Genomic DNA, 115343 nt, shown 5'->3' with positions numbered 1-115343 from the left:
GTCGGCCTTCTCGGTGTACTGACCGAGCTGGTCGAAGTTCAGATAACGATAGGTATCCGCTGCGGTTTTATCCACCTGAGCAACATAGGTCTGATACTCTTCCGGCGTCGGCAGTTTACCGATAAGCGCGGCCACGGCCGCCAGCTCCGCAGAGGCCAGGAAGACGTTAGCGCCGGTACCTAAACGGTTCGGGAAGTTACGGGTTGAGGTAGAGACCACCGTCGCACCGTCGGCAACGCGCGCCTGGTTACCCATACACAGGGAACAGCCAGGGATTTCAATACGCGCACCGCTCTTACCAAACACGCTGTAGTAGCCCTCTTCAGTCAGCTGCGCGGCGTCCATACGGGTTGGCGGCGCCACCCACAGACGAGTCGGCAGCTGGCCTTTGTGGTTGTCCAGCAGCTTACCGGCCGCGCGGAAGTGGCCGATGTTGGTCATGCAGGAACCGATAAACACTTCATCGATCTTCTCGCCCTGCACGTCGGACAGCAAACGCGCATCGTCCGGATCGTTCGGCGCGCAGAGGATGGGCTCTTTGATATCGGCCAGATCGATATCGATCACCGCCGCATATTCCGCATCCGCGTCGCCTTCCAGCAGCTGCGGATCCGCCAGCCATTTTTCCATGCCCTGAACGCGACGCTCCAGCGTACGACGATCGCCGTAACCTTCGGCGATCATCCACTTCAGCAGGACGATGTTGGAGGTCAGATACTCAACGATCGGCTCTTTGTTCAGCTTAATGGTACAGCCCGCAGCGGAACGCTCGGCGGAGGCATCGGTCAGCTCAAACGCCTGCTCAACTTTCAGATCCGGCAGACCTTCAATTTCCAGAATGCGGCCGGAGAAGATGTTTTTCTTACCTTTCTTCTCCACGGTCAGCAGACCCTGTTTGATCGCATACAGCGGGATGGCGTGTACCAGATCGCGCAGGGTGATGCCCGGCTGCATTTTGCCTTTAAAACGTACCAGTACCGATTCCGGCATATCCAGCGGCATGACGCCAGTTGCGGCGGCAAACGCCACCAGGCCTGAGCCTGCCGGGAAGGAGATACCGATCGGGAAACGGGTATGCGAATCACCACCGGTACCCACGGTATCAGGCAGCAGCATACGGTTCAGCCAGGAGTGGATAACGCCATCGCCCGGACGCAGCGATACGCCGCCGCGGTTCATGATGAAGTCCGGCAGCGTGTGGTGCGTGGTGACGTCCACCGGCTTCGGATAGGCGGCGGTATGGCAGAAGGACTGCATCACGAGGTCGGAAGAGAAGCCCAGGCACGCCAGGTCTTTCAGCTCATCACGGGTCATCGGGCCGGTGGTGTCCTGAGAGCCTACGGAGGTCATCTTCGGTTCGCAGTAAGCGCCCGGACGAACCCCGGCCACGCCGCAGGCGCGACCCACCATTTTCTGCGCCAGAGAGTATCCGCGGCTGCTTTCCGCCACGTCTTTCGCCTGACGGAACACATCGCTGTGCGGCAGGCCCAGCGCTTCACGCGCTTTGGTGGTCAGGCCACGGCCGATGATTAGCGGGATACGGCCGCCGGCGCGCACTTCGTCGATCAGCACGTCGGTTTTCAGCTCGAAGGTCGCCAGCAGTTCGCCGGTTTCGTGGTTACGGACTTCACCTTTGAACGGATAAACGTCGATCACGTCGCCCATGTTCAGGTTGTTTACGTCCACTTCAATCGGCAGCGCGCCGGCATCTTCCATGGTATTAAAGAAGATAGGCGCAATTTTGCCGCCGAGAACCAGACCGCCGCCGCGCTTGTTCGGCACGTTCGGAATATCGTCGCCCATAAACCACAGCACCGAGTTGGTGGCGGATTTACGCGATGAGCCGGTACCCACGACATCGCCGACGTACGCCAGCGGGAAACCTTTTTGCTGCAGTGCTTCAATTTGTTTAATCGGGCCAACGGCGCCGGGCTGATCCGGGTCGATGCCTTCGCGGGCGTTTTTCAGCATTGCCAGCGCGTGCAGCGGAATGTCCGGGCGGGACCAGGCGTCAGGGGCCGGAGACAGGTCATCGGTGTTGGTTTCGCCGGTGACTTTAAAAACGGTCACGGTGATTTTGTCAGCCAGTTGAGGACGGCTCAGGAACCACTCAGCGTCGGCCCAGGATTGCATAACCTGTTTGGCGTAGGCATTGCCCGCCTTGGCTTTCTCTTCTACATCGTAGAAGTTGTCGAACATCAGCAGGGTGTGGGACAGCGCTTTCGCGGCGATCGGCGCCAGTTTTGCGTCGTCCAGCGCGTCAATCAGGGGATGGATGTTGTAACCGCCCTGCATGGTGCCCAGCAGTTCGACAGCTTTTTCACGGGTAACCAGTGGAGAAGTCGCTTCGCCTTTGGCGATCGCGGCAAGGAATCCGGCTTTAACATAGGCGGCTTCGTCGACGCCCGGCGGTACGCGGTTAATTAACAGGTCTAACAAGAATTCTTCTTCACCCGCTGGCGGGTTTTTCAGCAGTTCTACCAGCGCGGCCATTTGGGTTGCATCTAAGGGTTTCGGTACAATCCCCTCGGCGGCACGCTCAGCTACGTGCTTACGGTATTCTTCTAGCACGACGGTTCTCCTCGCTCTCATTGTAAAATGCGGTAGGCGATTCTCTTCACGCTCCTGTGAGACAGCAGTTTGTAGGGTAAATGCCCGATACCGCGTCGGCAGCATAGCAGGATTTTGGCGGGGTGTTAATCTGTTTACAAAAAAGCAACATTAAAAATTAGCTGAATCGTTAAGGGCAGAATAATGCAGGTTTTCTGTCAATTTAGCGGTATATAAAATTAATTCTGTTACACATAATTGAGCGAAATCCCAACTAAAATCAAAAACGCAAATACGCGCTCTCTATACTCAGGCAATCCCCCGCTTTTCGACAATACTCTGTCAAAACGGGCCAATTATTGTGCCGGGAGTTCTCATGACACTGCCTTTCAAACCCCATCTGCTCGCGCTGCTCTGTAGCGCCGGGCTATTAGCCGCCGCGGGTACGCTCTACGTCAAAAGCCGGGAGCCGCAAACGGTTCCCGAGCCCCCCGCCGTTGCGCAAACGGCGCAGGCAACCGCCGCCGCCCAGCCGGTGACCACGACCTATACACCCGCGCAGATAGACCAGTGGGTCGCGCCAATCGCGCTCTATCCGGACAATCTGCTGTCGCAGGTGCTGATGGCTTCGACCTACCCGAGTAACGTTGTCCAGGCGGTAGAGTGGTCGCAGGATAACCCCACAATGAAGGGCGATGCGGCGGTGCAAGCGGTGGCAAATCAGCCCTGGGATCCCAGCGTAAAATCGCTGGTCGCCTTCCCTTCCCTGCTCGCGTTAATGGGAGAAAATGCGCCGTGGGTGGAAAACCTGGGTAATGCATTTCTCGCCCAGCCGCAGGACGTCATGGATTCGGTGCAGCGCTTACGCGCCATCGCCCAGCAGACCGGAACGTTAAAATCCACGCCGCAGCAGAAAGTCATCACCGCCACCCGCTCCGCGGCACCGGCACCGGCTCCGGCAACGTCCACGGCCACCGCTTCCCGCAGCAGCAGCGCCATGACATCCTCCGCCCCGGCGCAGGTGATTAAAATCGAATCAACCAATCCAAATGTGGTGTACGTGCCGGCCTATAACCCTTCAGTTGTTTACGGCGCCTGGCCTGACACCGCCTATCCGCCGGTCTACCTGCCGCCGCCTCCGGGGGAGCAGTTTACCGACAGCTTCGTCAAGGGGTTTGGCTATAGCCTCGGCGTCGCCACAACCTACGCTCTGTTCAGCAGCATCGACTGGGATGATGACGATCATCACCACCATGACGATGACGATCACCATCACGATGATGATCATCACGGCGGCTACGCGCACAACGGCGATAACATCAACATCAACGTCAATAATTTCAACCATATTACCGGGCAGAACCTGCCGGGAAACCACGCCAGCTGGCAGCATAATCCGGCCTACCGCGGCAATATTCCCTATCCGAACAATACGATTGCGCAGCATTACCATCAGACCAATGTTCCCGGCGGGCTTAGCGCGACCCAACATCAGCCCGCCGATCGCAACGCGCAGCGTCAGGCGGCCATGACGCAGCTACAGCAGCGTACCGGGCCTGCGGATAACGCGCTTAATCACGCGCCTTCCCGCGATGCCCAGCGCCAGGCCGCGTCGCAGCAGCTCCATCAGGTGACCCAGCGCAATAACTATCGCGGCTATGACGCCACGCCGGCGGTAAAAAATAGCGCCGTACAACAGCAGCATCGGGAAGCGGTCAAAACGCAAATTCAGCATCCGACGGCGCAGCAGCAACAGCGCCGTGAACAGTTCCGGGCCGCAACGCCCGAACAACGTCAGCAGAAGCTGAATAATCTGCACGCCAACGCCCTGAGCGGTAACGATATCCGCTCTCCCTCCTGGCAGTCTCAGCAGGAGCGCGGCCTGCAGAGCCGCCATATCTCGGGTTTAAGCAGCGAGCAGCGCAGCGCGGCCAGAGAACATCTTTCCGAACACCGTGAACTGCGCCGCCGCTGAGGATAATCAGATGAAAAAATTTTTAAAAATGACGCTGCTGGCGCTGGCCATGACGCCCGCCATGGCGCTGGCTCAGCAGCAGTTTTCCTCTCCGGAACAGGCCGCAAGCGCGCTGGCTGCGGCAATCGGCAGGCATGATGAATCTGCCCTCAACGGGCTGCTCGGCGATAGCTGGCAGCAATTTTTACCGCCGGAGGACATCGACCCTGACGCCGTCGCTCGTTTTCAGCGCGACTGGAAAGTCAGCCATCGTATCGTTCAGCAACAGAATAGCGCCTGGCTGGAGGTAGGACAGGAAGCATGGCGGCTACCAATCCCCATCATTAAGGATAAGAGCGGCTGGCGTTTTGATATGGCTGCTGCTGAAGATGAGATCCTGACTCGCGCGATTGGCCGCAATGAGCTGTCAGCCATTCAGGCGATGCACGCTTACGTTGATGCCCAGCAGGATTTTTATCGGCTAAACCACACCTGGGCGCAGAGGATTATCAGCAGCGATGGTAAGAAAGACGGCCTCTACTGGCCTGCCGCTCCCGGCGAAGCGCCCAGCCCGCTTGGGCCCGCGTTTAGCCCCGCCGAACCCGGAGAAGGCTATCACGGCTACCGTTTTCGCATCATTCAAGATGGCGAGGGTCAGGGCTTCGCCCTGCTGGCGTGGCCTGTGGAATGGGGAAAAACCGGCATCATGAGCTTTATGGTCAACCAGAATGATGAGGTTTATCAGGCTAATTTAGGGGATGAGACGCAGAGCAAAGCGCGCGCCATTTCGCAGTTTTCGCCGGATTCAGCCTGGCAGGCCATCAATCAATAGAAAAAAAGCCCGGCGTGCGATAACGCCGCCGGGCCATATATGTGTGCTGATTTAGCCCTGATGGGGCATCAGAGACGGGTCACCCGCAAAAGCCGGTTTAGTGCTGGTCAACGCCGCTTCATCAGAGCTGATGCTGCCGGAATTCGCCGCCCATACCCCTTCGCTGGTCTTTGTTATCTGCTGATGCTGCATATTCAAATCCTGGCCCATCGCCGCAATATGGGTGCTTTCGGTCCCGCCGCTGTTATCAGCCCAGGGAATCGCGGCATCGGCCGCGCAGGCCATACCCGAGACCAGCGTTGCTGCCAGCAGCGTCGTCGTTAAAACTTTTTTCATCACACACCTCACATATAGTTAACTACCTATAAGTTTACTGAGTAACTATTTTTCAAGTATTAATAAGATATGCAATTTTATTAACGGCGACACAGTTCTAAACATCACCGATAAAAAAAGCGGCTCACTGAGCCGCTTTTTGGATTTTGCCTGAAAGAAAAATTTACTTTTTCTTCGCTTTCGCGTTTGGCAGGTCGGTGATGCTGCCTTCGAAGACTTCTGCTGCCAGGCCAACGGACTCGTGCAGAGTCGGGTGAGCGTGGATGGTCAGCGCGATGTCTTCAGCGTCACAGCCCATTTCGATCGCCAGACCGATTTCACCCAGCAGCTCGCCGCCGTTGGTGCCGACAATCGCCCCGCCGATAACGCGGTGAGATTCTTTGTCGAAAATCAGTTTGGTCATACCGTCAGCGCAGTCGGAAGCGATGGCGCGGCCAGAAGCAGCCCACGGGAAGGTGGCGGTTTCGTAGCTGATGCCTTTCTCTTTCGCTTCTTTCTCAGTCAGACCAACCCACGCAACTTCCGGCTCGGTATAGGCGATGGACGGGATAACTTTCGGGTCGAAGTAGTGCTTCATGCCGGCAATAACTTCGGCAGCAACGTGGCCTTCGTGAACGCCTTTGTGCGCCAGCATCGGCTGACCGACGATATCGCCGATAGCGAAGATGTGCGGCACGTTGGTACGCAGCTGTTTATCAACGCGGATAAAGCCACGCTCGTCAACTTCAACGCCTGCTTTACCGGCATCGAGGTTTTTACCGTTCGGTACGCGGCCGATAGCTACCAGCACAGCGTCGTAGCGCTGCGCTTCAGCCGGGGCTTTTTTGCCTTCCATGGAAACGTAGATACCGTCTTCTTTCGCTTCAACGGCGGTCACTTTGGTTTCCAGCATCAGGTTGAATTTCTTACTGATGCGCTTGGTGAAGACTTTCACCACGTCTTTATCGGCAGCCGGGATAACCTGGTCGAACATTTCAACCACGTCAATCTCTGAACCCAGCGCATGGTATACGGTACCCATTTCCAGACCGATGATACCGCCGCCCATAACCAGCAGGCGTTTTGGTACGGTTTTCAGCTCCAGCGCATCGGTGGAGTCCCATACGCGCGGATCTTCATGCGGAATGAACGGCAGTTCGATCGGACGGGAGCCCGCCGCGATGATAGCGTTGTCGAAGTTGATGACGGTTTTACCGTTTTCGCCTTCCACTTCCAGGGTGTTAGCGCCGGTAAATTTACCCAGACCGTTAACCACCTTCACTTTACGCCCTTTGGCCATGCCAGCCAGACCGCCGGTCAGCTGAGTGATGACTTTTTCTTTCCAGGTGCGAATCTTGTCAATGTCAGTTTTCGGTTCACCGAAAACGATGCCGTGTTCGGCCAGCGCTTTCGCTTCTTCGATAACTTTAGCAACGTGCAGCAGTGCTTTAGAAGGGATACAGCCGACGTTCAGGCAAACACCGCCGAGGGTGCTGTAACGTTCTACGATGACGGTTTCCAGACCTAAATCAGCGCAACGGAAGGCAGCAGAATAACCTGCGGGGCCTGCCCCAAGTACCACGACCTGAGTTTTGATTTCAGTACTCATCATGACCTCTGTTATTTGTATCCGGCGGGTCTGACGCTATTGTTTTTACGCCCATGTCCACCGGGACGTTCTATCCGCAAGCATTTTACAAAATTGTTAACAATTTTGAAACAACAAACGGCAAACGATTTTGTCCTTTATTGCTGGTAACTTCAAAACGCAGAAGAGATTACCAGAAAAAAGCCGGCCGTCAGGCCGGCTTTTTGCTTACATCACCAGGCGGCGAATGTCGCTCAGCATATTGTTGATGATGGTGATAAAGCGCGCACCATCAGCACCGTCGATCACGCGGTGGTCGAAGGACAGAGAGATCGGCATCATCAGACGCGGCACGAACTCTTTGCCATTCCATACCGGCTCCATCGCGGACTTGGACACGCCGAGGATAGCCACTTCCGGCGCGTTCACAATCGGTGCGAAGTGGGTGGTACCCAGGCCGCCGATGCTGGAGATAGTGAAGCAACCACCCTGCATTTCGCCAGCGGTCAGCTTACCATCACGCGCTTTCTTGGAAATCACGGTCAGTTCACGAGACAGCTCGGTAATGCTCTTCTTGTTCACGTCTTTGAAGACCGGAACAACCAGACCATTCGGGGTATCAACCGCCACACCGATATTGATGTATTTCTTCAGCGTCAGACGCTGTGCATCTTCAGACAGGGAGCTGTTGAAGCGCGGCATCTGCTCAAGCGCCGCGGCAACGGCTTTCATGATGAAGACCACCGGAGTGAATTTCACGTCCAGCTTACGCTTCTCAGCTTCAGCGTTCTGCTGTTTACGGAACGCTTCCAGATCGGTGATATCGGTTTTGTCGAAGTGCGTAACGTGCGGGATCATCACCCAGTTACGGCTCAGGTTAGCACCAGAGATCTTCTGGATACGGCCCAGTTCAACTTCTTCCACTTCACCAAACTTGCTGAAGTCCACTTTCGGCCACGGCAGCATGCCCGGGATACCGCCACCGGTAGCAGCAGGCGCGGCTTCAGCGCGTTTAACCGCTTCTTTCACGTAGGCCTGAACGTCTTCGCGCAGGATACGGCCTTTACGACCAGTTCCTTTCACTTTCGCCAGGTTTACACCGAACTCGCGCGCCAGGCGACGAATCAGCGGGGTGGCGTGAACGTAAGCGTCGTTTTCAGCGAACTCAGATTTGCCTTCTGCTTTTGCAGCAGGTGCAGCTGGTTTAGCAGCCTGAGCCGGTGCAGCAGCTGGTGCTGGAGCAGCCGGAGCTGCGGCAGGCGCAGCGCCTTCCACTTCGAAGACCATAATCAGGGAGCCGGTGGAAACTTTGTCGCCGGTGCTGATTTTGATCTCTTTCACGGTACCCGCGAACGGCGCAGGCACTTCCATGGAAGCTTTGTCGCCTTCAACGGTGATCAGTGACTGTTCAGCGGCAATTTTATCGCCCACTTTCACCATCACTTCAGTCACTTCAACTTCATCGCCGCCGATATCCGGCACGTGAACTTCTTTAGAACCTGAAGCTGCCGGTGCAGCAGCAGCCGGAGCGGCTTCCGCTTTCGCCGGCGCCGCGGCAGGCGCTGCGCCCGCCACTTCGAAGATCATGATCAGGGAACCCGTGGACACTTTGTCGCCGGTGTTAATCTTGATCTCTTTCACGGTACCGGCGAACGGCGCCGGCACTTCCATAGAGGCTTTATCGCCTTCTACGGTGATCAGGGATTGTTCAGCGGCGATGGTGTCACCCACTTTTACCATGATTTCCGTGACTTCAACTTCATCACCGCCGATATCCGGTACATGAACTTCTTTCGCGCTGGCGGCTGCCGGTGCTGCGGCGGCCGGAGCCGCTTCTTTCTTCTCTTCCTGCGCAGGTGCAGCTGCTGCTGCACCATCGGCGGAATCGAAAATCATGATCAGTTTACCGGTCTCGGTTTTGTCGCCGACGGAGACTTTGATCTCTTTAACGACGCCAGCCTGCGGAGACGGGACTTCCATAGAGGCTTTGTCGCCTTCTACGGTGATCAGCGACTGTTCAGCTTCAACTTTGTCGCCCACTTTGACCAGAATCTCGGTGATTTCAACTTCATCAGCCCCGATGTCCGGTACTTTGATTTCGATAGCCATTATTCTTTTACCTCTTACGCCAGACGCGGGTTAACTTTATCTGCATCGATGTTGAATTTAGTGATGGCTTCCGCAACCACTTTCTTATCGATTTCGCCACGTTTAGCCAGTTCGCCCAGCGCTGCTACCACCACGTAGGAAGCGTCAACTTCGAAGTGGTGACGCAGGTTTTCACGGCTGTCAGAGCGACCGAAGCCGTCGGTACCCAGTACGCGGTAATCATCGGCCGGTACGTAAGTACGAACCTGCTCAGCGAACAGTTTCATATAGTCAGTAGATGCGACTGCCGGAGCGTCGTTCATCACCTGAGCGATGTACGGAACGCGCGGCGTTTCCAGCGGATGCAGCATGTTCCAGCGTTCACAATCCTGGCCATCGCGCGCCAGTTCGGTGAAGGAGGTGACGCTATAAACGTCAGAGCCTACGCCGTAGTCTTTGGCCAGGATCTGCGCTGCTTCACGGACGTGACGCAGGATAGAACCGGAGCCCAGCAGCTGAACTTTACCTTTGCTACCTTCAACGGTTTCGAGTTTGTAGATACCTTTACGGATACCTTCCTCGGCGCCTGCTGGCATTGCCGGCATGTGGTAGTTTTCGTTCAGCGTGGTGATGTAGTAGTAAACGTTCTCTTGTTTCTCACCGTACATACGCTCCAGACCATCGTGCATGATGACCGCAACTTCGTACGCGTAAGACGGATCGTAAGAGATACAGTTCGGGATAGTCAGAGACTGAATGTGGCTGTGGCCATCTTCGTGCTGCAGACCTTCGCCGTTCAGCGTGGTACGACCGGAAGTCCCGCCGATCAGGAAGCCGCGAGCCTGCTGGTCGCCGGCCTGCCAGCAAAGGTCACCGATACGCTGGAACCCGAACATGGAGTAGTAGATGTAGAACGGGATCATCGGCAGGTTGTTGGTGCTGTAGGAGGTCGCAGCAGCCAGCCAGGATGCACCGGCACCCAGTTCGTTGATACCTTCCTGCAGAATCTGGCCTTTCTCGTCTTCTTTGTAGTAAGCAACCTGCTCACGGTCCTGCGGAGTGTACTGCTGACCGTTCGGGCTGTAGATACCAATCTGACGGAACAGGCCTTCCATACCAAAGGTACGCGCTTCATCGGCGATGATCGGCACGAGGCGGTCTTTGATGGATTTGTTCTTCAGCATCACGTTCAGGGCACGAACGAACGCGATAGTGGTAGAGATCTCTTTATTCTGCTCTTCCAGCAGCGGACCGAAATCTTCCAGGGTCGGCAGCTCCAGCTTCTCATCGAAGTTTGGCTGACGGCTCGGCAGATAGCCATGCAGTTTCTGACGCTGGGCGTGCAGATAGGTGTGCTCTTCAGAACCTTCCGGGAAGGTCACGTACGGCAGTTTTTCGATATCAGCATCGGCAACCGGCACGTTGAAACGATCGCGGACGTAGCGAACGCCGTCCATGTTCATTTTCTTAACCTGGTGAGCGATGTTTTTACCTTCAGCGGTGTCACCCATGCCGTAACCTTTAATGGTATGGGCGAGGATTACGGTGGCTTTGCCTTTGGTTTCCTGTGCTTTTTTCAGCGCAGCGTAGACTTTCTTCGGATCGTGACCGCCGCGGTTCAGGGCCCAGATCTGCTCGTCAGTCCAGTCGGCAACCAGCGCTGCGGTTTCCGGATATTTACCGAAGAAGTGCTCACGCACGTAAGCGCCATCTTTGGATTTGAAGGTCTGGTAGTCACCGTCAACGGTCTCTTCCATCAGCTGGATCAGTTTACCGCTGGTATCTTTACGCAGCAGCTCATCCCAGCGTCCGCCCCAGATAACCTTGATAACGTTCCAGCCAGCACCGCCAAAGATGCCTTCCAGTTCGTTAATGATCTTGCCATTACCGGTAACCGGGCCGTCAAGGCGCTGCAGGTTACAGTTGATAACGAAGACCAAGTTGTCCAGCTTTTCACGGGTCGCGATGGTGATCGCGCCTTTGGATTCCGGCTCGTCCATCTCGCCGTCGCCGAGGAAAGCGTAAACGGTTTGTTTAGAGGTGTCTTTCAGGCCGCGGTGTTCCAGATACTTCAGGAACTTAGCCTGATAAATCGCACCGATTGGGCCCAGACCCATAGAGACGGTCGGGAACTGCCAGAATTCCGGCATCAGTTTCGGGTGCGGATAAGAGGACAGACCTTTACCGTGAACTTCCTGACGGAAGTTGTTCATCTGCTCTTCAGTCAGACGACCTTCCAGGAAAGCACGCGCGTAGACGCCCGGAGAGATGTGGCCCTGGAAGTAAACCAGGTCGCCGCCGTCCTGCTCGTTGCGTGCGCGGAAGAAGTGGTTAAAGCACACTTCATAGAAGGTTGCGGAAGACTGGAAGGAAGCCATGTGGCCGCCCAGTTCGAGATCTTTTTTCGATGCGCGCAGAACGGTCATAATCGCGTTCCAGCGGATCGCAGAACGGATACGACGTTCCAGATCCAGATTACCCGGGTATTCCGGCTCATCTTCAACGGCAATAGTGTTCACGTAGCCGCCGGTCGATGCGCCAGCAGCCACTTTCACCCCGCCTTTGCGGGCTTCAGAAAGGAGTTGGTCAATAAGATACTGAGCGCGCTCAACACCTTCTTCACGGATGACCGATTCGATCGCCTGTAGCCAGTCGCGAGTTTCGATCGGATCCACGTCATTTGGTAAACGTTCTGACATGGGGGGTATTCCTTATCTATCTAATCGTTGATTAATCTGGAACCTGTCCCATTGAATTCTCGTCAGAGAATGCAATAAGACAGGTTCTGCGTTTAGTTGCCGCGCTCTAAAAATGGCGCTTAAGAACCGGAGTTCTCATCTTTTCGTTGCTGTAAACGACGCAGTGAGCGTTCACGACGGCTCTGCTCACGGCTACGATCCAGCAAAATTTCCTCAATGAACGCCAGGTGACGATGCGACGCTTCACGCGCCTGCTCCGGTTCCCCGGCGATTATCGCCTCAAAAATGCGAGTACGATGATTGCTGACCTGCGGGAGCATCTCCCGACGGGCGTACAACAATTCAAAATTCTGGCGAACGTTCTGGGCCAGCATCGGCTCCATACAGCGTAGTAGATGGAGCAGCACCACATTGTGCGCCGCTTCGGTGACGGCGATTTGATACTGGACGACGGCATCGGATTCGGCGTCGAGATCGCCGGACTGCTGAGCCCGCTCAATGGCCTGATGCAGCTCGCGAATGCGTTCGCGGTCTTCATCATTGCTGCGCAGCGCCGCGTAATAAGCCGCGATGCCTTCAAGCGCGTGACGGGTTTCCAGCAGATCAAATTGGGATTCAGGGTGGTCGGACAGTAGCTCTACCAGCGGGTCGCTGAAGCTCTGCCACAGGCGGCTTTGTACAAACGTTCCGCCCCCCTGGCGACGAAGCAACAAGCCCTTAGCTTCGAGGCGTTGAATAGCCTCACGGAGCGAGGGACGGGAAACGTCGAACTGTTTTGCCAGTTCACGTTCTGGCGGGAGTTTTTCACCGGGGCGCAACGTCCCCTCAAGGATTAAAAACTCCAGCTGCTGCTCTATCACATCGGATAGTTTTGGTTGGCGGATCTTGCTGTAGGCCATATTCCCTGTCTCTGCCATTAGCCCGGAGTCAATTGGTCTTACCAATTCATAGTTCGTATCGCTAAAGTAACAAAGTATTCACCTTCTGTCCATACAGGTTTTGATTGAAATCATTAAACCCGGCACGTTTTAACAACCTTACAGAAATAACATTTCAAAAATGTAACCTTGCACAAATGTTGTGTTTACTCACAAAGAGGTAGCGTTAACGTAATAGAAACGAAAAATTACGCTATCTGAACCGATTCAACGCCTTATTAAGTGAATATAAATTCAATAAATTTGCATGGATGACAAATAATGGGTAGGCACTGGCGCATGGGGGTGGGATTTACAAATGGCGTCTTTTTGCTCGCTTCGTCATCATCCCTTCATAAAGCAGGTGCATTCAGCGGCGCTTATCACTATTCTCCATGATACGAAAGGCCTTTTCATGAATTCCCTCTCCGCCTTGCGTAAAGAAATAAGTACATCTACGGAATTTGATAATTACACAAACACAACAATATGTGCGCTACATCACTCGGGGCAAAACGGGCCGCAGGCTCAGTGAAATTTCGCTGACTATGCTATCAGGCAGGGATGGACAGCGAAGAAGTCACCTGATGGATGACGCGGACAAACATAATAACCATAACCACACACGAGGTTTCATGATGGAAGGTCAACAGCATGGCGATCGGCTAAAGCGCGGCCTTAAAAACCGCCATATTCAGCTTATTGCGCTGGGAGGCGCTATCGGTACCGGTTTGTTTCTGGGTAGCGCATCCGTCATCCAAAACGCGGGTCCCGGTATTATTCTGGGCTACGCAATTGCCGGTTTTATTGCTTTCCTGATTATGCGTCAGCTGGGCGAGATGGTCGTCGAAGAGCCGGTAGCCGGTTCATTTAGTCATTTTGCCTACAAATACTGGGGCGGCTTTGCAGGCTTCGCTTCCGGCTGGAACTACTGGGTGCTTTACGTGCTGGTCGCAATGGCCGAGCTGACCGCGGTCGGGAAATACGTCCAGTTCTGGTGGCCGGAAATCCCTACCTGGGTTTCTGCGGCCGTTTTCTTTATCGCTATCAACGCCATCAACCTGACGAACGTCAAGGTGTTTGGCGAGATGGAGTTCTGGTTCGCGATCATCAAAGTCGTCGCCGTCGTGGCGATGATCCTGTTCGGCGGCTGGCTGCTGTTCAGCGGCAACGGCGGCCCGCAGGCTACCGTACGCAACCTGTGGGAGCAAGGCGGATTCCTGCCGCACGGCTTCACCGGGCTGGTAATGATGATGGCGATTATTATGTTCTCTTTCGGCGGGCTGGAGCTGGTCGGTATCACCGCAGCCGAAGCGGATAACCCGGAGCAGAGCATTCCGAAGGCCACCAACCAGGTCATCTACCGCATCCTGATTTTCTATGTGGGCTCGCTGGCCGTTCTGCTTTCGCTGCTGCCGTGGAGCCGCGTAACCGCCGATACCAGCCCGTTCGTCCTGATTTTCCACGAACTGGGCGATACCTTCGTCGCGAATGCGCTGAATATTGTGGTATTAACCGCGGCGCTCTCCGTTTACAACAGCTGCGTATACTGCAACAGCCGGATGCTGTTCGGTCTGGCCCAGCAGGGTAACGCGCCAAAAGCGCTGATGAGCGTCGATAAACGCGGCGTGCCGGTTAACACCATCCTCGTCTCCGCGGTGGTCACCGCGTTGTGCGTACTGATTAACTACTTCGCGCCGGAATCCGCGTTTGGTCTGCTGATGGCGCTGGTGGTTTCAGCCCTGGTGATCAACTGGGCGATGATTAGCCTGGCGCACATGAAATTCCGTCGCGCTAAGCAGCAGCAGGGCGTGGTCACCCGCTTCCCGGCGCTGCTTTATCCGCTGGGCAACTGGATCTGCCTGCTGTTTATGGCGGGAGTGCTGGTGATCATGCTGATGACCCCTGGCATGGCGATTTCCGTCTACCTTATCCCGGTATGGATTGCCGTTCTCGGCGTCGGCTACCTGTTTAAACAGAAAACCGCCAGCGCCATTAAAGCATAATCCTGCATCTCCACAACCTGTGTCCGCCCGCCGCTGGCGGACACAGCGCATTGTTATCTGCTTCACACTTTCCCCCTGATAACCGATTTATCCATATCGTTAACCCTATCCTGCAACGCATTAGTCCATTACCCGGCTAATAATTCTCTCCATACCGCCACGGGGAGATCGCTGCGATGAATGGCAATAAGCTTTCAGTTAAAGAAAAAATAGGCTACGGGATGGGTGATGCCGGATGCAATATCATATTCGGCGCCATCATGTTGTTTGTTAACTATTTTTATACGGATATTTTTGGTCTCGCGCCGGCGCTGGTGGGCGTTTTGCTGCTTTCCGTACGCGTTATTGATGCCGTCACCGATCCGATTATGGGGGCGATGGCCGACCGTACCCGCAGTAAATACGGGCGCTTTCGCCCATGGCTGCTGTGGATTGCCTTCCCGTACGCGCTGTTCAGCGTGCTGATGTTTACCACCCCGGAGTGGTCTTACAATAGCAAGGTTATCTATGCTTTCGTCACCTACTTCCTGCTCTCGCTGACCTACACCGCGATCAACATCCCCTACTGCTCCTTGGGTAGTGTGATTACGAATGACCCGAAGGAACGCGTGGCCTGCCAGTCCTATCGCTTCGTGATGGTCGGTATCGCCACGCTCCTGCTCTCCCTGACGCTGCTGCCGATGGCGGACTGGTTCGGCGGTGAGGATAAAGCCAAAGGCTATCAGATGGCGATGACCGTGCTGGCGATTATCGGTATGTGCATGTTCCTGTTCTGCTTTGCCACCGTTCGTGAGCGCGTAAAACCCGCCGTCCAGACCAACGACGAGCTGAAAAAAGATCTGAAAGACGTCTGGAAAAATGACCAGTGGGTTCGCATCCTGCTGTTAACGCTGTGCAACGTTTGCCCAGGCTTTATTCGCATGGCCGCCACCATGTACTACGTCACCTGGGTGATGCAGCAAAGCACCCACTTCGCCACGCTGTTTATCAGCCTCGGGGTAGTCGGCATGATGATCGGCAGTATGCTGGCTAAAGTCCTGACCGACCGCTGGTGCAAACTGCAGGTGTTTTTCTGGACCAACATCGTGCTGGCGATTTTCTCCTGCGCCTTCTACTTCTTCGACCCGCACGCCACCATGATGATTATGGTGCTCTACTTCCTGCTGAACATTCTGCATCAGATCCCCTCGCCGCTGCACTGGTCGCTGATGGCCGACGTGGATGACTACGGCGAATGGAAGACCGGCAAACGCATCACCGGCATCAGCTTCTCAGGCAACCTGTTCTTCCTGAAGGTCGGTCTGGCCATCGCCGGCGCGATGGTTGGCTTCCTGCTCTCCTGGTACGGTTACGATGCCGGTGCGAAGCAGCAAAGCGCCTCCGCGATTAACGGTATCGTATTGTTATTCAGCGTTATCCCCGGCATCGGCTATCTGATTACCGCGGGGGTGGTGCGTATGCTGAAGGTAAACCGCGAATTTATGCGGCTAATTCAGTCCGACCTCGAGAAACGCCGGGTCAACTACAGCGAGCTCAACGACTATCAGGAACTGAAAACCGGCGAACAGGTAAGGAAAGCGTAATGAAAAACTGGCCGAATCCATTTATTGAACAACGCGCGGACCCGTATATTCTGCGCCATCAGGATAGCTACTACTTTATTGCCTCGGTGCCGGAGTATGACCGTCTGGAAATCCGCCGCTCAGCAACCCTTGAAGGTTTACGCCACGCGCAGCCGGTGGTCGTCTGGCGTAAACCGGACAGCGGCCCGATGAGCCAGCTCATATGGGCCCCGGAGCTGCATGAGATTGACGGCAAATGGTATATCTACTTTGCCGCCAGCCACACCCACGATCTGGATGCGCAGGGCATGTTCCAGCACCGCATGTTCGCGCTCGAATGCGCGGACAGCGACCCGTTAACCGGTAAATGGCAGGAAAAAGGCCAGATTAAAACGCCGCTTGATACCTTTGCGCTGGATGCCACCACCTTCCGCCATCAGGGTAAACGGTGGTACCTGTGGGCGCAAAAAGATCCGGAAATTAAGGGCAATACCAACCTCTATCTGGCTGAACTGGCAAATCCGTGGACGCTAAAAGGTCAGCCGGTCAGGCTGAGTCAACCCGAGTTTGACTGGGAGTGCCGGGGTTTTCTGGTGAATGAAGGCCCGGCGGTCCTGTTCCACGGCGACAAGCTGTTCGTCAGCTATTCCGCCAGCGCCACCGACGAAAACTACTGCATGGGATTATTGTGGATAGACGTTAACGCCGACCCGCTGCGGCCGGAAAACTGGCATAAAGCGCCGCAGCCGGTGTTTCGTACCAGCTATGAGAATCGTCAGTATGGGCCCGGACACAATAGCTTTACGCAAACGCCGGAGGGAGAAGATGTGCTGGTGTACCACGCGCGCAACTACACCGAAATTGAAGGCGACCCGCTGTACGATCCGAATCGCCATACCCGCCTGAAGCTTGTCCGCTGGGACGAAAACGGGATGCCTGATTTTGGCATCCCGGCAGCAGATACGGATTAAAAGCGAAACCTGCCCCCAGCGGGCAGGTGCTTAAATCAGCGTACCGTAAATCGTCAGCAGCGCCATAATCACCACCACCACCAGCGATGTTTTTTTCGCCATGGAGACCGCCGCCTTCGGCGTCGCCACTTTATCCACGTGCGGCTCGCGCGCCAGCGAATACTGCGCCAGGCGCGTCAGCACCTGATACTGCGAAGAGTGGCGGTCGCCCAGCGAGGCAAACCACGCAGGCAAAGCCTTTTCCCCGTGCCCAACCAGCGCGTACACCACGCCGACCAGTCGTACCGGAACCCAGTCGACAACGTGCAGAATGCCGTCAATACCCGACTGTAAGCGATGACGCGGCGTCTGATAACGCGCCAGCCAGGTCTGCCAGGCCCGCAGCGTACAGTAGGCAATCAGGGTTAACGGTCCCCACGGCCCGCCGACAACGAACCAGAACAGCGGAGCGAGATAGTAGCGGTAGTTAATCCACAGCAGCGCGTTTTGCAGCTCGCTCAGATATTCACGCTGGTCGCAGCCGGGCGGCACGCCGTGGATCAGGGTGAGCTCGCTGGCCATGGCGTCGCAGGCGCGGCTATCATCGCGCGCCGCCGCCTTCAGGTAGGCGTGATAGTGCAGACGGACTTTGCCCGCGCCGATGCACAGCAGGCCCAGCAGGATCCAGAACACCAGCAGAGGAATGTTAAACAGCTGCCCCTGCAGCAGGCGCTGAATAATAAACACGACCGCCGCCGCCGCGACCGTCATCAGTAGGGTAGTGAGCAGGGAATAATGCTTTACCCGGCGAAACAGCACTTCCAGCCGGTGATCGAGCTGCCAGTGCTCGCCCAGCTTAAACAAACGCTCGGCAATGAGGACCAACAGCGTAGTGAACAACGTCATGGCATCTCCTTATTCTGACGACGGGGTTAACAGACCGCGAAATTTGACCCAGTCAAAAGCCGGGCCGGGATCCGTTTTACGCACTGGCGCAATATCGCTATGGCCGGTGATATTGTCAGCTATCGCCGGATAGCGCGAGATAAGCTGACGGGTAACGGCAACCAGCTGCTGATACTGCGCGTCGGTATAAGCCAGCTCGTCGGTCCCTTCCAGCTCAATGCCTATCGAAAAATCATTACAGCGCTCGCGCCCGTGATAGCTGGAAACCCCCGCGTGCCAGGCGCGCTGGTCGAAAGGCACATACTGCACGATTTCACCGTCGCGGCGAATCAGACAGTGCGCCGAAACGCGAAGATGCGCGATTTCAGCAAAGAAAGGATGGGCATGGGGATCGAGCGTACCGGTGAACAGGGCATCAATCCATGGGCCGCCAAATTCGCCGGGCGGCAGGCTTATATTATGCACCACCAGCAAAGAGGGGGTTTCATTATCCGGGCGGCTATCGTGGTGCGGCGAAGGAACCCGACGCGCCTCTTCCAGCCATCCCCCGTTCAACTGCATGTTGAGTCTCCTTTTACTAGCTTATGCATTCGCGGCACCGTGACCAAACAATCCCCGGCATCATACCCACGCTTGCTCGGTTGGCTAACGCCAAAACTTCACGCTGGCGCCGCCGACGAAAGGACGCGGATGTGGTACAGAAACGTCGTTCAGGTTAGCATGTTTCCCACTTCTGAATCTTATCTATCTGGAGCTTTATCATGACGCCTCGTCGCTACAATCCCGACCGCCGCCGTGACGCGCTGCTGGAGCGTATTAATCTTGATATTACCGATGCCGTCTCTCAATCCCTGCGGGAAGATTTAGGCGGTGAAGTGGATGCGAACAACGATATTAGCGCGCAATTATTGCCGCAGGATGCGCGCTCGCATGCCGTCGTCATCACCCGTGAAGACGGCGTGTTTTGCGGTAAACGTTGGGTAGAAGAAGTCTTTATTCAGCTTGCGGGCGACGACGTTAACTTCACCTGGCACGTTGCCGATGGCGACGCGGTAAAAGCCAATCAGCCGCTATTCGAGCTGGAAGGCCCTTCGCGGATCCTGCTCACCGGAGAACGTACCGCACTCAATTTCGTGCAGACGCTCTCCGGGGTGGCCAGCGAAGTCCGCCGCTATGTCGACCTGCTGGCAGGCACCAAAACTCAGCTGCTCGATACGCGCAAAACGCTGCCGGGCCTGCGCACGGCGCTGAAATATGCGGTCCTGTGCGGCGGCGGGGCCAATCATCGCCTGGGCCTCTCCGATGCCTTTCTGATTAAAGAGAACCATATTATCGCTTCCGGCTCGGTACGGCAGGCGGTTGAAAAAGCGTTCTGGCTGCACCCGGATGTGCCGGTTGAGGTGGAAGTCGAAACCCTTGAAGAGCTGGATGAAGCGCTGAAAGCCGGCGCTGACATCATTATGCTCGACAACTTCACTACCGACCTGATGCGCGAAGCGGTCAAACACACCAACGGCCAGGCGGCGCTGGAAGTCTCCGGCAACGTCACATTCGAGACTATTCGTGAATTTGCTGAAACCGGCGTCGATTACATCTCCGTTGGCGCGTTGACCAAGCACGTCCGCGCTCTCGATCTCTCTATGCGCTTCCGCTAATCCCCCTGCCCCGGTTCGTCGTTGATGCCGGGGCGCACTTTTGCGAGCCGGCTCGCACGCCAATAATCCCTCAATGCAACCCGCAAAAAAAGCCTGGAAGCGTGCTTCTCCAGGCGCGATCTGCCGCTCGTATCGCTAAACAAACCCCGGCAAAGTGCTCCCGAAGATAACAAGGAGCAACTTATGGACAAACAACGCGGCTTTACCCTCATCGAACTTATGGTGGTCATTGGGATCATCGCCATTCTCAGCGCAATCGGCATTCCGGCTTATCAGAACTATCTGCGAAAAGCGGCGCTTACCGATATGCTGCAAACCTTCGTCCCGTTCCGCACCGCCATTGAGCTGTGCGCGCTGGAGCACGGCGGATTAACCACCTGCGATGGCGGCAGCAACGGTATTCCCTCGCCCGCCACAACCCGCTACGTCTCGGCTATGACCGTCGCCACAGGCGTTGTCACGCTCACCGGGCAGGAAAGCCTTAATGGCTTAAGCGTCACGCTGACGCCGACCTGGGATAACGCTAACGGCATCACCGGCTGGCAGCGAGTGTGCAACATTACCGGCGATAGCGCACTCAAGCAGGCCTGTGAAGACGTGTTCCGTTTTAACTGAGGGCGCGGCAATGAAAACTGAACAATTGATACCTCTTTGCCAGCGCTATCAGGCCTTACTGCTCGATAGTAATGAACACACCATCGCTATCGCCGTGGTTGACGCCCCCGCCCCGGAGCTGCTGGAAGCGTTACGTTTCGCGACGCAGAAAAGGATTGATATCGAGTGCTGGAGCCAGGACCAGATGGACAAGCGGCTGCAGACGCCGGGAATATCAACCCTCACCCCGCCTGTTGAAGCCTCGGCCAGCATCGTTGAACAGGTAAATAGCCTTCTGGAACAGGCCCTGCGCCAGCGCGCATCGGATATTCATATTGAACCCGGTGACGATCGCCTGAGAATTCGCCTGAGGGTAGATGGCGTTCTCCATTCTCTTGCGCCGCTTGCGCCGGAACTCGCCGCCCCCATCACCGCCCGACTTAAAGTGCTCAGCAATCTGGATATCGCTGAACACCGGGTACCGCAGGACGGTCAGTTTACCCTCACGCTCGCAGACCGCCCGATCTCGTTTCGGATCGCCACGCTTCCCTGCCGCGGCGGGGAAAAAATCGTCCTTCGCTTATTACACCAGGTCGAACAAGCGCTGGACCTCGAAGCGCTGGGGCTATCGTCTCAGCAGCTTGCCGCCTTTCGCTCGGCGCTTAACCAACCTCAGGGGCTGATGCTGGTCACCGGCCCGACGGGAAGTGGGAAAACCGTCACTTTGTATAGTGCGCTGCAGGCGCGGAATCGCGACGAGGTCAATATATGCAGCGTTGAAGATCCGCTGGAGATCCCCATCGTGGGGATGAATCAGACGCAGATTAATCCGCGGGCGGGCTTAACCTTTCACAGCGTACTGCGCGCCCTGCTACGCCAGGATCCCGATATCGTGATGGTCGGAGAGATACGCGATGCAGAAACCGCTGAAATTGCGATAAAAGCAGCGCAAACCGGGCACCTGGTTCTCTCAACGCTGCACACCAATTCAACCAGTGAAACGCTGGTTCGCCTGCAGCAGATGGGCGTTGCGCGCTGGATGATCTCATCCGCGCTTTCTCTGGTGGTTGCTCAACGCCTGGTACGCAAACTGTGCCCGCACTGCCGCCGGGAAACCGGCAGTTCGGCCGATGTTCCACACAGCCTGTGGCCACGGGCGCTTCCTCGCTGGCAGGCTCCGGGCTGTCAGCACTGCTATCACGGCTACTACGGTCGCCTGGCGCTATTTGAGCTGCTCCCCGTCACCACCGCGTTACGGCAGGCGATTACTCAGGGTCTTAGCGCCGGAGAGATCGAGTCCCTGGCGCGCGAATCCGGCATGATGACGCTGTTTGAGAGCGGCTGTCTGGCCGTCGAACGTGGGATGACAAGTCTGGAAGAGGTCGTTCGCGTGTTGGGAATACCGCATGGCGACTAAACGACTGTGGCGCTGGCGCGGTCTCTCTCTCCAGGGCATTCCCTGCCAGGGAACGCTCTGGCAGGATAATCGCCCTGAGGCATTGCAGGCTCTGCAGCGGCAGCGAATTATCCCGCTGACGCTGCGCCGCTGTAGCGTGCAAAGCGCCCTCTGGCATCCGCGCTACAGTGGCGAAATCATCCGCCAGCTGGCCGCGCTTCTTCAGGCCGGTCTCCCCCTGGCCGAGGGGCTGGAACTGCTGGCGCAGCAGCAGCCCAATGCGCAATGGCAGGCGCTGCTGCAAACCCTGGCGGAGGATCTGGCGCAGGGCATTTCGCTTTCAGGCTCCCTGGAAAAATGGCCTGAGGCGTTCCCTCCGCTCTATCTGGCCATGATTCGCACCGGTGAACTTACCGGTAAACTGGAACTTTGCTGCGCTCAGTTGGCCAGGCAGCAGCGAGAGCAGCTGCTCCTCACCGAAAAAGTGAAAAAAGCGCTGCGCTACCCGTTGATTATCTTATCCCTGGCGCTGCTGGTGGTTATGGGAATGCTGTGCTTTGTCTTACCGGAATTCGCTGCTATATATCAAACCTTCAACACCCCGCTGCCGTGGCTGACCCGCGCGGTAATAAGCATTGGCGAAGGGTTAACTCGCTGTTGGCCACTGCTCGCTGCCCTGGGTATTTTACCTGCAATACTCAACCGGCTGATTTGCCAGCGGCCAGGCTGGCTGCTGTACCGTCAGAAGCTGCTCCATACGCTGCCGGTGTTTGGCAAACTGCTATGCGGCCAGCGGCTTAGCCAGATTTTTACCGTACTCGCATTGACGCAAAGCGCCGGAATCAGCTTTCTGCAAGGTCTGCAAAGCGTGGAGGAAACCCTGAGCTGCCCGCTATGGCGGCAGAGGCTCCAGCAGGTTTGCCGGCAAATTACCCACGGCGATCCCATCTGGCAGGCGCTCGCCAACGGCGGAGGCTTTACGCCGCTTTGCCTACAACTGATCCGTACCGGTGAAGCCTCGGGTTCGCTGGATACCATGCTGGAAAATCTGGCTCGTCACCATAGTGAGCTGACGCATCAGCAGGCAGATAATCTGGCGACCTTGCTGGAACCGATGATGTTGGTAGTGACCGGAACGATTGTCGGCGTGCTGGTGGTGGCGATGTATTTACCCATTTTTCATCTGGGCGACGCCATTAGCGGGATGGGGGGATAACGCTGGCGCAAACGCGCCAGCGAACGGCATTACAGGCTGTTGAACACGCGGTTCTCTTGTTCCTGTACGCGAATAAAAGTCGTGCGTTTAGTCAGTTCTTTCAGCCGCGAAGCACCTACGTAGGTGCATGCGGAACGCAGGCCGCCAAGAATATCGCGCGCGGTGTTTTCAACCGGGCCGCGCAGAGGCAGCTTAACGGTTTTGCCTTCAGCCGCACGGTACTGGGCTACGCCGCCAACGTGACGGGTCATCGCCGACTCCGAGCTCATGCCGTAGAACAGCATGAATTTTTCGCCGTTTTCTTCAACCACGGTACCGCCGCTCTCTTCGTGACCGGCCAGCATACCGCCAAGCATCACGAAATCCGCGCCGCCGCCGAAGGCTTTAGCCACATCGCCCGGCATAGTACATCCGCCGTCGCTGATAATCTGCCCGCCCAGGCCGTGCGCCGCATCGGCACACTCAATCACTGCGGAAAGCTGCGGATAGCCGACGCCGGTTTTCACGCGGGTTGTACATACGGAGCCCGGACCGATACCCACCTTAACGATATCAGCCCCCGAAAGAATCAGCTCTTCGCACATTTCGCCGGTCACAACGTTGCCCGCAATAATGGTTTTCTGCGGCCAGGCTTCGCGGGCTTTCGCGACAAACTGCACGAAGTGCTCTGAATAGCCATTCGCCACGTCAATGCACACAAAGCTAAGCTGCGGATTTTGGCTCAGAATCTGTTTTGTTTTTTCAAAATCCGCATCGGAGGTGCCGGTAGAGACCATGACGTGCTGCACGACATCTGCCGATACGCTCTGAACAAACGCCTGCCACTGTTCCACGCTGTAATGCTTATGTACGGCGGTCAAAACGCCAAATGAAGCCAGGGCTTTAGCCATGGCAAACGTGCCAACGGTGTCCATGTTAGCAGCAATGATCGGCACACCAGACCAGGTCTGGCCAGAATGTTTGAAAGTGAATTCACGTTCCAGCTGTACGTCAGAACGGCTTTTGAGGGTAGAACGTTTCGGGCGGATAAGAACGTCTTTAAAACCAAGCTTCAAATCTTCTTCAATACGCATGTGCGAATTCCTGGGGTTAATTGCATTATTGTGAGAGCACAACTCCAGTGACGTTATCATACGCACGAATCATGGCCGCGCAAGACTGCGATTTTCACTTTTTTTACGCTACAATCGTATAAATTTACCTGGTGAACAGCCAAAAGCGAATTTGCGATATCCCATCGCAGGCGTATCATTTTTAACCATTTGATTTACATGCGCAAAAAGAACCAGGGTACGTGGTGACAGCCATTTATTGGTTGATATCACGTCGATAAAACCACTGTCGCAGTGGCGTCGTCGCGTCGTAAATCACGGCTCTGTTATTGAAAAATGTGCATGTAGTCAGTTTCAGGATTGAGGTGTATGACATACACGGTAGCGTTAACAGGCGGCATCGGTAGCGGTAAAAGTACCGTAGCCGACGCATTCTCACACCTCGGGGTTAACGTTATTGATGCTGACATTATCGCGCGCCAGGTGGTCGAGCCCGGTACTCCGGGGCTAAACGCGATTGCTCAACGCTTCGGTCCGCAGATCCTGAATAAAGATGGCACCCTTAACCGTCGCGCTCTGCGTGAACATATTTTCGCTCATGCAGAGGATAAGAACTGGCTAAACGCGCTGCTGCACCCGCAAATTCAGCAGGAAACGCGTCGCCAGATGCAGCTTGCCACCTCGTCTTATATTCTCTGGGTTGTACCTTTACTGGTCGAAAACCGTTTGTCCGCCAAAGCCGATCGGGTCCTTGTTGTCGATGTGCCGAAAGAGACGCAGATAGCGCGCACGATGCTTCGCGATCGGGTCAGTCGGCAACATGCGGAACATATTCTTGCCGCTCAGGCAACGCGCGAACAGCGCCTTGCCGTTGCGGATGATGTTATTGAAAATATGGGTTCACCTGATGCCATCGCATCAGCTGTCGCCCGCCTGCATGCAAAGTATCAACAGCTGGCAGCGCAGGCCGCCTCACAGGAAAAACCGTAATGTCTACCCCTGTTCTATTTGAACATCCGCTTAATGAAAAAATGCGCACCTGGCTGCGTATTGAGTTTTTGCTCCAGCAGCTGACCGTACATCCCGCCATTACCAGCCATGCGGATGCGCTGCATTTTTTCCGCAATATCGGCGATCTTTTAGATGTTTTTGAACGCGGTGAAGTACGTACCGATCTGATGAAAGAGCTGGATCGCCAACAGAGGAAGCTGCAATCCTGGGCGGAAGTCCCTGGGGTTGATCAGGATCGTATCAACGAACTGCGTCAGCAGCTGAAGCAATCAGGCAGTACGTTAATGTCGGCGCCGCGTATCGGCCAGTACCTGCGAGAGGATCGCCTGATCGCCCTGGTACGCCAACGCCTGAGTATCCCGGGCGGCTGCTGTAGCTTCGATCTTCCGACGCTGCACATCTGGCTGCATATGCCGCAGGAATATCGCGATGAGCAGGTCGGTAAGTGGCTGGCCAGCCTGGAACCGCTGACGCAATCGCTGATGCTCATTCTCGATCTCATCCGTAACTCGGCCCCCTTCCGTAAGCAGACCAGCCTGAACGGTTTTTATCAGGACAACGGCGAAGATGCCGATCTGCTGCGTCTGCGGTTGGATCTTGCCAGCCAGCTCTACCCCCAAATATCAGGCCACAAGAGCCGCTTTGCCATCCGCTTTATGCCGCTGGACAGCGAGCACGGCATCGTGCCGGAGCGTTTTGATTTTGAACTGGCCTGCTGTTAAGGAGTCAATATGTCAGAAGAGATAACCGTCAACTGCCCAACCTGCGGCAAAATTGTAGTCTGGAATGAGCAGAGCCCGCATCGCCCGTTCTGCTCCAAACGCTGTCAGCTTATCGATTTAGGCGAATGGGCAGCGGAAGAGAAACGTATCCCAAGCAGCAGCGATCTGTCAGATAGCGACGGCTGGAGCGAAGAAAAAGAGTAACGGATTTCGGGCGGGCATGTACAGGCCCGCCCTGATTTGCCGGATGCAGGCGCCCCCTACCCGATCAGAGAACCTTGAATTAACTTCGTAATGACGGGTTCGTTTGCCGGCGGAAAATCCTCAGCAACGAGCGCGCTCTGCGCAATCCAGCGGCCCGGCTGCCCTTCTTTCCCCCACGGCTCGCCTTCCCAGCTGTTCACCAGCCAGAACCATAGCGTGATATGGCGATCGGGAAACTGGTACTCCAGCTTATCAAACAGGCTGTAAGCTTTGGCTGTAATGCCGACCTCTTCCTGCAGCTCGCGTACTAAGGCCTGTTCGGACGACTCGCTCTCTTCAATTTTACCGCCCGGGAATTCAAGCTTGTTCGCCATATGCGCATCGGCGGCCCGCTGAGTGATAAAAATCTCCCCTTGCGAATTACGGATAATACCCACTGAAATTTGCAGCGTTTTCATTGTCTTCATTCCATAAAAAAGGCGCAGATATCTGCGCCCTGGTATTCAATATTGTAAAAGCTTAGCTCAGGCGACCGTGGCACTGCTTGTATTTTTTGCCAGAACCGCACGGGCAAGGATCGTTACGACCCACTTTACGCTCGCCGGTTTGTTCAGCCAGCGCGGCCGCGGCTGCGCTATCATCGTCCTGATGGCTCAGCTGCTGCATCTGCGCCAGACGCTCAGCTTCTTCACGACGCTGCTGCTCCATCGCCTCAACCTCTTCCGGCATCCGCACCTGAACTTTGCTCAGGGTACTGATCACTTCATATTTCAGGGATTCCAGCATTGAAGCGAACATGGAGAAAGATTCACGCTTATATTCCTGCTTCGGATCTTTCTGCGCATAGCCGCGCAGGTGGATCCCCTGACGCAGGTAGTCCATCGCCGCCAGGTGCTCTTTCCACAGGGAGTCCAGCGTTTGCAGCATGACGCCTTTTTCAAAGTGACGCATCATCTCAGCGCCAACCACTTCTTCCTTACGCTGATAGGTTTCAATGGCGCTCTGCAGAATGCGCTCACGCAGCGTTTCTTCATGAAGCTCCGGCTCTTTATCCAGCCACTCTTTGAGCGGCAACTCGAGGTCGAAGTCATTTTTCAGACGCTCCTGCAGGCCTTCAATATCCCACATCTCTTCCAGCGACTGCGGAGGAATATGGGCATCGATGGTCGCTTTAAATACGTCTTCACGAATGCTGTTAATCGTCTCGCTCACGTCGGTCACGTCGAGCAGCTCATTACGCTGGGTGTAAATAGCGCGACGCTGATCGTTAGCCACATCGTCATATTCCAGCAGCTGCTTACGAATATCGAAGTTGCGGCTCTCGACTTTACGCTGCGCGTTGGCAATCGCTTTGGTCACCCACGGATGCTCGATAGCCTCACCCGGCTTCATACCCAGTTTACGCATCATGCCGGACACGCGGTCAGACGCGAAGATACGCATCAGGGCATCTTCCATCGACAGATAGAAACGGGAAGAACCGGCGTCCCCCTGACGGCCTGAACGACCGCGGAGCTGGTTATCAATACGGCGGGATTCATGGCGTTCGGTGCCGATGATATGCAAACCGCCCGCAGCCAGTACCGCATCGTGACGAACCTGCCAGTCGGCTTTGATCTGCGCAATCTGTTCTGGAGTCGGGTCTTCCAGCTGGGCGACCTCGGCCTGCCAGCTACCGCCAAGCATAATGTCGGTACCACGGCCGGCCATGTTGGTCGCAATGGTTACCGCAGACGGATAGCCCGCCTGCGCAACGATGTCCGCTTCGCTGGCGTGGAATTTCGCGTTCAGCACGTTGTGCTTGATGCCCGCCTTCGTTAATTCATTAGAGACCACTTCTGATTTTTCGATAGAAATGGTACCCACCAGCACTGGCTGACCCGCGGCGGTACGCTGCTTAATATCTTCGATAATGGCCTGAATTTTTTCCGCTTCGGTCATATAGACCAGGTCCGCCATGTCTTTACGAATCATCGGACGGTTGGTCGGAACCACAACGGTATCCAGCTTATAGATTGAGCTAAATTCAAACGCTTCGGTATCGGCGGTACCGGTCATCCCTGCCAGCTTCTCGTACAGGCGGAAATAGTTCTGGAAGGTAATTGAAGCCAGCGTCTGGTTCTCGTTCTGAATATCAACGCCTTCTTTCGCTTCAACGGCCTGGTGCAGGCCATCGGACCAGCGGCGCCCCTGCATCGTACGGCCGGTGTGTTCGTCGACGATGATCACTTCGCCATCTTTCACGATGTAATCAACATCGCGGGTGAACAGCACATGCGCGCGCAGCGCGGCGGTCACGTGGTGCATCAGCATGATATTGGTCGGTGAGTACAGCGACTCGCCTTCTTCCATAATACCTTCATTCACCAGCAGCTCTTCAATCAACACCAGGCCGCGTTCGGTCAGGTTTACCTGACGCGCTTTCTCATCGACGGAGAAGTGCCCTTCGCCGGTAAAGGTTTCGGAGTCTTCTTTATCCTGACGCACCAGGTGCGGAATGATCTTGTTCACCTTCTTATACATTTCCGAGCTGTCTTCAGCCGGGCCGGAAATAATAAGCGGGGTACGCGCTTCATCGATCAGAATGGAGTCGACTTCATCCACCAGCGCATAGTGCAGTTTGCGCTGGACGCGCTCTTCAGGACTGAAGGCCATATTGTCGCGCAGATAGTCAAAGCCGTATTCGTTGTTGGTACCGTAAGTAATATCGGCTGCGTAGGCTTCACGCTTGGCCGGCGCAGGCAGGCCGGACATGTTAATGCCAACGGTCATCCCCAGGAATTCAAACAGCGGGCGGTTGTTCTCGGCATCACGCTGCGCCAGATAGTCGTTGACGGTCACCACGTGAACGCCTTTACCGGTCAGCGCATTCAGATAGGCAGGCAGAGTTGCGGTCAGCGTTTTACCTTCACCGGTACGCATTTCTGCAATACAGCGGTCGTTGAGAACCATGCCGCCCAGCAGCTGAACGTCAAAGTGACGCATGCCGAAGACGCGTTTACTGGCTTCACGCACGACGGCAAAGGCTTCCGGGATCAGGCTCTCCAGGGCTTCGCCTTTTTCCAGGCGAGCGCGGAACTCAGCGGTTTTCCCTTTCAGTTCGTCGTCGGACAGTTTTTCCATGGACGGTTCCATGGCGTTGATCACGTTGACGGCTTTGCGCATACGACGCAGCGTACGGTCGTTACGGCTACCGAATACTTTAGTTAATAATTTGATTAGCATAATAAAATCTCAAACGCCCCGCGGTGCGGAGTCACAAAAAAATAGAATGGTCCGTTTTTGGTTTAGCTGAGACGTTGAGGCCCTGCGCGTATGCCGGCCACCTGGCTAATCCAGGTACAGACGCGAAACGCGCAGTGGGAAATAGAGGGGTTATATGCCGCCAGATGAACAATGGCCGGAGGTTTACTCTCCTGCGTCAACAGCGCGCTAAGCGTGTCGAGAAGGGCCAGATGCTGCGCCTGAAGCGGTGAAGACTCTTCCGCTACCGGCAGCGCCTGCGGGGCCATCGCAAAAGAGAGGTGGCGAATGACCGTACGAATGGCGTGCTGATGCCAGTAATCAACCGTGAAATTGGGCCGACGACTGGAAGATTCCAGCAGCGCTAGCTGAGAAAAATTAACTTTAGCAGGATTATGGTTGCTGGACGTCGTTTTAGCGGGCGACGCGGTCTCATGCTCATGACCATTGCTAAGCGCAGGCAGGCCGAGGCTAGCCGCGACCATCCCCAACAGGAGATGCGGCCAGAAATACCGTCTGCCAAACTGTCGCCAGCGCGTCAGCAATCCACTCACTTACGTTACCTTTTGTTGGTAGCAACCCTAAGAAATATTTTGCGTCCAAATACTAACATTAATACGCCGTCACGGCAGCAGGAATGAGGTCTCAGGCGGGGGAAAAACGTTTAAAAAAGGAACGAACGCGCAAAAAATGCAGTTAAAAATCAAAGCAGGACGCAGCGGGAATATAAAAAAGAAAACGACTGGCTCCCTGGCCGGAGAGAGTACCAGGTTACCAGTCGAATTTACTGCCGGGTCTGACTTATGCCAGAACCAGCGTCGGGGCGCGGAACGCCAGCGGCATTTCTGCGTCGTCCTCGAAGGTCACATACTCCCAGGCTTCCTGTTTTGCCAGAACAGCCTGCAGCAGTTTGTTATTCAACGCGTGACCGGATTTGTACGCCGTAAATGCGCCGATAATGTTGTGACCACACATAAAGAGGTCGCCAATGGCATCCAGCATTTTGTGACGGACAAACTCATCTTCAAAGCGCAAACCGTCTTCGTTCAGTACGCGATAATCGTCAACAACGATGGCACAATCGAAGCTGCCGCCCAGGCACAGGCCGCGGGACTGCAGATATTCGATATCACGCATAAAACCGAAGGTACGCGCGCGGCTAATCTGGCGCATAAACGCATCAGCCGAGAAGTTCATTGCGTAGCGCTGGCTGCTGGAGTCAATCGCCGGATGGTTAAAATCAATGGTGAAGTCCAGTGAAAAACCATTATACGGTTTGAATTCGGCCCATTTATCGCCATCTTCAACGCGAACTGTCTCTTTGATACGCACAAATTTCTTAGCGCAGTTCAGTTCATCGATGCCGGCATCCAGCAACAGATAAACGAACGGAGCCGCACTACCGTCCATAATTGGGACTTCCGGCGCATCGACTTCAATAATAATGTTGTCGATACCCAAGCCAGCCAGCGCGGCATTGAGGTGCTCAACCGTCGATATCCGCACGTCATGCTCATTGACCAGGCAAGTACAGAGCATGGTATCACGCACAGATTTGGCATCAGCCGGAAAATCAACCGGTGGATTCAAGTCGGTGCGACGATAGATGACCCCGGTATTTGCCGGCGCAGGGCGTAACGTCAGGGTGACTTTCTTGCCGGTATGCAAACCGACGCCAGTCGCCTGAACGATACGTTTAAGAGTCCTTTGTTTGATCATCGTATAATCTCGCCAAGTTACCTATCCAACCGAAGTGTACTATACATTCGGCAGGCCAGTTTAGCACAAAGAGCGCAGATGCCCAACTTCCAGCCAATTCTTAATCGGCTTGCTTACGCAGGAAGGCTGGAATATCCAGATAATCTGGCTCTTTCGCGGCCTGCGGCGTATTGTCGTTGACCACTTTTGCGGCCGGTTTCTGCTCTTGCGTCAGTGGAGACATACCGTGCTGCTGGTAACGATCCATCACCGGCTGCTGCACCTGTTTGTTGGTGACCAGGGTGATTTCCGGACGTTTGTCCATACCGATACCGGTAGCAACGACGGTGACGCGCAGCTCGTCGTTCATATCCGGGTCCAGAGAGGTACCGATAACCACGGTGGCGTTATCCGAAGCAAATGCGCGGATAGTGTTACCTACGGTCTCGAACTCATCCAGACGCAGGTCGAAGCCCGCAGTGATGTTGACCAGAACGCCACGCGCGCCGGACAGATCGATATCTTCCAGCAGCGGAGAAGAGATCGCCATTTCAGCCGCTTCTTCCGCACGGTCTTCACCGCTCGCCACGCCGGAGCCCATCATGGCGTAGCCCATTTCAGACATCACTGTACGCACGTCCGCAAAGTCGACGTTCATCAGGCCTGGGCGGGTGATCAGCTCAGCGATACCCTGCACCGCGCCTTTCAGCACGTCGTTGGCCGCACCGAAAGCGTCGAGCAGAGAAATGCCGCGGCCGAGAACCTTCAGCAGCTTGTCGTTCGGGATGGTGATCAGCGAATCCACATGCTTGGACAGCTCGGTGATGCCCTGCTCAGCGAACGCCATGCGCTTCTTGCCTTCAAAATTGAACGGCTTAGTCACCACGGCAACGGTGAGGATACCTAAATCTTTTGCAACTTCAGCCACCACTGGCGCAGCACCGGTTCCGGTACCGCCGCCCATGCCGGCTGCGATAAACACCATATCGGCGCCGTCAAGGGCGGCACGCAGCGCTTCACGGTCTTCATCCGCCGCGTTACGGCCGACTTCCGGGTTTGCGCCTGCGCCCAGACCTTTGGTAATACCGCTACCGATCTGGATAGTCTGGCCAACAGCCGTTTTGCGCAGAGCCTGCGCGTCGGTGTTCACCGCGAAAAATTCAACACCCTCAATGCGCTCGCGCACCATGTGCTCAACGGCGTTACCGCCGCCGCCGCCGACGCCGATGACTTTAATCACCGCGTCGTTGGTCAGTTCCATAGGTTCAAACATAATTTCTCTCTCCGTTGTGCCTGTCGCCTGAGAACGCTAATTTTCTGCGTTCTCTTAAAAAATTAAAACTCTTTTCGCAACCAACTGTTGAGTCGTTTGATCCACGACCCGACCGTTACGCGTTTTTCCACCTCTGCTTCACCACTGAGATGAGATTCCTTCCCGTAGTGCAGCAGCCCAACCGCCGTCGAGTAATACGGCTCCTGGGCATAATCCGTTAATCCGGTAATATTCAGCGGCGCGCCAATTCTCACCTGCGTATGGAATACGCGCTGCGCACAGGCGGCAAGTCCTTCAATTTGCGCCGCACCGCCGGTTAATACAATGCCAGCCGCCAGGTGGTGCTTCACACCTTGTTGACGGAGCTGTTCCTGCAGCTGCAGGATCTCTTCATTCACCAGGTTGAGCAATTCGGTATAACGTGGCTCAATCACCTCGGCCAGCGTCTGACGCTGCAGACTACGAGGCGGACGCCCGCCCACGCTGGGGACTTCCACGTTCTCGTCTTTACCAACGATGGAACCCAGCGCACAGCCGTGACGCACTTTAATGGCTTCTGCGTCGCTCGGCGGCGTACCGAAAGCGTAGGCAATATCGCTGGTCACCACGTTGCCCGCGTACGGGATCACTTTGGTATGACGCAGCGCGCCGCCGGTATAGACCGCAATATCCATTGTACCACCGCCGATATCCACCACGCAGACACCCAGTTCACGTTCGTCTTCCGTTAATACGGAATAGCTGGCGGCTAAACCGGCGAAAATAAGCTGGTCGACTTTCAGACCGCAACGTTCCACCGCTTTGACAATATTTTTTGCCATATCGTTATGGCAGGTAATCAAATGCACTTTCGCCTGCATGCGTACGCCAGACAGTCCTACGGGGTTTTTAATCCCCTCCTGGTAGTCGATGGCGTACTCCTGCGGGATAACGTGCAGAACGCGATGCTCGTCGCGCACGCGAACCGATTTCGCGGTATGTACCACGTTCTCTACGTCGTCCTGCGTCACTTCTTCTTCAGAAATCGGCACCATACCGATTTCATTTTGACAGCTGATATGTTTGCCTGAAAGCGCCAGATAGACTGACGAGATCTGGCAATCCGCCATCAGTTCGGCCTGGTCAATGGCGCGCTGTACGCATTTCACCACGGATTCCAGGTCGTTCACTCCGCCTTTATCCATACCACGCGATGGGCAACTGCCCACGCCAATGATATTAATCATACCGTCGGGCAGAACTTCCCCTACTAAAGCGGCAACCTTAGCGGTGCCAATCTCCAGTCCAACTACCAGTTTTCTGTCCGTCGCCTTGATCATTGTTGTTCTGCCTGTGCCTGATTCTGTTGTTGTTGAGTTTCCTCTACAGGAGCCGGTACCCAACCGACTGCCGCTCCCGAGTCATAACGCAAATCAACGTAGCTTATCCGTTTGCCGTCGGTCTGCGCCTGCTGCTGAAGAACCGGGTAGAGTTCCATAAAGCGCTGAAGCCGTTTCATGGTGTCACCCCGGCCAAGGTTGAGCTTAATGTCGTTATTAAGCGTCAACTGCCAGGAGCGACGCGCGGTCATTGCCGCTACTTTCAACGTGAATTTATCCTTTGCCAGCACCTGCCCCATGTCGCGGTATCCCTGAAGGACTTCGTTCTCACTGCCTTCCGGGCCGTACAACATCGGTAAATTCTGTTTACTGGTGCGATCTGACGGCACGCTGAAAGAATTTCCGTCCACGTCTACCATATGCTGATCATTCCAGCGCGCTATCGGCACATATTCAACCAGATGAATCTTCAATTCGTCCGGCCACTGCTTTCTGACGCTCGCCTGCTTAATCCACGGCAGACGTTCAATCTGGCTTTGAATAATGTTGACGTCCTGCGTCATAAAGGTGCCCGGCGACCCCAATGCCAGAATCGCCTGACGGATATCATCGTTGCGCGTGTAGTGACGCTCACCGGTGACCACCATCTTTGACAGCGGTAACCGCTGTGCATCTTCCATCCAGCCCAGAACCATCCATCCGCTGACCAGCACGGTACAGAGCACCGCCAGCAGGAAGAAGATACCCGCCAGACGAGAGCCATTACTTCGACGCGAAGAGGTTTCGTCTTCCTCTTCGTGGTTCCGCGTATTCAGCGCAGCCTGCGACATATCACCCCGCCAGGTCCAGAATTCGTACAACAAGCTGCGAGAAGCTCATCCCTGCCTGACGCGCCGCCATGGGCACCAGGCTATGACTGGTCATGCCAGGCGAGGTGTTTGCTTCCAGCAGATAAAACTGGCCATCGCTGTCCAGCATCACATCAATTCGCCCCCAGCCGTAACAGCCAAGACTATCCCAGGCTTTTTGCACCAGAGCCTGGATTTCTGCCTCGCGCGCGGAATCTTCCAGGCCAGGGCAGAAATATTGCGTTTCATCAGAGAGATACTTTGCTTCATAATCATAGAAGGTTCCAGCCGCCTGGATACGTATTGACGGTAAAATTTCTTCTCCGACGATAGCGACGGTAAATTCCGGCCCACTGAGCCATTTTTCAATCAGAACTTCGTCATCATGCTGAAAAGCCAGCGCCAATGCATTTTGTAATGCACAACTTTCGCTGACTTTGGACATACCGACGCTGGAGCCTTCGCGACTGGGTTTAACAATCAACGGCAGTCCGAGGGCGGAAATCTGCTGTTCTACCTCAGCGGAAAGCCCCGCGGTAAACTGTTTACGCGTTAGCGCAACCCACGGCGCAACCGGCAGCCCGGCGCCCTGCCACAGCAGTTTGCTGCGCAGCTTATCCATTGAGATAGCGGAAGCCATCACGCCGCTGCCGGTATAGGGGAGTTGAATCAGCTCCAGCAGACCCTGCAACGTACCATCTTCACCGCCGCGACCGTGCAAGGCAATAAACGCTTTCTGAAAACCCATATTTTTCAATTGGGTAATGTCCACGTCGCGCGGGTCGACCGGGTGCGCATCGACCCCGGCTTCACGCAGGCCGGCGAGCACCGCCGAACCTGAATTGAGAGAGACTTCACGTTCAGCGGAGGTTCCGCCAAAGAGGACCGCGATTTTATCAGCCATGGCGCTCCTCCTGCGATTTTTGCGGCTGCAATTTGATTTCCGCCAGGTGACGGGCGATTTTACCGATATTTCCCGCCCCCTGAACCAGCACCAGATCGTTGCCGGTCAATACTGAAGCCAGCATCTCTGCCGCCTGCGCCGGGTCGGAAACCAGAATCGGGTCGACTTTACCGCGGCCGCGAATCGTACGGCACAGCGAGCGGCTGTCGGCGCCAGGAATAGCGGCTTCGCCCGCGGAATAAACGTCCAGCATCAGTAGCGCGTCAACCTGGGTCAGCACGTTGGCGAAATCATCGTACAGATCGCGTGTACGGGTAAAACGGTGCGGCTGAAACAGCATCACCAGGTTTTTATCCGGCCAGCCCGCCCGCGCCGCTTTGATGGTGGCATCTACTTCCGTAGGATGATGACCATAATCATCGATCAGCATCGCGGTACCCTCTTTACCGTTAACTTCAGCTAAGGGGTATTCGCCAAGGAAATCAAAGCGACGGCCGGTGCCCTGGAAGCTTTCCAGCGCGCGCAAAATAGCGTCATCATCAATGCCCTCTTCCGTGGCAACGGCCACCGCCGCCGCCGCGTTCAGCGCGTTGTGGCGACCCGGTGCGTTCAGCGTTACCTGAATGACCTCTTTATCCTGGCGAACCAGACGGAAATGGCCCTGAGCGCCAACCTGACGATACTCTTCCACGCGAACGTCGGCATCATCGCTAAATCCGTAGGTGGTGAGCTGGCGGCCAACGCGCGGCAGCAGTTCACGAATCACCGGATCGTCCACGCACATCACCGCGCGTCCGTAGAACGGCAGATTGTGCAGGAAGTTAATAAACGTCTGCTTCAGGTTTTCGAAGTCGCCGTGGTAGGTATCCATATGATCGGCTTCGATATTGGTCACGATAGCGACCATCGGCTGTAAATGCAGGAACGAGGCGTCGCTTTCGTCCGCTTCGGCAATCAGGTAACGACTATGGCCAAGGCGCGCGTGCACGCCAGCGGCTTTGACCAGACCACCGTTCACGAAAGTAGGATCCAGCCCGGCTTCAGCGTAAATGCTCGAGACCATCGCCGTGGTTGTGGTCTTTCCGTGCGTGCCGGCAATGGCAATGCCGTGGCGAAAACGCATCAGCTCCGCCAGCATCTCGGCGCGGCGAATAACCGGAATACGCGCTTCGTGGGCGGCGACGATTTCCGGGTTATCCGCAGAAATCGCGCTGGAAACCACGACAACGCTCGCATCGCGCACGTTTTCAGGGCGATGGTTGAAATAAATCGTGGCGCCAAGCTGAGTCAACTGCTGGGTCACCGGATTCGGCGCCAGGTCGGAGCCGCTAATCTGATAACCTTCGTTGGCCAGAACTTCGGCAATACCGCCCATGCCGGCACCGCCAATGCCAACAAAGTGAATGTGCCGGACGCGACGCATCTCGGGCACGATAGAACGCAGTTTTGCCAGATCTTGTGTATTCATTCTTTACGCCATCAACTTCTTTATTCGGACGGTGATCATCACCGCGATTAACGCGCCAGTGCTGCGGCGCTCACTTCTTCTGCTACCCGTTCGGTCGCGTCCGGAATCGAGGCTCTGCGCGCTCGCTCCGCCATATCCAGCAGCGTCTCGCGATCCCAACCCGCCAGAGTTTGCGCGACGGCCTCCACGGTAAACTGCGGCTGCTCAAGGATCTTCGCTGCCCCGGCCTTCTCTAACGGCAGCGCATTCCAGTACTGCTGACGATCTTTGTGCTGAAAAGGCACAAACAGCGCCGGTAAACCCGCGGCGGCAATTTCGCTCACCGTCAGCGCCCCGGAACGACATACGACAACATCGGCCCAGGCATAAGCCGCCGCCATGTCGTCAATAAATTCGGTGACTTTGTGCTGCGGCTGGCCGGCGTCGGAATAGGCCTGCTGTACGCTCTCCTGGCCCCCTTTACCGCTCTGGTGCCAGATGGTGACAGCAGAACCCAGCTTCGCCGCCACCTGCGGCATCGTCTGATTGAGCACGCGCGCGCCCTGCGAGCCGCCGACGACCAATACGCGAATCGGCCCCTGACGCCCGACTAACCGCTGTTCCGGCAGCGGCAGCGCCAGCACATCGGTACGAACCGGGTTGCCAACAACGTCGGCATGCGGGAAAGCGCCGGGAAATGCCTGCATGACCTTTTTGGCAATTTTCGCCAGCCATTTATTCGTCAGGCCGGCAATCCCGTTCTGTTCATGCAGGACAACCGGGATCCCCAGCGACCATGCCGCCAGACCGCCGGGTCCGGAAACATAGCCGCCCATGCCCAGCACCACGTCCGGCTGAAAACGCTGCATAATCGCTCGCGCCTGACGCCAGGCGTTGAAAATACGCACCGGCGCCAGCATCTGCGCCTTCAGGCCCTTGCCGCGCAGGCCGGATATCTGAATGAAATCAATTTCAATGCCGTGCTTCGGCACTAAATCCGCTTCCATACGATCCGCGGTACCCAGCCAGCGGACCTGCCAGCCCTGGTCCATTAAATGGTGCGCAACCGCCAGTCCCGGGAACACGTGTCCGCCGGTACCGCCTGCCATCACCATTAAGCGCTTTTCCTGACCGCTCATCGAACACCCCGTGTAAACGCCTGGGCTTTTTCCAGACGCGTTTCATAATCAATTCGTAACAGCAACATGATCGCCGTCGACATAATCAGCAGGCTCGAACCGCCGTAACTGATCAGCGGCAGCGTCAGGCCTTTGGTTGGCAGCATCCCCGCCGCCGCGCCGACGTTAACCAGCGCCTGAAAGCTAAACCAGATCCCAATGGCGCAGGCCAGAAATCCGGAGAAACGGTGGTCAATCTCCAGCGCTTTGCGGCCAATGGACATGGCGCGAAAAGCGACGAAGAATACCATTAAAAGTGCGAGTACCACACCGATATAACCGAGCTCTTCACCGATAATGGCGAAGATGAAATCGGTGTGCGCCTCGGGCAAATACTCCAGCTTCTGGACCGAATTGCCCAGGCCCTGCCCCCACATTTCGCCGCGACCAAAGGCCATCAGCGACTGGGTTAGCTGGTAGCCGCTGCCGAACGGATCTTCCCACGGGTTCCAGAAAGAGGTCACGCGGCGGATACGGTACGGTTCAGCCAGAATAAGCAGTACGACCGCCGAAAGCCCCATCCCGATAATGGCGATGAACTGCCACAGCTTGGCTCCCGCCAGGAACAGCATGGCCAGGGTGGTCACAAACAGCACGACGACGGTACCGAGGTCAGGCTGCGCCAGCAGTAAAATCGCCAGTACGAAAATCACGCCCATCGGCTTTAAGAAGCCGCGCAGGTTGTTACGCACTTCGTCGCCTTTACGCACGAGGTAGTTGGCGATGTAGCAGAACAGCGACAGCTTGGTAAACTCCGCAGGCTGGATACGCAGCGGCCCCAGCGCAATCCAGCGCGACGCCCCGTTAACCGAGCTACCGACCACCAGAACAATCAGCAGCATGACGATAGAGGCGATAAGCATCGCGGTACTGTGGCGCTGCCAGAACTCCATCGGCAGGCGCAGCGTCACCATCGCCAGCCCTAGCGCCAGCAGAATGTATAAGCCATCGCGCTTGGCAAACAGAAACGGATCGTTCGCCAGACGCTGGCCTACCGGCATCGACGCCGAGGTCACCATAATGAAGCCGATTGCGGCCAGGCCAAAGGTCAGCCACAGCAGCATCCGGTCATACATCACCAGGCTATCAGTATCTTTTTGCCGCGAGCCCATCACCCAGCCTTTCAGCGCGGCGAACAGCCATGCGAAAATAAACATTCCCGGCAGACGCGGCAGTCTCAGCCGTGGCATTTTCAGGCGCGGGAGTGATAAACGCATCAACCTAACTCCTTCGCCAGGCGAGCAAAGATGTCGCCGCGTTGTTCAAAGTTTTTAAACTGATCGAGGCTGGCGCACGCGGGAGACAGCAGCACCATATCACCCGCGACAACCTGCGGCGCAATCTGGCGCATCGCCTGCTCCATGGTTTCCGTTTGCACGGCGACGTCCGGGCGAAGGGCCGCCAGCTGCGCGCCGTCGCGGCCGAAGCAGTACAGGCGAACGTTGTCGCCGGTCAGGTAACGGCTTAACGGCGTGAAATCAGCGGATTTCCCATCGCCGCCCAGCAGCAGATAGAGCGTTCCATCAAGATGCAACCCATTGAGCGCCGCTTCGGTACTGCCGACGTTGGTGGCTTTAGAATCGTTGATCCAGCGCACGCCGTTGCGCTCCAGCACCAGTTGGAAACGATGCGCCAGCCCGGTGAATGTGGTCAGCGCTTTCAGGCTACTGGCGCGCGGCAGACCCGCCGCGTCCGCCAGAGCCAGGGCCGCAAGCGCGTTACTGTAGTTATGCTGGCCGCTAATCTTCATCTCTTTGACGTTGAGCACTTTCTCGCCTTTGACGCGCAGCCAGGTTTCTCCCTGCTGGCGGTTCAGGTGATAGTCGCCAACGTCAACGCCGAAGCTGATGCAGCGATCGTCAGCGCCGCGTACCGGCATGGTTAACGCATCGTCGGCATTAACGATACAGGCCCGGGCGTTCTCATAAACGCGCAGTTTGGCGGCGCGGTACTGCTGAAGCCCCAGCGGATAGCGGTCCATATGATCTTCGGTGACGTTAAGGATCGTCGCCGCGGCCGCCCGCAGGCTGGAGGTGGTTTCCAGCTGGAAGCTGGAAAGCTCCAGGACATAGAGTTCGCGCTCAGGATCCAGCAGCATCAGCGCCGGCAGGCCAATATTGCCCCCGACGCCAACGTTCAACCCCGCCGCTTTCGCCATTTCTCCCACAAGGGAAGTCACGGTGCTTTTACCGTTGGAACCGGTGATCGCAATAATCGGCGCCTGCGCCTCGCGGCAGAACAGTTCAATATCGCCGACTATTTCTACCCCCGCATCCGCCGCGGCGCTCAGGGAAGGATGCGCCAACGCGATGCCAGGGCTGGCGACAATCAGGTCCGCCGTCAACAGCCAGTCTTCGTTCAGACCGCCGACATAGCGCTCAACGGCTTCCGGCAGCTTGTCCAGCCCCGCCGGCGCAACGCGGGTATCCATCACCCGCGGCGTCACGCCGCGAGCCATGAAAAAGTCCACGCATGACAGGCCGGTCATACCCAGCCCAATAATGACGACTTTTTTACCCTGATAATCTGCCATGATTAACGTACCTTCAGCGTCGCCAGGCCAATCAGCACCAGCATCAGCGAAATAATCCAGAAACGCACGATAACGCGCGGTTCCGGCCAGCCTTTCAGTTCATAGTGATGGTGAATCGGCGCCATGCGGAAGATGCGCTGACCGCGCAGCTTGAAGGAGCCGACCTGCAGAATCACCGAGAGCGTTTCCACCACAAATACGCCGCCCATAATCACCAGCAGGAATTCCTGGCGCAGCAGCACGGCGATAATCCCCAGCGCGCCGCCGAGAGCCAGCGAACCCACATCGCCCATAAAGACCTGTGCCGGATAGGTGTTAAACCACAGGAAGCCCAGGCCCGCGCCGACAATCGCCGTACAGACGATCACCAGTTCACCGGCGTGACGCAAATAAGGGATATGCAGGTAGTTGGCGAAATTCATGTTCCCGGTCGCCCAGGCAACCAGCGCGAAGCCGGCGGCAACGAATACGGTTGGCATAATCGCCAGCCCATCAAGGCCGTCGGTCAGGTTGACCGCATTACCGGTCCCGACGATAACAAAATAGGCCAGCAGGACGTAGAACAGGCCCAGCTGCGGCATCACGTCTTTAAAGAACGGCACCACCAGCTGAGTCGCCGGCGTATCTTTACCCGCCATATACAGCGCAAAGGCGACGCCCAGCGCAATCACCGACATCCAGAAGTATTTCCAGCGAGCAATCAGGCCCTTGGTATCTTTGCGAACCACCTTACGGTAGTCATCAACGAAGCCGATGATGCCGTAGCCCACCAGTACCGTCAGCACGCACCAGACGTAGGGGTTAGATGGATAGGCCCACAGCAGAACGGAGACAACAATGGCGGTCAGGATCATGATCCCGCCCATAGTCGGCGTACCGCGCTTACTAAAGTGAGATTCCGGGCCATCGTTACGTACAACCTGGCCAAAGGAGAGTTTTTGCAGACGGGCGATCATGCGCGGGCCCATCCACAGAGAGATGAACAGCGCGGTCAGCAGGCTGACAATGGCGCGAAACGTCAGGTAGGAAAAGACGTTAAAGCCTGAATAATATTTGACCAAATGTTCGGCCAGCCATACTAACATGTTCCGTTCTCCTGTAATGCGCGTACTACCACTTCCATGGCGGCACTACGTGAACCCTTCACTAAAATGGTCATAATTTTATGTTCTGCGGTGAGCTCGCGCAGGCGGGTCACCAGCGCGGCCTTCTCGCTAAAATGTTCGCCAACGCCGCTGGCGCCGCTGATCTCTGCGCTCAACGTACCGACGCTCAGTACGCGATCGAGCCCGGCCGCTTTTGCCGCTTCGCCCACCTGACGATGGCACGCCTGGCTTTCCGCGCCGAGTTCGGCCATATCGCCAACGACCAGTACCCGGTAGCCCGGCATCTCAGACAGCACCTGTACCGCAGCGGTCAGCGAGCCGACGTTGGCGTTATAGGAATCATCCAGCAGCAGCTGGCTGTCGGTCAGCTGAATCGGGAATAGCCGCCCCGGTACCGCTTTCAGATCTTTCAGACCCGCTTTGATCGCCTCATGCGTCGCCCCCACCGCCATTGACAGCGCCGCGGCAGCCAGCGCGTTGGCGATGTTATGGCGCCCCGGCAGCGGTAGCAGTACATCAATGCTGCCCGTTGGGGTCTGCAGAGTAAATTCAGTCCCGTGCGAGGTCACATGAACGTTGGTTGCCGTGAAATCGCTGTGGGCGGCGTTCGGCGAAAAACGCCAGGTTTTACGCTCGCCAATCACGCTTTGCCAGTTCAGCCAGTCATTATTGTCGGCGTTCATAATCGCGATGCCGTTGAGCGGCAGACCGGTGTAAATTTCGCCCTTGGCTTTCGCCACGCCTTCCAGAGAGCCAAAGCCTTCCAGGTGCGCGGCGGCCAGGTTATTCACTAACGCGGCTTCGGGACGGGTCAGGCTAACTGTCCAGGCAATTTCCCCCTGGTGATTAGCGCCTAACTCGATGACCGCGTAGTCATGTTCTTTGGTGAGACGCAGCAGCGTCATCGGCACGCCGATATCGTTGTTCAGGTTACCTGCGGTATACAGCGTATTGCCGCACTGGCTCAGAATCGCCGCGGTCATCTCTTTAACCGAGGTTTTTCCGGAAGATCCGGTCAGCGCGACCACGCGCGCCGGCACCTGCTGACGCACCCACGCGGCCAGTTCGCCAAACGCCAGACGCGTATCCTTCACCACCACCTGCGGTAGATCGCAGGCCAGCTGACGGCTGACCAACAGTGCGCCCGCGCCGGCAGCTTTCGCCTGTTCGGCAAAGTCATGCGCATCAAAGCGCTCGCCTTTTAGCGCCACGAACAGGCAGCCCGCCGTGATTTTACGGGTATCGGAGGTGACGTCATCAATCGCCACATCGCGGCCGTGCAGCTCGCCATGCGTGATGCCGGCGAGCTGGCTGAGAGTCAAGCGAATCATGCTACCGCCCCCAGCAGACGCGCTACGGTGACGCGGTCAGAGTAATCGAGTCGGCGATTGCCGACGATTTGATAGTCCTCGTGGCCTTTGCCCGCCACCAGAACGACGTCGTTTTCTTTCGCCTGCATCACCGCATTAGTGACCGCTTCCGCACGACCTTCCACCGCCCTGGCATGGCCCGCGTCCAGCATGCCGGCCAGAATGTCGTTGATAATCGCCCGCGGCTCTTCGGTGCGCGGGTTGTCGTCGGTGACAACCACGATATCGGCAAACTCTTCGGCGATAGCGCCCATCAGCGGACGCTTGCCTTTGTCGCGATCCCCGCCGCAGCCAAATACGCACCACAGTTTACCGCGACAGTGCAGACGCGCCGCCTGCAGCGCTTTTTCCAGCGCATCAGGCGTGTGGGCGTAATCAACGACCACGGTCGGTTTACCCGGCGCGGCGAACACTTCCATACGCCCGCATACCGGCTGCAGGCGCGCGGCGGTTTTCAGCAGATCGGCAAGCGGATAGCCCAGCGCCAGCAGGGTGGCTAAGGCCAGCAGCAGATTGCTGACGTTAAAGGCGCCCATCAGGCGGCTTTCGATCTCGCCGTTCCCCCAGCTGGAGGCAAACTGAATGGTGGCGCCGCTATCGTGATAGCTCACGGCGGTCGCTTTGAGCCAGCGACCCCGGCAGTTCGGGTTAATGTGATCTTCCATCGATACGGCAACCGCATCCGGCAGTTTCGCCAGCCAGCGGCGACCGACTTCATCGTCCGCATTAACAATCGCCTGCCCGCAATGGTGGGTTGAGTAGAGCAGCCATTTCGCCGCTTCGTAATGTTCCATATCACCGTGGTAATCGAGGTGATCGCGGCTCAGGTTGGTGAAGACCGAGGCGGCAAACTGCAGCGCGGCTACGCGATGCTGCACCAGCCCGTGGGAAGAGACTTCCATCGCGGCGAACGTCGCCCCCTGCCCTGCCAGGCCAGAGAGTACGTGTTGAACATCAACGGCCGAACCGGTGGTGTTTTCCGTTGGGATAACTTTCTCCAGCAGGCCATTGCCTACGGTTCCCATTACCGCGCTGGTTTCCCCCAGCAGCTGCGCCCACTGCGCCAGCAGCTGTGTCGTGGTGGTCTTGCCGTTAGTCCCGGTGACGCCCACCAGGCGCAGTTGTTCCGAAGGCTGATGGTAAAAACGCCCGGCCAGCGCGGATAAGCGCTCGTTGAGTTGGCTCAGATAGATAACCGGCACACCGTGCATTTCACGGATTTCGCCGTCATGGGCCTCATCTTTGGCCTCAGCAATAATGGCAGCAACACCTTGCGCTATCGCCTGCGGGATATAACGACGCCCGTCCGCCTGATGACCTAAAACCGCGACAAAAAGATCGCCAGAAGCAGCCACCCGGCTGTCCAGCGTCATTTCTCGCAGAATTCGCTCCGGCGCATTTGGCACCCACGGAGCGAGAAGGTCGCGCAAATTACGATCTGCCACCTGTTCCCTCGCCTTGATTAATCACTAATTCACTTTTTTCAGCCGTTGCCAGCGCATCCGGTTCAATGTTCATGGTGCGCAGTACGCCGCCCATGATGGCACCGAAGACCGGCGCGGAAACGGCGCCGCCGTAGTATTTACCCGCCTGCGGATCGTTGATCACCACCACCAGCGCAAAGCGCGGATGGCTGGCGGGCGCAACGCCTGCGGTGTAAGCAATGTATTTGTTGATGTAGCGGCCGTCGGGCCCTACTTTTTTCGCCGTACCGGTTTTAATGGCGATGCGATAGCCTTTGATCGCCGCCTTCACGCCGCCGCCGCCGGGCAGCGCCACGCTTTCCATCATATGAACAACGGTACGAACGAGTGATTCCGGGAAGACGCGCTCGCCCGGAACCGGTGGATCAACTTTGGTAATCGACAGCGGGCGATATATGCCGTAGCTGCCGATCGTTGCGTAGACTCGCGCTAACTGTAACGGGGTTACCATTAGCCCATAGCCGAAAGAAAAGGTGGCCCTCTCTATGTCAGACCACCGTTGTTTTTGAGGGTATAAGCCACTGCGTTCTCCGACCAACCCCAAATTGGTCGCTTTTCCGAGTCCAAAACGTGAGTAAGTATCTACTAACGCTGAGGACGGCATCGCTAACGCCAGCTTAGAAACACCGACGTTACTCGACTTCTGTAGTACCCCGGTCAGGGTCAATTCGCTGTAGCGCGCCACGTCTTTGATTTCGTGGCCGTTAATTCGATAGGGAATGGTGTTCAGTACGGTATTTTCGTTAACAATGCCGCGCTGAAGCGCCGTCATCACCACCATCGGCTTCACCGTTGAGCCCGGCTCAAACACGTCGGTAATGGCGCGGTTACGCATCGTATCTTTGGAGGTACCCGCGAAATTATTCGGGTTGTACGACGGGCTGTTGGCCATCGCCAGCACTTCGCCGGTGTTAACGTCGACCAGAACCGCGGTACCTGACTCCGCTTTGTTGAATGCCACCGCATTATTCAGCTCGCGATACACCAGCGCCTGCAGGCGTTCGTCAATGCTCAGCGCCAGGTTATGCGCGGCCTGGCTATCGGTGGACGAAATATCTTCGATTACCCGACCATAGCGGTCTTTACGCACGATACGCTCGCCGGGCTGGCCGGTAAGCCACTTATCAAAGCTCTTCTCTACGCCCTCAATCCCCTGGCTATCGACGTTAGTGAAGCCAATGAGGTGAGCGGTTACTTCGCCAGACGGATAGTAGCGGCGGGACTCTTCCCGCAGATGAATCCCCGGCAGCTTCAATTTACGGATGTAGTCGGCCATATCAGGGTTCACCTGACGCGCCAGATAGATAAAACGCATCCGTGGATTGGTATTGATGCGCGATGCCAGCTGATCCAGCGGCATATTCAGCGCATCGGCCAGCGCCTTCCAGCGGTTGTCCAGGGTCACGCCCCCGGCTTCATGCAGCTCTTTCGGGTCAGCCCAGATAGCTTTTACCGGCACGCTCACCGCCAGCGGGCGGCCGGAACGATCGGTTATCATTCCGCGCGCGGTAGAGACTTCCTGCACGCGCAGAGAACGCATATCGCCCTGGCGTACCAGCATGTCCGGGCTAATCACCTGTAGCCAGGCCACGCGGCCCAGCAGGAAGCCCAGCGCCAGCAGAATACAGCCGCACAGCAACGCAAAACGCCAACTGATAAAGTTGGCCTGTTCTTCCTGACGTTTTGCTTTTGGCGTTTTCGGCGCTGCTTTCATGCGTCGCAATAATCCTTATTTCTGTACAACGATATTTTCTTGTGATGGATCGACGTGCTGCATCTGCAGCTTCTCGGTCGCGATCCGCTCAACCCGACTGTGATCGCCGAGAGCATTTTCTTCGAGGATCAGGTTGCGCCATTCAATATCCAGCGCGTCGCGTTCCAGCACCAGCTGTTCGCGCTGCGCGGTTAAGAGGCGAGTATGGTGCGCCGTTGTCACCACCGTAATCGCCGTAATAATGATGCAAATGAACAGGCAGAGTGGCAGCTTCCCAAACCGCAGGAGGTCGTCTCCGATCACGCCAGGCAAAGCATGGCGCTCGTTGCTTCCTATCGACCCTTTCACCTTGCTTAGGGCTTCTGTCACTCTGCCGATCATGCGTTCGTCCTCTCTGCAATACGCAGAACTGAACTACGGGCACGAGGATTTTCAGCTACCTCTTTTTCGCCCGGCATCAACTTGCCTAATGCTCTTAGCTCACGGCCGCCCAGTTTTTTAAGCTGCTCTTCGGTCATCGGTAACCCTGCCGGAACCTGCGGACCGCGGCTTTGCTCGCGCATAAAGCGCTTCACAATACGGTCTTCCAGCGAGTGGAAACTGATGATTGAGAGCCGCCCGCCCGGGGCCAGCACGCTGAGCGAGCTTTTTAGCGCCTGCTCTATCTCCTCCAGTTCACTGTTCACCCAAATGCGCACCGCCTGGAAGGTACGGGTCGCGGGATGTTTGAATTTATCTTTCACCGGCGTCGCCGCCGCAACGACCTCCGCCAGCTCTTTGGTACGCGTCATCGGTTCCACGCGGTTGCGTTCGACGATGGCGCGGGCAATGCGTTTACCAAAGCGCTCTTCGCCGAAGGTTTTGATGACCCAGGCGATATCGGCTTCGTCGGCGGTTTGTAGCCATTCAGCGGCTGACTGGCCGCGCGTCGGATCCATGCGCATATCCAGCGGACCATCGCGCATAAAAGAGAAGCCACGTTCAGCGTCATCCAGCTGCGGTGAAGAGACGCCAAGATCGAGCAGAATACCGTCGATCTTGCCGGTTAGATTGCGCTCGCCAACATAGTCGGCCAACTGAGAAAAAGGACCATGAACGATGGAAAAGCGGGGATCATCGATAGTTTTCGCGACGGCAATAGCCTGCGGGTCGCGATCGATCGCCAGCAGGCGTCCCTCCGCTCCCAGCTGGGAGAGAATCAGGCGCGAGTGACCGCCGCGGCCAAAGGTACCATCAATGTAGATACCGTCAGGACGAATATTCAGGCCGTTAACGGCTTCATCCAGAAGTACCGTAGTGTGTTTATAATTTTCCATCATTTTACAAAGACAAATCCTGCAGGCGCTCCGACAGTTCCCCGGAAGCGGACTGCTCAGCGTCGATATCTTCCTTGACCCGTTGATACCAGGTCGTTTCGTCCCACAGCTCAAACTTATTGAACTGCCCGACCAGCATCACTTCTTTTGTCAGCCCGGCGTGTTGCCGCAGCACCGGGGCGATTAATAGCCTCCCGGCGCTATCCATCTGACATTCGCTGGCATGTCCCAGAAGCAAACGCTGTACGCGCCGCTCGGTGGGGTTCATGCTCGATAAACGCGATAATTTTTGCTCGATGATTTCCCATTCAGGCAAAGGGTAAAGCAGCAGGCACGGGTGATGGATGTCAATGGTGCATACCAATTGACCGGAAGCGTTCTCGATCAGCCCGTCGCGGTAGCGCGTCGGTACGGCCAGACGGCCTTTACTGTCGAGATTGACTAACGTTGCCCCACGGAACATGCCAGCCTCACCCCTTTTCGCCACTTTACCCCACAAATTCCCACAAGAAGGAGTTTACGGAGCGGAGGAAAAGCTTGTCAAGCCAGCACGGATGCCAACAGAGCTCAAAAACCCATTATTTACAGCCGATATTCGCCCTGAGGAAAAATCAACCAACAAACGAGGCAAATTAACGTTATGAATATCGGTAAGAAAACAACCAACAAACTTGTAACAGTTAAAGCAGCAAAATATCTTCGAAGGGAAAATATAAAGTGTCAGTTTGCGACGCGAGCGGCATTTTAGGCCATTCTGATGACCGTTAACAGCACCAGTTTTCACAGGAGAGGCACTCTTACTGCGGGGTACAGCGCTTATCGCTACCATAATAGCGAGGAAATGAGTGTTAATTCAGCAACTCACCCGCTGAATGTAACAAAATAATACAAATAAATACGCTAATCCTTTTATGGGCTAATTAAACCGTGGAATAAATGGCACGAAGAATAAAATTAAAAGAGATGTCAGGAAGATTAAGGATTTGTCTGAAAGATCCTTAACCCTGCAATTTTTACGACATCTCAGCGCATTATCGCCAGACGCGTCTCCGTCTGGCGAATGCTCTACGAATAATCCTGGTCACGCGCTTAGCGGCGATTCAGGCTGCCGCGACGATAAAGATTGCGCCGGATACGGCTTAACCCTGGTTTCGGCTTACGCGGTTCATCAAGGCTGGCGAGCACGATCTCCAGCACGCGCTCCGCCACGTCGCGGTGGCGCTGGGCCACGGCTAAAACGGGACACTGGAGGAAATCCAGCAGTTCATTATCGCCAAAAGTGGCAATAGCCAGCTCGGAAGGCAGCTTCCCTTCCCGGCGCAGCGTGACGTCCATCACGCCCTGCAGTAGCGGAAACGAAGTCGTAAACAGCGCCTGAGGCATTGGATGCGTTTCCAGCCACTTTTCAAAGAGCTGCGCCGCGGCTTCGCGCTCGTAGCTGTTTGCATAGAGGAAATGCACCTCTCGCGGATCGTCCTTCCATGCCGTACGGAATCCCTGCTCGCGCAGGAAGCTCACCGAAAGTTCCGGCAGCGCGCCAAGGTACAGCACCGTTTCAGCCGGAAACTTACGCAATTCCGCACCGAGCATTTCAGCATCGTCCTGATCGGCGCCCACCACGCTGGTGAAGTGCTCTCGATCGAGCGCGCGGTCGAGCGCGACAATCGGGAACGGATCGTTAGCCCAGCGCTGATAGAACGGATGTTCAGGCGGTAATGAGGTGGAAACGATTATCGCGTCGACCTGACGCTGCAGCAGATGCTCAATGCAGCGCATTTCGTTATCCGGCTGATCCTCGGAGCAGGCGATCAATAGCTGATAGCCGCGCTGGCGCGCCTGACGCTCCAGGTAATTAGCGATGCGCGTATAGCTGGTGTTTTCCAGGTCCGGGATAACCAGACCAATGGACCGCGTACGTCCTGCACGCAAGCCTGCAGCAACCGCATTCGGATGATAGTTGTGCTCACGAACCACCGCCATCACCTTTTCAACAGTTTTATCGCTAACGCGATACTGCTTCGCTTTCCCATTAATCACATAGCTAGCGGTCGTTCGCGAGACACCGGCCAGCCGGGCGATTTCATCCAGTTTCACAATTGCCCCTTGGGTAATAAGTACAGAACATAACCATTCTTCAGGTATGGATTCGTTTTTATAACATCTAAGCGCAGAAAAGTAAGCGCAGCAACCGCTTTAGTCCACAGTTCCCACCGATTTCGCAAAAAAATAGCCCGACAGGCTGTGTCGGGCTATTTTTACGTCGGTTTCAGCGGCTCAGCGCATGATTTTGTCGCCGCGCGACAATCCGACTACGCCCGAGCGGGCGACTTCAACAATTCGCGCCACGTCGCGCAGCGAAGCCAAAAACGCATCCAGCTTATCGCTGGTTCCCGCCAGCTGAACGGTATAGATAGACGGCGTGACGTCGATAATTTGCCCACGGAAGATTTCCGTATTGCGCTTGACCTCATCGCGTCCATAGCCGCTGGCCTGGACCTTCACCAGCATAATTTCACGCTCAACGTGCGCGCCTTGTCCGAGCTCGTTAACGCGCAGCACGTCTACCAGCTTGTGCAGCTGCTTTTCTATCTGCTCAATCGCTTTCTCATCGCCAACGGTTTGAATCGTCATTCTGGATAACGTCGGATCGTCCGTCGGCGCTACCGTCAGGCTTTCAATATTATAACCGCGCTGTGAAAAGAGGCCGATCACGCGGGATAGCGCGCCCGATTCGTTCTCCAGTAATACTGATAATATCCGGCGCATAATCAGGTCCTCTCCGTTTTGCTCAGCCACATCTCGTCCATACCGCCGCCGCGAATCTGCATGGGGTATACATGCTCACTGCCGTCAACCGTTACATCAACGAAAACCAGTCGATTATTACGCACCTGCTCCAGCGCCTCAGCGAGCTTCGCTTCCAACTCCTGCGGGTCGCTGATACGAATCCCCACGTGGCCGTAGGCCTCCGCGACGCGAGCAAAATCAGGCAATGACTCCATATAGGATTGTGAATGACGGCCAGAGTAAAGCATATCCTGCCACTGCTTCACCATCCCGAGGTAGCGGTTATTGAGGTTCAGCACCAGCACCGGCAGCTCGTACTGCAGCGCGGTGGAGAGCTCCTGAATATTCATCTGGATGCTGCCATCGCCGGTCACGCAAATCACCGTTTCTTCCGGCAGCGCCATCTTCACGCCCAGCGCGGCGGGAAGGCCAAATCCCATCGTTCCCAGACCACCTGAGTTGATCCAGCGCCGCGGTTTGTCGAAAGGATAATAAAGCGCCGCGAACATCTGATGCTGACCCACATCGGACGTCACGTACGCATCGCCGTGCGTCAGCCGCCAGATGGTCTCAATTACCGCCTGCGGTTTAATCTTGCCGCTTTGCGTGTCGTACTGCAGGCAATGACGCGCGCGCCACTGCTCAATCTGCTGCCACCAGTCGCGGATTTCATCCAGCGGCTGCTGCGTCTCTTCATGGTCGAGCAGTTCCAGCATCTGTTCCAGTACCAGGCGGGCGTCGCCAACGATAGGCACGTCGGCAGGAACGGTCTTGGATATCGAAGTGGGATCGATATCAATATGCAGCACCGTCGCGTTCGGACAGTACCGGGCCAGATTATTCGTTGTACGATCGTCGAAGCGCACGCCGACGGCGAAAATCACGTCGGAATGGTGCATGGTCATATTGGCTTCATAGGTCCCATGCATGCCCAGCATCCCTAACGCCTGCTGGTGCGAGGCAGGGAAGGCGCCCAGCCCCATCAGCGAAGACGCCACCGGCAGCTTCAGTTTCTCAACCAGCGCGAACAGCTGCGGTTCACATTGCGCATTAATCGCCCCGCCACCGACGTAAACCACCGGTTTTTTGGCCGCCACCAGCGTCTGCAGCGCACGTTTAATCTGCCCTTTATGACCCGACGTCGTCGGATTATAAGAGCGCATGCTGACCGTATCTGGCCAGGCGTACGGCAGTTTTTTCGCCGGATTGAGAATATCTTTCGGTAGATCCACGACGACCGGGCCGGGACGCCCGCTGGCCGCCAGCCAGAACGCTTTTTTCAGCACGCCGGGAATATCTTCGGTTTGCTTAACCAGAAAGCTGTGTTTTACCACCGGTCGGGAGATCCCCACCATGTCGCACTCCTGGAAAGCATCGTAGCCAATTAAGGACGTCGCGACCTGGCCGGAAAGAATCACCAGCGGAATGGAATCCATATAAGCCGTCGCAATGCCGGTAATCGCGTTAGTCGCCCCCGGACCCGAGGTCACCAGGACTACCCCGACCTCGCCCGTTGCGCGCGCAAGGCCATCCGCCATATGCACGGCAGCTTGCTCATGGCGGACCAGTACGTGATCGATTCCGCCAAGGGTATGTAACGCATCATAGATATCGAGGACCGCGCCCCCGGGATAACCGAACACCTGCTTGACGCCCTGATCGACCAGCGACTGGACGACCATTTCGGCTCCTGACAACATCTCCATGGTTTGCCTCCCGGCTTATAGTTTTTAACGACAGCGGAATCCGATTTCCGCGCGCTCGCACAAGACGAAGCGCAAAAGCTTCGTCCTGAGGTGAATAGACTGCATGCCGTTACCATAACTGCTCGCTAACGGGCAGGCAATTGGCGACCGTCGGCACCTAAGAGCCATTAAAAGGATAAAAGAAAGGTTCGCAGCTAAAACACGGTGAAAAACTTCGGAGATAAGAAAATATGATAGTCAATGCTCGGGGAAAATAACCAACTACAGCAAATCATCCATTTTTTAACGGGCAGCACCGGGGGCGGACAAGCGCAAACAGAATAAAATTCTACGTTTAGTGATTTTTGTCACACAAAGCAGGAGCCGAAGCCCCCGTTTGTATTGCGACCGTTTAGCGCTGGCAGATATTGACCAGCAATTCTTCCATCCACTGATGCCCTTTATCACGGCCCGCCGCTTCATGCCATGAAAGATAGCAGGTACGGCTATTCACTTTCAGCGGCAACGGTAATATTTGCAAATCCAGCTTATCGGCAAACTCGCTGGCTAACCAGCGCGGTGCGATAGCAACCATATTGGTCTGGGAAACCACATTTAATACGCTGACCATCGCGTTACCTTGATAAGCAATACGCGATTGTTTATCCGCGGTGTCATACCACGGCTGGCTAAATGAAGCGTAGCGATCGAGAGCGACAACCGCGTGCTCCTCCTGATAAATATCATTTTCCATCATTGGGCCAGAAATACGCGGATGTTTCCGGCTCGCCACCAGCACCATTTCATCTTTAAATAAAGGCACGCAGGCAAACTCAGGGCGACGAAACTCTTCATAACCAATAACGAATTCAATTTCCTGATAACGTAATTGATGTTCCGTGTTTTGATTCAATGCCGATTTAAAGACCAAATGAATGTTGGGCGCAATCTCGCCAACTTTATTGAAAATAACCGAAGTCAATGCATTATCCAGCGGGCTGCAAACGCATAAATTAAAGACCCGCTCGCTGCTGAGCGGCTCGAAGCCCGAGCCCGGCAACTCGTTCTGCACTAATTGTAATGCCTGTCGTACAGAACCAAATAGCTGATAAGCACGCGCCGTTGGCTGGATACCGCGCCCATAACGAACAAACAGCTCATCATTAAACATCACCTTCAGTCTTGATACGGCATTGCTGACCGCCGGCTGCGACATCCCCAGGGAGTGTGCCGCACGGGTGATATTTTGTTCCTGCATTACCGCATCAAATACGGTTAACAGATTCAGGTCGACCATTCTCAGCTGAGGTTTTGCGTTTTCCACCTCTGAGTCCGGCTTATATTCAGTATTTTCTTTTAACATATTTAACTCCACTGTCACGCTAAATTCCCTTTGCCAAAGTGCAGTAATTAATTCTGAAAATATCATTTACCATGCATATGACATTTACAAAAGGGCAAAGATGAATTTTAGGAATATATTAAGGTTATGAGTGGCGACGAAAATTCTGCAGTTGAACGTACTCGCAACCCCCTAACCATATTGTTTACTTGATAAAACCAAGTGTACCCATAAATATCAAAAATAAACAATAACAGCAGCGGTTAACTATAATTTAAGCACTATTACAATATCGGTTTAAGCCGCCCTTAACATTCACATTTTATTATCATTGATAATTCCCCCCTTACAAACATGGACACATTCAGCAAACGAATAAATTCAGCTATTTCATTAAGATATGATTCTGGCCAGGCGCGCTATCCTTGCGGCTCTCAGCGAAAATAAAAATTATCAAATAGTGAAAATATCTCAACATGCGCTGATGTCCTAAAAAGGATCATCGGCAAAAAAGCGCGATCGTCAGCACAATTAGCTAATTCTTCTCGCGGGTAAAAAGACCTTTTCTTCACCCAAGGGTTGACATCAAACCCCATATCCAGTAACTCTAAATGCATAACGATTTCATCTGGAGCATGACGCAATGATTCGCAGCATTCGCTTTCTCAGCCTACTACTACTAAACGCATCCATTTTGCGCGGTAGGCTGTTGGGCGACGTTCATCGTTAAGTCATCTTCCAGCAAGACTATAAAACCCGCGCCAATGCGCGGGTTTTTTTATGCTCGTAAGCAAGGCGCCAGGACACAGACCAAGGATCTAAACCATGAGCCAGCAAGTCATTATTTTCGATACGACCTTACGCGACGGTGAACAAGCGTTACAAGCCAGCCTGAGTGTGAAAGAGAAACTGCAGATTGCTATGGCCCTGGAGCGGATGGGCGTTGACGTCATGGAAGTGGGCTTCCCAGTCTCGTCTCCAGGCGACTTTGAATCCGTGCAAACCATCGCGCGCACGATCAAAAACAGCCGCGTTTGCGCCCTGGCCCGCTGCGTAGAAAAAGATATCGATGTTGCAGCAGAATCATTAAAAGTGGCGGAAGCGTTCCGTATTCACACTTTTATCGCCACCTCGCCGATGCATATCGCCACCAAGCTGCGCAGTAACCTGGATGAGGTTATTGAACGTGCCATCTATATGGTGAAGCGCGCACGCAACTACACTGACGATGTCGAGTTTTCCTGTGAAGACGCTGGCCGTACGCCGATTGCCGATCTGGCTCGCGTCGTTGAAGCCGCGATTAATGCAGGCGCAACAACCATCAATATTCCGGATACCGTCGGCTACACCATGCCGTTCGAATTCGCCAACATCATCACCGGTTTGTACGAACGCGTGCCTAACATCGACAAAGCCATTATCTCCGTCCATACCCATGACGACTTAGGCATCGCGGTCGGTAACGCCCTCGCAGCGGTCCACGCCGGCGCTCGCCAGGTTGAAGGCGCGATGAACGGTATCGGCGAACGCGCCGGCAACTGCTCGCTGGAAGAAGTGATCATGGCGATTAAAGTGCGCAAAGACATTATGAATGTGCACACCCGCATTAATCACCAGGAAATATGGCGTACCAGCCAGACCGTCAGCCAGATTTGCAATATGCCGATCCCTGCCAACAAAGCTATCGTCGGAACCGGCGCCTTTGCCCACTCTTCCGGTATTCACCAGGACGGCGTGCTGAAGAATCGCGAAAACTACGAAATCATGACGCCGGAATCTATCGGCCTGAACCAGGTGCAGCTGAACCTGACCTCACGCTCCGGCCGCGCGGCGGTGAAACACCGTATGGAAGAGATGGGCTATAAAGACACCGACTACAACATGGACCATCTGTATGACGCGTTCCTCAAGCTGGCGGATAAAAAGGGCCAGGTATTTGACTATGACCTGGAAGCATTAGCCTTCATTAATAAACAGCAGGAAGAACCGGAGCATTTCCGCCTGGATTACTTCAGCGTGCAGTCCGGCTCCAGCGATATCGCAACCGCCTCCGTGAAGCTGGCATGCGGTGATGAAACAAAAGCTGAGGCCGCCAACGGTAACGGCCCGGTGGACGCCATTTATCAGGCCATTAACCGCATCACCGGCTATGAGATTGAGCTGGTCAAATATGACCTCAACGCCAAGGGTCAGGGTAAGGATGCGCTGGGCCAGGTGGACATCGTGGCGAACTACAACGGCCGCCGCTTCCACGGCGTGGGTCTGGCGACGGATATCGTGGAATCTTCCGCGAAAGCCATGGTTCACGTCCTGAACAATATCTGGCGCGCCGCTGAAGTCGAAAAAGAATTGCAACGCAAAGCTCAGAATAAAGAGAACAATAAGGAAACCGTGTAATGTCGAAGAATTACCATATTGCTGTTTTACCAGGTGATGGTATTGGCCCGGAAGTCATGAACCAGGCGATGAAAGTACTGGAAGCCGTTCGCCACCGTTTTGATATGCGCATTACCACCAGCCAGCACGACGTCGGCGGTGCCGCCATCGATCGTCAGGGCACTCCCCTGCCGCAGACTACCGTCGAAGGCTGCGAACAGGCCGACGCGATCCTGTTTGGCTCCGTTGGCGGACCGAAATGGGAGCACCTGCCGCCCGCGGAGCAGCCGGAGCGCGGCGCGCTGCTGCCCCTGCGTAAGCATTTCAAATTATTCAGCAACCTGCGCCCGGCTAAGCTGTACCAGGGCCTGGAAGAGTTTTGCCCGCTGCGCGCCGATATCGCCGCTAACGGCTTCGACATTTTATGCGTCCGCGAACTGACCGGCGGCATTTACTTCGGCCAGCCGAAAGGCCGTGAAGGCACCGGCCAGCATGAGAAAGCGTTCGATACCGAGGTGTATCATCGCTTTGAGATCGAGCGTATCGCCCATATTGCGTTCGAGTCCGCCCGCAAGCGTCGCCACAAAGTGACCTCGATTGATAAAGCGAACGTGCTGCAGTCTTCTATTTTGTGGCGTGAAATCGTTAGTGAAGTCAGTAAGCAGTATCCTGACGTTGAGCTGTCGCATATGTATATCGACAACGCCACCATGCAGCTGATCAAAGATCCGTCCCAGTTTGACGTCCTGCTGTGCTCCAATCTTTTCGGCGACATCCTGTCTGACGAATGCGCCATGATTACCGGTTCAATGGGCATGCTGCCGTCCGCCAGCCTCAACGAGCAAGGCTTTGGTTTATATGAACCCGCAGGCGGCTCCGCGCCGGATATCGCCGGTAAAAACATCGCTAACCCCATCGCGCAGATCCTCTCCCTGGCGCTGCTGCTGCGCTATAGCCTGGATGCCGATAACGCGGCAACCGCGATTGAAAATGCGATCAACCGCGCATTAGAAGAAGGCGTACGCACCGGCGATTTAGCGCGCGGCGCGGCGGCGGTCAGTACCGATGAAATGGGCGATATCATTGCCCGCTATGTCGCTGAAGGGGTGTAATCATGGCGAAGACGTTATACGAAAAGTTGTTTGATGCTCACGTGGTTTATGAAGCGCAAAACGAAACCCCGCTGCTGTACATTGACCGTCATCTGGTTCACGAAGTGACCTCGCCGCAGGCGTTTGACGGTCTGCGCGCCCACAAACGCCCGGTACGTCAGCCGGGCAAAACCTTCGCCACGATGGATCACAACGTTTCGACGCAGACGAAAGACATTAACGCGTCCGGCGAAATGGCGCGTATCCAGATGCAGGAGTTAATTAAAAACTGCAAAGAGTTCGGCGTGGAACTGTACGATCTGAACCACCCTTTCCAGGGCATCGTCCACGTGATGGGGCCGGAACAGGGCGTCACCCTGCCGGGTATGACCATCGTCTGCGGCGACTCACACACGGCAACCCATGGCGCATTCGGCGCGCTGGCCTTCGGTATCGGCACCTCTGAAGTCGAACACGTCCTGGCTACGCAGACGCTGAAGCAGGGTCGCGCTAAAACCATGAAGATCGAAGTCAAAGGTAAAGCGGCTCCGGGCATCACCGCCAAAGACATCGTTCTGGCGATCATCGGTAAAACCGGCAGCGCCGGCGGTACCGGGCACGTTGTTGAATTTTGCGGCGAAGCCATTCGCGATTTAAGCATGGAAGGCCGCATGACCCTGTGCAATATGGCTATCGAAATGGGCGCGAAAGCAGGCCTGGTCGCGCCTGACCAGACCACATTTGATTACGTGAAAGGCCGCCTGCACGCGCCGAAAGGCAAGGATTTTGACGAAGCCGTCGCTTACTGGAAAACCCTGACCACCGATGATGGCGCGACATTTGACAGCGTTGTCACCCTGCAGGCGGAAGAGATTGCCCCGCAGGTCACCTGGGGCACCAACCCAGGCCAGGTCATCTCCGTCACCGATATCATCCCGGACCCGGCATCATTCACCGACCCGGTAGAGCGCGCGAGCGCGGAAAAAGCGCTGGCCTATATGGGCCTGAAATCTGGCGTACCGTTAACCGACGTGGCGATTGATAAAGTCTTTATCGGCTCCTGCACCAACTCGCGCATTGAAGACTTACGCGCGGCGGCCGAAATCGCTAAAGGCCGCAAAGTCGCGCCAGGCGTTCAGGCGCTGGTCGTGCCAGGCTCTGGTCCGGTAAAAGCGCAGGCCGAAGCCGAAGGTCTGGATAAAATCTTTATTGAAGCCGGTTTTGAGTGGCGTTTACCCGGCTGCTCCATGTGCCTGGCGATGAACAACGACCGCCTGAACCCGGGCGAGCGCTGCGCCTCCACCAGCAACCGTAACTTTGAAGGCCGTCAGGGCCGCGGCGGGCGCACTCACCTGGTCAGCCCGGCCATGGCAGCCGCGGCGGCCGTTACCGGTCATTTCGCCGATATCCGTAGCTTGAAATAAGGAAACCATCATGGCAGAGAAATTTACCCAACATACCGGCCTGGTGGTTCCGCTGGACGCCGCGAACGTCGATACCGATGCAATCATTCCAAAGCAGTTCCTGCAGAAAGTCACGCGTACCGGTTTTGGCGCCCATCTGTTTAACGACTGGCGCTTCCTGGACGACAAAGGCGAACAGCCTAACCCGGAATTCGTGCTGAACTTCCCGGAATATAAAGGCGCCTCTATCCTGCTGGCGCGGGAAAACTTCGGCTGCGGCTCTTCGCGCGAGCACGCGCCGTGGGCGCTGACCGATTACGGTTTTAAAGTCGTCATCGCGCCGAGCTTCGCCGATATCTTCTACGGCAACAGCTTTAACAATCAGCTGCTGCCGGTCACCCTGAGCGAAGCGCAGGTCGATGAGCTGTTTAAGCTGGTCCACTCTCAGCCGGGCATTAAGTTTGAAGTCGATCTGGAAGCCGAAGTGGTTAAAGCAGGCGATAAATCTTACAGCTTTAAAATTGACGCTTTCCGCCGCCACTGCATGCTGAACGGTCTGGACAGCATCGGCCTGACTTTGCAGCATGAAGAGGCGATCTCAGCCTATGAGAAAAAACAGCCGGCCTTTATGAATTAAGGCAGCCGCCATGTATATCTCAGCCCGGACCGCGATCCGGGCTTTTTTTCGCCGGTAAAAATGAGATCTGGCGCACATATATCAATATTCGTCGCTATAACGGGGCGACATTTTCGCCGCGATAAAAATAAATCATTATCAATTGGGCATCTATTCAATCATTCCCCTACTCTTTTTGTGTCATTCCACAAGTACAAGTAAAAAATCGATTGAAATATTTAAGGTAAAAACACTAATGTGTAAATAAATTGTTAATCCCATAGAATCACGCTATAGCTCCGCGCAAAAAAAAGCATTATTTTTCTATTAAACGCCTCGTTATCTTTCCCCACAGAGAAATATTAACTTTGGACAGGCCAGAATCGCCGTAAAAGGCCATCAGGCATCCAGTGGAGAGAGCATATGAGCCACTATCCCCATCTTTTTTCCCCGTTGACCATTAACGGAATGACAATAAAAAACCGCATCATCATGCCGCCAATGGGCACTAACCTGGCGAGCCTGAACGGGGAAGTCACGCAGGAGCAGATTGACTACTATGAGCTACGCGCGCGGGGCGGCACAGGACTCATCACTATCGAGAATATTTGCATCGATTTTCCTTTCGCCTCTAACGGCACTACGCAGCTGCGTATCGATAACGATCAATATATTCCGCGCCTGTTCAAATTAACCGAAACCTTACATAAACACGGCGCCTGCGTCAGTATTCAATTAAACCACGCCGGCGCGTCGGCCTATGCGTATCGCCTGAACGGCGAAATGCCGCTGTCTTCTTCCAGCACGCCGTCCAAAAAGAACGGGAATATTCCCCGCCCGATGACGCACGATGAGATATATCATGCCGTCGATAAATTTGGTGACGCGGCGGAGCGCGTTCGCCGCGCTGGATTCGACTGCGTGGAAATTCACGCCGGCCACTCTTATTTAATTAGCCAGTTTTTATCACCGCTGTTTAATAAGCGCACCGATGAATTTGGCGGCAGCGTAGAGAATCGCGCCAGAATATTAACCTTAATCGTTGATAAGGTACGGGCCTGCGTAGGCCCGCGTTTTCCGGTCAGCCTGCGTATTAGCGCCGATGACTTTCTGAAAGGTGGAAATACGCTCGAAGACTCCTTGCGGATCCTCGAACTGTGTCAGGAAAAAGTGGATATTATCAACGTCTCCGCCGCGCAAAACGACAACCTCAATTTCCAGATTGACCAGATGTCTCTGGAAGATGGCTGGAAGCGCTACCTCTCGCGCGCGGTACGCGAAAAATTCCACAAGCCCACGGTGATTGCCGGCAACATCCGTACCCCGAAAGTCGCCGAAGATATTATCGCCAGCGGCGATGCCGACCTGATTGCCATTGGCCGCGGCCTGATCGCCGAGCCGGAGTGGGTGCAAAAAGTTCAAAGCGGCAACGAACGTTTGATGCGGAAATGCATCTCCTGCAACATTGGCTGCGCGGATCACCGCATCGCCCGCTCCCGCCCTCTTCGCTGCTCGATCAACCCGGATATCATCCACGGCGACGCGTATAAGCAGCAGCGCGTGATCCGCGATACCAACGTCGTGGTCATCGGCGCGGGTACGGCGGGAATGGAAGCGGCCTGCACCGCGGCTGAAGTCGGCTGCCATACCTGGCTGCTGGAAGAGAAGCACAGCATCGGAGGACTGGCCAGCGAGATCTCCCTGCTGCCGGAGAAAAAGCGTATCGCTGATTTTCCGCAGTTTATGAAAAACCGTATCGCCTCGCTCGATAACCTGATGCTGCAGGTCGGCAGACGCGCCACCGTGGCGTCCGTTTCCGCTCTTCGCCCGGATTTAATCGTCAACGCCACCGGTTCAGTGCCCCTGCTGCCGCCCATTGAAGGTCTGCGCGAGAACATCGATGTCGAAGGCGGGAACGTCTTCTCCATTACCAACATGATTCATCATCTGGACCAGTTTGCCGATGCTACAGGTAAACGCATCGCCGTCGTCGGCGCAGGCGCCGTGGGTCTGGACGTCATCGAGTACTTCTCCGCGCGCGGTGCCAGCGCCGTGCTTATCGAGATGCAGGACGCGCCGGGTCGCGATCTGGACATCATTACCAAAAACGCCATGTTGACCATGCTGGATGAACATCACGTGGAACAGCACATGCGCACGCAGCTGGTTGCCGTCACCCCGACGCATTTCACCGTTAAAAATGCGGATGGCACCTTCGACATTCCTTTCGATTACGGCTTCGTCTGCCTGGGAATGCGCGCCAACACCGCCGGTCTCACTGAGATTGAACAATGGGCCAGAGCCAATAACGTAAAAATAATGAACATCGGCGACAGCCTGATGGCCCGGCGAATCATTGATGGCGTGCGCGAAGGGCGCAACGTGCTGGACACCCTCGAAGATATGGGGGTTCTCGGCAACCGCGAATCGAAAAAAATTCCATTTCTAACATATTGAGGATTTTATCATGGCAGAACGTATTACCGGACATACCGAGCTGATTGGCCTGATTGCGACTCCGATTCGCCACAGCATGTCGCCAACCATGCATAACGAAGCTTTTGCTCATCTGGGGCTGGACTATGTTTACCTGGCCTTCGAAGTCGGTAACGAAGAGCTGAAAGACGTGGTACAGGGCTTTCGCGCGTTAAAACTGCGCGGCTGTAACGTCTCCATGCCGAACAAAACGGAGATTTGCCAGTATCTGGACAAGCTCTCGCCGGCGGCAGAACTGGTTGGCGCGGTGAATACCGTGGTGAACGACAATGGCGTACTGACCGGCCACATTACCGATGGCACCGGCTATATGCGCGCGCTCAAAGAAGAGGGCATTGATATCATCGACAAAAAAATGACCGTTCTGGGCGCAGGCGGCGCGGCAACCGCGCTCTGCGTTCAGGCCGCGCTCGATGGCGTCAAAGCGATCTCCATCTTTAACCGCAAAGATAAGTTCTTCGCCAATGCAGAACAGACCGTCGCCAAAATCCGTAATAACACCAACTGCGAGATCCACCTGTTCGATCTGGACGATCATGACAAACTGCGCGCGGAAATCGACAGCAGCGTCATTCTGACCAACGCCACCGGCGTGGGGATGAAACCGTTTGAAGGCCAGATGCTGCTGCCTGACGACAGCTTTCTGCGCCCGGATCTGATCGTTTCTGACGTGGTCTATAACCCGCGCAAAACTTATCTGCTGGAAGTGGCCGAGAAAAAAGGCTGCCGCACCATCAACGGTCTGGGGATGATGCTCTGGCAAGGCGCGCGCGCTTTTGAAATCTGGACGGGCAAAGAAATGCCGGTTGAACACGTCAAAAATATCCTGTTCTAAGGATGGGCGCGATGAAAAATCCATATGTCCCAACGGCGGCTGGGCTCTATCTTAACTACCTGATCCACGGCATGGGGGTTTTGTTAATTACCCTCAATATGGCGAATCTGCAGGAACAGTGGGGAACCGACGCTGCCGGCGTCTCCATCGTCATTTCGTCGCTCGGGATCGGTAAGCTCGCCACGATCGTCACAGGATTCCTGTCCGACCGTTTTGGCCGTAAACCTTTTATCTATCTCGGCATCGCCAGCTATCTGGTGTTCTTCCTCGGTATTTTACTGACGAAAAACATTTATATGGCCTACTTCTTCGGCATTATGGCGGGCCTGGCGAACAGCTTCCTCGACTCCGGGACCTACCCGGCGCTGATGGAAGCCTTCCCTAACTCCGCCAGCCGGGCAAATGTGCTGATCAAAGCCTTTGTCTCTGCCGGGCAGTTCCTGCTGCCGTTCATTATCGGTGCGCTGATTTGGGCGAATATGTGGTACGGATGGTCGTTTATCATCGCCGCTGTATTGATGATTATTAGCGCTATCTACCTGATAAAAATGTCTTTCCCGGACCATCGGGCGAAAAAGGAAACCGCAGAAAAATCGTCGGCCGCCGCCGTAGCCCCGCAGGCGAACGCCGGCAAGCTGGATATGGCCATCTTTACCCTGTACGGCTATATCGGTATGGCGACTTTTTATCTGGTCAGCCAGTGGTTAGCGCAGTACGGCGAGTTCGTTGCCGGCATCCCGCACGAGTCGGCCATTAAACTCCTGAGCGTCTATACTGCCGGTTCCCTGACGTGCGTGTTCGTCACCGCGGCCTTTGTCAAAGAGGTATTTAGCTCGGCCGTCGCCATGATCGTTTACACTTTCCTGTCGATGATGTCACTGCTGATCGTTTGCCTGTTCCCTACGCCAATGATAGTGACCGGCTTCGCCTTTATCATCGGCTTTGCCGCCGCCGGCGGCGTGCTGCAGATAGGCGCGACCATTATGGCCATGAGCTTCCCGAACGGAAAAGGCAAAGCCACCGGGATCTTTTATACCGCAGGAAGTCTGGCCAGCTTTACGATCCCGCTGATCACGGCAAAACTGTCGAAGATGGGTATCGCCAGCATTATGTGGTTCGATCTTCTGATCGCGATCGTCGGCTTTGTGATCGCCCTGTACATCGGTTATCGTCAGCTTCAGGTTCGCACCGCTGCAAAAACATCCCGGGTTGCAGCAACCGCCTGATGGTCAATGACAAAAAGAATAATGGATACCAACATGACTCAAGCAGTAACAGTAAAAAACATCACCTTCCAGGAAGGGGAAACCTTAATCTGCGTACCGCTGATTGGCAAAACGCTTGCCGAGCTGCAGACTAACGCGCGCGCGCTGGCTACCGCCGGAGCCGATATTATCGAATGGCGCGTCGATCACTTCACCCAGGTCAGAGAAACGGAGCAGGTACTGCTGGCGCTCGGCGAGATTCGCCAGCTGCTGAAAGAGATCCCGCTGCTGTTCACCTTCCGCAGTAAAAAAGAGGGTGGCGAAACGGAAATCAGCGACGAAGCCTATTTTGAGCTGAATCGCCAGGCGGCCGTTAGCGGTCTGACCGACGTGATTGATATCGAGCTGTTCAACGACGAAGCGCAAATTCGCTCGCTGGTGAGCGATGCCCACGCTGCGGGCGTCAAAGTTATCATGAGCAATCATGATTTCCATAAAACGCCGGCTCAGGAAGATATCATCTACCGCCTGCGCCGCATGCAGGATCTTGGCGCTGACCTGCCGAAGATCGCGGTTATGCCGCAGTCGCCGCAGGATGTCCTGACCCTGCTCTCGGCAACCCTGACGATGAAAGAGAAGTACGCGACTCGGCCGTTAATCACCATGTCGATGGGTAAATCCGGCGGCGTGAGCCGGGTAACCGGCCGTTTGTTCGGTTCAGCAATGACCTTCGGTACCGTCGGCCAGGCTTCTGCGCCAGGGCAAATCGCCATTACCCAACTGCGTGAACTGATGGATATTCTTTCCTGATAAAACTTCGCCCGGGGGTCACCCTCCGGGCGATGTTGCTAGCGGATTTTTTGGCTGTCATTAATAATGACATCTTTAAATGACTGAATCGCCGGAGAAAGTACCCGCTCTTTCATCGTTGCCAGATAGATATAACGTGGAGGAATCGCATTTTTAATCGTCAGGATATGCACGTTGTAATACGAGAGCGCGGAAATTCGCGGCATAATCGCAATACCGTAATCAATACTGACCAGCCCCGCCATCGCCGTATCCTCATCAACGTAGCAGGCAATATCCGGCACCAGCTTTTGCTGCATAAACACGTTATCAATAAAGGGGCGTAACCCGCTATTTTCTGAAAAATAGATATAGGGATAGTGGATAGTCTCCACCAGGTCGACTTCATTTTCATAGAGCCTGGCCAGAGGGTGATCTTTTGCCGTCACCACGACCAGCTCCTGCTGAATAATAGGAATAAAGTCGATATCAGGCTCATCCGCAATATAGGAACAAATCGCCAGATCGCTTTTCCCGGCCTTCAGTTCCTGCAGAAGCGTTAACGACGTTCCCTGAGTAAAAGAAAATGTCACATTGTGACGAGATGGTGAAAGGGAATATTTATTAATTAACTGCGGAACAACATATTCGCCCATGGTGTAAATGAACGCAATGCGAATATTCTCCTTGTTCTCGTCGCTATTTTTTTGCAACGTCATGCGGCCATTCTCTAATGAGGCCAGGGCATCTTCGACGTAGGGCAGAAAGCGCTTACCATTCTGCGTAATTTTGACATTACGCCCTTTCCTGGCAAATAGCGCCACGCCAAGCTCTTTCTCCAGTTCAGATATGGCGTGGCTTAGCGAGGGTTGAGTGATAAAAAGACTGGAGGCGGCTTCAGTGTAGTGCTCGGTTTCTGCCAGCCGCTTAAAATAATAAAGTTGCTTTAGGTTCATTATTTTTGCTCGTATAATATAAGAATAAAACTCATGCCCCTAATATACCATACAGGCTATCGATGATGAGCCGAAAAGGAGAAATATCGGGGTCATAACAAATATTGTTATGCCATGTCACAGAAGCCGTAACAAAGCGTGACTTATCATCGATAGCGTCAACGTCAAATAGAATATTTTTGCCTGCATAAATTCATGCAAAAATATTTTAAACTTTAAAGGAAATCACTATGAGGACGATCGATGCTCAGGAACGGCCGATTTTGCCGTCGGCCACGCAAAAGCGAACTAAAACGCGAATTGTAATTTTAATGTTACTATCGATAGGGACGATGATAAATTATCTCGATCGGACTATTTTAGGTGTTGTTGCGCCCAAGTTAACGAGCGAAATAGATATTGACCCGGCCATGATGGGGATCGTTTTTTCCGCTTTCGCCTGGACCTACGCTCTGGCGCAAATTCCCGGCGGGATGTTTCTCGATCGCTTCGGCAATAAGCTGACCTACGCGCTTTCTATTTTTTTCTGGTCAACCTTTACCTTACTGCAAAGCTTTTCTGTCGGCCTAAAATCGCTGCTGCTGCTGCGTTTAGGCTTAGGCATCAGCGAAGCCCCCTGTTTCCCGGTTAATAGCCGTGTCGTCAGTAAATGGTTTCCGCAGCATGAACGCGCCCGGGCAACGGCGACTTACACCGTCGGTGAATATATTGGCCTGGCCGCATTCTCTCCGCTCCTTTTTTTAATTCTGGAGCATCATGGCTGGAGAACGCTATTTTTCCTGACCGGTGGGTTGGGTATTGCGTTTACTTTTGTATGGTGGAAGTTTTATCACGAGCCACATGAATCAAAAACGGCAAATAAAGAAGAGCTGGAGTATATCGGCGTAGAAAATACGACATCCGTCAATGAAAATATCCCTTTCAACTGGCATGATGCGAAACGTCTGCTGTGCTGCCGGCAAATCATCGGCGCCAGCCTTGGTCAATTTGCCGGTAACACCACGCTGGTTTTCTTCCTGACATGGTTCCCGACTTATCTGGCTAACGAACGTCACCTCCCCTGGCTTCACGTGGGTTTCTTCGCCTCCTGGCCGTTCCTGGCCGCGGCTATCGGTATCTTTTTCGGCGGTTGGGTATCCGATAAAATAATAAAGAAAACCAACTCAGTAAATATTAGCAGAAAGCTGCCAATTATTTCCGGACTGCTACTGTCGAGCTGCATCATCATTGCTAACTGGGTCGATAGCAACACCGCAGTCATTATTATTATGTCGATTGCATTTTTTGGCCAGGGTATGGTTGGCCTCGGCTGGACGCTTATTTCTGACATTGCCCCGAAGAATATGGGCGGATTGACCGGCGGCATCTTCAACTTCTGTGCTAATATGGCATCAATTATAACCCCATTAATTATTGGGGTTATCATATCCATGACCGGTAATTTTTTCTACGCGCTGATTTATATCGGTTTAACCGCGCTGGTTGGCGTTATCGCGTATGTTTTTATTATCGGCGATATTAAAAGGATCGTGTTGAAATAACCTGTCCAGCCCCTGTCCTGGCATCCTGCCGGGACAGGGGGAGCGATTCAGATATCTTTCACCCTGCTGGTCATAAACAGCGTCACCAGCGAAATTGCGGCAATCGTCCAGTAGACGCTGGCGTGACCATAGCTTTGCGACAGCGCGCCCTGAATCACCCCCGCCAGAATCACCCCGGTGGAAATACTGTTGGTAAACAGCGTCGTCGCGGCGCCCGCCCGTCCGGGCATCAGATCCTGAAACCACAGCATGCCAATCCCGGCAACAATCCCGATAAATACGGCATTAAACAGCTGTAGCACCAGCAGCGCCACGCGGTCGTGGAACAGAATCAGACCGATATAAAACAGCACGCCCGCCGCAACCGCTGTCACCATCATCTTGCGTTTGCCCCAGCGCTTAACGTAGTAGCCCGCCAGGATCATAGCCGGGATCTCCAGCCCGGCAGCGGTGCCCATCAAAATCCCCGCGAGGCTGTCCGGCAGGCCAAGATCGCTGCTGATCCACAGAGGCATATCAATGATATACATGGTATTGCAGGTCCACATCAGCGTGGAGGCGATGAACAGCATCCGCACGTTTTTATCGTGCCATCCTCCGGCCTGCACCAGCACGTCAGCGCCTTCCGAAGGCTGCTCAATGCGGGCGACCGAGGGCAGTTTGACGGCGATCAGCGCCAGGCTTATAACAAAGATCCCGGCGGCAATCGAAAACATGGTGGTGAAGCCATAATTCAGCGCCAGCATAAAAGCCAGCGGTGGACCAATAACCCACGCCAGCGAAAGCTGCGCACGCATTATCGAACTGAACATCACCACTTCGCGCGCCGAGCTATCGGCATATTCCCGCGCCAGGGCAAAAAGCTGCGGCATCGCGGCATTCGCCACCGAGGCCAGCATAACCCCGCAGGTAATCAGCGTCAGATAGTGGCGATTAAAAGCGAACAGCAGCGCGTTTCCCACCGCCATCAGGCAGCAAAACATAATCAGCCGCCGGCGATCGCCCCGGCTGTCGGAGCGTTTAGCCAGCGCCAGGCTGACCAGAATGCCGGCAATGGCGTTAACCGTATAGAACAGTCCTACCCAGAACGGCTGCGCGCCCACTTCGCGGCTGAGGAATAAGCTGAGCGTCGGCGCCTGCAGCGCGCCGGCGATCCCCATCATGAAAGCGACAAGCATAAAAGCGGCGTAAACGCCGTTTAGACGACGCCCCATCGTCATTAACCACAGCATGAAATATCCTTAAGCACGCGAAGAAAACGAAAAAAGCCAGCAGAATTATTCTGCTGGCGGGTGATTCTATACTCTATGGATTTCGAGTTGCGGGCAGGCGGCCAGAACGTAAGTCCCTGGAAACATAGATAACTATGTGGCCTGGGCGAGCGGGCGCAGCCAACGCACCTGCAGCTTGAAAGACGACGAGTATAACACCAATACTCAGTCACACATGATGTCTGCAAGTCAATGATCCGAGGTCTGCGACGTAACTCCCCACTGCATCAGCTCGCCGAGCATTTTCTGCTGTCTTCCTGCCATCAGGCGGGCCAGCCAGGACGCATCCTGCGTCGCAGAAAAGTAGCGTTGGTAGAACTGTTTCATGGTTGACCCCATCATATTCACCTCCTCGCTTCATCGACGTTGATTATTGACTTAATATAGGAAGTAATAAATTGCTGAGTTTTTATCAGGAGTTCCCCTTTTATGTCTTCCGGTCGTTTACAACAGCAGTTCATCCGCCTGTGGCAGTGCTGCGATGGCAAGTCGCAGGAGACCACGCTGAATGCGCTGGCAGAGATGCTAAGCTGCTCGCGCCGCCATATGCGTACCCTGCTCAACATGATGGAAGCGCGCGGCTGGCTGACCTGGGAGGCGGAGGCCGGGCGCGGCAAGCGCTCCCGCCTCTCTTTTCTCTATACCGGTCTCGCCCTGCAGCAGCAGAGGGCGGAAGATCTGCTGGATCAGGACAGAATCGATCAGCTGGTGCAGCTGGTTGGCGATAAAGCCGCCGTCCGGCAAATGCTGGTTTCCCATTTAGGCCGCAGCTTTCGTCAGGGCCGGCATATCCTGCGCGTGCTCTACTATCGGCCGATGAAAAATCTGCTGCCCGGCAGCGCGCTGCGCCGCTCGGAAACGCATATTGCCCGGCAGATTTTTAGCGCCCTGACGCGGGTAAATGAGGAAAATGGGGAACTGGAGGCCGATATTGCTCACCATTGGCAGCAGATCGCCCCCACCCACTGGCGCTTTTTTCTGCGTCCGGGGATTCATTTTCATCATGGACGAGAGCTGGAGATGGAAGATGTCATCACCTCTCTGCAGCGCAGCAACGCCCTGCCGCTGTTCTCTCATATTGAGCGCATCGACTCTCCCACCGCATGGACCCTCGACATTCATCTCCGCCAGCCCGACCGCTGGCTGCCGTGGTTGTTAAGCCAGGTCCCGGCTATGATCCTTCCGCATGAGTGGCGAACGATGGAGAATTTCTCCAGTATCCCCGTGGGGACCGGGCCCTACTCGGTTGTGCGTAATAACCAGAATCAGCTCAAAATTCACGCCTTCGATGACTATTTCGGCTACCGGGCGCTGATCGATGAAGTGAACGTCTGGGTCCTGCCGGAAATCAGCGAAGAACCCAACGGCGGGTTGACGTTACAGGGCACCACGCAAAGCGAAAAAGCGGTGGAAAGCCGCCTGGAAGAGGGGTGTTATTACCTGCTGTTCGACGCCCGCAGCCCGCTGGGCGGTAACAGCGCGGTACGCCAGTGGCTAAGCTATGTGTTCCAGCCCGCTAACCTGCTCTATCACGCCGGCGAGCACTATCAGGGCAACTGGTTCCCGGCGTATGGCCTGCTGCCCCGCTGGCATCATGCGCGCAGCCACGCCTGCGAGAAGCCTGCCGGCCTTGAGACGGTCAGGCTGACCTACTACCAGGATCACGTCGAGCATCGCGTGATGGGCGGGATCATGGCAACGCTGCTGGCCGAGCATCAGGTTAAGCTGGAGATCCAGGAGCTGGAGTATCAGGAGTGGCACCGCGGGGAGGTGGTCAGCGACGTTTGGCTCAACAGCGCCAACTTTACGCTGCCGATCGATTTCTCCCTGTTTGCCTGGCTGTATGAAGTTCCGCTGATTCGCAACTGTATCCCCATCGACTGGGAACAGGACGCCGCTCGCTGGCGCGCGGGCGAGCTGAACCCGGCCACCTGGAGTCAGCAGCTGTTGGCCAATCAAACCGTGGTGCCGCTGATCCACCACTGGCTGATGATCCAGGGGCAGCGCAGCATGCGCGGCGTACGCATGAACACGCTCGGCTGGTTTGACTTTAAGTCCGCGTGGTTCTCGCCGCCGGAGCCGTAATGCTTTCCGTTGGCAAACAAAATCATTACACTAACTGCCGTTCTCAACGGGGTGCTAATAAACATACGCAATCTCATTCAAGTTGCCTCAACGCGCGGTTAGCGCAGAAGCAACCCGAAGATAAAGCGTATGGGCTGAGAAAATACCCGTCGAACCTGATCCGGATAACGCCGGCGAAGGGATTTGAGGCCCTCTCAAAATCCTTTGCCCCCCCTTTTTCTGAGGTGCAAAGTGTTGAAAAAATTACTCCCCCTGCTGGCGCTGGTCGCCGCGCCCGTTTTTGCCAAACCGCTGCTCACCGTTTATACCTACGACTCGTTCTCCGCCGACTGGGGCCCGGGCCCGGCGGTTAAAAAAGCCTTTGAAGCCGACTGCGGCTGCGAGCTGAAGTTCGTGGCGCTGGAAGATGGCGTCTCGCTGCTCAACCGCCTGCGAATGGAAGGCAAAAACAGCAAAGCCGACGTGGTGCTGGGGCTGGATAACAACCTGCTGGAAGCCGCTTCGCAAAGCAAGCTGTTCGCCAAAAGCGGCGTCCCGGCCAGCGCGGTCAGCGTGCCCGGCGGCTGGGACAACGACACCTTCGTGCCGTTCGATTACGGCTACTTCGCCTTTGTTTACGATAAAAACAAGCTGAAAAATCCGCCGAAAAGCCTGAAAGAGCTGGTTGAGGGCGAGCAAAAATGGCGGGTGATTTATGAAGATCCGCGCACCAGTACGCCGGGCCTGGGCCTGCTGCTGTGGATGCAAAAAGTCTACGGCGATAAAGCGCCGGAAGCCTGGCAGAAGCTGGCGGCGAAAACCGTTACCGTTACCAAGGGCTGGAGCGAAGCCTACGGCCTGTTCCTGAAAGGCGAAAGCGATCTGGTGCTGAGCTACACCACCTCCCCGGCTTACCACATTATCGAAGAGAAAAAAGATAACTACGCCGCGGCAAACTTCGCTGAAGGCCACTACCTGCAGGTTGAGGTAGCCGCCCGCACCGCGGCCAGCAAACAGCCGGAGCTGGCGGAAAAGTTCCTTAAATTTATGGTATCGCCGGGCTTCCAGAACGCGATCCCCACCGGCAACTGGATGTATCCGGTGACGACGGTTGCGCTTCCGGCAGGCTTTGACGCGCTGATGAAACCGCAAACGACCCTCGAATTCACACCGCAACAGGTGGCCGCCGAACGTCAGAACTGGATTAGCGCATGGCAACGCGCCGTCAGCCGCTAGCTTTCGGCTGGCTCCTGCCGGGACTCACGGCGGCCATCGTTCTGGTCGTCGTGGCGCTGGCCGCCTTTCTGGCGCTATGGTTCAGCGCCCCGGAGACCTCCTGGAACGCGCTTATCCGCGACAGCTATCTCTGGCACGTGGTGCGTTTCTCCTTCTGGCAGGCCTTCCTTTCCGCGCTTTTTTCGGTGCTACCGGCGATATTCCTCGCCCGCGCCCTGTACCGGCGGCGCTTCCCCGGGCGCACGCTGCTGCTGCGCCTTTGCGCGATGACCTTAATTCTGCCGGTACTGGTGGCGGTCTTCGGCATTCTTAGCGTCTACGGTCGTCAGGGCTGGCTGGCCCAGCTATGCCACGTTTTTGGCTGGCAGTGGGAATTCTCGCCCTACGGGCTACAGGGGATCCTGCTGGCGCACGTATTCTTTAATATGCCGATGGCCACGCGCCTGCTGCTGCAGACGCTGGAAAATATCCCCGGCGAACAGCGGCAAATTGCCGCCCAGCTCGGCATGCGCGGCTACGTCTTCTTCCGGCTGGTCGAGTGGCCGTGGCTGCGCCGGCAAATTCCACCGGTCGCGGCGCTGATCTTTATGCTCTGTTTCGCCAGCTTTGCGACCGTGCTGTCGCTGGGCGGCGGCCCGCGGGCGACCACCATCGAACTGGCGATTTACCAGGCCCTTAATTTCGACTACGACCCGGCGCGCGCGGCAATGCTGGCGCTTATCCAGATGGTCTGCTGCCTCGGGCTGGTACTGCTTAGCCAGCGCCTGAGTAAAGCCCTCGCCATCGGGGCCAGCCATATTCGCGGCTGGCGCGATCCCGACGACCGGCTGTACAGCCGGCTGTGCGACGCGGCGCTGATTGGCGCGGCGCTTTTACTGCTGCTGCCGCCGCTGCTGGCGGTGATAGGCGACGGGCTGAACAGCAATCTGCTGAGCGTGCTGCATCAGCCGGCGCTATGGCAGGCGCTGTGGACGTCTCTGCGTATCGCCCTTGCCGCCGGGGTCTTAAGCGTCATCCTGACCATGATGCTGCTCTGGAGCAGCCGCGAGCTTCGCGCCCGCCGTCACCCTCTGGCCGGTCAGGCGCTTGAGCTGAGCGGGATGCTGATCCTCGCCATGCCGGGCATCGTGCTGGCCACCGGTTTCTTCCTGTTGCTCAATAACAGCGTGGGCCTGCCCGAGTCCGCCGACGGTATCGTGATTTTCACCAATGCGCTGATGGCAATCCCCTATGCGCTCAAGGTACTGGAAAACCCGATGCGCGATATCGCCGCCCGCTACGGCACCCTCTGCCAGTCGCTGGGGATGCGCGGCTTCACCCGCCTTCGGGTGGTCGAGCTTCGCGCTTTAAAGCGGCCGCTGGCCCAGGCGCTGGCCTTCGCCTGCGTGCTGTCGATTGGCGATTTCGGCGTCGTGGCGCTGTTCGGCAACGAAGATTTCCGTACGCTGCCCTTTTATCTGTATCAGCAAATTGGTTCTTACCGTAGCCAGGACGGCGCCGTGACCGCCCTTCTGCTTCTGCTGCTGTGCTTTTTACTCTTTAGCGTGATTGAAAAACTTCCGGGACGCGATGCTAAAACTGAATGATGTGACCTGGCTTTACCAGCATCTGCCGATGCGTTTTACGCTTTCCGTCGAACGCGGTGAGCGCATCGCGGTTCTTGGCCCGAGCGGGGCCGGAAAAAGCACGCTGCTGAACCTGATTGCCGGTTTTTTAACGCCCGCCAGCGGCAGTATCGCGCTCGACGGCCAGCCCCATACCCACACGCCGCCCGCGCGTCGTCCGGTATCGATGCTGTTTCAGGAAAATAATCTGTTCAACCATCTCACCATCCGCCAGAACATTGCGCTGGGAATGCACCCGGGGCTCAAGCTGAACGCGGATCAATCCGCCCATCTGCAGGCGATTGCCGGGCAGATGGGGATTGACGCGATGTTAGAGCGGCTGCCGGGCGAGCTTTCCGGCGGCCAGCGCCAGCGTGCGGCGCTGGCGCGCTGTCTGGTGCGCCAGCAGCCGGTACTGCTGCTGGATGAGCCCTTCTCGGCGCTCGATCCCGCGCTGAGGCTGGAGATGCTGACGCTGGTTGCCGACGTCTGCCAGCAGCGGCAGCTGACGCTGCTGATGGTCTCGCACAGCGTGGAAGATGCGGCGCGCATCGCGCCGCGGTCGGTGGTCGTGGCTGAGGGACGGATTGCCTGGGATGGCGCGACCGCCGCGCTGCTCAGCGGCAACAGCAGCGCCTCGGCGCTGCTGGGAATTAGCGCAAAATAACCTTATGCAGGATGTCGAGATAGACCGGCATCAGCGGATGACGGAAGGCAAACACCAGCGCCGCGCCGGCGGCGCACACCATGAGCGGAGCGAGCCACAGCAGGCGCGAACGCGGCAGAAAACGGGTGAGACGATCGCCGGCGCTTTTGGCGCTGCGCCACAGCCGCCAGCATAGCCACGCCGCCAGCCACGCCAGCAGCGCCGCCCCCAGCAGCAGCCACTTAAAGCTGGCGCTATTCTCATCGGCCGGGATATCAATGGCCGCCCCGGCAAGGATTCCCGGTAAGAAGTAGAGCGGCGGCCACAGCAGGCAGCCGATGATATTCGGCGGGATGAACTTCGCGACCGGCAGATCGAGCATCCCGGCGACCATCGGCACCAGCGGGCGCGTCGGCCCGACGAAGCGGCCAATCAGAATCGTAAACATGCTGTGCTGATGCAGCGCATGTTCGGTTTTATCCAGCAGTGCTTTGTTTTTCTTCAAAAAAGACCAGCGATGCAGCGGCTTTTTAAACCGCCAGCCAAGCCAGAATGAAATCCAGTCGCCGAGCAAACAGCCGATAATCCCCGCCAGCCACGCCTGCCAGAAGTTAACCTCGCCGCTGCCGATCAGCGCCCCCAATCCGGCCATCATCACCGTTCCCGGTAAGATAAGCCCCACCAGCGCCAGCGACTCGAGGAAGGCGACCAGCAGAACGGCTATCAGAGAATAGACCGTGGATTGAGTAATAAAGTGTTCCAGCAATGCTTGCATAATGTACCCGGTTTAAAAACGAAGCACGGATTCTCCGGAGCCGTTCATACTTCGTCAAGCCATCATTTGTTTGTATAGTTTACTGGCTGTGTTAAAAATCCGGGCCATCATTTCACTTTCTTTACTTTTTATTCACACCCTGCGCGAAACTCGCTCGGGCTGGCGCCGGTGCATTTCTTAAACACGCGCGAAAAGTAGAGCTGGTCCTCAAAACCGACGTTACGGCCAACGGTCGCGATCGGCATCCGCGTCGTGCTCAGCAGCAGCTTGGCCTGGCTAATGCGCTGATCCTCCCGCCACCCCAGTACGCTGATCCCCAGCTGCTGGCGGAACAGATGCGACAGGCGCGACGGCGACAGGCACACGTGCTGGGCGACGCTGGCAATATCGAAATGGCTGTCCGCCAGATGATCGCTGATGTACTGGCAGGCATCGCGCACCCGGTTATCCAGCGGCGGATGCAGCGATTCGTTGATAGCTTCCATGCGCCTGAGCAGCAGTTGCTCCATAAGATTGATCGCCAGCAGCTCGGAGTAACGCCCGGCGCCCTGCCCGGCCTCCACAATCTGCCCGAACAGTTCGCCAAAGCGCGCCTGCCACTGCTCATCCGGGCGGAAAAAGCCGGTCTGGGCAAAAATCGTTGGCCAGTTAAGCCATTCATGCCAGTAGGCGCGCGGCCGGAAATAGACCCACTGGTGATACCACTCGCGGGCATCGGGATGGCGGCCATAATGGTGAATCTCTCCCGGCGGGAACAGCAGCATATCGCCAGGCCGGCAGATAAACTGCTCTCCGTGGTTATTGATCACCCCTTCGCCGCGAATCGTCAGATTAAGGATATAGCCCTTCATGCCCAGCGGACGGTCAATAAAGAAATCAAGATAGCCATCGGCTTCAATTGGCGTCAGGCCCGTCACCAGATGGGCGTTAAAAGAGTAACCCGGCAACAAAGGATCGTTTTGCGTTTCGGCCATAAACTCTGCTCTCCAGGAGGCATTAAGGACACCAATTGTCCATACCTTGTATTTTATCCTCTGGCTGGTCGCTCATGCTGCGACGCGGGTTAGAAAATGAATTAAAACCCGCCTCTTCTCGATAAAAACTGAGCACGGCGCACAGTTCAGGCGCTTTCAGCGCATAACTGAAGTGTCTATAAAGACGGCAGGAAAGTCCACATTGAATATTTGCACGGCGTCACACTTTGCGACGTCACAGCAATATAGTCCATAAGATTAGCGAATACGGCCTGACGGTTTTCAGCCCAGATATCTACTGTTTCACCATGAATGATTTTTAGCATGGAGTAACAGTATGGCAATTGCGATTGGCCTCGATTTTGGCAGTGATTCAGTACGCGCCCTGGCGGTAGAGTGCGCGACCGGCGAAGAGCTCGCCGCAAGCGTCGAGTGGTATCCGCGCTGGCAGGAGGGGCTATTTTGCGATGGTCCGAACAACCAGTTCCGCCATCATCCACGCGACTATATCGAATCAATGGAAGCCGCGCTGAAAAGCGTCCTCGCCGCGCTTAGCGCCGAACAGCGCGCTGCCGTGGTGGGTATCGGCGTTGACAGCACCGGCTCCACCCCCGCGCCCATCGACGCCGACGGCAACGTCCTGGCGCTGCGCGACGAATTCGCCAGCAACCCCAACGCCATGTTCGTGCTGTGGAAGGACCATACCGCGGTGGAGGAGGCGGAGGAGATTACCCGCCTGTGCCACCAGCCGGGCAAAGAGGATTACTCCCGCTATATCGGCGGTATCTACTCCAGCGAATGGTTCTGGGCCAAGATCCTCCACGTGACCCGCCAGGACAGCGCCGTCGCCGAGGCCGCCGCATCGTGGATTGAGCTGTGCGACTGGGTGCCGGCCCTGCTTTCCGGGACCACCCGCCCGCAGGATATTCGTCGCGGCCGCTGCAGCGCCGGGCACAAATCCCTGTGGCATGAAAGCTGGGGCGGACTGCCGCCTGCCGGTTTCTTCGATGAACTCGACCCGATAATCAACCAGAGCCTGGCCTACCCGATGTTCAGCGATACCTGGACTGCGGATGTCCCGGTCGGCACGCTCACCGCCGAATGGGCCGCGCGCCTGGGCCTGCCGCAAACCGTCGCCATCTCCGGCGGCGCATTCGACTGCCATATGGGCGCCGTCGGCGCCGGTGCGCAGCCAAACGCGCTGGTCAAAGTTATCGGCACCTCCACCTGCGACATTCTGATCGCCGATAAACAGAGCGTTGGCGAGCGCACGGTGCAAGGGATTTGCGGCCAGGTCGACGGCAGCGTCGTGCCTGACTTTATCGGTATGGAAGCGGGGCAATCCGCTTTTGGCGACATCTACGCCTGGTTTGGCCGCATTCTCGGCTGGCCGCTGGAGCAGCTGGCGCAGGCCCACCCGGAACTCAAAGAGCAGATCAAAGCCAGCCAGAAACAGCTGCTGCCCGCGCTGACCGACGCATGGGCAAAAAATCCGTCTCTTGACCACCTGCCGGTGGTGCTGGACTGGTTTAACGGCCGCCGTACGCCGAATGCCAACCAGCGTCTGAAAGGGGTCATTACCGATCTGAACCTCGCCACCGACGCCCCGGCGCTGTTCGGCGGACTGATTGCCGCCACCGCTTTTGGCGCCCGCGCCATTATGGAGTGCTTCACCGAACAGGGGATCCCGGTCAATAACGTGATGGCGCTCGGCGGCATCGCGCGCAAAAACCCGGTGATCATGCAGGCCTGCTGCGATGTGCTGAATCGCCCGCTGCAAATCGTCGCGTCCGATCAGTGCTGCGCCCTGGGCGCGGCTATCTTCGCCGCCGTTGCCGCCGGCGTATACCGCGATATCCCTGCCGCACAGGAAAACATGGCCAGCCAGGTGGAAAGTACCCTGCAGCCTCGTCCGGCGCAGGCGCAACGCTTCGAACAACTCTATCAGCGCTACCAGCAGTGGTCGCTCAGCGCGGAACAACGTTATCTCCCTTCGACTGCAAAAGCGGAATCCGCGCCGCAATCTCAGGCAGCCCTCACCCATTAAGGACATGAAAATGACGATTTTTAATAACTATGAAGTGTGGTTCGTTATCGGTAGCCAGCATCTGTACGGCCCTGAAGCGCTACGTCAGGTGACAAAGCACGCAGAACATGTGGTGAACAGCCTGAATGCGGAAGCCAAACTGCCGTGCAAACTGGTGCTTAAGCCGCTGGGTACCACGCCGGATGAGATCACCCATATCTGCCGCGACGCAAACTACGATGATAAGTGCGCCGGGATGGTGGTGTGGCTGCATACCTTCTCGCCGGCGAAAATGTGGATCAATGGCCTCACGATCCTGAATAAACCGCTGATGCAGTTTCATACCCAGTTCAACGCGGCCCTGCCGTGGGACAGCATCGATATGGACTTTATGAACCTGAACCAGACCGCCCACGGCGGCCGCGAATTTGGCTTCATCGGCGCCCGCATGCGTCAGCAGCACAGCGTGGTGACCGGCCACTGGCAGGATAAAGAAGCCCATCAGCGCATCGGCGCGTGGATGCGCCAGGCGGTCTCTAAACAGGATACCCGCCACCTGAAAGTGTGCCGTTTCGGCGATAACATGCGCGAAGTGGCGGTCACCGACGGGGATAAAGTCGCCGCGCAGATTAAGTTTGGCTTCTCGGTTAACACCTGGGCGGTGGGCGATCTGGTGCAGGTCGTCAATGCGGTCACCGACGGTGAAATCAGCGCCCTGGTGGATGAGTACGAAAGCAGCTATCGCCTGACCCCCGCGGTGCAAATCCACGGCGATAAGCGGCAGAACCTTCTCGATGCCGCGCGCATTGAGCTGGGGATGAAGCGCTTCCTGGAAAAGGGCGGCTTCCACGCGTTCACCACCACCTTTGAAGATTTACACGGCCTGAAACAGCTTCCGGGTCTCGCCGTGCAGCGTCTGATGCAGCAGGGCTACGGCTTTGCGGGCGAAGGCGACTGGAAAACCGCCGCTCTGCTTCGCATCATGAAGGTGATGGCAACTGGTCTGCAGGGCGGCACCTCCTTTATGGAGGATTACACCTACCACTTCGAGAAAGGCAACGATCTGGCGCTGGGCTCGCATATGCTGGAAGTCTGCCCGACCATCGCCACCCCTGAAAAACCGATTCTCGACGTGCAGCCGCTGGGCATCGGCGGGAAAGCCGATCCGGCGCGCATCATCTTTAACACCCAGACCGGCCCGGCGATCGTCGCCAGCCTGATCGATCTCGGCGATCGCTATCGTCTGCTGGTGAACACCATTGAAACGGTGAAAACGCCGCACGAACTGCCGAAGCTGCCGGTGGCCAACGCCTTGTGGAAAGCGCATCCGGATCTGCGCACCGCGTCCGAAGCCTGGATCATCGCTGGCGGCGCGCACCACACCGTCTTCAGCCATGCGCTCACCCTCGACGATATGCGCCAGTTTGCTGAGCTGCAGGATATCGAGCTGACCGTGATTGATAACGAAACCCGTCTGCCCTCCTTCAAGGACGCGCTGCGCTGGAACGAAGTGTATTACGGTTCAAAACGCTAAGGGGCCGTCCCTCACCCTCTCCCTGAGGGTGCGGGTGAGGGGAACTGACTCGCCAGCAATTCGGAGCACAGTATGTTAGAAGATCTTAAACGGCAGGTTCTCGAAGCCAACCTGGCCCTGCCAAAGCACAATCTGGTTACCCTCACCTGGGGCAACGTCAGCGCCGTCGACCGTGAACGGGGCGTGCTGGTGATTAAACCCTCCGGCGTCGACTACAGCGTCATGACCGCCGAGGATATGGTGGTGGTCAGCCTGGAAACCGGCGACGTGGTGGAAGGCAAGAAAAAGCCCTCTTCCGATACGCCAACCCACCGTCTGCTGTATCAGGCATTCCCGACGCTGGGCGGCATTGTTCATACCCATTCGCGTCACGCCACCATCTGGGCGCAGGCCGGACAGTCGATTCCCGCTACCGGCACCACCCACGCCGACTATTTCTACGGTGCGGTCCCCTGTACCCGTTTGATGACCGACGATGAGATCAACGGCGAGTACGAATGGCAAACCGGCGAAGTGATCGTTGAAACCTTCCGTGAGAAAGGCATCGATCCGGCGCAAATGCCCGGCGTGCTGGTGCACTCGCACGGCCCGTTTGCCTGGGGGAAAAACGCCGAAGACGCGGTGCATAACGCTATCGTGCTGGAAGAGATCGCCTATATGGGCATCTTCTGCCGCCAGCTGGCGCCGCAGCTGCCGGAGATGCAGCAAACGCTGCTGGATAAACACTATCTGCGCAAGCACGGCGCGAAAGCCTATTACGGGCAGTAACGCCGCAGCATTCCCGGCTCGCGCTGCGCTTAGCCGGGCTACAGGCTGGTAGCCCGGCTAAGTCCGGGAAACAGCGCGCCATACCTGTATAAAACCCCAGCATCATTCGGTGAACCAGGCTATAATCAGGCCTGGTTTTTACTGATGAGAGCACGGCGTGACGCAGCCACGAGCAGGTTTTTTACTCACCCGTCACTGGCGGGATACCCCGCAGGGCACCGAACTGACATTCTGGCTGGCGACCGATGACGGCCCGCTTGAGGTCACCCTGCCGCCGCAGGAATCCGTCGCGTTCATTCCCGAATCGCAGCGCCCGCAGGCTGAACGCCTGCTGCAGGGCGAAAACGGCCATCGCCTTGCTGCGCTCACTCTGCAAGATTTTCATCGCCAGCGGGTGTTTGGTCTCTACTGCCGCGCTCACCGCCAGCTGATGCGGCTGGAAAAAAAGCTGCGCGAAAACGGCGTCACGGTATATGAAGGCGACGTTCGCCCGCCGGAGCGCTATCTGATGGAGCGCTTTATCACCGCCCCGGTGTGGGTTGAAGGCGAGGCGCGCGGCCAGCGGCTGGTCAACGCGCGGATGAAGCCCAATCCCCACTACCGGCCGCCCCTGAAGTGGGTGTCGCTGGACATCGAAACCAGCCGCCACGGCGAGCTCTACTGCATCGGCCTTGAAGGCTGCGGCCAGCGGGTCGTCTATATGTTAGGGCCGGAACCTGCCACCCCGCCTGCCGTCGATTTCGAACTGGAGTACGTCGCCAGCCGCCCGCTGCTGCTGGAAAAGCTTAACGCCTGGTTTGCCGCCCACGACCCGGACGTGCTGATCGGCTGGAACGTGGTGCAGTTTGATTTACGCGTCCTGCAAAAGCACGCCGAGCGCTATCGCATCCCGCTGCTGCTCGGCCGCGGCAACAGCGAACTGGAGTGGCGCGAACACGGTTTTAAGAATGGCGTCTTCTTTGCTCAGGCCAACGGCCGCCTGATTATCGATGGCATCGAGGCGCTGAAATCCGCGTTCTGGAACTTCTCCTCTTTTGCGCTGGAGTCGGTCGCCCGCGAGCTGCTCGGCGAGGGCAAAGCCATTGATAATCCCTGGGATCGGATGGATGAAATCGATCGCCGCTTTCACCAGGATAAACCGGCGCTGGCCACCTATAACCTGCAGGACTGCGAGCTGGTCACGCGCATCTTCCACAAAACCGAGATCATGCCGTTTTTGCTGGAGCGCGCGACGGTCAACGGCCTGCCTGCGGATCGCCACGGCGGTTCGGTAGCCGCCTTTAGCCATCTCTATTTCCCACGCATGCACCGGCTCGGCTACGTCGCGCCGAACCTCGGTGAAGTGCCGCCGCAGGCCAGCCCCGGCGGCTACGTGATGGACTCCCGCCCCGGCCTCTACGACTCGGTGCTGGTGCTGGATTACAAAAGCCTGTACCCGTCGATTATCCGCACCTTTCTGATCGACCCGGTAGGGCTGGTGGAAGGTCTGGCGCAGCCCGATGACGCTCACAGCACCGAAGGCTTTCTCGGCGCGCGCTTCTCGCGAGAAAAACACTGCCTGCCGGGGATCGTCGGGCAAATCTGGCACGGGCGCGACGAGGCCAAGCAGCATAAAAACAAACCGCTGTCGCAGGCGCTGAAAATCATTATGAACGCCTTCTACGGCGTGCTCGGTACCAGCGCCTGCCGCTTTTTCGATCCGCGTCTGGCCTCATCCATCACCATGCGCGGCCACACGATTATGCGCCAGACCAAAGCGCTGATTGAATCCCAGGGCTATGACGTTATCTACGGCGATACCGACTCCACCTTCGTGTGGCTCAAACGGTCCCACAGCGAAGAGGAAGCCAGCAGCATCGGCCGCTCGCTGGTGGCCTTTGTCAACGAATGGTGGGCGGCGGAGCTGAGCAAAGAGGGGCTTGTCAGCACCCTCGAGCTGGAGTTCGAAACCCACTTCTGCCGCTTTCTCATGCCCACCATTCGCGGCGCGGATACCGGCAGTAAAAAGCGCTACGCCGGGATGATTCAGGAAGGCAGCGAGCAGCGCATGGTGTTTAAAGGGCTGGAGACGGTACGCACCGACTGGACGCCGCTGGCCCAGCAGTTTCAGCAGGAGCTTTATCTGCGCATTTTCCGCCATCAGCCCTATCGCGATTACGTGCGCGAAACCATTGATAAGCTGATGAACGGCGAGCTTGACGATCGGCTGGTCTACCGCAAGCGCCTGCGCCGTCCGCTGGCGGAGTATCAGCGCAACGTGCCGCCGCACGTGCGCGCGGCCAGGCTCGCTGATGAGCAAAACGTCAGGCTGGGCAGGCCGCAGCAGTATCAGCAGCGCGGCAGCATTAAATACGTCTGGACCACCGGCGGGCCGGAGCCGGTGGATTATCAGCAATCACCGCTGGATTATGAACACTATCTTTCTAAGCAATTAGAGCCTGTCGCCGAAGGAATACTTCCCTTTGTCGACGACGATTTTGCTACAATAGTGACGGGGCAGCTGGGGCTATTTTGATTTTTTCTCACTCATTCCGCTGGCGCAAAAGCCGCAAAATGAAGGGTGAGGAGGACGTGACGAACGTTCCGCCATCCAGTAATATAGCGCCCTTTCCATTCCTGGACCCAATTTTGACGTATCTCCGATTCTCCATGGAGATGCTCAACTATTGCCTGCAATCAAAGAACTAAAGAGCCGAACATATATGCCTTTTACACTTGGTCAACGCTGGATTAGCGACACAGAGAGCGAACTGGGATTAGGGACGGTCGTTGCGCTGGACGCGCGCATGGTGACCCTGCTTTTCCCCGCCATCGGCGAAAACCGTCTGTACGCACGCAACGACTCCCCAATCACCCGCGTGATGTTTAACCCGGGTGATACCATCACCAGCCACGAAGGCTGGCAACTCCAGGTTGACGAAGTTAATGAAGAGAACGGTCTGCTGGCCTACACCGGCACCCGCCTCGATACTCAGGAAGCCAACGTTACCCTGCGTGAAGTGCTCCTCGACAGCAAGCTGGTCTTCAGCAAACCGCAGGACCGTCTGTTCGCCGGACAGATCGACCGTATGGACCGTTTCGCCCTGCGCTATCGTGCGCGTAAATTCCAGAGCGAACAGTACCGTATGCCGTGGAGCGGCCTGCGTGGCCAGCGCACCAGCCTGATCCCGCATCAGCTGAATATCGCCCACGACGTTGGCCGCCGCCACGCGCCGCGCGTCCTGCTGGCGGACGAAGTGGGTTTAGGTAAAACCATTGAAGCCGGGATGATCCTGCATCAGCAGCTGCTCTCCGGCGCCGCGGAACGCGTCCTGATCGTCGTCCCGGAAACCCTGCAGCACCAGTGGCTGGTGGAAATGCTGCGCCGCTTTAACCTGCGCTTCTCGCTGTTTGACGATGAGCGTTATGCCGAAGCGCAGCACGACGCGATTAACCCGTTCGAAACCGAACAGCTGGTGATCTGTTCGCTGGATTTCGTGCGCCGCAGCAAGCAGCGCCTGGAACACCTGTGCGAAGCCGAATGGGATCTGATGGTCGTTGATGAAGCGCACCACCTGGTCTGGAGCGAAGACGCCCCGAGCCGGGAATATCAGGCGATTGAACAGCTGGCCGAATGCGTGCCGGGCATTCTGCTGCTCACCGCGACGCCGGAGCAGTTGGGAATGGAGAGCCACTTCGCCCGCCTGCGCCTGCTCGACCCCAACCGTTTCCACGACTTCGCCCAGTTTGTTGAAGAGCAGCAGAACTACCGTCCGGTTGCCGACGCGGTCGCCCTGCTGCTGGCCGGTAATAAGCTGAGCGACGCCGATCTGAACGCGCTGAGCGATCTGATCGGCGAACAGGATATTGAACCATTATTGCAGGCCGCCAACAGCGATCGCGATGATGCCCAGGCCGCTCGTCAGGAGCTGGTGTCGATGCTGATGGACCGCCACGGCACCAGCCGCGTGCTGTTCCGCAACACCCGTAACGGCGTCAAAGGTTTCCCGAAACGCGAGCTGCATACGATTCGTCTGCCGCTGCCGACCCAGTACCAGACGGCCATTAAGGTTTCCGGTATTATGGGCGCCCGCAAAACCGCCGAAGAGCGCGCCCGCGACATGCTCTATCCGGAGCAGATTTATCAGGAATTTGAAGGCGATACCGGCACCTGGTGGAACTTCGATCCGCGCGTTGAATGGCTGATGGGCCATCTCACCAGCCACCGCTCGCAGAAAGTACTGGTCATCTGCGCCAAAGCGGCCACCGCGCTGCAGCTGGAGCAGGTCCTGCGCGAGCGCGAAGGCATTCGCGCCGCGGTGTTCCACGAAGGGATGTCGATTATCGAACGCGACCGCGCCGCCGCCTGGTTCGCCGAGGAAGATACCGGCGCTCAGGTGCTGCTGTGTTCTGAGATCGGCTCCGAAGGCCGCAACTTCCAGTTCGCCAGCAATCTGGTGATGTTCGACCTGCCGTTCAACCCGGATCTGCTGGAGCAGCGTATCGGCCGTCTTGACCGTATCGGCCAGGCTCACGATATTCAGATCCACGTTCCCTATCTGGAAAGAACCGCCCAGTCGGTGCTGGTGCGCTGGTATCACGAAGGCCTGGACGCTTTCGAGCACACCTGCCCGACCGGCCGTACCGTCTACGACAGCGTGCATAACGAACTGATCAACTATCTTGCCACGCCGGAAAATACCGACGGCTTCGACGACCTGATCAAAGCCTGCCGCCAGCAGCATGAAGCGCTGAAAGCGCAGCTGGAACAGGGCCGCGACCGTCTGCTGGAGATCCACTCCAACGGCGGAGAAAAAGCCCAGCAGCTTGCGGAAAGCATTGAAGAACAGGATGACGACACCAGCCTGATCGCCTTCTCCATGAACCTGTTTGATATCGTCGGCATCAACCAGGACGATCGCGGCGAGAATCTGATTGTCCTGACCCCCTCCGACCATATGCTGGTCCCGGATTTCCCGGGCCTGCCGGAAGATGGCTGCACCATTACCTTTGAGCGTGACGTCGCCCTGTCCCGCGAAGACGCGCAGTTCATCACCTGGGAACATCCGCTGATTATCAACGGTCTGGATCTGATCCTCTCCGGCGATACCGGCAGCAGCACCATTTCGCTGCTGAAGAATAAAGCGCTGCCGGTAGGTACTCTGCTGCTGGAGCTGATTTACGTCGTTGAAGCGCAGGCGCCGAAGCATCTGCAGCTCAACCGCTTCCTGCCGCCGACGCCGGTGCGCATGCTGCTCGACAAAAACGGCAACAACCTCGCCGGTCAGGTGGAGTTCGAAAGCTTCAACCGTCAGCTGAGCGCGGTTAACCGCCACACCGGCAGCAAACTGGTCAACGCCGTCCAGCAGGACGTCCACGCGATTTTACAGCAGGGCGAAGGCCAGGTAGCCAAAGCGGCCCAGGCGCTGATCGACGCCGCGCGTAAAGAAGCCGACGATAAGCTGACGGCAGAGCTGTCGCGCCTTGAAGCGCTGCGCGCCGTGAACCCGAACATCCGCGATGATGAACTGGCGGCTATCGAGAGCAACCGTCAGCAGGTTATGGACGCGCTGGCGCAGGCGGGCTGGCGCCTGGATGCGCTGCGCTTAATCGTGGTCACCCACCAGTAACGGAACGCGAATATGGCGATGGAAAACTACAATCCGCCGCAGGATCCCTGGCTGGTTATTCTCTACCAGGATGAGCACATTATGGTGGTCAACAAGCCAAGCGGCCTGTTGTCCGTGCCGGGCCGGCTTGCCGAGCACAAAGACAGCGTGATGGCGCGCGTTCAGCGCGACTTCCCGCAGGCCGAGTCGGTGCACCGGCTGGATATGGCGACCAGCGGCGTGATTGTGGTGGCCCTGACCAAAGCGGCAGAGCGCGAGCTGAAGCGGCAGTTCCGCGAGCGGGAGCCGAAAAAGCAGTACGTCGCCCGCGTCTGGGGGCATCCGGAGAAAACCGAGGGTCTGGTGGATTTACCGCTGATTTGCGACTGGCCGAACCGGCCAAAGCAGAAGGTGTGTTACGAAACCGGCAAAGCGGCGCAAACCGAGTATGAAGTGCTGGAGTTGGCGGCGGACAACACCGCCCGCGTGCGCCTGAAGCCGATTACCGGGCGTTCGCATCAGCTGCGCGTGCATATGCTGGCGCTGGGCCATCCGATTCTTGGCGACCGCTTTTATGCGTCGCCGGAAGCGCTGGCCATGGCGCCTCGTCTGCTGCTGCACGCCGAAACGCTGACCATCACCCACCCCGCTTTCGGTAATACGATGACGTTTCGCGCGCCGATCGACTTCTGACCGTACCTCTCTGTCCCGGGTCGTGCCGCCAGCGGCTCACCCGGGCTACTCCTCGCTCATCAATGCCGCGGAAAACGGGCGTCAGTCGCGGGCAAACCACGCATCAATCATCTGCTCAACGCGGGCCACAACCTGCCCGGTATCATGGCGGCGGCTGCGCGCGCAGGCGTGCGCGGGCTCGTCGCACAGCAGGCAGCGGCGCTGGTTCTCCCCCATTGACTGACGGCCAACCAGGCCATTTTTCGGGCAAATGACGTCAATATCCCACAGGCGGCCCAGCGGATGGGTATGCTCAAGATCGGTACAGAAGGCTTTGATTTCACTGGCGGCGTGATCGACGCACCACAGCGCTTCCGGCCCGGTCGGCAGCCACAGCACCTGGCGATCCAGCGTCTGCCAGCGGTGTTTCCACAGCATCTGATCGCAGGCCTGCAGCGCCACCCCCATCATATTACGGTAGCGAATGCTGTCTTTCACCGCGCCCGGCGTCACCAGGGTCAGCGAAATCACCGGCCGCTGATAATGGGCTAACCAGTCGGCCTGGCGCGCGGCACGCTGCTCTTTCGCCGCCAGCAGCGCTTCCATGCTTACGCCCTCACGGGCGAGAGTATCCACTGACATTTGTTTCTCTCCTCACTTAATAAAAGGCAGCGGACAGGCTGCCGTCGCAGTCGCGAATAATGGCGCTGATTGTATCGCTAAACGATCCCTGTTTTGGAGACGGGGCGCAGATATTTTCTGCGCCATTTAGCACGAAAAAGCAGACTTAGCGGTTATAAAAAAGTTAAATCAGGCCAGAAAGTGACTGAGGAACAGCAGACCCAGCGAAACATTAATCGCGCCGCCGATCCGGGTTGCGATCTGCGCGAACGGCATCAGGTTCATGCGGTTGCCGGAGGTCAGAATCGCCACGTCGCCGGTACCGCCCTGACCGCTCTGGCAGCAGGAGACAATCGCCACGTCAATCGGGTACATGCCAATCTTTTTGCCGACCAGGAAACCGGTCGCCACCAGCGCCGTTACGGTGCTGATAATCACCAGCAAATTGGTCACGGTAAAGGCGTTGACCAGCTCCTGCCACGGGGTGATCGCCACGCCGACGGCAAACAGAATCGGATAGGTGACCGCCGTACGGAAGAACTTATACACCATCTGCGAGCCCTCCTGCAGGCGCGGAGAGACGCCGTTCACCAGCTTCAGCAGCACCGCGAGGAACAGCATGCCCACCGGCGCGGGCAGGCCGATGGTCTTCTGCCCCAGCATACCCAGCATATAGAGCAGCACCGCCAGCAGCGCGCCGGAGGCCAGCGTCGTCACGTCCATTTTGCCCTCGGCGGGCGTTTCGCGATGCGTCTCGTTGCGGCGGTTCGGCATCAGCTGCCCCTCCCCGGTCAAATGCGGGAAACGCTTGCCCAGCTGGTTCAAACAGCCGGAGATAACGATCGCCGTCAGGCTGCCCAGCATCACCATCGGCAGCACGCGCCCAAGCGCCACGCCCTGATCCATATGCATCAGCGCGGCGTAGCCAATCGACAGCGGGATCGCCCCCTCGCCGACGCCACCGGCCATGATCGGCAGGACGATAAAGAAGAACACCTGAAACGGCTCCAGCCCCAGCGCGGTACCGACGCCGACGCCGACCACCATGCCGACGATTTCGCCGCACAGCATCGGGAAGAAAATCCGCAGAAAGCCCTGAATCAGCGTGGTGCGGTTCATGCTCATAATGCTGCCGACGATAATGCAGCAGATATAAAGATAAAGAATGTTGGTCGACTTATAGAATTTGGTGGTCGATTCCACCACCACCTCCGGCAGCAGGCCGTAATGCACCAGCGCAGAAGGGATAAAGGTCGCGCAGATGGCCGCCGCGCCGAGCTTGCCGAGTACCGGCAGCCGTTTACCGAATTCGCCGCAGGCAAAGCCGAAAAAGGCCAGCGTCGCTACCATCACGACGATATCGCTCGGCAGCTTGCCGCCCAGGCAGTCCAGCGCGATCAGGCCGCCGGCCAGCAAAAAGAGCGGCAGCGGGATAATACCGACTTTCCAGTTATCGAGGATATGCCACCAGCGCTGCTTAAGCGCGGGTTTCGGCGTATTAATAGGGTCGATGGTTGCAGAGAATGCATTGTCTGTGGTGCTCATAATTAAGCCCTCTGGTTATTATTACTTTTCAGGTTAGAGGGCCATGCGCGGAGTTAATGTGAGGATCGGCAGATTAAAAAAGAAGTTTTAATGGTCACTATGGTTTTTATGGTTTCTATTATTATTGTGAAACCGCTCTGATTTATTGCCGTGGTTTTTAAGGTTTTTAAATCCAGCGCCTGATTAACCTTGATAAATTCCCCGCCAGCGGATAATTCTGGTTCCCGGACGCTCTTGTGACGTTCACCGGTTTCCCTCAGCCACGATGCCGGCAGCGAAAAAATGATACGCTGCCGTATCCCTGATACTGTGCATTATACTTATGAAGGTTTCATTTCAGTTTAAGCTGTTCATTTCGCTGGTCGCTTTTTTCTCAGTGCTGTTTGCGCTGCTGGGCGTGTATTACTATTTCGACGCCAGCCATCAGCTTTATCAGGAAATGAGCGCCCGCGCGAAAATACAGGCAGAAGAAATCGCGCTGATGCCGGATTTACGTCAGCAGGTGGCGCGTGAAGACGCGCTGGCGATAAAGACCTTTATGAAAAATATCGCCGCCCACAGCGACGCCAGTTTTATCGTCATTGGCGATAAGCGGGGCGTGCATCTGTTTCACTCTGTCCATCCGGAGTGGGTCGGCACGCGGCTGGTTGGCGGCGATAACCAGCCGGTACTTGAGGGGAAAAGCACGACCACCATCCGCAAAGGAGGACTCGGTATTTCCCTGCGCAGCAAAGCGCCCATTTTCGATGACGCGGGTCGGGTCGTTGGCATTGTCTCCGTCGGCTATCTCACCAGCTATCTCGACAGCATTACGCTGGCAAAAGTCATCAATATCTTCATCGCCGCGGTGCTGCTGCTTATCGCGCTGTTTATCTTCTCCTGGTACTTCACCCGCAGCATTAAGAAACAAATTTTCTCGCTGGAGCCGCGCGAAATCGGCCTGCTGGTGCGTCAGCAAAAAGCGATGATGGAGTCGATATACGAAGGGGTGATTGTGATTGACCATCACCGGCGTATTGAAGTGATAAACCACGCCGCCCGCAGCCTGCTCGGACTGAGCCAGCCCGCGCACCAGCTGCGCGGTAAGTCTATCGATAGCGTCATTACGCCGCAGCCGTTTTTCGCCGGCGGAGAGATGTTCGAAAGCGATACCCACGACGAGCTGTGCCGTTTTAATCAGCTGACGGTACTCGCCAGCCGGGTGCGAATCATGCTGGAGAATGCGCTCCAGGGCTGGGTGATCACCTTCCGCGACCGCGATGAAATCAACTCCCTGAGCGCCCAGCTCAGCCAGGTAAAACGCTACGTTGATAATCTGCGCATCATGCGCCATGAACAGCTCAACCGGATGACGACCCTCTCCGGCCTGCTGCATATGGGCCACTATGATGAGGCGATTCGCTATATTCAGGCGCAGTCGGAGCATGCCCAGGAGCTGCTGGACTTTATTTCATCGCACTTTAATTCGCCGACGCTGTGCGGCCTGCTGCTGGGTAAAGCCGCCCGCGCGCGGGAAAAAGGGGTTGAGCTGAGCTTTGACCCGGCCTGCCGCATCGACCGCCCGCTGCCCTCGTTGATGGAGTCCGAGCTTATCTCTATCATCGGTAATCTGCTGGATAACGCCATTGAAGCCACCCAGCGCGCTGAACTACCGCACGAACCGGTCGAGATCCTGATTCAGCTCAACGCCCGGGAATTAATGATTGAAGTCGCCGATCGCGGCGTTGGTATTCGTCCGGAGATCCGCGAGCATATATTTGAGCGCGGCGTCACCACCAAAACCCGCGGCGATCACGGTATTGGACTGTATCTTATTGAGCGCTATGTCACCCAGGCTGGCGGCACGATTGAAGTGGCCGACAACGCGCCGCGCGGGGCGATTTTCACGCTGTTTATTCCCGCCAGCGGGCCAGCCCATCCGCAAGAAGAGACGCACTATGCATCATGACCTGGTCGATGTCCTGATCGTTGAAGATGAAAGCGAACTGGCGCGGCTGCACGCCGAGCTTATCCAGAAACACCCGCGCATGCGGCTGACCGGCACGGCGGCCTCTCTCGCCCAGGCGCGGCAGATACTCAACGCCAGACCGCCGCAGCTGGTGCTGCTGGATAACTACCTGCCGGACGGCAAAGGGGTCACCCTGATGAACGACCCTATTATGGCCCATGCTAACTGCTCGGTGATCTTTATCACCGCCGCCAGCGACATGGAAACCTGTAGCCAGGCAATCCGCAACGGCGCCTTCGACTACATTCTTAAGCCGGTATCATGGAAGCGCCTGAGCCAGTCCCTTGAACGGTTCGTGCAGTTCTACGATCAGCAGCGCGAATGGAAGATCGTCGACCAGCAGAACGTGGATTCGCTGTATCAGCTGCAGGCTAAAAACTACCGAGCCGATAGCGGCAGTAAAGGCATTGAAGAAAAAACGCTGGCGCTGGTGCAGAGCCTGTTTACCGGCGAAGAAGAGCGCTGCTTTTCGGTTGATGACGTGGTGAGCGAGGCTGGCTTGAGCAAAACCACGGCCCGTCGCTATCTGGAGCACTGCGTGGAAATCGGCTTTCTGGAGGTGGAAATGCTGTACGGCAAGATTGGCCATCCGCGGCGTATGTACCGCCGCGCCGCTGGCGCATCGTGACGCCTCTCCCGCCCGGGAGAGGCCGGTCGTTTAGAAGCCGCGCTGCTCTTTAATCAGCTCCCAGGCTTTCTGGATCTCCTGCGCTTTCTGCTTAGCCATCTCCATCATTTCCGGCGGTAGCCCTTTCGCCACCAGCTTATCCGGATGGTGCTCGCTCATCAGCTTACGATAGGCGCGCTTGACGGTGGCGGCATCGTCGGTCGCTTTGACGCCCAGCACATTGCAGGCATCTTCAAGGGTTGGCCCGCGCTGCGCCTGCTGCCAGCCGGCGTTGCCGCCGCGCTGGCCGTAAGATTGCTGCTGCGAACCGCCGCCAAACTGCGCCCCGCCCTGCATCATGCGCAGGAACTGTTCGAACTGAGCGCGGGAGATGCCCAGCTCGTCGGCAATCACAAACAGCACGTCACGTTCGTTGGGATGCAGTTCGCCGTCGGCGAAAGCCGCCTGCAGCTGAATTTCCAGAAACATCCGAATTAAATCAAAACGCCCAAAGCAGACGCTGCGCAGCTGGCGCATTTTCTCCCGCAGCGGGTAATCATCTGATTTCCCTACGCGAAACGCGTGCTGGGCCGCGGTACGCGCTTCGCCGTGCAGGTTCATGCGATCCATCAGCAAATTGGCGACCTGAATATCGGCTTCGGTAACGCGCCCTTTCGATTTGGTCAGATGCCCCATCACTTCAAACGTCGTCGAGAAAAACAGCGACTGGCGCTCCTGCTGATTGGCAAAGACGTTCAGCCGGCGGCTGCGCGCGCGGTCAAACATATGTCCGATTAAGAAGCCCAGCACCACGCCCCAAAAGCCGCCGCCCATCATCAACGCAACCGCAACGCCAATTATTTTACCCAAATACTGCATAGACTCCCCAATCTCTCTGCCGCCAGTTAAGCTATATCTGACCGCACGTTACAAAGCGTTTACGCCTCGGTCAATTGTGGGACATAGCCTATAATTTGCTTTATCATACTCGTCATTCTACACGGTGCCTAACGCTCGGGCTCGAAACGGGCAGGATTAACACTAGCGCGATTTAGACGAGTACGTTAGGCTCTGACCGTTTGCAAGCCGCTGCCACACGATGACGGAACAACAAATACAACGTATGAAAAAACGTATTCCCAGCCTCCTGGCCACCATGATTGCCAGCGCCTTGTATAGCCAACAGGGCCTCGCTGCCGATCTCGCCACGCAGTGTATGCTTGGCGTACCAAGCTACAATCGTCCTTTGGTTGAAGGGAAACCCAACGACCTGCCGGTGACGATCGATGCCGATCATGCGAAAGGCAACTATCCTGATAACGCCGTATTTACCGGCAACGTTGATATCAATCAGGGGAACAGCCGACTGCAGGCCGATGAAGTGCAGCTTCATCAGCAGCAGGCCGCGGGCCAGCCGCAGCCGGTGCGCACGGTCGACGCCCTCGGCAACGTTCACTATGATGACAATCAGGTGATCCTCAAAGGGCCGAAAGCCTGGTCGAATCTGAACACCAAAGATACCAACGTCTGGCAGGGCGATTACCAAATGGTTGGCCGTCAGGGGCGCGGTACCGCTGACCTGATGAAACAGCGCGGTGAAAACCGCTATACCATCTTAGAAAACGGCAGCTTCACCTCCTGTCTGCCGGGCTCTGACACCTGGAGCGTGGTCGGCAGTGAAGTCATCCACGACCGCGAAGAACAGGTCGCTGAGATCTGGAACGCCCGCTTCAAGCTCGGTTCCGTACCGATTTTTTATAGTCCCTACCTGCAGCTGCCGGTGGGCGACAAGCGTCGTTCGGGCTTCCTGATCCCCAACGCCAAATACAGCACCAAAAACGGCGTCGAGTTCTATCTTCCTTACTACTGGAACATCGCCCCGAACTTCGACGCCACGCTGACGCCGCACTATATGAGCAAGCGCGGCGGCGTCATGTGGGAGAACGAATTCCGCTATCTGACCAAAGCAGGAACCGGCTTAATCGAGTTCGACTACCTGCCTTCGGATAAAATTTACCAGGACGATCACTCTGGCGACAGCAATAGCCGCCGCTGGCTGTTCTACTGGAACCATTCTGGCGTCGTAGACCAGGTGTGGCGCTTCAACGCCGACTACACCAAAGTCAGCGACCCGGACTACTTTAACGACTTCAGCTCTAAATACGGTTCCAGTACCGATGGCTACGCGACGCAGAAGCTCAGCGCCGGCTACGCGAATCAGAACTTTGACGCCACCGTATCGACCAAGCAGTTCCAGGTCTTTAACCGCGACTCAAGCAACGCCTATTCCGCCGAGCCGCAGCTGGACGTGAACTACTACCAGAACGATGTCGGCCCGTTTGATACCCATCTTTATGGCCAGGCGGTGCATTTTGTTAACTCGAACAGCAGAATGCCGGAAGCAACGCGCGTTCACTTCGAGCCAACCATCAATCTGCCGCTGTCTAACGGCTGGGGAAGCATCAATACTGAGGCAAAACTGCTGGCAACCCATTACCAGCAAAGCAACCTTGATGACTACAACGCGGCCAACGGTACCGATTACAAAGACTCCGTTAACCGCGTCATGCCGCAGTTTAAAGTCGATGGTAAAATGGTTTTCGAGCGCGATATGCAGGAGAACTATACCCAGACGCTTGAGCCGCGGATGCAGTATCTGTATATCCCCTATCGTGACCAGAGCAAGATCGGCAGCTACGACTCAACCCTGCTGCAGTCGGACTACAGCGGCCTGTTCCGCGACCGTACCTATAGCGGCCTCGACCGTATCGCTTCCGCCAACCAGGTCTCCACCGGCGTCACATCTCGCGTTTATGATGCCGCCGCCGTTGAACGTTTTAATATTTCCGTTGGTCAAATCTACTATTTCACCGAGGCACGTACCGGTGACGACAACATCAACTGGGAGAACAACGACACGCGAGGTTCACTGGTATGGGCTGGCGATACCTACTGGCGCATCGCCGATGACTGGGGTTTACGCGGGGGAATTCAGTACGATACGCGTCTGGATAACGTCGCAACCGGCAGCGGAACCGTGGAATACCGTCGCGACGAAAACCGTTTAGTACAACTTAACTATCGTTATGCGAGCCCGGAATACATTCAGGCGACCCTGCCGTCTTATTCCACCGCTAAGCAGTACAAAGATGGTATCTCGCAGGTGGGGATGACCGCCAGCTGGCCAATCGTCGATCGTTGGGCAGTCGTCGGCGCGTATTACTACGACACGAATACCAGAAAGTCAGCGAACCAGATGTTAGGGGTTCAGTATAGCTCCTGCTGCTACGCTATCCGCGTCGGCTATGAACGTAAGATCAACGGCTGGGATAACAGCAGCAGCGAAAGCAAATACGACAACACCTTCGGCTTTAACATTGAGCTGCGCGGCCTGAGCTCCAACTACGGTCTCGGCACCCAGCAGATGCTGCGTTCGAACATTTTACCGTACCAGAGCTCCCTGTGATGTGGCTGGTTTACACGTAATCCGCAATTGCGGTTAATTGAAATGGAAAAAGTATGAAGAACTGGAAAACGCTGCTTCTCGGTATCGCCATGATCGCGAATACCAGTTTCGCTGCCCCACAGGTTGTCGATAAAGTAGCGGCTGTCGTCAATAATGGCGTTGTTCTTGAAAGCGACGTCGATGGCTTGATGCAATCGGTAAAACTGAACGCCGGCCAGGCCGGGCAGCAGCTGCCGGATGACGCCACCCTGCGTCATCAGATCCTTGAGCGTCTGATCATGGACCAGATTGTCCTGCAGATGGGCCAGAAAATGGGCGTGAAGATCTCTGACGATCAGCTCGACCAGGCCATCGCCAACATCGCCAAACAAAACAACATGACCATGGATCAGATGCGCAGCCGTCTGGCCTATGACGGTATCAACTACAGCACCTACCGTAATCAGATTCGTAAAGAGATGCTGATTTCGGAAGTACGTAACAACGAAGTCCGTCGTCGTATCACCGTTCTGCCGCAGGAAGTTGAAACCCTGGCCAAACAGATTGGCGATCAGAACGACGCCAGCACCGAACTGAATCTCAGCCACATTCTGATCCCGCTGCCGGAAAACCCAACGTCCGAGCAGGTGGCAGAGGCTCAGGATCAGGCCAATTCAGTGGTTCAGCAGGCGCGCAGCGGCGCGGACTTTGGCAAACTGGCTATCACCTACTCTGCCGACCAGCAGGCGCTGAAAGGCGGCCAGATGGGCTGGGGCCGGATTCAGGAACTGCCGGGCATCTTCGCCCAGGCGCTGAGCACCGCGAAAAAAGGCGATATCGTCGGCCCGATACGTTCCGGCGTGGGCTTCCATATCCTGAAAATTAACGATATGCGCGGCGGCAGCCAGAACATCTCCGTGACCGAAGTTCACGCTCGCCATATCCTGCTGAAACCGTCGCCGATCATGAACGACGATCAGGCTCGGGCGAAGCTGGAGCAGATCGCGGCTGATATTAAGAGTGGAAAAACCACCTTTGCCAAAGCGGCAAAAGAGTTCTCTGAAGATCCGGGCTCTGCCAACCAGGGCGGTGATTTAGGCTGGGCGACGCCGGATATCTTCGATCCGGCCTTCCGCGACGCCATTCTGCGCCTCAATAAAGGCCAGACCAGCGCTCCGGTTCACTCCTCCTTCGGCTGGCACCTGATTGAGCTGCTGGATACCCGCAACGTCGACAGAACCGACGCCGCGCAGAAAGATCGCGCTTACCGCATGCTGATGAACCGTAAGTTCTCTGAAGAAGCGGCGACCTGGATGCAGGAACAGCGCGCCAGCGCCTACGTGAAGGTTCTGAGCAACTAATTGCATTAGCCTCATACACAACATCGCTCAGGGTGTATCGAGGCGGCTGAGCAAATCGCCCCGGTCTCTGACGGGGGCGACGAAGCGCGGCCAGTAAGAGACCGCCTGAAGGATGACGTGTATGAATCGAGTTGTTATCACTCCCGGTGAACCCGCCGGGATTGGCCCCGACCTCGTTGTGCAGCTTGCGCAGCGCGACTGGCCGGTAGAGCTGGTGATCTGCGCCGATGGCGCTCTGCTGTCTGACCGGGCGAACCTGCTCGGTCTTCCTTTATCGCTTCTGCCTTACAACCCTACCGCTCCCGCTACGCCCCAGCGTGCAGGCACCCTGACCCTTCTCCCCGTCGCGCTCAACGCGCCGGTTGAACCGGGCGTGCTCAACGTCAGCAACGGCAGCTACGTGGTAGAAACGCTGGCCCGCGCCTGCGATGGCTGTCTGAACGGCGAATTCGCCGCGCTGATTACCGGGCCGGTGCACAAGGGCATTATTAACGATGCGGGGATCGCCTTTACCGGTCATACCGAGTTCTTTGAAGAGCGCTCGCAGGCCAGTAAAGTGGTGATGATGCTGGCGACCGAAGCGCTGCGCGTGGCGCTGGTGACCACTCACCTGCCGCTAAAAGCGATAAGCGATGCGATTACCTCAGAGCTGCTGCGGGAAATCATCACTATCCTGGATCACGATCTGCGCACCAAATTTGGTATCAGCAACCCGCACGTGCTGGTTTGCGGCCTGAACCCGCACGCGGGCGAAGGCGGCCATATGGGGACGGAAGAGATCGATACCATCATTCCGGTGCTCGAAGAGATGCGCGCGAAGGGGATGAATCTCAGCGGCCCGCTGCCGGCGGATACCCTGTTTCAGCCGAAATACCTCGACCATGCCGATGCGGTACTCGCGATGTATCACGATCAGGGCCTGCCCGTGCTAAAATACCAGGGCTTTGGCCGCGGCGTGAACATTACGCTCGGTTTACCATTTATTCGCACTTCCGTTGACCACGGCACCGCGCTTGAACTTGCGGGCCAGGGGAAAGCGGAAGTCGGCAGTTTTATCACGGCGCTTAATCTCGCCATTAAAATGATTGTTAATACTCAATGAATAATCGAGTCCATCAGGGCCACTTAGCCCGTAAACGCTTCGGGCAAAACTTTCTCAACGATCAGTTTGTGATCGACAGCATTGTCTCGGCCATCAATCCACAAAAAGGCCAGGCGATTGTTGAAATCGGCCCCGGCCTCGCCGCGCTGACCGAACCGGTCGGTGAACGCCTCGACCAGCTCACCGTTATCGAGCTGGACCGCGACCTGGCCGCTCGTCTGCAGACGCATCCGTTCCTCGGACCTAAGCTGACGATTTATCAGCAGGACGCGATGACCATGAACTTCGGCGAGCTGTCGCAGAGCATGGGCCAGCCGCTGCGCGTATTCGGCAACCTGCCGTACAACATCTCGACCCCGCTGATGTTCCATCTGTTCAGCTATACTGATGCCATTGCCGATATGCACTTTATGCTGCAAAAAGAGGTCGTCAATCGCCTGGTTGCCGGGCCGAACAGTAAGGCGTATGGTCGGTTAAGCGTAATGGCGCAGTACTACTGCCAGATCATTCCGGTGCTTGAAGTTCCGCCGAGCGCCTTTACGCCGCCGCCTAAAGTCGATTCCGCCGTGGTGCGTCTGGTGCCTTACCGCACGCTGCCGCATCCGGTGAAAGAAGTGCGCGTACTGAGCCGTATCACGACGGAAGCCTTTAACCAGCGTCGGAAAACGATCCGCAACAGTCTCGGCAACCTGTTCAGCGTTGAGGTTCTGACCGAACTGGGCATCGATCCGGCGAAGCGCGCAGAGAATATTTCCGTAGCGCAGTACTGTCAGCTAGCTAACTGGTTATCTGAGAACGCGCCCACCAAGGAGAGCTAACCATGATTAATTCGCCCCGAGTTTGTGTACAGGTGCAAAGCGTCTACATCGAATCGCAATCTTCTCCGCAAGAAGAGCGCTACGTCTTCGCTTATACCGTGACCATTCGCAATCTGGGGCGGACGCAGGTTCAGCTTCTTGGCCGCTACTGGCTTATCACCAACGGCCACGGTCGTGAGACCGAAGTCCAGGGTGAAGGCGTGGTCGGCGAGCAGCCGCATATTCCGGCCGGCGGCGAATATCAATATACCAGCGGCGCGGTCATTGAAACGCCGCTGGGCACCATGCAGGGACATTATGCGATGATCGATGTGAACGGCGCGCCGTTCACCATCGAAATCCCTGTTTTCCGTCTCGCAGTACCCACTCTCATCCATTAAAACATGTCTACATACCTTATTGGCGACGTTCACGGTTGCTACGATGAACTGATCGCATTATTAGAGCAGGTGGAGTTTAACCCTGAGACTGATACGCTGTGGCTCACGGGCGACCTGGTCGCGCGCGGTCCCGGTTCGCTCGAAGTACTGCGTTTCGTGAAACAGCTTGGCGATAGCGTACGCCTCGTCCTGGGCAATCATGACCTGCACCTGCTGGCGGTCTTTGCGGGCATTAGCCGCAATAAACCCAAGGATCGGCTGAAATCGCTGCTTGAGGCGCCGGACGCCGACGATCTGCTCAACTGGCTGCGTCGTCAGCCGATGATGCAAATCGATGAAGAGAAAAAGCTGGTCATGGCCCATGCCGGGATCACCCCGCAGTGGGATCTGGAAACCGCCAAACAGTGCGCCCGCGATGTGGAAGCCGTACTTGCCAGCGACTCCTATCCGTTCTTCCTTGATGCGATGTACGGCGATATGCCGAACAACTGGAGCAACGAACTCAGCGGCCTGGCGCGCCTGCGCTTTATCTCCAACGCCTTTACCCGCATGCGCTACTGCTTCCCGAACGGGCAGCTGGATATGTACGCCAAGGAGGCGCCGGAAAACGCGCCCGCGCCGCTCAAGCCGTGGTTTGCTATTCCCGGGCCGGTGGCCAGCGAGTACAGCATTGCCTTCGGTCATTGGGCTTCGCTGGAAGGGAAAGGCACGCCGGAAGGGATTTACGCGCTGGATACCGGCTGCTGCTGGGGCGGCGATCTGACCTGCCTGCGCTGGGAAGATAAAACGTACTTCACGCAGCGATCGAACCGGCAGAGCAATCTTGATGAAGGCGAGGCGATCGCCTCCTGAAGAGAGTCACCCCGGTGAGCGAACGTCACCGGGGAAAACCTTAGCGGCGCTCCAGAATCTCGAAGCAGTAGCTATGGGAATTCTGCGCATCGGCATCGTGGAACTCGCTGAATACCGACTCCCACTCATCCGGATCGTAATCCGGGAAGTGGGTATCCCCTTCCACTTCCGCATCAATATGGGTCAGATAGAGCTTGTGCGCTTTCGGCAGGAACTGCTCGTACACGCGTCCGCCGCCGATCACCATCATCTCTTCCACGTCGCCGCAGGCGGCAATGGCTTCATCGACCGATTTGACCCACTGCACGCGATCGTCGGTGCCGGGCTGGCTGCTAATCACGATATTTTTACGCCCCGGTAACGGACGACCGATGGATTCCCAGGTAAGACGTCCCATCACTACCGGTTTGTTTAAGGTATTGCGCTTAAACCAGGCGAGATCGGCAGGCAGATTCCATGGCATGGCGTTTTCCATACCAATGACGCGATCTACCGCTAACGCCGCAATCAGACTGATCATTGAATAATTCCCGAATGCAAAAAATTGTCGCCACTATACGGAAAGCGTAATACTTCGTCGACTGGGCGAAGAGTAAAGAATCAGAAAATTTTAAGATTTGCTGGCGAGCCCACGTAAGCCCCGTGAGCCGCCAGGCAGGATTTAAATTGAAAACAAAATGTTACTTGTAAAGCTAACGTAACACCCTGAATTCTCCCTTATGCCGAGGGCTTATTTTGCGGCTCATCGGCGATGTCACCGGTATGCCGTCCCTCTTCCGTTCCTTGCCAGCCGTGACGCTGAACCAGCGATAAATGATTGCGGTCTTCGTTGATAATGCCGGTCAGCATATCGCTGGTGCGCTTGAATACCGCCACCCGGGAAGCCGCGTCGTTTTCCGCCATCGCCACCATCTCTTCCACCATTTGCAGATTGAAACGGCGGAACAGATCGGCCCGTTCGCGGGCCTCGTAGGCGCCCAGGCCCAGCGCCTCCAGCGTCATGCGTCCGGACTTCAGCGCCGCTTCGAAGGTTTCACGCTCCGGCGCTTCGACCCCGGCCTGGCGCAGCTTGATGTAATGATCGACATCGCGGGCGCGGGAGATGATCTGCAGATGCGGGAAATGCTCTTTTGCCAGCTCCGCCAGCTGCAGGTTCGTCTGCGGATCGTCGATGGCGTTAATCAGCACTTCCGCCTTTTCCGCCCCCGCCGACTCCAGCAGGTCCACCCGCGTCGCATCGCCGTAGAACACCTTCATATCAAATTTACGCAGGGTGTCGACGTGGTCAGGATCGTGATCGAGAATGACCATCTTCACCCCGCTGGAGAGCAGTACGCGGCCGGCGATCTGCCCGTAACGGCCAAAGCCGGCGATAATCACCCGCGGCTGCTCTTCGTCAATTTCATCGGCTTCGCGCTCCTGCCCGCTGGCGGATTTCTCCAGGCGGGTCAGCAGCACCAGCAGGATTGGCGTGGCCGCCATTGATAGCGCCACCGCGAGGGTCAGCGCCTTCGCCCATTCGCCGTCCAGGACATCGGCCATCTGCGCCGCGCCGAAGACCACAAAGGCGAATTCGCTCCCCTGCCCCAGCAGCACCGCAAACCAGCGGCGCTGGGCGCGCGGAACGCCTAACGGCCGGGCGATCAGCCACAGCATCAGGGATTTAATCACCAGGAATCCCACCAGCAGAATCAGGATCCGCAGCGGATGCGTCACCAGGGTACCGAAGTCGATAGACATCCCGACGCCGATAAAAAACAGCCCCAGCAGCAGGCCCTTAAACGGTTCAATATCGCTCTCCAGGGCGTGGCGGTACTCCGAGCTCGCCAGCAGCACGCCGGCGAGGAAGGCCCCCATCGCCATCGACAGCCCGACCTCTTCCAGCAGCAGCCCGAAGCCAAACACCAGGAACAGCGCCACGGCGCTGAAGACTTCACGCAGGCCGGAGCGCGCGACAAAACGCAGCATCGGCCGGGTCAGATAGCGTCCGAGCGCCACCACCAGCGCCAGCGCGCCCGCCACTTTCAGGGCCGAGAGCGCAAACGCGCCCAGCGTCGTCGAGCCGCCGCTCGCCGCCAGCAGCGGGATCATCGCCACCAGAGGAATGGCCGCGATATCCTGGAACAGCAGCACCGCAAAGGCGCTGCGGCCCAGCTGGGTAACCGTCAGGTTACGTTCGTTCATCGCCTGCATAGCGATCGCCGTTGAGGAGAGCGCCAGGGTCATACCAATCAGCTCGGCAACCTGCCAGCGCAGACCCAGCGACATGCAGAACAGGCCAATCAGCACGCCGCAGACGACCATCTGCAGCGCCCCGCCGCCGAACACCGAGGCGCGCAGTTTCCACAGCCGCTGGGGATCGAGCTCAAGACCGATAACGAAAAGCATCAGCACCACGCCGATTTCCGCAAAGTGCAGAATCGACTCGGCATCGGTGACCAGCCGCAGCCCCCACGGGCCAATAATACAGCCGGCAATTAAGTAGCCGAGCACCGACCCCAGTCCAAGGCGTACGGCAATCGGCACGATCAGCGCGGCGGATCCTAAATAGATCAGCGCCTGTATCAGCGTATGGCTATCCATTATTGTGCGCCTCCTGCCATTCGATTAAACGTTGACGGTAGTGGCGCGCCTGCGCCTGAAGGGTTTCGTCATCGCAGATAAAAGTGCAATGCATCGCGAACGGCGGCAGCCATTTCATGCCGCAATACAGCGCGGTCGCCTGCAGCGGCTGCGCCAGGACGTCGAAACCGGGAAAGGAACCAATATCAAAGTGGCTTTCGCCGCCGCCGGTGGTCACCGCCCACATCAGCGATTTACCGCGCAGCGCGATACCGTTGTGCCCGTATGCCCAGCCGTGCGCCAGCACTTTGTCCATCCACAGCTTGAGCAGCGGCGGCACGCTGTACCACTGCATCGGATGCTGCCAGATGACCAGATCGGCACGGGCCAGCGCCGCCTGCTCGGCAGCGATATCGATATTGAAATCGGGGTAAAGTTGATAGAGAGAGCGTATCTCGACGCCGTCAAGCGTCCCTGCCTGCTCAAGCATCCGCTTATTCGCATGCGAGTGCTGCGGATAAGGGTGCGCATAAATTATGAGGATCATTGATTAGCCTGCGTTAGCTCTTGTTGTAATCAGCAAGAGTGTAGACAGTTAATCGAACCGCTTACAGTGATAAGTGTGATTTATCTCTCGTTCAGGGCGAGGATCGGTCAGGCAGGCGTGACCCCGCGGTACGGGGCCGTGGATAATGCTTAGTTATCCAGTTCGTCCATGGACTTAACCTGATCGCGATTGATCTGCTCGGTGCGGCCGGTTTCCGCGTTTTTGTAGGACACCAGGCCGGTATCGTCATCCACCTGCGGTTTGCCATCGGTGACAATGGTTTTTCCGTCGGTCGTTTTTAGCGACTGATTAGATGAACAGCCGGCCACGGTGAACAGTGCGGCAGCGGCGAAGATAGCAGCGGTGAGGGGTTTATATTGCATCGTGTTTCTCTCCCGTTATTAAGAGCCTATCCCATTAGGACTATTTCACTTGCCATTTTGGACCTGGGCAGTGCTCGAAATCCTCACGTACTACGTGTACGCTCCGGTTTCTCCGCGCTGTCCGTATCCAAACTGGCTGCGCCAATAACGCCTACTGGGATAGGCTCTAAGTCATATTCATTATCACCCTAACCACTTTAGGCTAGCTGACTGTCCGGCGAGAGAAAACCAGAACTCTCCTAAGTGGCCTGTTAACGCCGATCCCCCTTTTTTTGTTCGACGTTCAGCGCCGCAGGGAGCGTCACTTTATTCCGCCCAGGCTTATCGTCACGCAAAAAAAAGCGCCTCCGGCGTTGGCCACCGGAGGCGCTTTTACTGGCAGATAATATTACTTTTTAATCTGCGCGTGCATTTCCTGCACCGAGGTCACTTTTTCCATCGCGTTGGCATTCAGCGCCATTGCGGTCGCGAAACCGCCGTTCAGCGTGGTGTCGTAGTGCACTTTGTACTGCAGGGCGCTGCGGCGAATCAGCTTGGAGTCTTCAATCGCCTGGCGGCCCGCGGTGGTGTTGATGATGTAGGTGTATTCACCATTCTTGATGCGGTCCTGAATGTGCGGACGGCCTTCATGCACCTTGTTCACCAGACGCGGGTTGATGCCGGCTTCGCCCAGCACAATCGCGGTACCGTGGGTCGCATCCAGCTCGAAACCAAACTTCAGCAGTTTTGCCGCCAGATCCACCACGCGCTCTTTGTCGCCTTCGCGAACGGAGAGCAGCGCGCGTCCCTGTTTCTTCATCGTCGAGTTGCTGCCCAGCTGCGCCTTGGCGAACGCTTCCGCGAAGGTGCGTCCTACGCCCATGACTTCACCGGTAGAGCGCATTTCTGGCCCTAACAGCGGGTCGACGCCCGGGAATTTGTTAAACGGCAGCACCACCTCTTTCACCGAATAGTACGGTGGGATGATCTCTTTCGTGACGCCCTGCTGAGCCAGCGTTTTGCCCGCCATCACGCGCGCCGCGACTTTTGCCAGCGGTACGCCGGTGGCTTTCGAGACGAACGGGACGGTACGCGCCGCGCGCGGGTTGACTTCAATCAGGTAGACTTCGTTGTTTTTGACCGCAAACTGCACGTTCATCAGGCCGCGCACCTGCAGCTCAAAGGCCAGCTTCTGCACCTGCTCGCGCATCACGTCCTGAATTTCCTGGCTCAGGGTGTAGGCCGGCAGCGAACACGCGGAGTCGCCGGAGTGCACGCCCGCCTGCTCGATATGCTCCATGATGCCGCCAATCAGCACCATTTCGCCGTCGCAGATCGCATCGACGTCGACTTCAACCGCATCGTCAAGGAAGCGGTCCAGCAGCACCGGCGCATCGTTAGAGACGCTGACGGCGGTCTGGAAGTAGCGACGCAGGTCGATTTCGTCGTAGACGATTTCCATCGCGCGGCCGCCGAGAACGTAGGACGGACGCACCACCAGCGGGTAGCCAATCTCTTTCGCCTTTTCGACCGCCATTTCGATCGCGGTCACGGTGGCGTTCGCCGGCTGCTTCAGCTTCAGGCGGTCAACCGCGTGCTGGAAGCGCTCGCGGTCTTCCGCACGGTCGATAGCATCCGGGCTGGTGCCGATAACCGGCACGCCTGCCGCTTCCAGCGCGCGCGCCAGCTTCAGCGGCGTCTGGCCGCCGTACTGCACGATAACGCCTTTCGGCTTCTCAATGCGCACGATTTCCAGCACGTCTTCCAGCGTCACCGGCTCAAAATAGAGGCGGTCGGAGGTGTCGTAGTCGGTAGAGACGGTTTCCGGGTTACAGTTGACCATAATGGTCTCGTAGCCGTCTTCGCGCAGCGCCAGGGAGGCATGGACGCAGCAGTAGTCGAACTCTATGCCCTGGCCGATACGGTTCGGGCCACCGCCGAGCACCATGATTTTGTCGCGGTCAACGGACGGGTTGGCTTCGCACTCGTCTTCATAAGTGGAGTACATGTAGGCGGTGTCGGTAGCGAATTCCGCCGCGCAGGTATCCACGCGCTTGTAGACCGGGTGCAGGTCATACTGGTCGCGCAGCTTGCGGATTTCCGCTTCGCGCACGCCAGCCAGCTTCGCCAGACGCGCATCGGCAAAGCCTTTACGCTTGAGCTGACGCAGGAAGTCGGCGTCGAGGCCGGTAATACCGACTTCAGCCACTTTCTCTTCCAGACGCACCAGCTCTTCAATCTGCACCAGGAACCAGCGGTCGATATTGGTCAGGTTGAACACGCCATCAACGGAGAGGCCCGCGCGGAAAGCGTCAGCGATGTACCAGATACGCTCAGCGCCCGCGTCTTTCAGCTCGCGGCGAATCTTGGTCAACGCTTCCGGGTCATCGAGGCTCACTTTCGGGTCGAAACCGGTAGCGCCCACTTCCAGGCCGCGCAGCGCTTTCTGCAGGGACTCCTGCTGGGTACGGCCAATCGCCATCACTTCGCCCACCGACTTCATCTGGGTGGTCAGACGGTCGTTCGCGCCGACGAATTTTTCAAAGTTGAAGCGTGGGATTTTGGTCACGACGTAGTCGATGGACGGCTCAAACGACGCCGGGGTGCGGCCGCCGGTGATATCGTTCATCAGCTCATCAAGGGTGTAACCAACCGCCAGCTTCGCCGCCACTTTAGCGATCGGGAAGCCGGTGGCTTTCGAGGCCAGCGCCGAGGAGCGGGAGACGCGCGGGTTCATTTCGATAACGATCAGGCGACCATCTTTCGGGTTCACCGAGAACTGAACGTTGGAACCGCCGGTCTCTACGCCGATTTCACGCAGTACCGCCATCGAGGCGTTACGCATGATTTGGTACTCTTTGTCGGTCAGGGTCTGCGCCGGCGCCACGGTGATGGAGTCGCCGGTGTGGATGCCCATCGCGTCGAAGTTTTCGATGGAGCAGACGATGATGCAGTTGTCGTTTTTATCACGCACCACTTCCATCTCGTACTCTTTCCAGCCGATCAGCGATTCATCAATCAGCAGCTCGTTGGTCGGGGAGAGATCCAGACCGCGTTCGCAGATCTCTTCGAACTCTTCGCGGTTGTAGGCGATACCGCCGCCGGTGCCGCCCATCGTAAAGGACGGACGGATGATGCACGGGAAGCCAACTTCAGCGGCAACCGCCAGCGCTTCTTCCATGGTATGCGCGATACCGGAACGCGCGGTATCGAGACCGATTTTCTTCATCGCCACGTCGAAACGGCGGCGGTCTTCGGCTTTATCAATCGCGTCGGCGGTCGCGCCAATCATGGTCACGCCGAACTCTTCAAGCACGCCCTGACGCTCCAGCTCCAGCGCGCAGTTCAGCGCCGTCTGGCCGCCCATGGTCGGCAGAACCGCATCCGGACGCTCTTTCTCAATGATCTTGCGCACCACTTCCCAGTGAATCGGCTCGATGTAGGTTGCATCAGCCATTTCCGGGTCGGTCATGATAGTGGCCGGGTTAGAGTTCACCAGAATAACGCGGTAGCCCTCTTCGCGCAGCGCTTTACACGCCTGGGCGCCGGAGTAGTCAAACTCGCACGCCTGACCGATAACAATCGGGCCCGCGCCCAGAATCAGGATGCTTTTTATATCTGTACGTTTTGGCATGGCTCTCTTAACTCCTGATTATTTCGCGGACTGACGGTACTGCTCAATTAATTCGATAAAATGGTCGAACAGCGGTGCGGCATCGTGCGGGCCGGGGCTCGCCTCCGGATGTCCCTGGAAGCTGAACGCCGGTTTATCGGTACGGTGAATCCCCTGCAGGGTGCCGTCGAACAGCGACTTGTGGGTCACGCGCAGGTGGGCGGGCATAGACGCCTCATCCACCGCAAAGCCGTGGTTCTGCGCGGTGATCATCACCACGTTGTTATCAATATCTTTTACCGGATGGTTGCCGCCGTGGTGGCCGAACTTCATCTTCACGGTCTTCGCGCCGCTCGCCAGAGCCAGCAGCTGGTGGCCGAGGCAGATACCGAATACCGGAATATCGGTCTCCAGGAACTTCTCAATCGCTGCGATAGCGTAGTCGCAGGGCGCCGGGTCGCCGGGACCGTTGGACAGGAAGATACCGTCCGGATTCATCTTCAGCACCTCTTCAGCGGAGGTCTTTGCCGGCACCACCGTCAGACGGCAGCCGCGATCGACCAGCATGCGCAGGATGTTGCGCTTGGCGCCGAAATCGTAGGCCACCACGTGGAACGGCAGCTCGCTTTCCGCTTTAGCTTCCGGCAGGTCGCCCGCCAGCGTCCAGCTCCCCTGCGTCCAGCTGTAGGTTTCTGCGGTGGTCACTTCCTTCGCCAGATCCATGCCGTTGAGGCCCGGGAACGCTTTCGCTTTTTCCAGCGCCAGCTGCGCATCCGGGCTATCGCCGGCGATGATGCAGCCGTTCTGCGCGCCTTTTTCGCGCAGCATGCGGGTCAGCTTACGGGTATCGATATCGGCAATCGCCACGATATTGTGGCGCTTCAGATAAGAAGAGAGGTCTTCGGTATTGCGGAAGTTGCTGGCAATCAGCGGCAGATCGCGAATGACCAGACCCTGCGCATGTACCTGAGAAGATTCTTCATCGGCGGCATTGGTGCCGACGTTGCCGATATGGGGATAAGTTAGAGTGACGATTTGGCGGGAATAGGAAGGATCAGTGAGGATTTCTTGATAACCGGTCATTGAAGTATTGAAAACGACTTCCCCAACCGCCGTGCCGGTAGCCCCAATGGCCCGACCGTGAAACTGGGTTCCGTCTTCCAGAACCAATAGCGCTGACTTAATCAAAACACCCTCCAGAGAATATCCACTCACTTTATTTGCATATTAATTCATAATGTAGATCTGAATCAATGCAAATCTGTTGCCCGCAGAATTTTGGCAAACGGCGGCATTCTGGAGAGATGGCGGGTAAAAGTCAACTTAAAGCGGATATTTTTAATCTTGTTTCAGGCCACTATTCAGTAATACCTGCCTTAACGGGCAAAAAGATCACCTAACTCGCCCGGGAAAACGCTTGCGGAGGAGGATGTTTGTAAAATCGCCGGGTAGGGATGGAAAAAGTAGACCATATGGTCAAAATTTACAATAAAACAACAAAAACAATGCGGATAAGATAGTATTTTTCAGGCTTGGCGATAAAAAAATGGTTAAACACCAAAAATAAAAAAGGGCAATAAAACATTGCCCCTTGCAATCAATTACTTATTGAAAGCAATAACCACATCACGATGGGTAATAATCGTTATAAAGAGTTCAATTCAAGCACATCACGCATATCAAAAAGACCGTTTTTCTTGCCTTTTAGCCATAATGCAGAACGAACGGCACCATTTGCAAAAGTCATCCGGCTGGAAGCCTTATGGCTGATCTCAATACGTTCGCCGATATCCGCAAACATCGCCGTATGTTCGCCGACGATATCCCCGGCGCGCACGGTCGCAAAGCCGATGGTGCCGGGAACGCGTTCGCCGGTATAGCCTTCGCGACTGTAGACCGCACACGCTTTCAGATCTTTATCCAGCGCTCCGGCAATCGCCTCGCCCATCGCCAGCGCCGTACCCGATGGCGCATCCACTTTGTGACGATGATGCGCTTCGATAATCTCAATATCGGTATAGTCGCCCATCACCTTCGCCGCTTTTTCCAGCAGCTTAAGCATCACGTTGACGCCGACGCTGAAGTTGGCGGCAAACACGATGGCGATCTCCTGCGAAGCGTCGCGAATCGCCTGCTTCCCGGCGTCGTCAAACCCGGTGGTACCGATAACCATGCCTTTGCCGTGTTGACGGCAAAACGCAAGATGGGCCAGCGTGCCTTCCGGGCGGGTAAAATCGATGAAAACGTCAAAATCGTCTTTTACCGCCTCAAGGCTGCTTTGCACCACCACCCCTGACCTGCCCACGCCCGCCAGTTCGCCCGCATCGCTGCCGAGCAGCGAGGAACCTTCGCGCTCCAGCGCCGCGCCAAGCGCCGCGCCGTCCATCTGCTGTACCGCCTGAATTAACTGGCGTCCCATCCGGCCGCCCGCGCCCGCGATGGCCACGCGGATTTGTGCATCATGCATAGCTATTCTCTTTTGTTAACACTACGTAAATTGTTTTCAGAGTAACCAGCTCATTGATGGGCCGCTACTCAAAAACACCGATAATTAGAAATTTATGACAAACTGCCGCCGATATCAGTAAAAACTATAAGATTGTGCCGGGAATTTGCCGTGGAGTAGTGAGAAGCGAGGAGCGCGCGCAGTCCGCAACCCCGGTCCGGCCCTGTATGGCCAATCCGGGGAATACGGCGACAGAAAAGCAGCGATTAGTGCAGGAACAGCTCGCCGGCCGGGAAACCGGACAGGAACCAGGTGACCGCCAGCAGGTCGGCGCTACCGCCCGGGCTAAGGTGGCGAATAATCAACTCATCATCCAGCCGGCGCAGCGCCTCCAGCCCGCCATCGGTCAGCACTCCGCCTTCCCACAGCAGCTTTTGCGCCTGCTGCTGCACAAAATTGAGCCCTTCCAGCCCGCCGCGCGACACCAGATTGGTATCGTCATTCCAGGCCATCAGGTGCAGTAGAGTCTGCAGTAACGCCAGATTGGTATCGCCGGTGTCCGCCATAACGCGATTGAAGACCGGCATCGCCTGGGTGCGCACGGTGCGAAAGCCGCTCTCCGCTTCGCCTCTGGCGCCGGAGAGCCCGTAGCGCAGGAAATGCCCTTCGCCTTTACTGACCTTCATTCCTTCAGGAGAGGAGAGCTCGCGCCCGACCAGGCCGCGGCAGAAGCGGGCCACCCGATCGCAAACCCGGTGCTGTTCAACCGGCTCCCCTCTGGCCACCAGCCTTCCCGCCGCCGCGCTGAGCAGGCCAAAAGCGAAGATCGCGCCGCGATGGGTATTCACCCCGCCGGTAGCCTCCAGCATATCCGTCTCGCACGCCATGCCCACCGGACGCAGCATCGTCAATACCTGCTCCGGCGTGATATTGGCCGTGTCGTGGCCCATAATGAAAAACTTCTCCATCCATGGCGCGACAGCCGCCGTGCTGGCCTCAAAAGAGGCCAGATCCATATCCCGATGCGCGCCGGCGTTACGAATATCCACCAGGCCCGGTTTCGGCGTCAGGCGGACTTCGGTCAGCAGCGCCCGTTCCACGCGAGAAACCATCTCCTCCGCCGTCACCGTTTGACGGCTCAACGGGCGACGCTGGCTTATCATCACTTCGCTCATGCCTTTCTCCTCAGCGCGTTTAACCGGCGCTTTTAACCTGATGAATGACATCAATCACTGACCCGTCGCGATAGCGCACCACGGCCACCACCCGATCGGTGAAGGCGATCGGGTCAGGCTTGCCGGTCAACAGTTCGGCGCGCTGCTGCAGCTCTTCAATGGTCAGCAGCGGGATACCCGCGTTACGCAGGTTATCAATCAGGTCCTGACGCGCCGGGTTGACGGCGATACCGTGATCGGTGACCAGCACATCCACGCTGGCGCCCGGCGTCACGCAAGTCAGCACCTTCTCCACCACGCACGGAATGCGCCCACGCACCAGCGGCGCGGTGATAATGGTTAAATCCGCGCCCGCCGCCGTATCGCTGTGGCCGCCGGACGCGCCGCGCAGCACGCCGTTGGAGCCGGTCATCACGTTAACGTTGAATCCGGTATCGATCTCCAGCGCGCTCAGCATCACCACGTTCAGGCGTTCGCAGGAGACGCCTTTCGAACCGGGATTGGCGTACTGATTAGCGGAAATTTCAATATGGTTAGGGTTATTGGCCAGCGAACGCGCGGCATCGCCGTCAAAAGACTGGGTATCCAGCAGCGCTTTGATCAGCCCCTTTTCGTGCAGATCGACCATCGTGCCGGTGATCCCGCCCAGACCAAAGCTGGCGGTAATGTTGTTACGACGCATCTTATCTTCGAGGAAACGGGTCACCGCCAGCGATGCGCCGCCGGTCCCCGTCTGCAAAGAGAAACCGTCTTTGAAATAGCCAGAGTGTTCGATCACCTTCGCCGCCTGGCGGGCGATCAGCAATTCGCGCGGGTTGCTGGTCAAACGGATCGCCCCGGCGGTGATTTTCGCCGGATCGCCGACCTCATCGACCTGCACGATCAGATCCACCCGATCCTGGGCGATGCTGGCCGGATAGTTTGGATAATCTACCCACTCTTCGGTGAGCAGCACCACGCATCCGGCGGCCTCGGCATCCACTCTGGCGTAGCCCAGCGATCCGCAGCGGGATTTACCGCTAAAGCCGTTGGCGTTGCCATATTCATCGCAGCACGGCACGCCGAGGAACGCCACATCAATGCGTAGCTCACCGGTTTGCACTAAATGCGCCCGGCCGCCGTGAGAGTGGATTTGTACCGGGTTTTCCATCAGGCCGGCGGAGATCGCTTCCCCCAGCTTACCGCGCAGACCCGAGGTGTAAATCTGCCGGATCACGCCATTCTTAATATGCTCAATCAGCGGCCAGTGGGCATCGATAAGCGAGCTTGAAGCCAGCGTCAGATCGCGAAAACCCATTTCAGCCAGCTTCGCCACCACCATATTGACCACCTTGTCGCCGCCGCGGAAGGCGTGGTGAAAAGAGATGGTCATGCCGTTTTGCAGCCCGGAACGGCGAATCGCCTCCTCCAGCGAGGCGCAGATTTTACGCTGCCGCTTTTCGCTTTCGCTGGCCAGCCACGGGCTCTGCGCCGTCACGCCCGCATAGGGCGCTAATCCTTCCGGCATCACGTACTGCTGATTAAGCATTGCTACGGTCTCTTTCATTATTTCCTCCTTAATCACGAATGCCGGAAGCCGACAGCGCCACGACTTTGCGCGCATGATCGATAATCGGTCCATCTATCATCTTGCCGTTCAGCGATACCACGCCCAGACCGCGCGCTTCCGCCTCTTCCGCCGCCGCGATCACCTCCCGCGCATGTTCAACGTCTTTCAGCGTGGGGGCATAAACCTGGTGCAGCAGCTCAATCTGGCGCGGGTTGACCAGCGATTTACCGTTAAAGCCGAGATTCTTCGCCAGATTCGCTTCCGCGAGGAAACCCTCTTCATTGTTAATATCCGACCACACCACGTCGTACGCCGCGATGCCGGCGACGCGCGCCGCGTGCAGCACCGCGCAGCGGGCGTAAAACAGCTCGGTGCCGTCACCGCGGCTGGTGCCCATATCCATAACGTAATCGAAGGCCGCCAGCGCGATGGCCGACAGGCGCGGGCTGGCGCGAGCGATCTCAACCGCGTTCACTACGCCCAGCGCCGACTCTATCGCCGCCATTAATTTCGTGCTGCCCACTTCCCGGCCGCATTCGCGCTCAATCCGCTCGACCTGCGCTTCCAGCTCATGGATATCTTCTTTGCTATCGGTTTTCGGCAGGCGCACCATATCGACGCCCGCGCGCACCACCGCCTCAAGGTCGGCGAGACCAAACGGCGTGCTGAGCGGATTAATGCGCACCACGGTTTCCACGTCCCGGTAGAGCGGATGCTGTAGCGCATGATGCACCAGCAGGCGGGCGGTATCTTTTTCACGGAGCGAGACGGCATCTTCGAGATCGAACATCACCGCGTCAGCGCCGTAAACAAATGAGGTGCTTAACATCGCGGCGTTGGCGCCGGGGATAAACAGCATACTGCGACGAGGTTTCATAGCTGACTCCAGTGCGGTTGAGATTGTTGCGCCGCGCGCAGCGCCGCGGCCTGAACGCGAGCCTTCAGTACGCATTCGAGCGCGCCTTTATCATCGACGACGACGTTCGCCCGGGTAACGCCAAGCTGCGTCAGCGTCTCTCTGACCACCCGCTCAATCGCCGCGCCAAACTGCTGCTTCACAATGCTGTCGATTTCAAGCTGAATACCTGGCTCATTCGCAGGCCCGATCCTGACCATCACATCGCTGGATTCCAGCGTGCCGGCCAGGGCGTCAATCATCATTTCCATAGAGGCTGATCCTTAGTTATGGAGGTAAATCAGGCGGTTTGGTGTTCGCTTTCCGCCAGATGCATCAGAAAAGAGAGGGTTCCCGGCGGCACCAGCGGCGCAATCGACGACCACTGGCGCTGCTGATACAGCCTGCGCACCCGGGAAGCGGAAATGGGCGCGCCCTCTTTCTCAACCCGCGCCAGCTCAACCACCTGAATCGCCGGCGCGTCGCCGGGCGCTTCCAGCAGCTGGCGCATGCGCTGGTTGTAGCGACGGGTTAATTCACACAGCGGTTCGCTGCCGACAAAGCGGTGGGTCACGCCCAGCGCCGGGGCTAAACGTTCGCGAAAGAGCTGCAGATCGATCTGGCTGTGGCAATCGTCAACCACGCCTTTGTCTTTCAGGAAGTAGCCGGGAAAAGTGGCGCGCGAGATCAGATAGGCCGACCCCGGATGCAGGGTCACGTTGGCGATCCCGGCGATCCCCTTTTCAATCAGCGCCACGCGATCGCGGTAGCGGAAAAACGAAGCATCCTCCTTCACCACGAACAGATGCAGCCAGTCGCAGCGTTGAGCCGCCTGCTCCACCAGCCAACGATGCCCCAGGGTAAAGGGATTGGCGTTCATCACGATGGCGCCGATTTTTTCGCCGGGCTGACGATACATCGTAAGCTGGCGGCAATAGCGGGCCAGACGTTCGCGGCTATTTTCCATTAACACGGCCTGCTCCCCCGCGCGGGCGATAGGCCAGAACCCGGCGCAGGAGAAGAGCTCCGCGTTATAGGGTTTAGTGAACAGAAACAGCTCGCTGCGGCCCAGCTCATACGCCAGGGTCATCAGTTCAGTCAGCAGCTTCAGGCTGAGCCCTTCCCCCTGCAGCGACGGGTCGACGGCAATACACTTCAGAACGCATCCGGCAATGGCGCCGCAGCCGACAATGCGCCGCTGGTACTCGACGATAATCGCCCATTCGCAGTCCGCCTCCAGCGAGAGCTGGTGCTGATGAAGAAAGAGGTCAACGGCCTCTCGCCGCCGGGGGTCGAGCTGTACCGCGACGCGTTTTACTATCAGATTCATTTTTTTCGCGCTTCATTGACCAAAACGAGCTGTATTTCGCCATCGTTCCCGCAGCGGTTCTTTTATTTCAATCACATTTTTCCGCGTACCTTAATTGGCTTTATGGTTTTTATGTTGTTAATTAATTCAGAAGAATAAAAACAATTAAATTAATTAAAAACACGACTAATCAGTGAAGATAATCACATATCGCTGGGGAACATATTTATTATTATGCCGCCGTCCTATTATTGTTTTTTCTAACGGCATTAATACACAAAATCATTCAAGTTGCATCGAGGCGGTAACTGAATGAATCCCCAGGAGCTTACGCATAGTAAGTGACTGGGGTGAGTGAAGGCTGCCAACAAAGAGGCAGCTTGAAGGATGATGTGTATATTCCTTTTTTTAACAGGGTGACGTCATATGACTAATATGAGCCAGGCTCCATCTGCGGAGAAAAAAGGGGTTAGCGATATTCTGGGGTTTAAAATCTTCGGCATGCCGCTACCGCTTTACGCCTTTGCGTTAATCACTTTACTACTTTCACACTTTTATAATGCCCTGCCGACCGACATTGTTGGTGGCTTCGCGATCATGTTTATTATTGGCGCCGTTTTTGGCGAAATTGGCAAACGCCTGCCAATCTTCAATAAATATATTGGCGGCGCGCCGGTGATGATCTTCCTCGTGGCCGCCTATTTCGTTTACGCCGGCATATTCACCCAGAAAGAAATTGATGCAATCACTAATGTGATGGATAAAAGTAACTTCCTGAACTTATTCATCGCAGTATTGATTACCGGCGCAATCCTCTCGGTTAACCGTAAGCTGCTGCTGAAATCGCTGCTGGGTTATATTCCGACGATCCTTATGGGGATCCTCGGCGCATCCATCTTCGGGATTATCATTGGCCTGTGCTTCGGTATCTCCATCGACCGCATCATGATGCTGTACGTCCTGCCGATTATGGGCGGCGGCAACGGCGCAGGCGCGGTGCCGCTGTCTGAAATTTATCACTCCGTCACCGGCCGTTCGCGTGAAGAGTACTACTCCACCGCGATTGCTATCCTGACCATCGCCAACATCTTTGCCATCGTCTTTGCTGCACTCCTCGATATTATCGGTAAAAAACACACCTGGCTGAGCGGTGAAGGCGAACTGGTGCGTAAAGCCTCCTTTAAAGTCGACGACGATGAAAAAGCGGGCCAGATTACCCATCGCGAAACCGCCGTCGGCCTGGTGCTCGCCACCACCTGTTTCCTGCTGGCCTACGTTATTGCCAAGAAAATTTTGCCAAGCATTGGCGGCGTCTCTATCCACTATTTCGCCTGGATGGTGCTGATCGTCGCGGCGCTGAACGCTTCCGGCCTCTGCTCGCCTGAGATTAAAGCTGGCGCTAAACGCCTGTCTGACTTCTTCTCTAAGCAACTGCTGTGGGTACTGATGGTCGGCGTCGGCGTGTGCTACACCGACCTGCAGGAAATTATCGACGCGATTACCTTTGCGAACGTCATCATCGCGGCGGTGATCGTGGTGGGTGCGGTCATCGGCGCGGCCATCGGCGGCTGGATGATTGGCTTCTTCCCGATTGAATCCGCGATCACCGCCGGTCTGTGCATGGCTAACCGCGGCGGCTCGGGCGACCTGGAAGTACTCTCTGCCTGTAACCGTATGAATCTTATCTCTTATGCGCAAATCTCCTCCCGTCTGGGCGGCGGTATTGTGCTGGTCATTGCCAGCATCGTGTTCGGCATGATGATGTAACCAACACGCACGATGGCGATGTTTGAGCGTCAACCACAGCGGTGCTATTTAGGGTCCAGAGCCGGGGGCGGCTTCGGGAAATCCACCCTACTCCTTAGCCGGAAGCACCGGTTGGTTAGCCTTCAGGCACGCCATCGTGCCCTTACTTTTGGATCTTTTCATGAGTGATGCAGTTCTGCTGGGTGAAGGCTTCACCCTGATGTGCCTCGGCATGGGCTTTGTGCTGTCGTTTCTGTTCCTGCTGATTTTCGCCATCCGCAGCATGTCCGCCGCCGTCAACCGCTTCTTCCCGGAACCGGCTCCCGCGCTGAAGGCCACATCTGCCGCCGCGCCCGCTGACGACTTCGCCCGCTTAAAGCCGGTAATTGTCGCCGCTATTCACCACCATCGCCGCCTTAACCCTTAATTCACGGAGGAATCCATGACCGTTGCCATTACCGATGTCGTCC

Annotated in this window: 94 protein-coding genes and 1 riboswitch (1 of these 95 running past the window's edge); of the genes, 42 read left to right on the top strand and 52 right to left on the bottom strand. The window is 56.6% G+C overall.

The annotated features are described in order from the left end of the window. A protein-coding gene (gene acnB, locus SIK97_RS02495) for a bifunctional aconitate hydratase 2/2-methylisocitrate dehydratase (protein WP_025106504.1) crosses the window boundary here: on the bottom strand, window positions 1-2571 show its 5' portion. Its footprint begins 27 nt before the window's first position; only the first 2571 of its 2598 coding nucleotides appear in the window; it begins with the start codon at window positions 2569-2571; its stop codon lies beyond the left edge, outside the window. Between the two features lie 355 nt (window positions 2572-2926). Here acnB and SIK97_RS02490 point away from each other — a divergent pair, with 355 nt between their 5' ends. Further along, a complete protein-coding gene (locus tag SIK97_RS02490) occupies window positions 2927-4525 on the top strand; it encodes a DUF3300 domain-containing protein (protein WP_057173062.1) in 1599 nt (532 codons plus the stop codon). 10 nt (window positions 4526-4535) lie between these two features. Further along, the gene (locus tag SIK97_RS02485) at window positions 4536-5336 is read left to right on the top strand and encodes a DUF2950 family protein (RefSeq protein WP_057173063.1); all 801 of its coding nucleotides are present in this window, start codon (window positions 4536-4538) and stop codon (window positions 5334-5336) included. Between the two features lie 51 nt (window positions 5337-5387). Here SIK97_RS02485 and SIK97_RS02480 read toward each other — a convergent pair whose 3' ends face one another. The 5 genes from SIK97_RS02480 to pdhR all read right to left on the bottom strand — a co-directional run bounded on the left by SIK97_RS02480 (window position 5388) and on the right by pdhR (window position 12925). Beyond that, on the bottom strand, window positions 5388-5672 hold the full coding sequence (locus tag SIK97_RS02480; protein ID WP_014227938.1) for a hypothetical protein: 285 nt from the start codon (window positions 5670-5672) through the stop codon (window positions 5388-5390). Window positions 5673-5835: 163 nt separating this feature from the next. Then, complete coding sequence (lpdA, locus tag SIK97_RS02475; RefSeq protein WP_004098637.1) at window positions 5836-7260, bottom strand: dihydrolipoyl dehydrogenase; 1425 nt, start codon at window positions 7258-7260, stop codon at window positions 5836-5838. A gap of 207 nt (window positions 7261-7467) precedes the next feature. After that, window positions 7468-9348, bottom strand: coding sequence for a pyruvate dehydrogenase complex dihydrolipoyllysine-residue acetyltransferase (gene aceF, locus SIK97_RS02470; RefSeq protein ID WP_057173064.1), 1881 nt, complete (start codon window positions 9346-9348; stop codon window positions 7468-7470). Between the two features lie 14 nt (window positions 9349-9362). Beyond that, entirely contained in the window at window positions 9363-12026 is a 2664-nt protein-coding gene (gene aceE, locus SIK97_RS02465; protein WP_004098634.1) for a pyruvate dehydrogenase (acetyl-transferring), homodimeric type, read from the bottom strand. Between the two features lie 119 nt (window positions 12027-12145). Continuing rightward, window positions 12146-12925, bottom strand: coding sequence for a pyruvate dehydrogenase complex transcriptional repressor PdhR (pdhR, locus tag SIK97_RS02460; protein ID WP_004098632.1), 780 nt, complete (start codon window positions 12923-12925; stop codon window positions 12146-12148). A gap of 653 nt (window positions 12926-13578) precedes the next feature. Here pdhR and aroP point away from each other — a divergent pair. From aroP to SIK97_RS02445, 3 genes are all read left to right on the top strand, one after another. Then, a complete protein-coding gene (gene aroP, locus SIK97_RS02455; protein ID WP_086544283.1) occupies window positions 13579-14949 on the top strand; it encodes an aromatic amino acid transporter AroP in 1371 nt (456 codons plus the stop codon). Between the two features lie 176 nt (window positions 14950-15125). Beyond that, complete coding sequence (locus SIK97_RS02450; protein WP_014227935.1) at window positions 15126-16532, top strand: glycoside-pentoside-hexuronide (GPH):cation symporter; 1407 nt, start codon at window positions 15126-15128, stop codon at window positions 16530-16532. Then, window positions 16532-17482 (top strand): family 43 glycosylhydrolase, encoded by a 951-nt coding sequence (locus SIK97_RS02445; protein ID WP_048262391.1) that lies wholly within the window; start codon window positions 16532-16534, stop codon window positions 17480-17482. Before SIK97_RS02450 ends, SIK97_RS02445 begins: the two co-directional genes overlap by 1 nt. 30 nt (window positions 17483-17512) lie before the next feature. Here SIK97_RS02445 and ampE read toward each other — a convergent pair whose 3' ends face one another. Further along, window positions 17513-18367: a beta-lactamase regulator AmpE gene (gene ampE, locus SIK97_RS02440; protein WP_004098628.1), complete on the bottom strand. Its 855-nt coding sequence runs from the start codon at window positions 18365-18367 to the stop codon at window positions 17513-17515. A 9-nt stretch (window positions 18368-18376) separates the two neighbouring features. Then, window positions 18377-18928, bottom strand: a complete 552-nt coding sequence (ampD, locus tag SIK97_RS02435) for a 1,6-anhydro-N-acetylmuramyl-L-alanine amidase AmpD (protein ID WP_032747986.1) — start codon at window positions 18926-18928, stop codon at window positions 18377-18379. Between the two features lie 200 nt (window positions 18929-19128). On the opposite strand from ampD, the gene nadC reads away from it, so the two are divergent. The 4 genes from nadC to hofC all read left to right on the top strand — a co-directional run bounded on the left by nadC (window position 19129) and on the right by hofC (window position 23228). Then, window positions 19129-20022 (top strand): carboxylating nicotinate-nucleotide diphosphorylase, encoded by an 894-nt coding sequence (gene nadC, locus SIK97_RS02430; protein ID WP_025106498.1) that lies wholly within the window; start codon window positions 19129-19131, stop codon window positions 20020-20022. Window positions 20023-20205: 183 nt separating this feature from the next. Further along, on the top strand, window positions 20206-20637 hold the full coding sequence (gene ppdD, locus SIK97_RS02425; RefSeq protein WP_014227930.1) for a prepilin peptidase-dependent pilin: 432 nt from the start codon (window positions 20206-20208) through the stop codon (window positions 20635-20637). A gap of 10 nt (window positions 20638-20647) precedes the next feature. Beyond that, entirely contained in the window at window positions 20648-22033 is a 1386-nt protein-coding gene (gene gspE / locus SIK97_RS02420; RefSeq protein WP_014227929.1) for a type II secretion system protein GspE, read from the top strand. After that, entirely contained in the window at window positions 22023-23228 is a 1206-nt protein-coding gene (gene hofC / locus SIK97_RS02415) for a protein transport protein HofC (protein WP_057173065.1), read from the top strand. Before gspE ends, hofC begins: the two co-directional genes overlap by 11 nt. A gap of 29 nt (window positions 23229-23257) precedes the next feature. On the opposite strand, the gene SIK97_RS02410 is transcribed toward hofC, so the two are convergent. Then, complete coding sequence (locus tag SIK97_RS02410; RefSeq protein WP_032747983.1) at window positions 23258-24301, bottom strand: GMP reductase; 1044 nt, start codon at window positions 24299-24301, stop codon at window positions 23258-23260. Between the two features lie 348 nt (window positions 24302-24649). On the opposite strand from SIK97_RS02410, the gene coaE reads away from it, so the two are divergent. From coaE to yacG, 3 genes are read left to right on the top strand one after another with little or no spacing between them, the layout of a single operon-like run. After that, window positions 24650-25270, top strand: coding sequence for a dephospho-CoA kinase (gene coaE / locus SIK97_RS02405; RefSeq protein ID WP_004098610.1), 621 nt, complete (start codon window positions 24650-24652; stop codon window positions 25268-25270). Next, entirely contained in the window at window positions 25270-26013 is a 744-nt protein-coding gene (zapD, locus tag SIK97_RS02400) for a cell division protein ZapD (protein ID WP_014227927.1), read from the top strand. The genes coaE and zapD overlap by 1 nt, the downstream gene beginning before the upstream one ends. 9 nt (window positions 26014-26022) lie before the next feature. After that, window positions 26023-26217, top strand: coding sequence for a DNA gyrase inhibitor YacG (gene yacG / locus SIK97_RS02395; protein WP_004098607.1), 195 nt, complete (start codon window positions 26023-26025; stop codon window positions 26215-26217). Between the two features lie 56 nt (window positions 26218-26273). Here the strand turns inward: yacG and mutT are convergent, their stop codons facing one another. The 23 genes from mutT to leuO all read right to left on the bottom strand — a co-directional run bounded on the left by mutT (window position 26274) and on the right by leuO (window position 53503). Further along, window positions 26274-26675, bottom strand: coding sequence for an 8-oxo-dGTP diphosphatase MutT (mutT, locus tag SIK97_RS02390; protein ID WP_025106494.1), 402 nt, complete (start codon window positions 26673-26675; stop codon window positions 26274-26276). Between the two features lie 61 nt (window positions 26676-26736). Next, complete coding sequence (gene secA / locus SIK97_RS02385) at window positions 26737-29442, bottom strand: preprotein translocase subunit SecA (RefSeq protein WP_004098603.1); 2706 nt, start codon at window positions 29440-29442, stop codon at window positions 26737-26739. 62 nt (window positions 29443-29504) lie between these two features. Continuing rightward, window positions 29505-30014 (bottom strand): secA translation cis-regulator SecM, encoded by a 510-nt coding sequence (secM, locus tag SIK97_RS02380; protein WP_014837406.1) that lies wholly within the window; start codon window positions 30012-30014, stop codon window positions 29505-29507. A 247-nt stretch (window positions 30015-30261) separates the two neighbouring features. After that, a complete protein-coding gene (gene lpxC / locus SIK97_RS02375; RefSeq protein ID WP_004098599.1) occupies window positions 30262-31179 on the bottom strand; it encodes a UDP-3-O-acyl-N-acetylglucosamine deacetylase in 918 nt (305 codons plus the stop codon). 100 nt (window positions 31180-31279) lie between these two features. Beyond that, window positions 31280-32431 carry a cell division protein FtsZ gene (ftsZ, locus tag SIK97_RS02370; protein ID WP_004098597.1) on the bottom strand — a complete coding sequence of 384 codons (1152 nt, stop codon included), beginning with the start codon at window positions 32429-32431 and terminating at the stop codon, window positions 31280-31282. 62 nt (window positions 32432-32493) lie between these two features. Continuing rightward, entirely contained in the window at window positions 32494-33750 is a 1257-nt protein-coding gene (gene ftsA, locus SIK97_RS02365; RefSeq protein WP_004098594.1) for a cell division protein FtsA, read from the bottom strand. After that, complete coding sequence (ftsQ, locus tag SIK97_RS02360; protein ID WP_014227923.1) at window positions 33747-34580, bottom strand: cell division protein FtsQ; 834 nt, start codon at window positions 34578-34580, stop codon at window positions 33747-33749. The genes ftsA and ftsQ overlap by 4 nt, the downstream gene beginning before the upstream one ends. Window position 34581: 1 nt before the next feature. Further along, window positions 34582-35502 (bottom strand): D-alanine--D-alanine ligase, encoded by a 921-nt coding sequence (locus SIK97_RS02355; RefSeq protein ID WP_032720383.1) that lies wholly within the window; start codon window positions 35500-35502, stop codon window positions 34582-34584. Further along, window positions 35495-36970 (bottom strand): UDP-N-acetylmuramate--L-alanine ligase, encoded by a 1476-nt coding sequence (gene murC, locus SIK97_RS02350; protein WP_014227921.1) that lies wholly within the window; start codon window positions 36968-36970, stop codon window positions 35495-35497. The genes SIK97_RS02355 and murC overlap by 8 nt, the downstream gene beginning before the upstream one ends. A gap of 47 nt (window positions 36971-37017) precedes the next feature. Then, entirely contained in the window at window positions 37018-38088 is a 1071-nt protein-coding gene (gene murG / locus SIK97_RS02345) for an undecaprenyldiphospho-muramoylpentapeptide beta-N-acetylglucosaminyltransferase (protein ID WP_014837405.1), read from the bottom strand. Next, entirely contained in the window at window positions 38085-39344 is a 1260-nt protein-coding gene (gene ftsW, locus SIK97_RS02340; protein WP_004098587.1) for a cell division protein FtsW, read from the bottom strand. The genes murG and ftsW overlap by 4 nt, the downstream gene beginning before the upstream one ends. Continuing rightward, window positions 39344-40660 (bottom strand): UDP-N-acetylmuramoyl-L-alanine--D-glutamate ligase, encoded by a 1317-nt coding sequence (gene murD / locus SIK97_RS02335; protein ID WP_049102340.1) that lies wholly within the window; start codon window positions 40658-40660, stop codon window positions 39344-39346. The genes ftsW and murD overlap by 1 nt, the downstream gene beginning before the upstream one ends. Before the next feature lie 2 nt (window positions 40661-40662). Then, window positions 40663-41745: a phospho-N-acetylmuramoyl-pentapeptide-transferase gene (gene mraY / locus SIK97_RS02330; protein WP_004098585.1), complete on the bottom strand. Its 1083-nt coding sequence runs from the start codon at window positions 41743-41745 to the stop codon at window positions 40663-40665. Beyond that, window positions 41739-43097 carry a UDP-N-acetylmuramoyl-tripeptide--D-alanyl-D-alanine ligase gene (murF, locus tag SIK97_RS02325; RefSeq protein WP_032747978.1) on the bottom strand — a complete coding sequence of 453 codons (1359 nt, stop codon included), beginning with the start codon at window positions 43095-43097 and terminating at the stop codon, window positions 41739-41741. The genes mraY and murF overlap by 7 nt, the downstream gene beginning before the upstream one ends. Continuing rightward, window positions 43094-44581 (bottom strand): UDP-N-acetylmuramoyl-L-alanyl-D-glutamate--2,6-diaminopimelate ligase, encoded by a 1488-nt coding sequence (gene murE / locus SIK97_RS02320; protein WP_071846144.1) that lies wholly within the window; start codon window positions 44579-44581, stop codon window positions 43094-43096. Before murE ends, murF begins: the two co-directional genes overlap by 4 nt. Continuing rightward, on the bottom strand, window positions 44568-46334 hold the full coding sequence (locus SIK97_RS02315; RefSeq protein ID WP_004098582.1) for a peptidoglycan glycosyltransferase FtsI: 1767 nt from the start codon (window positions 46332-46334) through the stop codon (window positions 44568-44570). Before SIK97_RS02315 ends, murE begins: the two co-directional genes overlap by 14 nt. A 15-nt stretch (window positions 46335-46349) precedes the next feature. Then, window positions 46350-46715 (bottom strand): cell division protein FtsL, encoded by a 366-nt coding sequence (gene ftsL, locus SIK97_RS02310; RefSeq protein ID WP_002888550.1) that lies wholly within the window; start codon window positions 46713-46715, stop codon window positions 46350-46352. After that, entirely contained in the window at window positions 46712-47653 is a 942-nt protein-coding gene (gene rsmH, locus SIK97_RS02305; protein WP_004098579.1) for a 16S rRNA (cytosine(1402)-N(4))-methyltransferase RsmH, read from the bottom strand. Before rsmH ends, ftsL begins: the two co-directional genes overlap by 4 nt. A gap of 1 nt (window position 47654) precedes the next feature. Further along, window positions 47655-48113 (bottom strand): division/cell wall cluster transcriptional repressor MraZ, encoded by a 459-nt coding sequence (gene mraZ, locus SIK97_RS02300; RefSeq protein WP_009654608.1) that lies wholly within the window; start codon window positions 48111-48113, stop codon window positions 47655-47657. Window positions 48114-48739: 626 nt separating this feature from the next. After that, window positions 48740-49744: a catabolite repressor/activator gene (gene cra, locus SIK97_RS02295; RefSeq protein ID WP_004098577.1), complete on the bottom strand. Its 1005-nt coding sequence runs from the start codon at window positions 49742-49744 to the stop codon at window positions 48740-48742. 180 nt (window positions 49745-49924) lie between these two features. Continuing rightward, entirely contained in the window at window positions 49925-50416 is a 492-nt protein-coding gene (gene ilvN, locus SIK97_RS02290; protein ID WP_004098573.1) for an acetolactate synthase small subunit, read from the bottom strand. A gap of 2 nt (window positions 50417-50418) precedes the next feature. After that, window positions 50419-52143, bottom strand: a complete 1725-nt coding sequence (ilvI, locus tag SIK97_RS02285) for an acetolactate synthase 3 large subunit (RefSeq protein ID WP_025106489.1) — start codon at window positions 52141-52143, stop codon at window positions 50419-50421. A gap of 391 nt (window positions 52144-52534) precedes the next feature. Continuing rightward, on the bottom strand, window positions 52535-53503 hold the full coding sequence (gene leuO / locus SIK97_RS02280; protein ID WP_086073947.1) for a transcriptional regulator LeuO: 969 nt from the start codon (window positions 53501-53503) through the stop codon (window positions 52535-52537). Between the two features lie 604 nt (window positions 53504-54107). Between leuO and leuL the strand changes: the two genes are divergently transcribed. The 9 genes from leuL to aroD all read left to right on the top strand — a co-directional run bounded on the left by leuL (window position 54108) and on the right by aroD (window position 64296). Further along, a complete protein-coding gene (leuL, locus tag SIK97_RS29675; protein WP_009654551.1) occupies window positions 54108-54194 on the top strand; it encodes a leu operon leader peptide in 87 nt (28 codons plus the stop codon). A gap of 95 nt (window positions 54195-54289) precedes the next feature. Then, window positions 54290-55861, top strand: a complete 1572-nt coding sequence (gene leuA / locus SIK97_RS02275) for a 2-isopropylmalate synthase (protein ID WP_004098567.1) — start codon at window positions 54290-54292, stop codon at window positions 55859-55861. Further along, the gene (leuB, locus tag SIK97_RS02270; RefSeq protein ID WP_057173066.1) at window positions 55861-56952 is read left to right on the top strand and encodes a 3-isopropylmalate dehydrogenase; all 1092 of its coding nucleotides are present in this window, start codon (window positions 55861-55863) and stop codon (window positions 56950-56952) included. The genes leuA and leuB overlap by 1 nt, the downstream gene beginning before the upstream one ends. Before the next feature lie 2 nt (window positions 56953-56954). Next, the gene (gene leuC, locus SIK97_RS02265; RefSeq protein WP_025106487.1) at window positions 56955-58355 is read left to right on the top strand and encodes a 3-isopropylmalate dehydratase large subunit; all 1401 of its coding nucleotides are present in this window, start codon (window positions 56955-56957) and stop codon (window positions 58353-58355) included. Between the two features lie 10 nt (window positions 58356-58365). Further along, window positions 58366-58971: a 3-isopropylmalate dehydratase small subunit gene (gene leuD / locus SIK97_RS02260; RefSeq protein WP_014227913.1), complete on the top strand. Its 606-nt coding sequence runs from the start codon at window positions 58366-58368 to the stop codon at window positions 58969-58971. Between the two features lie 402 nt (window positions 58972-59373). Then, entirely contained in the window at window positions 59374-61407 is a 2034-nt protein-coding gene (locus tag SIK97_RS02255) for an FAD-dependent oxidoreductase (RefSeq protein WP_057173067.1), read from the top strand. 10 nt (window positions 61408-61417) lie between these two features. Beyond that, entirely contained in the window at window positions 61418-62281 is an 864-nt protein-coding gene (locus tag SIK97_RS02250; protein ID WP_057173068.1) for a shikimate dehydrogenase, read from the top strand. An 11-nt stretch (window positions 62282-62292) separates the two neighbouring features. Next, a complete protein-coding gene (locus SIK97_RS02245; RefSeq protein ID WP_057173069.1) occupies window positions 62293-63507 on the top strand; it encodes an MFS transporter in 1215 nt (404 codons plus the stop codon). A gap of 33 nt (window positions 63508-63540) precedes the next feature. After that, window positions 63541-64296, top strand: coding sequence for a type I 3-dehydroquinate dehydratase (gene aroD / locus SIK97_RS02240; protein ID WP_014837399.1), 756 nt, complete (start codon window positions 63541-63543; stop codon window positions 64294-64296). Between the two features lie 38 nt (window positions 64297-64334). Here aroD and SIK97_RS02235 read toward each other — a convergent pair whose 3' ends face one another. Continuing rightward, window positions 64335-65231 (bottom strand): LysR family transcriptional regulator, encoded by an 897-nt coding sequence (locus SIK97_RS02235; RefSeq protein ID WP_014227908.1) that lies wholly within the window; start codon window positions 65229-65231, stop codon window positions 64335-64337. 230 nt (window positions 65232-65461) lie between these two features. On the opposite strand from SIK97_RS02235, the gene SIK97_RS02230 reads away from it, so the two are divergent. Further along, a complete protein-coding gene (locus SIK97_RS02230; protein ID WP_025106482.1) occupies window positions 65462-66772 on the top strand; it encodes an MFS transporter in 1311 nt (436 codons plus the stop codon). A 47-nt stretch (window positions 66773-66819) separates the two neighbouring features. Here SIK97_RS02230 and SIK97_RS02225 read toward each other — a convergent pair whose 3' ends face one another. Together SIK97_RS02225 and sgrT are read right to left on the bottom strand one after the other, a co-directional pair. Beyond that, window positions 66820-68004: a sugar efflux transporter gene (locus SIK97_RS02225; protein ID WP_049078733.1), complete on the bottom strand. Its 1185-nt coding sequence runs from the start codon at window positions 68002-68004 to the stop codon at window positions 66820-66822. Window positions 68005-68232: 228 nt separating this feature from the next. Beyond that, window positions 68233-68385, bottom strand: coding sequence for a glucose uptake inhibitor SgrT (gene sgrT, locus SIK97_RS02220; protein ID WP_004098552.1), 153 nt, complete (start codon window positions 68383-68385; stop codon window positions 68233-68235). Between the two features lie 87 nt (window positions 68386-68472). On the opposite strand from sgrT, the gene sgrR reads away from it, so the two are divergent. The 4 genes from sgrR (at window position 68473) to thiQ (ending at window position 73614) form a co-directional block, all read left to right on the top strand. Further along, complete coding sequence (gene sgrR / locus SIK97_RS02215) at window positions 68473-70128, top strand: HTH-type transcriptional regulator SgrR (protein WP_057173070.1); 1656 nt, start codon at window positions 68473-68475, stop codon at window positions 70126-70128. Window positions 70129-70165: 37 nt separating this feature from the next. Next, window positions 70166-70328: riboswitch (TPP riboswitch) on the top strand. Window positions 70329-70359: 31 nt separating this feature from the next. Next, window positions 70360-71343, top strand: a complete 984-nt coding sequence (gene thiB / locus SIK97_RS02210) for a thiamine ABC transporter substrate binding subunit (protein WP_009654640.1) — start codon at window positions 70360-70362, stop codon at window positions 71341-71343. Continuing rightward, window positions 71319-72929 carry a thiamine/thiamine pyrophosphate ABC transporter permease ThiP gene (gene thiP / locus SIK97_RS02205; protein WP_032747950.1) on the top strand — a complete coding sequence of 537 codons (1611 nt, stop codon included), beginning with the start codon at window positions 71319-71321 and terminating at the stop codon, window positions 72927-72929. Before thiB ends, thiP begins: the two co-directional genes overlap by 25 nt. Then, the gene (thiQ, locus tag SIK97_RS02200) at window positions 72913-73614 is read left to right on the top strand and encodes a thiamine ABC transporter ATP-binding protein ThiQ (RefSeq protein ID WP_014227903.1); all 702 of its coding nucleotides are present in this window, start codon (window positions 72913-72915) and stop codon (window positions 73612-73614) included. The genes thiP and thiQ overlap by 17 nt, the downstream gene beginning before the upstream one ends. On the opposite strand, the gene SIK97_RS02195 is transcribed toward thiQ, so the two are convergent. After that, a complete protein-coding gene (locus SIK97_RS02195) occupies window positions 73601-74368 on the bottom strand; it encodes a DedA family protein (RefSeq protein WP_014227902.1) in 768 nt (255 codons plus the stop codon). The two genes, thiQ and SIK97_RS02195, sit on opposite strands and share 14 nt — an antisense overlap. Window positions 74369-74496: 128 nt before the next feature. Continuing rightward, complete coding sequence (gene araC, locus SIK97_RS02190) at window positions 74497-75342, bottom strand: arabinose operon transcriptional regulator AraC (protein WP_004098545.1); 846 nt, start codon at window positions 75340-75342, stop codon at window positions 74497-74499. Between the two features lie 337 nt (window positions 75343-75679). On the opposite strand from araC, the gene araB reads away from it, so the two are divergent. The 6 genes from araB (at window position 75680) to rluA (ending at window position 85951) form a co-directional block, all read left to right on the top strand. After that, the gene (gene araB / locus SIK97_RS02185) at window positions 75680-77389 is read left to right on the top strand and encodes a ribulokinase (RefSeq protein WP_049080565.1); all 1710 of its coding nucleotides are present in this window, start codon (window positions 75680-75682) and stop codon (window positions 77387-77389) included. A gap of 10 nt (window positions 77390-77399) precedes the next feature. Continuing rightward, window positions 77400-78902, top strand: a complete 1503-nt coding sequence (araA, locus tag SIK97_RS02180; RefSeq protein ID WP_057173156.1) for an L-arabinose isomerase — start codon at window positions 77400-77402, stop codon at window positions 78900-78902. Between the two features lie 72 nt (window positions 78903-78974). After that, a complete protein-coding gene (gene araD, locus SIK97_RS02175) occupies window positions 78975-79670 on the top strand; it encodes an L-ribulose-5-phosphate 4-epimerase (protein ID WP_014227900.1) in 696 nt (231 codons plus the stop codon). Window positions 79671-79827: 157 nt separating this feature from the next. Further along, entirely contained in the window at window positions 79828-82185 is a 2358-nt protein-coding gene (polB, locus tag SIK97_RS02170; RefSeq protein WP_049080569.1) for a DNA polymerase II, read from the top strand. A gap of 187 nt (window positions 82186-82372) precedes the next feature. Further along, complete coding sequence (gene rapA / locus SIK97_RS02165) at window positions 82373-85279, top strand: RNA polymerase-associated protein RapA (RefSeq protein ID WP_025106476.1); 2907 nt, start codon at window positions 82373-82375, stop codon at window positions 85277-85279. 12 nt (window positions 85280-85291) lie between these two features. After that, window positions 85292-85951 carry a bifunctional tRNA pseudouridine(32) synthase/23S rRNA pseudouridine(746) synthase RluA gene (gene rluA / locus SIK97_RS02160; protein WP_004098537.1) on the top strand — a complete coding sequence of 220 codons (660 nt, stop codon included), beginning with the start codon at window positions 85292-85294 and terminating at the stop codon, window positions 85949-85951. A gap of 81 nt (window positions 85952-86032) precedes the next feature. Here the strand turns inward: rluA and citX are convergent, their stop codons facing one another. Next, window positions 86033-86572: a citrate lyase holo-[acyl-carrier protein] synthase gene (gene citX / locus SIK97_RS02155; RefSeq protein WP_004098536.1), complete on the bottom strand. Its 540-nt coding sequence runs from the start codon at window positions 86570-86572 to the stop codon at window positions 86033-86035. Window positions 86573-86740: 168 nt separating this feature from the next. Next, a complete protein-coding gene (locus SIK97_RS02150) occupies window positions 86741-88096 on the bottom strand; it encodes a 2-hydroxycarboxylate transporter family protein (protein WP_004098535.1) in 1356 nt (451 codons plus the stop codon). 322 nt (window positions 88097-88418) lie between these two features. Between SIK97_RS02150 and SIK97_RS02145 the strand changes: the two genes are divergently transcribed. Together SIK97_RS02145 and SIK97_RS02140 are read left to right on the top strand one after the other, a co-directional pair. Further along, on the top strand, window positions 88419-90044 hold the full coding sequence (locus tag SIK97_RS02145; RefSeq protein ID WP_057173155.1) for a sensor histidine kinase: 1626 nt from the start codon (window positions 88419-88421) through the stop codon (window positions 90042-90044). Then, complete coding sequence (locus SIK97_RS02140) at window positions 90034-90732, top strand: response regulator (protein WP_025106473.1); 699 nt, start codon at window positions 90034-90036, stop codon at window positions 90730-90732. Before SIK97_RS02145 ends, SIK97_RS02140 begins: the two co-directional genes overlap by 11 nt. A 30-nt stretch (window positions 90733-90762) precedes the next feature. Here the strand turns inward: SIK97_RS02140 and djlA are convergent, their stop codons facing one another. Continuing rightward, window positions 90763-91590, bottom strand: coding sequence for a co-chaperone DjlA (djlA, locus tag SIK97_RS02135; protein ID WP_014837387.1), 828 nt, complete (start codon window positions 91588-91590; stop codon window positions 90763-90765). A 244-nt stretch (window positions 91591-91834) separates the two neighbouring features. Between djlA and lptD the strand changes: the two genes are divergently transcribed. The 6 genes from lptD (at window position 91835) to apaH (ending at window position 98669) form a co-directional block, all read left to right on the top strand. Next, entirely contained in the window at window positions 91835-94177 is a 2343-nt protein-coding gene (gene lptD / locus SIK97_RS02130; protein ID WP_014227893.1) for an LPS assembly protein LptD, read from the top strand. Between the two features lie 53 nt (window positions 94178-94230). Beyond that, complete coding sequence (gene surA, locus SIK97_RS02125) at window positions 94231-95517, top strand: peptidylprolyl isomerase SurA (RefSeq protein WP_004098530.1); 1287 nt, start codon at window positions 94231-94233, stop codon at window positions 95515-95517. 121 nt (window positions 95518-95638) lie between these two features. After that, window positions 95639-96619: a 4-hydroxythreonine-4-phosphate dehydrogenase PdxA gene (pdxA, locus tag SIK97_RS02120; protein WP_100248295.1), complete on the top strand. Its 981-nt coding sequence runs from the start codon at window positions 95639-95641 to the stop codon at window positions 96617-96619. Then, the gene (gene rsmA / locus SIK97_RS02115; protein WP_004098527.1) at window positions 96616-97437 is read left to right on the top strand and encodes a 16S rRNA (adenine(1518)-N(6)/adenine(1519)-N(6))-dimethyltransferase RsmA; all 822 of its coding nucleotides are present in this window, start codon (window positions 96616-96618) and stop codon (window positions 97435-97437) included. Before pdxA ends, rsmA begins: the two co-directional genes overlap by 4 nt. Window positions 97438-97439: 2 nt before the next feature. After that, on the top strand, window positions 97440-97817 hold the full coding sequence (apaG, locus tag SIK97_RS02110; RefSeq protein ID WP_004098526.1) for a Co2+/Mg2+ efflux protein ApaG: 378 nt from the start codon (window positions 97440-97442) through the stop codon (window positions 97815-97817). A gap of 3 nt (window positions 97818-97820) precedes the next feature. After that, window positions 97821-98669 carry a bis(5'-nucleosyl)-tetraphosphatase (symmetrical) ApaH gene (gene apaH / locus SIK97_RS02105; protein ID WP_014227890.1) on the top strand — a complete coding sequence of 283 codons (849 nt, stop codon included), beginning with the start codon at window positions 97821-97823 and terminating at the stop codon, window positions 98667-98669. A gap of 40 nt (window positions 98670-98709) precedes the next feature. Here the strand turns inward: apaH and folA are convergent, their stop codons facing one another. The 12 genes from folA to citC all read right to left on the bottom strand — a co-directional run bounded on the left by folA (window position 98710) and on the right by citC (window position 113148). Continuing rightward, complete coding sequence (gene folA / locus SIK97_RS02100; RefSeq protein WP_004098524.1) at window positions 98710-99189, bottom strand: type 3 dihydrofolate reductase; 480 nt, start codon at window positions 99187-99189, stop codon at window positions 98710-98712. A 197-nt stretch (window positions 99190-99386) separates the two neighbouring features. Beyond that, entirely contained in the window at window positions 99387-101252 is a 1866-nt protein-coding gene (gene kefC, locus SIK97_RS02095) for a glutathione-regulated potassium-efflux system protein KefC (RefSeq protein ID WP_014227889.1), read from the bottom strand. Then, window positions 101245-101778: a glutathione-regulated potassium-efflux system oxidoreductase KefF gene (gene kefF / locus SIK97_RS02090; protein WP_004098522.1), complete on the bottom strand. Its 534-nt coding sequence runs from the start codon at window positions 101776-101778 to the stop codon at window positions 101245-101247. The genes kefC and kefF overlap by 8 nt, the downstream gene beginning before the upstream one ends. Before the next feature lie 149 nt (window positions 101779-101927). Further along, a complete protein-coding gene (locus SIK97_RS02085; protein ID WP_047724523.1) occupies window positions 101928-102161 on the bottom strand; it encodes a YgdI/YgdR family lipoprotein in 234 nt (77 codons plus the stop codon). Window positions 102162-102549: 388 nt separating this feature from the next. After that, window positions 102550-105774, bottom strand: coding sequence for a carbamoyl-phosphate synthase large subunit (gene carB / locus SIK97_RS02080; RefSeq protein WP_014227887.1), 3225 nt, complete (start codon window positions 105772-105774; stop codon window positions 102550-102552). Window positions 105775-105792: 18 nt separating this feature from the next. After that, window positions 105793-106941, bottom strand: a complete 1149-nt coding sequence (gene carA, locus SIK97_RS02075; protein WP_057173152.1) for a glutamine-hydrolyzing carbamoyl-phosphate synthase small subunit — start codon at window positions 106939-106941, stop codon at window positions 105793-105795. Window positions 106942-107398: 457 nt separating this feature from the next. Then, complete coding sequence (dapB, locus tag SIK97_RS02070) at window positions 107399-108220, bottom strand: 4-hydroxy-tetrahydrodipicolinate reductase (RefSeq protein WP_032747912.1); 822 nt, start codon at window positions 108218-108220, stop codon at window positions 107399-107401. Window positions 108221-108465: 245 nt separating this feature from the next. Next, window positions 108466-109311, bottom strand: a complete 846-nt coding sequence (gene citG, locus SIK97_RS02065) for a triphosphoribosyl-dephospho-CoA synthase CitG (protein WP_369815508.1) — start codon at window positions 109309-109311, stop codon at window positions 108466-108468. 82 nt (window positions 109312-109393) lie between these two features. Beyond that, window positions 109394-110920, bottom strand: coding sequence for a citrate lyase subunit alpha (citF, locus tag SIK97_RS02060; protein ID WP_025106469.1), 1527 nt, complete (start codon window positions 110918-110920; stop codon window positions 109394-109396). A gap of 10 nt (window positions 110921-110930) precedes the next feature. After that, entirely contained in the window at window positions 110931-111800 is an 870-nt protein-coding gene (gene citE, locus SIK97_RS02055) for a citrate (pro-3S)-lyase subunit beta (protein ID WP_025106468.1), read from the bottom strand. Further along, a complete protein-coding gene (gene citD, locus SIK97_RS02050; RefSeq protein ID WP_014227881.1) occupies window positions 111797-112090 on the bottom strand; it encodes a citrate lyase acyl carrier protein in 294 nt (97 codons plus the stop codon). Before citD ends, citE begins: the two co-directional genes overlap by 4 nt. Before the next feature lie 29 nt (window positions 112091-112119). Then, complete coding sequence (gene citC, locus SIK97_RS02045; RefSeq protein ID WP_049080584.1) at window positions 112120-113148, bottom strand: [citrate (pro-3S)-lyase] ligase; 1029 nt, start codon at window positions 113146-113148, stop codon at window positions 112120-112122. A gap of 405 nt (window positions 113149-113553) precedes the next feature. On the opposite strand from citC, the gene citS reads away from it, so the two are divergent. Both citS and SIK97_RS02035 read left to right on the top strand, forming a co-directional pair. Next, window positions 113554-114894 carry a citrate/sodium symporter CitS gene (gene citS / locus SIK97_RS02040; RefSeq protein WP_048262430.1) on the top strand — a complete coding sequence of 447 codons (1341 nt, stop codon included), beginning with the start codon at window positions 113554-113556 and terminating at the stop codon, window positions 114892-114894. A 160-nt stretch (window positions 114895-115054) separates the two neighbouring features. Continuing rightward, a complete protein-coding gene (locus tag SIK97_RS02035) occupies window positions 115055-115300 on the top strand; it encodes an oxaloacetate decarboxylase subunit gamma (RefSeq protein WP_047724531.1) in 246 nt (81 codons plus the stop codon). Window positions 115301-115343: the final 43 nt, after the last annotated feature.

Source organism: Klebsiella sp. JN_Kp126 (assembly GCF_033843325.1).
Lineage (GTDB): Bacteria > Pseudomonadota > Gammaproteobacteria > Enterobacterales > Enterobacteriaceae > Klebsiella > Klebsiella michiganensis.
Note: the sequence above shows the minus strand (reverse complement) of the source record. Positions and strands in the feature narration are given on the sequence as shown.

What these genes read in the sequence shown, in the direction of transcription:
- kefF (WP_004098522.1), bottom strand. Translation starts at nt 101,778, where the DNA reads ATGATCCTCATAATTTATGCGCACCCTTATCCGCAGCACTCGCATGCG.
- citC (WP_049080584.1), bottom strand. Translation starts at nt 113,148, where the DNA reads ATGAATCTGATAGTAAAACGCGTCGCGGTACAGCTCGACCCCCGGCGG.
- ftsZ (WP_004098597.1), bottom strand. Translation starts at nt 32,431, where the DNA reads ATGTTTGAACCTATGGAACTGACCAACGACGCGGTGATTAAAGTCATC.
- citX (WP_004098536.1), bottom strand. Translation starts at nt 86,572, where the DNA reads ATGTCAGTGGATACTCTCGCCCGTGAGGGCGTAAGCATGGAAGCGCTG.
- SIK97_RS02315 (WP_004098582.1), bottom strand. Translation starts at nt 46,334, where the DNA reads ATGAAAGCAGCGCCGAAAACGCCAAAAGCAAAACGTCAGGAAGAACAG.
- rluA (WP_004098537.1), top strand. Translation starts at nt 85,292, where the DNA reads ATGGCGATGGAAAACTACAATCCGCCGCAGGATCCCTGGCTGGTTATT.
- SIK97_RS02225 (WP_049078733.1), bottom strand. Translation starts at nt 68,004, where the DNA reads ATGCTGTGGTTAATGACGATGGGGCGTCGTCTAAACGGCGTTTACGCC.
- kefC (WP_014227889.1), bottom strand. Translation starts at nt 101,252, where the DNA reads ATGGATAGCCATACGCTGATACAGGCGCTGATCTATTTAGGATCCGCC.
- sgrT (WP_004098552.1), bottom strand. Translation starts at nt 68,385, where the DNA reads ATGATGGGGTCAACCATGAAACAGTTCTACCAACGCTACTTTTCTGCG.
- sgrR (WP_057173070.1), top strand. Translation starts at nt 68,473, where the DNA reads ATGTCTTCCGGTCGTTTACAACAGCAGTTCATCCGCCTGTGGCAGTGC.
- leuB (WP_057173066.1), top strand. Translation starts at nt 55,861, where the DNA reads ATGTCGAAGAATTACCATATTGCTGTTTTACCAGGTGATGGTATTGGC.
- djlA (WP_014837387.1), bottom strand. Translation starts at nt 91,590, where the DNA reads ATGCAGTATTTGGGTAAAATAATTGGCGTTGCGGTTGCGTTGATGATG.
- araB (WP_049080565.1), top strand. Translation starts at nt 75,680, where the DNA reads ATGGCAATTGCGATTGGCCTCGATTTTGGCAGTGATTCAGTACGCGCC.
- araA (WP_057173156.1), top strand. Translation starts at nt 77,400, where the DNA reads ATGACGATTTTTAATAACTATGAAGTGTGGTTCGTTATCGGTAGCCAG.
- murC (WP_014227921.1), bottom strand. Translation starts at nt 36,970, where the DNA reads ATGAATACACAAGATCTGGCAAAACTGCGTTCTATCGTGCCCGAGATG.
- SIK97_RS02255 (WP_057173067.1), top strand. Translation starts at nt 59,374, where the DNA reads ATGAGCCACTATCCCCATCTTTTTTCCCCGTTGACCATTAACGGAATG.
- yacG (WP_004098607.1), top strand. Translation starts at nt 26,023, where the DNA reads ATGTCAGAAGAGATAACCGTCAACTGCCCAACCTGCGGCAAAATTGTA.
- aroD (WP_014837399.1), top strand. Translation starts at nt 63,541, where the DNA reads ATGACTCAAGCAGTAACAGTAAAAAACATCACCTTCCAGGAAGGGGAA.
- leuC (WP_025106487.1), top strand. Translation starts at nt 56,955, where the DNA reads ATGGCGAAGACGTTATACGAAAAGTTGTTTGATGCTCACGTGGTTTAT.
- SIK97_RS02035 (WP_047724531.1), top strand. Translation starts at nt 115,055, where the DNA reads ATGAGTGATGCAGTTCTGCTGGGTGAAGGCTTCACCCTGATGTGCCTC.
- pdxA (WP_100248295.1), top strand. Translation starts at nt 95,639, where the DNA reads ATGAATCGAGTTGTTATCACTCCCGGTGAACCCGCCGGGATTGGCCCC.
- SIK97_RS02235 (WP_014227908.1), bottom strand. Translation starts at nt 65,231, where the DNA reads ATGAACCTAAAGCAACTTTATTATTTTAAGCGGCTGGCAGAAACCGAG.
- lpdA (WP_004098637.1), bottom strand. Translation starts at nt 7,260, where the DNA reads ATGAGTACTGAAATCAAAACTCAGGTCGTGGTACTTGGGGCAGGCCCC.
- SIK97_RS02410 (WP_032747983.1), bottom strand. Translation starts at nt 24,301, where the DNA reads ATGCGTATTGAAGAAGATTTGAAGCTTGGTTTTAAAGACGTTCTTATC.
- folA (WP_004098524.1), bottom strand. Translation starts at nt 99,189, where the DNA reads ATGATCAGTCTGATTGCGGCGTTAGCGGTAGATCGCGTCATTGGTATG.
- SIK97_RS02230 (WP_025106482.1), top strand. Translation starts at nt 65,462, where the DNA reads ATGAGGACGATCGATGCTCAGGAACGGCCGATTTTGCCGTCGGCCACG.
- apaH (WP_014227890.1), top strand. Translation starts at nt 97,821, where the DNA reads ATGTCTACATACCTTATTGGCGACGTTCACGGTTGCTACGATGAACTG.
- carB (WP_014227887.1), bottom strand. Translation starts at nt 105,774, where the DNA reads ATGCCAAAACGTACAGATATAAAAAGCATCCTGATTCTGGGCGCGGGC.
- rapA (WP_025106476.1), top strand. Translation starts at nt 82,373, where the DNA reads ATGCCTTTTACACTTGGTCAACGCTGGATTAGCGACACAGAGAGCGAA.
- SIK97_RS02140 (WP_025106473.1), top strand. Translation starts at nt 90,034, where the DNA reads ATGCATCATGACCTGGTCGATGTCCTGATCGTTGAAGATGAAAGCGAA.
- rsmA (WP_004098527.1), top strand. Translation starts at nt 96,616, where the DNA reads ATGAATAATCGAGTCCATCAGGGCCACTTAGCCCGTAAACGCTTCGGG.
- hofC (WP_057173065.1), top strand. Translation starts at nt 22,023, where the DNA reads ATGGCGACTAAACGACTGTGGCGCTGGCGCGGTCTCTCTCTCCAGGGC.
- mraY (WP_004098585.1), bottom strand. Translation starts at nt 41,745, where the DNA reads ATGTTAGTATGGCTGGCCGAACATTTGGTCAAATATTATTCAGGCTTT.
- lptD (WP_014227893.1), top strand. Translation starts at nt 91,835, where the DNA reads ATGAAAAAACGTATTCCCAGCCTCCTGGCCACCATGATTGCCAGCGCC.
- mraZ (WP_009654608.1), bottom strand. Translation starts at nt 48,113, where the DNA reads ATGTTCCGTGGGGCAACGTTAGTCAATCTCGACAGTAAAGGCCGTCTG.
- ilvI (WP_025106489.1), bottom strand. Translation starts at nt 52,143, where the DNA reads ATGGAGATGTTGTCAGGAGCCGAAATGGTCGTCCAGTCGCTGGTCGAT.
- surA (WP_004098530.1), top strand. Translation starts at nt 94,231, where the DNA reads ATGAAGAACTGGAAAACGCTGCTTCTCGGTATCGCCATGATCGCGAAT.
- murF (WP_032747978.1), bottom strand. Translation starts at nt 43,097, where the DNA reads ATGATTCGCTTGACTCTCAGCCAGCTCGCCGGCATCACGCATGGCGAG.
- SIK97_RS02490 (WP_057173062.1), top strand. Translation starts at nt 2,927, where the DNA reads ATGACACTGCCTTTCAAACCCCATCTGCTCGCGCTGCTCTGTAGCGCC.
- murD (WP_049102340.1), bottom strand. Translation starts at nt 40,660, where the DNA reads ATGGCAGATTATCAGGGTAAAAAAGTCGTCATTATTGGGCTGGGTATG.
- leuA (WP_004098567.1), top strand. Translation starts at nt 54,290, where the DNA reads ATGAGCCAGCAAGTCATTATTTTCGATACGACCTTACGCGACGGTGAA.
- pdhR (WP_004098632.1), bottom strand. Translation starts at nt 12,925, where the DNA reads ATGGCCTACAGCAAGATCCGCCAACCAAAACTATCCGATGTGATAGAG.
- araC (WP_004098545.1), bottom strand. Translation starts at nt 75,342, where the DNA reads ATGGCCGAAACGCAAAACGATCCTTTGTTGCCGGGTTACTCTTTTAAC.
- SIK97_RS02355 (WP_032720383.1), bottom strand. Translation starts at nt 35,502, where the DNA reads ATGGCTGATAAAATCGCGGTCCTCTTTGGCGGAACCTCCGCTGAACGT.
- SIK97_RS02245 (WP_057173069.1), top strand. Translation starts at nt 62,293, where the DNA reads ATGAAAAATCCATATGTCCCAACGGCGGCTGGGCTCTATCTTAACTAC.
- SIK97_RS02085 (WP_047724523.1), bottom strand. Translation starts at nt 102,161, where the DNA reads ATGCAATATAAACCCCTCACCGCTGCTATCTTCGCCGCTGCCGCACTG.
- SIK97_RS02485 (WP_057173063.1), top strand. Translation starts at nt 4,536, where the DNA reads ATGAAAAAATTTTTAAAAATGACGCTGCTGGCGCTGGCCATGACGCCC.
- thiP (WP_032747950.1), top strand. Translation starts at nt 71,319, where the DNA reads ATGGCAACGCGCCGTCAGCCGCTAGCTTTCGGCTGGCTCCTGCCGGGA.
- SIK97_RS02145 (WP_057173155.1), top strand. Translation starts at nt 88,419, where the DNA reads ATGAAGGTTTCATTTCAGTTTAAGCTGTTCATTTCGCTGGTCGCTTTT.
- leuL (WP_009654551.1), top strand. Translation starts at nt 54,108, where the DNA reads ATGATTCGCAGCATTCGCTTTCTCAGCCTACTACTACTAAACGCATCC.
- zapD (WP_014227927.1), top strand. Translation starts at nt 25,270, where the DNA reads ATGTCTACCCCTGTTCTATTTGAACATCCGCTTAATGAAAAAATGCGC.
- dapB (WP_032747912.1), bottom strand. Translation starts at nt 108,220, where the DNA reads ATGCATGATGCACAAATCCGCGTGGCCATCGCGGGCGCGGGCGGCCGG.
- citG (WP_369815508.1), bottom strand. Translation starts at nt 109,311, where the DNA reads ATGGTTTCTCGCGTGGAACGGGCGCTGCTGACCGAAGTCCGCCTGACG.
- araD (WP_014227900.1), top strand. Translation starts at nt 78,975, where the DNA reads ATGTTAGAAGATCTTAAACGGCAGGTTCTCGAAGCCAACCTGGCCCTG.
- SIK97_RS02450 (WP_014227935.1), top strand. Translation starts at nt 15,126, where the DNA reads ATGAATGGCAATAAGCTTTCAGTTAAAGAAAAAATAGGCTACGGGATG.
- coaE (WP_004098610.1), top strand. Translation starts at nt 24,650, where the DNA reads ATGACATACACGGTAGCGTTAACAGGCGGCATCGGTAGCGGTAAAAGT.
- murG (WP_014837405.1), bottom strand. Translation starts at nt 38,088, where the DNA reads ATGAGCGGTCAGGAAAAGCGCTTAATGGTGATGGCAGGCGGTACCGGC.
- ftsW (WP_004098587.1), bottom strand. Translation starts at nt 39,344, where the DNA reads ATGCGTTTATCACTCCCGCGCCTGAAAATGCCACGGCTGAGACTGCCG.
- SIK97_RS02250 (WP_057173068.1), top strand. Translation starts at nt 61,418, where the DNA reads ATGGCAGAACGTATTACCGGACATACCGAGCTGATTGGCCTGATTGCG.
- thiQ (WP_014227903.1), top strand. Translation starts at nt 72,913, where the DNA reads ATGCTAAAACTGAATGATGTGACCTGGCTTTACCAGCATCTGCCGATG.
- citS (WP_048262430.1), top strand. Translation starts at nt 113,554, where the DNA reads ATGACTAATATGAGCCAGGCTCCATCTGCGGAGAAAAAAGGGGTTAGC.
- citE (WP_025106468.1), bottom strand. Translation starts at nt 111,800, where the DNA reads ATGAAACCTCGTCGCAGTATGCTGTTTATCCCCGGCGCCAACGCCGCG.
- SIK97_RS02480 (WP_014227938.1), bottom strand. Translation starts at nt 5,672, where the DNA reads ATGAAAAAAGTTTTAACGACGACGCTGCTGGCAGCAACGCTGGTCTCG.
- ampD (WP_032747986.1), bottom strand. Translation starts at nt 18,928, where the DNA reads ATGCAGTTGAACGGGGGATGGCTGGAAGAGGCGCGTCGGGTTCCTTCG.
- ilvN (WP_004098573.1), bottom strand. Translation starts at nt 50,416, where the DNA reads ATGCGCCGGATATTATCAGTATTACTGGAGAACGAATCGGGCGCGCTA.
- rsmH (WP_004098579.1), bottom strand. Translation starts at nt 47,653, where the DNA reads ATGATGGAAAATTATAAACACACTACGGTACTTCTGGATGAAGCCGTT.
- citF (WP_025106469.1), bottom strand. Translation starts at nt 110,920, where the DNA reads ATGAAAGAGACCGTAGCAATGCTTAATCAGCAGTACGTGATGCCGGAA.
- SIK97_RS02445 (WP_048262391.1), top strand. Translation starts at nt 16,532, where the DNA reads ATGAAAAACTGGCCGAATCCATTTATTGAACAACGCGCGGACCCGTAT.
- ftsA (WP_004098594.1), bottom strand. Translation starts at nt 33,750, where the DNA reads ATGATCAAGGCGACGGACAGAAAACTGGTAGTTGGACTGGAGATTGGC.
- ftsQ (WP_014227923.1), bottom strand. Translation starts at nt 34,580, where the DNA reads ATGTCGCAGGCTGCGCTGAATACGCGGAACCACGAAGAGGAAGACGAA.
- SIK97_RS02150 (WP_004098535.1), bottom strand. Translation starts at nt 88,096, where the DNA reads ATGAGCACCACAGACAATGCATTCTCTGCAACCATCGACCCTATTAAT.
- lpxC (WP_004098599.1), bottom strand. Translation starts at nt 31,179, where the DNA reads ATGATCAAACAAAGGACTCTTAAACGTATCGTTCAGGCGACTGGCGTC.
- ppdD (WP_014227930.1), top strand. Translation starts at nt 20,206, where the DNA reads ATGGACAAACAACGCGGCTTTACCCTCATCGAACTTATGGTGGTCATT.
- mutT (WP_025106494.1), bottom strand. Translation starts at nt 26,675, where the DNA reads ATGAAAACGCTGCAAATTTCAGTGGGTATTATCCGTAATTCGCAAGGG.
- aceF (WP_057173064.1), bottom strand. Translation starts at nt 9,348, where the DNA reads ATGGCTATCGAAATCAAAGTACCGGACATCGGGGCTGATGAAGTTGAA.
- leuD (WP_014227913.1), top strand. Translation starts at nt 58,366, where the DNA reads ATGGCAGAGAAATTTACCCAACATACCGGCCTGGTGGTTCCGCTGGAC.
- aroP (WP_086544283.1), top strand. Translation starts at nt 13,579, where the DNA reads ATGATGGAAGGTCAACAGCATGGCGATCGGCTAAAGCGCGGCCTTAAA.
- aceE (WP_004098634.1), bottom strand. Translation starts at nt 12,026, where the DNA reads ATGTCAGAACGTTTACCAAATGACGTGGATCCGATCGAAACTCGCGAC.
- gspE (WP_014227929.1), top strand. Translation starts at nt 20,648, where the DNA reads ATGAAAACTGAACAATTGATACCTCTTTGCCAGCGCTATCAGGCCTTA.
- ftsL (WP_002888550.1), bottom strand. Translation starts at nt 46,715, where the DNA reads ATGATCGGCAGAGTGACAGAAGCCCTAAGCAAGGTGAAAGGGTCGATA.
- ampE (WP_004098628.1), bottom strand. Translation starts at nt 18,367, where the DNA reads ATGACGTTGTTCACTACGCTGTTGGTCCTCATTGCCGAGCGTTTGTTT.
- secA (WP_004098603.1), bottom strand. Translation starts at nt 29,442, where the DNA reads ATGCTAATCAAATTATTAACTAAAGTATTCGGTAGCCGTAACGACCGT.
- SIK97_RS02195 (WP_014227902.1), bottom strand. Translation starts at nt 74,368, where the DNA reads ATGCAAGCATTGCTGGAACACTTTATTACTCAATCCACGGTCTATTCT.
- nadC (WP_025106498.1), top strand. Translation starts at nt 19,129, where the DNA reads ATGACGCCTCGTCGCTACAATCCCGACCGCCGCCGTGACGCGCTGCTG.
- apaG (WP_004098526.1), top strand. Translation starts at nt 97,440, where the DNA reads ATGATTAATTCGCCCCGAGTTTGTGTACAGGTGCAAAGCGTCTACATC.
- citD (WP_014227881.1), bottom strand. Translation starts at nt 112,090, where the DNA reads ATGGAAATGATGATTGACGCCCTGGCCGGCACGCTGGAATCCAGCGAT.